The organism is Streptomyces sp. NBC_00358 (assembly GCF_036099295.1).
Classification (GTDB): Bacteria; Actinomycetota; Actinomycetes; order Streptomycetales; family Streptomycetaceae; genus Streptomyces.
The window spans coordinates 4,367,023-4,482,365 of sequence record NZ_CP107976.1; the positions used below are offsets into that span (position 1 = coordinate 4,367,023).

Here is a 115,343-nt window from a genome sequence, read left to right on the forward strand (position 1 = left end):
CCCGATCCGCGCAGCCGCTGGCGCGCGCTGGCCAACTTCGTTCTCATGGGCGCCGGTTCCCTCGTCCTCGGACTCGTCATCGTCAGCGTCCACGAGGACCGCATGATCGGCGACCCGAGCCTGGCCGACCGCATTACCCACGTCCTGTACGGCCTGGTCGGCTTCGAGGGCCCCGTCGACTACGCAGGACCGACCTCCTGGACCGTCGCCTTCTCCCTCGGCGCGCTCGGCTGGCTGACCGCCGTCACCACCGTCTACCTCGCCTTCCGGCCCGAACACCCGGCCGCCCGCCTCACCGAGGACGACGAGGCCAGGCTGCGGGTCCTCCTGGACCGGCACGGCGGCCGCGACTCCCTCGGGCACTTCGCTCTGCGCCGCGACAAGGCGGTCGTCTTCTCGCCCAGCGGCAAGGCGGCGGTCACCTACCGGGTCGTCTCCGGGGTGATGCTCGCCAGCGGTGACCCCATCGGCGACGTCGAGGCCTGGCCCGGCGCGATCGAGCGCTTCATGGACGAGGCCAGGGCCCACTCGTGGACCCCCGCCGTCATGGGCTGCTCCGAGACCGGCGGCGAGGTGTGGACCCGTGAAACCGGCCTCGACGCCCTCGAACTGGGGGACGAGGCGGTGGTGGATGTCGCGGATTTCTCCCTGTGCGGGCGCTCGATGCGGAACGTGCGCCAGATGGTCAAACGCATCGAACGCGCCGGCTACGAGACCCGCGTACGGCGCATCCGTGACCTCGGCGAAGGAGAGCTGGAACGGATACGGCGGGCCGCCGAGGACTGGCGCGGCACCGACACCGAGCGCGGCTTCTCCATGGCGCTCGGCCGCATAGGTGACCCGTCCGACGGGGACTGCCTGATCGCCACGGCGCACAAGACCGACGACCCGCCCGGCCCGTACGGCGATCTGAAGGCCGTCCTGCACTTCGTCCCCTGGGGCACGGACGGTGTGTCGCTCGACCTGATGCGCCGCGACCGTTCGGCCGACCCCGGCATGAACGAACTGCTCATCGTGGCGGCGCTCCAGGCGTCGCCCCGCCTCGGCGTCGAACGGATCTCGCTCAACTTCGCGATGTTCCGCTCGGCGCTCGCCCGCGGCGAGAAGATCGGCGCCGGGCCCGTGCTGCGTGCCTGGCGCGGACTGCTGGTGTTCCTGTCCCGCTGGTTCCAGATCGAGTCGCTGTACAAGTTCAACGCCAAGTTCCGCCCGCGCTGGGAGCCGCGTTTCGTCGTCTACGCCGCCTCCCGCGACCTCCCCCGCATCGGCCTCGCCGCGATGCAGGCCGAGGGCTTCGTGAACCTCGCCCTGCCCCGCATCCTGCGCCGCCGCGCACCGGCCCCGCGCCCCTGCGCGCACACGGTGGCGGAGCGGGAGGTCAGGGCCGTGTAGCCACGGGCCGCGGGCCCGGCGGATCCGCTCGGGGGACGGGAAACGGGCCGCGGGCGGCCGCGGGGTCCCGCCGACGGCCCCGGCTGGAGGAATCCACGCCCGCCCGCCGCCGTCCGCCCGGACCGGCGGACGGCACTGGGGCCCGCCGCGGGAGGCCTAGGCTGGACGTATGACTATTGAGCGCGGGCGCGGCCGGGTCGCGGGACTGCCGACGTGGGACCGCTGCGCGGTCATGGGGGTCGTGAACGTCACCCCCGATTCCTTCTCCGACGGCGGCCGCTGGTTCGACACGACGGCCGCCGTCAAGCACGGCCTCGGCCTGGTCGCCGAGGGCGCCGACCTCGTGGACGTGGGCGGCGAGTCCACCCGCCCCGGAGCCACCCGCGTCGACGAGGCGGAGGAGCTCAAGCGCGTCATCCCCGTCGTCCGCGGCCTCGCCTCCGAAGGCGTCACCGTCTCCGTGGACACCATGCGCGCCTCCGTCGCCGAGCGGTCCCTCGCCGCGGGCGCCGCCCTCGTCAACGACGTCAGCGGCGGCCTCGCCGACCCGGCGATGATCCCGGCCGTCGCGGCCGCGGGCGCCCCCTTCGTGGTCATGCACTGGCGCGGCTTCCTGGCGGGCGGGAACGTCCAGGGGACGTACGAGGACGTGGTCCGCGAAGTCCTCGACGAACTGCACGCGCGCGTGGAGGCCGTTCTGGCGGGCGGCATCGCCCCCGACCGCGTCGTCGTCGACCCCGGGCTCGGCTTCTCCAAGAACCCCGAACACGACCTGGCCCTCCTCGCCCACCTCGACCGCCTCCGCTCGCTCGGCCACCCCCTGCTGGTCGCCGCCTCCCGCAAACGCTTCCTCGGCCGCGTCCTGGCCGGCCCCGAGGGCGCCCCGCCCCCCGCGCGCGAGCGCGACGCCGCCACCGCAGCCGTCTCGGCGATCGCCGCCCAGCAGGGCGCCTGGGCGGTCCGCGTGCACGAGGTACGGGCCACCGCCGACGCCGTACGGGTCGCACGCGCCGTCGAGGGTGCCCGGACCGGCGGGGCATCGCGCGCCGCCGGTGGTCCGGCGGCAGAGGGAGCCCGGTGAGCACACCCCGTACCGACGTCGAGCAGGTCGAACTCGCCAACACGGCGTTCTACGAGGCGATGGAGCGGGGCGACTTCGAGGAACTGTCCTCGCTGTGGCTGGCCCCGCTGGACACGTCCGACGACGACTTCGAGGGCGAGGGCGCGGTCGTCTCCTGCGTCCACCCCGGCTGGCCCGTCCTCAACGGCCGCGGCGAGGTGCTCCGCTCGTACGCCCTGATCATGGCGAACACGGAGTACATCCAGTTCTTCCTCACCGACGTGCGTGTGTCCGTCTCCGGGGACACGGCCCTGGTCACCTGTACCGAGAACATCCTCAGCGGCGGCCCCGCCCCCGAGGACAGCGACGAGCTCGGCCCGCTCGTCGGCCAGCTCGTCGTCGCCACGAACGTGTTCCGCCGCACCTCCGACGGCTGGAAACTCTGGTCGCACCACGGCTCCCCCGTACTGGCCGACTCCGGTGAGGAAGAGGACGAGGACACCGCCGGTTGAGTGGGTATACGGCCCGCAGGGACCAACAGGCGATTGGAATCGCCTGCCCGGGGTAGGGGCGGCTATCAACCCGTGAGCCGCCGTGTTCCCCGGGGGAAACACCCGGTGAAGCCTCGGGCCCTCACCGGGGCGCCCCTCCCCACGGGCGAGCGTTGTCAGTGCCCGCAGGTAGATTCGTTCGAGGCCGGTGCGCCGACCGCACTCGGCGCAGGACGGCCGTTACCGACGAGATTGCAGGAGTGATTCGCGTGGATCGTGTCGCGCTGCGCGGCCTCAAGGCCCGCGGGCACCACGGCGTCTTCCAGAAGGAGCGCGAGGAGGGCCAGACCTTCATCGTGGACCTGACGCTGGGCCTGGACACCCGACCGGCCGCGGCCGACGACGACCTGGCGAAGACCGTGCACTACGGCATCGTGGCGGAAGAGGTCGTCGCCGTCGTCGAGGGCGAGCCGGTCGATCTCATCGAGACGCTGGCCGAGCGCATCGCCCAGACGTGTCTCAAGCACGACGGCGTCCAGGAGGTCGAGGTCTGCGTCCACAAACCGGACGCGCCCATCACGGTCCCCTTCGACGACGTGACCGTCACGATCATCCGGAGCCGAGTATGACCGCGTCCTTCACCGAGGGTCAGAGCGACCCGACCGTACAGCCGGTGCCCGCCTCCGTGGTCGAGCGGGTGGACGCGGCCGACACGACCCTGTCCAACCCGCGGCGCGCGGTGATCTCCCTCGGCTCGAACCTGGGCAACCGCCTGGAGACCCTGCAGGGCGCCATCGACGCCCTGGAGGACACCCCGGGCGTCCGCGTCAAGGCGGTCTCCCCCGTCTACGAGACGGAGCCCTGGGGCGTCGAACCCGGCAGCCAGCCCTCGTACTTCAACGCCGTCGTGGTGCTCAGGACCACCCTCCCGCCGTCCTCGCTCCTGGAGCGGGCCCACGCCGTCGAGGAGGCCTTCAACCGGGTGCGGGACGAGCGCTGGGGGCCCCGCACGATCGACGTGGACATCGTGGCGTACGCCGATGTCGTCTCCGACGACCCGGTGCTGACCCTCCCTCACCCGCGCGCCCACGAGCGGGCCTTCGTCCTCGCCCCCTGGCACGACGTGGATCCCGAGGCCCAGCTCCCCGGGCGCGGCCCCGTCGCCCAGCTCCTGGCCTCGGTCACCCGGGACGGTGTAGCGGCCCGCGCCGATCTGGAACTCCGGCTGCCCGAGTAGTCGTTAAGGTCAAGACGACCACCGGCGGGCCGACAGGGGCCCGGCCGAAGGCGGCTACCGAAGGGGCAACGTGAAAGAGCTGCGTATCAGGACACTGGCCGCCGTTTTCGTGGTGGCCGGAGTGCTGTCCTGGGCGGGCGCCCGCCTGTGGAACGCGGTGGGCACGCTGCCCCGGGTCCCGCTGGCCGCCCCCATCGTGCTCGCCCTGATCGCGATCGTCCTCCTGGCGACGGCTCTGTCGCTGCGCTCCCGCCTCAAGGCCCAGCGTGAGCGCCGCCCCGGCGCCAAGGGTGTCGATCCGCTGATGGCCGCCCGCGCGGTCGTCTTCGGCCAGGCGAGCGCCCTGGTGGCCGCCCTGGTGGCCGGGATGTACGGCGGCACCGGCGTCTTCCTCCTGGAATCACTGGAGGTCCCCACCCGCCGCGACCAGGCCATCTACGCAGGCCTCTCCGTCGTCGCCGGCATCGGCGTGATAGCGGCCGCCTTCTTCCTGGAGCGTGTCTGCAAGCTCCCGGAGGACGACGACGAACACCACGGCGGGGCCGCTCCGGTGGCGTAGCGCGTCCGCCCCCGAGGCCCCTAGCGGGCCATGATGAGGCTCATCGCCTCGTTGCGCGTGGCCGCGTCCCTCAGTTGTCCGCGCACCGCCGACGTGATGGTCTTGGCGCCCGGCTTGCGGATGCCGCGCATGGACATGCACATGTGCTCGCACTCGACGACCACGATCACACCGCGCGGCTCCAGGATCTCCATCAGCGAGTCGGCGATCTGCGTGGTCAGCCGTTCCTGCACCTGGGGACGACGGGCGTAGACGTCGACGAGGCGGGCCAGCTTCGACAGACCCGTGATCTTGCCGCTGGTGGCCGGGATGTAGCCGACGTGCGCGACCCCCCTGAACGGGACCAGGTGATGCTCGCACGTGCTGAACACCTCGATGTCCTTCACCAGGACCATCTCGTCGTGGCCCAGGTCGAACGTCGTCGTCAGCACGTCCTCCGGCTGCTGCCACAGGCCCGCGAATATCTCCTTGTACGCCCGCGCCACCCGCCCCGGCGTCTCCCTCAGGCCCTCGCGGTCCGGGTCCTCGCCGACCGCGATCAGGAGCTCTCGTACGGCGTTCTCGGCACGCTTCTCGTCGAACTCGCCGATCACGCCCTCGCCGTCCAGCGTCACGGGGTCGGTCATCTGGTCCTCGTTCCTGTGGATCCTGTGCGTACCTCGACGCGTCCAAAAGGCGCGGGCATACGAAAATGCCGCGCCCCCCAGGCTAGAACCTGGGGGGCGCGGCATCCATTCCGGGCCGGGTGAGACCGCCTGGAGCCGAACGGTGTCAGCTCTCGGTGCGGTCCTCCGGGGCCGCCTCCGTCGCCGGGACGGACTCCGTCGCGGTGGCGATGGCCGCCGCCGAGCCGTTCGCCCCGTTCGTCAGTGACAGCTCCTTGGGGGAGAGCACCGGCGGGCGGGTGGACGGCGTACGACGGGAGGAGCCGGTCCACGCGGGGCGGGCCGGGCGCTTGATGATCGGAGCGAAGACCTCGGCGATCTGCTCCTTGCTCAGCGTCTCCTTCTCCAGCAGCTGGAGCACCAGCGCGTCGAGGACGTCGCGGTTCTCGACCAGGATCTCCCAGGCCTCGTTGTGCGCGTTCTCGATGAGCTTCTTGACCTCTTCGTCGACGAGCGCGGCGACCTCTTCCGAGTAGTCACGCGGGTGCGACATCTCCCGGCCCAGGAAGGGCTCGGTGTTGTCGCCGCCGAACTTGATCGCGCCGAGACGCTCGGTCATGCCGTACTGCGTGACCATCGCGCGAGCGGTGGCCGTGGCCTTCTCGATGTCGTTCGCGGCACCGGTGGTCGGGTCGTGGAAGACGAGCTCCTCGGCCGCGCGGCCGCCCAGCATGTACGCAAGCTGGTCCAGCATCTCGTTGCGCGTGGTGGAGTACCTGTCCTCGTCCGGCAGGACCATCGTGTAGCCGAGAGCACGGCCTCGCGAGAGGATCGTGATCTTGTGGACCGGGTCGGAGTTCGGGGAAGCCGCCGCGACCAGGGCGTGTCCGCCCTCGTGGTACGCGGTGATCTTCTTCTCCTTGTCCGACATGATCCGGGTCCGCTTCTGCGGGCCCGCGACCACACGGTCGATCGCCTCGTCCAGCATGGAGTTGTCGATCAGCTTCTGGTTGCTGCGCGCGGTGAGCAGCGCCGCCTCGTTCAGCACGTTCGCCAGGTCGGCGCCCGTGAAGCCGGGGGTCCGGCGCGACACCGCGGACAGGTCGACGTCCGGAGCGACCGGCTTGCCCTTCTGGTGAACCTTGAGGATCTCCAGACGGCCCTGCATGTCCGGGCGGTCGACCGCGATCTGGCGGTCGAAGCGGCCGGGGCGCAGGAGGGCCGGGTCGAGGATGTCGGGCCGGTTCGTGGCGGCGATCAGGATGACGCCGCCCTTCACGTCGAAGCCGTCCATCTCGACGAGCAGCTGGTTGAGGGTCTGCTCACGCTCGTCGTGACCACCGCCGAGGCCGGCGCCGCGATGGCGGCCGACCGCGTCGATCTCGTCGACGAAGACGATCGCCGGAGCGTTCGCCTTGGCCTGCTCGAACAGGTCACGGACTCGGGAGGCACCGACACCGACGAACATCTCGACGAAGTCGGAACCCGAGATCGAGTAGAAGGGAACGCCGGCTTCGCCCGCGACGGCGCGCGCGAGGAGCGTCTTGCCCGTACCAGGAGGGCCGTACAGCAGGACGCCCTTGGGGATCTTCGCGCCGACGGCCTGGAACTTCGCCGGCTCCTGGAGGAACTCCTTGATCTCGTGGAGCTCCTCGACGGCCTCGTCCGAGCCCGCGACGTCCGCGAACGTCGTCTTCGGGGTGTCCTTGGTGATGAGCTTCGCCTTGGACTTCCCGAAGTTCATGACCCGGGAGCCGCCGCCCTGCATCTGGTTCATCAGGAACAGGAAGACGACGACGATGAGAACGAAGGGAAGCAGAGACAGCAGGATGCCCACGAAGGGGTTCTGCTTGGACGGAGAGACGGTGTAGCCGTCCGGAATCTGCTTGTTCTGGTACTTGTCCTGCAGTGTGTTGGCGAGGGCAACGCCCTGGTCGCCGATGTAGCTCGCCTGGATCTTCGAGCTGCCGTCAACCTTCTCGCCGTCCTTCAGCGAGACCTTGATGACCTGCTCGTCGCCAGTGGTGATCTTGGCTGACTGGGCCTTGTTGTCGTTGATCGCCCGGACGACCTGGCCGGTGTCCACCGTCTTGTAGCCGCCGGACGAACCGACGACCTGCATCAACACGACCACGGCAAGGACGGCCAGCACGATCCACATGACCGGCCCACGGAAGTATCGCTTCACGTCCATCCATACGGAGCGGTGTCGCCCCGTCCCTCCTGCCATAGTGAGTTTGATAAAGACTGTTCTTCGGACGGTACCCCAGCATTGTCACCCGAAGCCGCAGGGGACTGCTGGCAATCCCGCCCACGCATGCTCCAACGGCGCGAAACCCGCTGGGGTTCCCGAACGTCCCGCAAGGACTGAGCCGCCCTCAGGAAGGGGGCGCTCAGCCGCCGTAGACGTGAGGCGCGAGCGTACCGACGAACGGGAGGTTCCGGTACTTCTCGGCGTAGTCCAGGCCGTACCCGATGACGAACTCGTTCGGGATGTCGAAGCCGACCCACTCCACGTCGATCGCGACCTTGGCCGCGTCCGGCTTGCGCAGCAGCGTGCACACCTTGAGCGAGGCGGGCTCGCGGGAGCCCAGGTTGGAGATCAGCCAGGACAGCGTCAGCCCCGAGTCGATGATGTCCTCGACGATCAGGACGTGCTTGCCCTTGATGTCGGTGTCGAGGTCCTTGAGGATCCGCACCACACCGGAGGACTGGGTGCCCGCGCCGTACGACGACACGGCCATCCAGTCCATGGTGACGGGGGTGGACAGCGCACGCGCGAGGTCCGCCATGACCATCACGGCGCCCTTGAGCACCCCGACGATCAGCAGGTCCTTGCCCGCGTACTCCGCGTCGATCTTCGCGGCCAGCTCAGCCAGCTTCGCGTCGATCTCTTCCTTGGTGATGAGCACCGACTTGAGGTCGGTGCCCATGTCTTTCGCGTCCACCCGCATCACTTTCGGTCGTCCGTCCCACTTTTTTGGGCTCGTTCACCTGCGGGGCGCCCGTGTCACTGGCGGCGGTCCCCTCGGCTCACCCGCGCGGCCGCTCGGACCGCCCGCGACCCGAGTGAAGGGGTCCCGGGGAGCCGCGTGAGCGGCCCCGGTGCAGGGTCCGGTTTCAGCCTTGCCGAATCACCAGTCTGCCACCCTGGCGCTGAGCGACGACTTTGCCCGGGAGATTGATGGCCCCCTGACCGCGCCATCCGGTGATCAGCCGGTCGATTTCCTCGATGTGGCGGGCGAACAGCGAACCGGCCGGAGCACCCGCCTCGATGGCCGCGCGGCGCAGGATCCGGCGGCGTACGGCGGGCGGCAGGGCGTAGAGCTTGGCGCACTCCAGGAGGCCGGCCGCGTCGCGCACGGACGCCTCCGCCTGGCTGGCCCAGGCGTCGAGGGCGTCCGCATCGTCGCGGGAGAGCTGGGCCGTACGGGCGAGTGCCTCGACGACTCCCTTGCCGAGCGCCTTCTCCAGGGCGGGCAGTCCCTCGTGGCGGAGCCGGGAGCGGGTGTAGGCCGGATCGGCGTTGTGCGGGTCGTCCCAGACGGGCAGCGACTGGACCATGCACGCCTTGCGGGCGGTCTGCCGGTCCAGGTGCAGGAAGGGACGGCGGTAACGGCCGTCGGCCCCCGAGACCGCGGCCATTCCGGACAGCGAGCGGATTCCGGAGCCGCGGGCGAGGCCGAGCAGGACCGTCTCGGCCTGGTCGTCCCGGGTGTGGCCGAGGAGGATCGCGGTGGCGCCGTGGCGCTCGGCGGCGGAGTCCAGGGCGGCGTACCGGGCGTCCCGGGCGGCGGCCTCGGGCCCCCCGTCGCGGCCGACGGTGACGGCGATGGACTCGGCCGGGGCCAGGCCCAGCTCGGTGAGGCGCACCACGACTTCGTCGGCGCGCGTGTCGGAGCCGGTCTGCAGACCGTGGTCGACGGTGATGCCGCCGGCCCGCATGCCGAGTTTGGGGGCCTCGAAGGCTAGGGCGGAGGCGAGCGCCATGGAATCGGCGCCGCCTGAACAGGCGACGAGCACGAGCGGCCCCGGGGACCCGTCCTCGACCGGCCGGGACCGGAGGGCGGGGGGCTCGTCGTGCGGGAGCCTCGCGGGCGCGGACGTGCGCCGCGTTCCGGGCGCGGGGACGCGCTCCGCGTCGGGCGTGCGGGGGCGCGCGGCACCGCGTGCGGGCGTGCGCCGGATGTCGGGGGCGGGCGGTTGCTCGGTGAGGATGTCGTGGAGTACGCGGCGGACCGCCAGGCGTATCGCCGCGACCGCAGGATGGGGACCCATGTCCGGTTCCCTTCATGAAGTTTTCGGGGGGTTAGCCCGGGGATCTGTCACTCAGAGTGTGTAGATGGTGACAGAACCGGGGCGTTCCCCGAGCATTGCACGCCTACCCGTGCTCCACGGTCCCTCGGACGGGTGATAGGAGGAGCGTTTGCCTGCCATCGGCCGGATTCGTTTCACGACCGTCCCGTAGGGTTCACGACTCCGCCTTGCGGTGCACCCGCGCGACCCAGTCCGCCGGTTTGGCGATCTCCGTCTTGGTCGGGAGGGTGTTCGGAGAGGTCCACACCCGGTTGAAGCCGTCCATGCCGACCTCGTCGACCACCGCCCGCACGAACCGCTCGCCGTCCCTGTACTGCCTGAGCTTGGCGTCCAGGCCGAGCAGTTTGCGCAGGGCCAGGTCGAGGCGGGAGGCGCCCTTGGCGCGGCGCTGCTGGAATTTCTCGCGGATCTCGGCGACGGAGGGGACCACGGCGGGCCCGACACCGTCCATCACGAAGTCGGCGTGTCCCTCCAGGAGCGACATCACGGCGGTGAGCCTGCCGAGGATCTCCCGCTGGGCCGGCGTCTGCACGATTTCCACGAGGGAACGCCCGCCGTCGTCCTCCTCGGTGTCGGGGCGGGAACCGGAGAGCGACTGGGCGGCCTCCCGGACGCGTTCCAGGACGGTCATGGGGTCGACCTCGGTCTCCGCCAAGAACGACTGGATTTCGCCCTCCAGGTGGTCGCGCAACCAGGGCACGGCCGTGAACTGGGTGCGGTGCGTCTCCTCGTGCAGGCACACCCACAGGCGGAAGTCGTGCGGCTGGACGTCGAGTTCGCGCTCGACGTGCACGATGTTCGGCGCGACCAGCAGGAGCCTGCCGCCTCCGTTGCCCGAGCCCGTGGGCGTCCCGGCGGGCAGGTCCCGCGTCGCGGGGGCGAACGTCTCGTACTGCCCGAGGACCCTCGACGACAGGAACGACAGCAGCATGCCCAGTTCGACGCCGGTGACCTTGCCGCCGACGGCGCCGAGGACGGCTCCGCCCGGGGTGCTCCCGCGCCGTTCCTGCATCTTGTCCAGAAGGGGCTTGAGGATCTCCCGGAACCCGGCGACGTTCGCCCGGACCCAGCCGGGGCGGTCGACGACGAGGACGGGGGTGTCGTGGACGACGTCGTCACCCATACGGGTAAAGCCCCGGACATGCTCCTCCGAGGCCTTCGCGTGCCGGCGCAGCTCCGCGACGATGGCCCGGGCCTCGTCGCGGCTCACCTCGGGGCCCGGCCGTACGAGCCGGGTCGCGGTCGCCACCGCGAGATTCCAGTCGACCATCCCAGTAGATGCAGCACCACCGATGCTCGTCATGCGTCAACCGTACGTGAGCGGGTCCGGCTGCGGTTAGGGGTACGGCGCCGGATGCGCCCTGAGCGAGGGGCTGCTGGTGCTTCTGGTGCCCACGGGTCGGGAGCGGCGCGATCCCCGTTCGACGCCCGGCTAACGGCAGCCGCACGCCACCAGTGCCGTCGCCGTGTGGTCCAACGCGGCCCGTGCCTCCAGGGGGTTCGGCGGGTGGGCGGCGTCGGAGGTCAGGAAGGCGAAGGCCAGCAGTCGGCCGTCCTTGTCGACGACGGTGCCGGCCAGGGTGTTGACGCCGGTCAGGGTGCCGGTCTTGGCGCGGACGACGCCGGTGGCGGTCGGCGCGTCGGTGTACCGGGTGCTGAGGGTGCCGGTGAAACCGGCGACGGGCAGCCCGGTGAGGACCGGCCGGAGTTCCGGGTGGGCCGGGTCGCCGGCCTTGGCCAGCAGGGACGTGAGCAGGTCGGCGGAGACCTTGTCGGCGCGGTTCAGGCCGCTGCCGTCCGCGAACTGCGCTCCGGACAGCGGGAGTCCGAGCTTCTTCAGCTGGGCGCGGATCGCCTTGGCGTCGCCGTCGAAGCTGGGTTCCTCGCCGGTGGCGAGGGCGACCTGGCGTGCGAGGGCCTCCGCGATGTCGTTGTCGCTGTTGGTCAGCATCCGCTCCACCAGGGCGGAGAGCGGCGGCGAGGAGACGGAGGCGAGGGCCTCGGAGCGGCTGGTCGCCTTCGAGGGGCCGGGCGAGGTCGTGGTGATGCCGTGACCGTGCAGCAGGTCGGCGAACTTCCGCGCGGCGTCCGCCGCCGGGTCCATGGCCCGGCCGGCCGGGCCGCTGGTCGTTCCGTCCAGCCGGCCCTCGTCGGCCATCAGGGGGGTGACCTTCGCGATGTTCTCGTTCACTCCGATGGGGTGGAGGTCGGGGCCGGAGTACAGCGAGGTGTCGTACGAGAGCGTCACGTGGTTCATGTGACGGGCCTTCAGGGCGGTGGCCGTCTCCTCGGCGAGGGTGCCCAGGTCCGCCCAGCCGTCCGCGGGCTTGCGGGCGGTCAGCGTCGGGTCGCCGCCGCCGACGAGCACGACCTCCTTGGTGTCGGGCTCCAGGACCGTGCGCGTCCGGATGCGGTGATCGGGGCCCGGCGCCGTGAGGGCGGCGACCGCGGTGGCGATCTTGGTGGTGGAGGCCGGCGTCTGGACCTGGTCGGCGCCCTTGCCGTAGAGCCGCTTGCCGGTCGCCACGTCGACCACGACGGCGGTGCGCACCGCGCCGAGGACGGGGTTGCCCAGCAGCGGGTCGAGGACCGACGCGAGGGCCTTCCCGGAGGGCGCGGGCACGGTGCTCGCGGAGCCGCCGAGCCCGGCCAGCACGGAGGCGGCGCTGGGGGCGGGCCGGGGTGACGTTCGGGGCGAACCGGATGTACGTGCGTGATCTGTGCCACCCTCGGGCGCCCGCGATGCGGCCCAGTCACGCTCGGCCGTACGCTGGCCGGTGGAGTCCCAGGGACCGGCCGCGGTCACCGCCCCGGCCGCGAGGGCCAGGCCGACGGTGGCCGCCACCGCTGTGAGCTGCGGTGTCGTCAATCGCACGGCACCGGGCCGAACGGCTTCGGTGATCCGCGCCACATGCGGTTTCACCGTTCGCGCGATCCGCACCACATGCGGTCTCGCAGCCCGCCAAGCCTTCAGCTCTGGCACGACCACCAGCCCCTTTCGCGATCACCCACCTGCGTGAGGGACACTTAATCACCAGAACTATGTGCTGATCATGGAGGAGCCACCGGTGGAGTTCGACGTCACGATCGAGATTCCGAAGGGTTCACGGAACAAGTACGAGGTGGACCACGAGACCGGTCGGATCCGTCTGGACCGTCGACTCTTCACCTCGACCAGCTACCCGGCCGACTACGGCTTCGTCGAGAACACTCTCGGCGAGGACGGGGACCCGCTGGACGCCCTGGTCATCCTGGACGAGCCGACCTTCCCGGGCTGCCTCATCCAGTGCCGCACGATCGGCATGTTCCGTATGACGGACGAGGCCGGCGGCGACGACAAGCTGCTGTGCGTCCCGGCGCACGACCCGCGGGTGGAGCACCTGCGCGACATCCACCACGTGTCGGAGTTCGACCGCCTGGAGATCCAGCACTTCTTCGAGGTCTACAAGGACCTGGAGCCGGGCAAGTCCGTCGAGGGCGCCGACTGGGTCGGCCGCACCGAGGCCGAGGCCGAGATCGAGCGTTCCTACAAGCGCTTCAAGGACCAGGGCGGTCACTGACCTCCCCGAGGGCGGTCGACGACCTCCCCCGCTTCCGAACGGGCCGCGCGATCCCCATGGGGGTCGCGCGGCCCGTTCGTGCCTTCCGTACGCATACTGAGGCATACGGAAGGCAAGAAGGAGAACGACAGGGACCCGAAAGGCGAGGCTGGAGTTGGTGGCGGACCCGGAAGCGGAAGACCGCAAGCCGCAGTCGGACGAGGCGCGGAGCGCGTTCAGCCCGCCCGCCGGTATGGCGGCGCCGGGGCCGGCGGCGGCCGACGAGGAGTCCTCGACCACCTCCGAGTTCGCGCTCCCCAAGGGTCTCGACGCACCGCAGCCGGCCGGTCCCGAGATGGAGGGCTCGGCGTTCAGCACGCCGCGCACCTACAGCGCCAAGCACGCCCCGCCCGCCTTCACACCGGCGACCGGCATCCCCCTGGTCAGCCTGACCAAGGACGCGCCGTGGCAGGACCGCATGCGCACGATGCTGCGCATGCCGGTCACCGAGCGGCCCGCGCCCGAACCCGTGCACAAGGAGGACGAGTCCGGGCCCGCCGTCCCGCGTGTCCTCGACCTGACCCTGCGCATCGGCGAGCTGCTGCTCGCGGGCGGTGAGGGCGCCGAGGACGTGGAGACGGCCATGTTCGCCGTCTGCCGCTCGTACGGGCTGGACCGCTGCGAGCCGACCGTCACCTTCACCCTGCTGTCGATCTCGCACCAGCCGTCCCTGGTCGACGATCCGGTGACGGCGTCACGGACCGTACGCCGCCGGGGCACCGACTACACCCGCCTGGCGGCCGTCTACCGGCTCGTGGACGACCTGAGCGACCCGGAGGCCGCGATCTCCCTGGAGGAGGCCTACGGGCGCCTCGCGGAGATGCGCCGCAACCGTCACCCCTACCCCGGCTGGGTGCTGACCTCCTCCGGCGGACTGCTGGCCGGGGCGGCCTCCGTCCTCGTCGGCGGTGACGCGCTCGTGTTCGTCGCCGCGGCGCTCGGCGCGATGCTGGGCGACCGGCTCGCCTGGCTGTGCGCGGGGCGCGGGCTGCCGGAGTTCTACCAGTTCACGGTGGCCGCGATGCCGCCGGCCGCGATAGGGGTCGCGCTCACGCTGGCGCACGTCGATGTGAACGCCTCGGCGGTGATCACCGGTGGGCTCTTCGCGCTGCTGCCGGGGCGGGCGCTCGTCGCGGGGGTGCAGGACGGGCTGACCGGCTTCTACATCACCGCGTCCGCCCGGCTGCTCGAAGTCATGTACTTCTTCGTGGGGATCGTCTCCGGCGTCCTGCTGGTGCTCTATTTCGGCGTCAAGCTGGGCACGCAGCTCAACCCGGACGCCGGACTGCACATCTCCGAGCGGCCGCTGATCCAGATCGCCGCGTCCATGCTGCTGTCGCTCACCTTCGCGGTACTGCTCCAGCAGGAACGTTCCACCGTCCTCGCGGTGACCCTCAACGGAGGCGTGGCCTGGTCGGTGTACGGGGCGATGCACTACGCGGGAGGGCTCTCGCCGGTGGCCTCCACGGCCGTCGCCGCGGGCCTGGTCGGTCTCTTCGGGCAGTTGCTCTCGCGCTACCGGTTCGCTTCGGCGCTGCCGTACACGACGGCCGCGATCGGACCCCTGCTGCCCGGTTCGGCGACCTACTTCGGGCTGCTGTCGATCGCCCAGAACGAGGTCGACAAGGGCTTGGTGTCGCTCACCAAGGCGGCGGCCCTCGCCATGGCCATCGCGATCGGCGTGAACCTGGGTTCGGAGATCTCGCGGCTGTTCCTGCGCCTGCCGGGCAGCTCCGCCGGGGGGCGGCGGGCCGCCAAGCGGACACGCGGGTTCTGAGGAGGGGTCCGGGCAGGGCCGCTCCCTGAATGCCGGGCCGGGAAATGCGGGTCCGGGCGTATCAGTTCTGCGTGGGGCCCTGACCGTAGCGGTACTGCTCGGCGCCGTACTGCTGCTGATGGCCCTGGGGGTGCTGCTGGGGCTGCTGCTGCGGGTGGGCCTGACCCTGGTCGTAGCCCTGCTGGTAACCCTGGTCGTACTGCGGCTGGCCGTACTGCTGCTGGTCGTAGCCATAGCCCTGGTCCGAGCCGTAGGGCTGCTGGTACGGCTGCTGCTGAGGCTGGGGCTGGGGCTGCTGGGACGGGTAGCCGTTGCCCTGATGGCCGTAGCCCTGCCCCTGATGGCCGTACGCGTCGTGGCTCTGGCTCTGGTTCCCGTACTGCCGGTCCTGGCCCTGGTTCCCGTACGACTGGCCGTGGCCCTGGTCGCCGTACTGCCGGCCCTGGCTGCCGTACGACGGGTCCTGGCCCTCGTGGACCGGCGGCACGCGCAGCGGCCTGGTCGCGTCGTCCATGACGGGCGCGGCGGGCCAGGCGTCGGGCTGGGCCTGGACGGGCTCCTGGAACTCCTGGGGCGGGTTCTTCTTGGCCTTCGAACGGGCGCGCAGGAACTCGATCATGATCGGGACCACCGAGACGAGCACGATCAGGATCAGGATCAGCTCGATGTTCTTGTTCACGAACTCGACCTTGCCGAGCCAGGAACCGAGCAGCGTGACACCCGCGCCCCACATCACGCCGCCGATGACGTTGAAGGTGAGGAAGGGGCGGTACTTCATGCCGCTGACGCCGGCGATGATCGGCGTGAACGTGCGCACGACGGGCACGAAGCGGGCCAGCACCAGGGACTTCGGCCCGTACTTCTCGAAGAACTCGTTGGCCTTGACCACGTTCTCCTGCTTGAACAGGCGGGAGTTCGGGCGGGTGAAGAGCGAGGGCCCGACCTTCTTGCCGAAGAGGTAGCCCGCCTGGTCGCCGAGGACCGCGGCGAGACAGATCAGCGGGATCGCGGCCCACAACGGGAAGTCCATGGCGTCCGTGGCGATCAGCAGACCGCAGGTGAACAGCAGCGAGTCACCCGGCAGGAAGAAACCGATGAGCAGGCCGGACTCGGCGAAGACGACCAGCAGCAGGCCCCATATGCCGAAGTTGTCCAGGAGCGTGTTCGGATCCAGCCAGCTGGGACCGAGGGCAAGCGTCATCACGGTTCCGGGCTCCTGAGGGTGAAGGGAGGTGCGGCGGTCCTGTACGGCCGACCAAAGCTATCAACGCAATGTGTCCACGCCAGGTTCCACCCGTGACTCCAGGATGCACTGTGCGACGACTGGGACAAAGCTGTGGACCATGGGCATCGATGAATACGGCGGCGGCCAGGGTCCCCACGAGGACGTCCTGGTCGTCACGACGAACGACGTTCCCGGTCATCGCGTCGAGCAGGTCATCGGTGAGGTCTTCGGCCTCACGGTGCGCTCGCGCCATCTGGGCAGCCAGATCGGCGCGGGTCTGAAGTCGATGATCGGCGGTGAGCTCAAGGGGCTCACCAAGACGTTGGTGCAGACCCGCAACCAGGCCATGGAGCGGCTCGTCGACCAGGCACGCGCGCGGGGTGCCAACGGCGTCCTCATGTTCCGCTTCGACGTGTCCGAGGCGGCCGACGTCGGCACGGAGGTGTGCGCCTACGGCACGGCCGTGGTCCTGGCGAAGGAGTGACGGTGGCGAAGGGTGACGGTAAGGGGCGTCCGCCATGGCGGACGCCCCTTACCGTCACCGTTTCGGACGCCTCCGGAGGTCAGGATCTCGGGGTGTGCCGGGCGGCGTTCGCCGTGATCGCGTCCCTCAGGTGCTCGGCCAGCCCCGGCCGCATGGAGTCGTAGAACTCCTTGAAGCGCTCGTCGGCGACGTACATCTCGCCGAGTCCCCGGTGGATCTCGTACGTGCACACGTAGAACCACGTGGTGATGTGCTGCCGGTGCTCCTCGGCCATGTCCATGGCCCGCTCGCCGTCCGGCCGCTCCCCCGCCTCCATCAGGGCGTCGTACCGCTCGCCCCAGGAGGCCACCTCGGCCTGCATCCGCTTCCAGTCGTCCTTGGTGTAGCGGGCGGTGCGGCGCTGCGACTCGGCGTACGTCTCCGTGCCGCCCCAGCGGCGCTCGGCCTCCTCCGCGTGCGCCTCCGGGTCCTTGTCCCCGAAGACCTCGAACCTCTCCTCGGGCGTGAGGTCGATACCCATCGTGCGTGCCTCCATGGCGTGCTCCACGGCCGCGGCCATCTTCTGCAGCTTCTCGATCCGGGCGGTCAGCAGCTCGTGCTGGCGGCGCAGATGCGCGCGCGGGTCCGCTTCCGGGTCGTCGAGCAGGGCGGCGACCTCGTCGAGCGGGAAGCCGAGCTCCCGGTAGAACAGGATCTGCTGCAGCCGGTCGAGATCGGCGTCGTCGTAGCGCCGGTGACCCGCGTGGCTGCGTCCGCCCGGCGCGAGCAGACCGATCTCGTCGTAATGGTGCAGAGTACGCACCGTCACTCCGGCGAACCCGGCGACCTGGCCCACTGAGTAGCTCACTTCCGCTCCTTCCTCGGTACGCACTTCACGATGGGGCCTGACGTGACGTGAGGTGCAAGCCCGAAGTCCACGGGTCCGCGAAGGTGATCGGGATACGACCGGAGGCGACGCTCAGGATGTTATGTCCGTTTCGCACGCTTAGGGTGAGCCCGTGACCCACGAAGCGGCTCCCCCGGGACCGGCCCTCACCCGGGCGACACCCGCACGGACCTTGCTGCCGCTGTTCCTACCGTCCGTGGTCGTCGGCGCGGTCTCCGCCCTTCTCTACGTGGGCGTGAGCAAACTGGCGGACCAGCTCAAGGACGTGCTCTGGACGGACCTGCCGGATGCGCTCGGCATCGGCGGGTACTCCTCGTTCTGGATGATCGTCATGCTCACCACCACCGGCATCCTGGTCGGCCTGGTGGTGTGGAAGGCCCCTGGGCACGCGGGCCCCGACCCTGCCACCGTGGGGCTCCAGGCGGACCCGATGGCGCCCTACATCCTGCCCGGACTGCTGGTGGCGACCGCGCTGATGCTGGCGGGCGGCCCGAGCCTCGGCCCGGAGAACCCGATCATCGCCACCAATGTCGCGCTGGCGTTCTGGGCGGGCCGCCGGTTCGCGCCCGCGGCGCCCGGCGTGCTGTGGGTGACCCTGGCCGAGGCGGGGACGATCGGCGCCCTGTTCGGTACGCCGGTCGCGGCGGCGCTGGTCATCTCCGAGGCACTCGCCGGGCGGCAGGTGAAGGGCCTGCTGTGGGACAACCTCTTCGCGCCGCTGACCGCCGCCTCGGTGGGCTCGATCACCACGGCGCTCCTGGGGCACGCGAGCTTCGACCTGGGTCTGCCCCCGCTCGGCAGTCCCGGCTGGGCCGATGTGCTGTCCGCGCTGGTGATCGCCTCCGCGGCGGCGGTGCTCGGCATGGCCGGGGTCCATCTCTTCCCCCATGTGCACAAGGTGTTCTCGTTCCTGCGCCATCCCATGGTGGCCCTGCCCGTCGGCGGGCTCGTCCTCGGCCTGCTGGGCTGCCTGGGCGGGCCGCTCACGCTGTTCAAGGGCCTGGACCAGGTCGCCGAGATGGCCCGGAACCCGGACGCCTATTCGGCGGGGCGGTACGCGCTGATGGCCGTGGTGAAAGTCGCGGCGCTGGTCGTCGCGGCGTCCTGCGGGTTCCGGGGCGGCCGGATCTTCCCCGCCGTCTTCGCCGGTGCCGCGTTCGGTCTGTGCGCCCACGCGCTCGTTTCCTCGATCCCGGCGTCGTTGGGTCTGGCCGCGGGAGTGCTGGGCATGCTCCTCGCGATCACCCGGCAGGGCTGGGTGAGCCTGTTCACGGCCGCCGTCCTGGTGTCCTCACCGACGATCATCGCCCTGCTCTGCATCGCCTCCCTGCCGGCCTGGCTGCTGGTGACCGGACGGCCGCAGATGCAACTGCACGAAGACGGAAGCTCGATCCGGTGAACCGCCGGGATGTCCTCATCCGATGAACCCACAGGGATGCGCCGTCCCGCTGAACCGTTGGGAGAAACCCATGCCGCTCCACCAGGGCCAACAGACGCCCGATGAACGCCCCGGCTCCGTCAACCCGTTCTACGGAGAGGCCAATCCGGTCAGCGGCATGACCGAGGCACCGCCGAAGCACCGTCTCCCGGACGGCCCGCTGCCACCGACGACCGCGCTCCAGCTCGTGCACGACGAACTCATGCTGGACGGGAACTCCCGGCTGAACCTGGCCACCTTCGTCACCACCTGGATGGAACCTCAGGCCGGGGTCCTGATGGCGGAGTGCCGGGACAAGAACATGATCGACAAGGACGAGTACCCCCGCACGGCCGAGCTGGAGCGACGCTGCGTGTCGATGCTCGCCGACCTGTGGAACGCGCCGGACCCGTCGGCCGCGGTGGGCTGTTCGACGACCGGTTCGAGCGAGGCGTGCATGCTCGCCGGCCTGGCGCTGAAGCGGCGCTGGGCACAGCGCAACGCGGACCGCTACCCGGGGGCGCGGCCGAACCTGGTCATGGGCGTGAACGTCCAGGTGTGCTGGGAGAAGTTCTGCAACTTCTGGGAGGTCGAGGCCCGCCAGATCCCCATGGAGGGCGACCGGTTCCACCTCGATCCCGAGGCCGCGGCGGCGCTGTGCGACGAGAACACCATCGGGGTCGTCGGCATCCTCGGTTCCACCTTCGACGGGTCGTACGAGCCGATCGAGGAGCTGTGCGCGGCGCTGGACCGGCTCCAGGAGCGCACGGGCCTCGACATCCCGGTCCACGTCGACGGCGCGTCCGGGGCGATGGTCGCGCCCTTCATCGACGAGGACCTGGTCTGGGACTTCCGGCTGCCCAGGGTGTCGTCGATCAACACCTCGGGGCACAAGTACGGCCTGGTCTACCCGGGCGTCGGCTGGGCGCTGTGGCGTACGGCCGCCGAGCTGCCGGAGGAACTCGTCTTCCGGGTGAACTACCTGGGCGGCGACATGCCCACCTTCGCACTCAACTTCTCCCGCCCGGGAGCGCAGGTCGTCGCGCAGTACTACACGTTCCTGCGGCTGGGCCGGGAGGGCTACCGGGCCGTGCAGCAGACCACGCGGGACGTGGCCCGCGCGCTCGCCGAACGCGTCGACTGCCTGGGCGACTTCCGCCTCATCACCCGGGGCGACGAGCTGCCGGTGTTCGCCTTCACGACGGCGCCCGAGGTGACCGCGTACGACGTCTTCGACGTGTCCCGCAGAATGCGCGAGAGCGGCTGGCTGCTGCCCGCGTACACCTTCCCGGAGAACCGCGAGGACCTGTCCGTGCTGCGCGTGGTCTGCCGCAACGGATTCACCTCCGACCTCGCCGACCTCTTCATCGAGGACCTGACCCGGCTATTGCCCGAAATGCGCCGCCAGCCGCACCCGATGACCCACGACAAGGAGGCGGCGACGAGTTTCCACCACTAGGACCTGTGCTGTCCCGGACGGGGTGTCGCGCCGTACCGCTCGCCGGGCCCCGGGAGGAGCCGCGAGCGGCGGGTGCCCGACGGGACCGTGCCCCGCAGGAGGGACAGCCTCGTCTCGTACGAGGGACGGCCCTCGTCGAGCGCGAGGGGGCGGACACCGCCGGATGCCGGCCGCAGGCCCGGCGCGCGGAGGCTCAGCCCCAGGAAGTGCCCCGCTCCTCGGCCACCAGCTCGAAGGCGGTCCTGCCGTCCAGGGACTCGCGGATGATGTCGGCGTGCCCCGCGTGCCGGGCCGTCTCGCGGATCAGGTGGAGGGCCAGCCAGCGCATCGAGACGCGGCCCTCGGGCGGGAACCAGGGGTCGTCGGGGAGCCCGAAGGTGTCGTCGAGACTGGGCACCGCGCGCAGGAACGCCTCCGTCTCCGCGGCGACCTTCTCCCAGTAGGCGAGTTGCGAGGCGACCGTCTCGCCGTCGGCGAGGAGAAAGCACTCGTGCCAGTTCGACTCGTCCCGCTTCACCGCGGGCTGCTCGCCCTTGGCTCGGGCCACCCAGCCCTGCTCGACCTCGGCGACATGCTTCAGCAGCCCGGACAGGGAGAGCTCACTGGCGCTCGGCCTGCTCGCCGCCTGCTCCTCGGTCAGGCCGAGCAGTGAACGCCGGATGCCGCCGCGCTGCTCCTCGATGAAGGCGAGCAGTGCCCCGCGCTCGTCGCCCTGCTCTTCCGCTCGCACATGCGTGACCATGACCGGCCGCCTCTCATCGGGTCCTCCTGACTGACACCGATGACGCTACGGACCCTTGCGGTCAGGTTCTGTCCGCAAGGGTCCGGGCACGCTGAACGATCACGCGAAGGCGTGTCGGAAGGACGGCCCGAACAGCCCGGAAGGCCGTAGGACCGTCAGGGCCGCAGGGGTTCAGAAGGGGAAGCGGCTGCGCCCGTGCTGGACCGAGATCCACTTGGTCGTGGTGAAGGAGTCGACCGTCGTCTCGCCGTTCAGGCGGCCGACGCCGGAGTGCTTCTCACCACCGAAGGGGACCAGGGGTTCGTCGTGGACGGTGCCGTCGTTGACGTGGAACATGCCGGTGTCGATCTGCTTGGCGAAGTTCACGCCCCGCTCGATGTCGGCCGTGTGGACGGCGCCGGAGAGGCCGTACGGGGTGTCGTTGGCGATCCGGACCGCCTCCTCCTCCCCGTCGAACGGGACGAGGAAGACGACCGGGCCGAAGATCTCCTGCCGGAGCAGGTCCGAGTCGGCGGGGACCCCGGTCAGGACGGAGGGCTCGACCAGGTTGTCGGTGGTCGTGCCGTGCACCAGGGCGGTGGCGCCCTCCGCGATCGCCTGCTCGACGACACCGGAAAGCGCGTCCGCCTGGGAGGAGTTGATGACCGGGCCGATGACCGTCTGCGGGTCGCTCGGGTCGCCGGTCTTCAGCGTCCTGACCTTGGCGACGAACTTCTCGGTGAACTCGGCCTCGATCGACCGGTCCACGAGGACACGGTTGGCGGCCATGCACACCTGGCCCTGGTGGACGTAGCGGCTGAAGACCGCCGCGTCGACCGCGTAGTCGATGTCCGCGTCCTCCAGGACCACCAGCGCGCTGTTGCCGCCCAGTTCGAGCACCGAGCGCTTGAAGTTCGCGGCGCAGACCGTGGCGACGTGCCGGCCGACCTTGTCGGAGCCGGTGAAGGAGATGACCTTCGGGACCGGGTGCTCGATGAAGGCGTCGCCGATCTCGGCGATGTCGGTGATGACGACGTTGAGCAGGCCGCCGGGCAGGCCCGCGTCCTCGAAGATCTTCGCGACCAGGGAGCCGCCGACGATCGGGGTGTTCTGGTGCGGCTTCAGGACCACGCCGTTGCCGAGCGCGAGGGCCGGCGCGACGGACTTGATCGACAGCAGGAAGGGGAAGTTGAAGGGGCTGATGACACCGACGACGCCCACCGGAACGCGGTAGAGGCGGTTCTCCTTGCCGTCGACCGGCGAAGGGATGATCTTTCCCTCGGGGCGCAGTGCCAGCTGGACCGACTCGCGCAGGAACTCCCGGACGAGGTGCAGCTCGAAGGCCGCCTTGAGGCGGGTCCCGCCGAGCTCGGCGATGATCACCTCGACGATCTCCGCCTCGCGCTCGTCGATGACGGCGAGCGCCTTCTCGAAGACCGCGCGGCGCGCGTACGCGTTCGTGGCGCCCCACTGCTTCTGGGCGCGCTCGGCGGCGCGGTAGGCCTCATCGACCTCGTCGACCGTGGCTATCGTGATCGACGCCAGCTTCTCGCCGTCGTACGGGTTGAAGTCGATGATGTCCCAGGAACCCGTTCCCGGGCGCCACTCGCCGTCGATGTACTGCTGGGCCAGGTCGGTGAAGTAGGACGACATGTGCTCCCTCAATCCCTGTGCTGCCGAGGCAGTCCTTGGCCCGGGTCAGCAGACATCCGATCACGGTCTGATCACACGTCATCGTACTTGTGTTTCAAGGGAGTTGAAGAAGACCAGGGAAGTCCGGAGAAGTCTGTGAGCCCTCTCAGGAGAGCTGGAGCAGCCCGCGCAGCAGGTCGCGGCTCTCGGACGGTCCCGGGCTGTCCTGCTGGAGCTGCTTGAGCGCGCTCTCGTACTGGGTGACGTCCTCGCGCTTGTCCAGGTAGAGCGCGCTGGTGAGCTGCTCCAGATAGACGACGTCCGACAGGTCGGACTCCGGGAAGCTCAGGATGGTGAAGGAGCCGCTCTCACCGGAGTGCCCGCCAAAACTGAACGGCATGACCTGAAGCCGTACGTTGGGGAGTTCCGAGACCTCGATCAGATGCTGGAGCTGTCCACGCATCACCTCGCGGTCGCCGTAGGGCCGGCGCAGCGCGGCCTCGTCCAGGACGATGTGGAACTCGGGGGCGTTCTCGGAGACGAGGTACTTCTGCCGCTCCAGGCGCAGCGCCACGCGCCGGTCGACGTCCGCGGCGGAGGCGCCCTTCATCCCGCGCCGGACGACCGCCTGGGCGTAGGCCTCGGTCTGCAACAGGCCGTGCACGAACTGCACTTCGTACACCCGGATCAGGTGGGCCGCGCCTTCGAGGCCGACATAGGTGGGGAACCAGCTCGGCAGGACGTCGGAGTAACTGTGCCACCAGCCCGCGACGTTGGCCTCCTTGGCGAGTGAGACAAGGGAGGTGCGCTCGGCCTCGTCACTGATGCCGTAGAGCGTCAGCAGGTCCTCGACGTCGCGCGTCTTGAAGCTCACCCTTCCCAACTCCATGCGGCTGATCTTCGATTCGGAGGCGCGGATCGAGTAGCCGGCCGCTTCACGGGTGATGCCGCGCGCCTCACGCAGGCGCCGCAGATGTGACCCCAGCAGCATGCGCCGCACCACCGAGCCGCTCGACTCACCAGCGCTCACGTTCGTCAGCCTCCCCAACCGTCTTCCAGACGCCGAAGTCTGCCACTAAAACACTTCAAGCAGTACTCGTTCAGTTACGGAAACGGAAAGTAGCCAAAGGAGCCGCACAGGAAAAGATCAGTGGAACGTCAACAACTGAGAATAAGGTGAAGGAAGAAATGAGCCAGAAGTAGGAGAGGAAGGTCCAATTCGGGCGCGTGCACGTGCATCTGCCCTTGCATCTGCTGTACGCATTCGGAACCATGGTCCCCGCGCCACCGCTGCATCGCAACGACCGCGAACACCCGGGAGTGCCTCGCATGGGGACGAATGGATCGACCATGCTCGAACCCTTACGGCAGGGACTTCCGCCTCTCGATCCCGCGGCCGTGTCCAGCGCCGCTTCGTGCGCCTTGCCCGCCCGCTACGAAGCGGTGCGCGAGGCACGGCAGTTCACGCGCGGAACGCTGGACCAGTGGGAGATAGGCGACCGTTTCGACGACGTCTGCCTGGTGGTCTCCGAACTCGTCACCAACGCCCTGCGGCACGCGCTGCCCTCGGACACGCCCCGCAAGGACGACCAGGGGCCGCCCGTACGGCTGCACTTGATGCGGTGGACCTCACGTCTGGTGTGCGCGGTACGCGACCCCAGCCATGACAGTCCCGTGGCCGGCGACTCGGAGGACTTCGCGGCGGAGTCGGGGCGCGGGCTCTTCCTGGTCGACTCGTTCGCCGACAGCTGGGGCTGGCACCCGCTCGCCGGAACGCTCAGCGGCAAGGTGGTGTGGGCGCTGTTCCGGCTCGGCCCACAGCCCGGGACGGCCGCGCTCCCCGCCGAATGACGAACCGCGGCGCTTTTTGGCGCCGCGGTTCTACGCGCGTTACCGAGCGCCGATCGACGATCACGCTCGGTTTGCACCGTCCGCGCCAGGACCGACTCTCCCGTGACCGGCCCGTTCCGGACGCCTCGTGAACGCGGCTGTCAGCCCGCGATCAGATGGTCGAACTCGCCGTCCTTGATGCCCAGGAGCATGGCTTCGATCTCGGCGCGTGTGTAGACGAGCGCGGGACCCTCCGGGAACCGCGAGTTCCGCACGGCCACGTCGCCGCCGGGCAGTCGCGCGAACTCCACACAGGAACCTTGCGAGTTGCTGTGTCTGCTCTTCTGCCAGGCGACGCCGTCCAGCTCGGTCGCAGCCATGCCGTTGTGCACGTATTCAGCCATGCCTTTGTACACGTCATCCACGTCGAACACGTCGTGGTCCACAGGTCGCTCCCCGGTCGTGCAGTGGCTGAGGTGGCCATAGATGCAGTAGTCAACTGACTCGGATCATAGCTCTGTTCATGTGCAGATGCATGGGCAGATGCACGTGCACGCGGGGTGGTCCTGCGGTTACAGCTTTTACCGGTCCTTGACTACCGGCTGTCGCTCGCCCGACTACGGCCTGCAGCTCACCGGAGTGCGGAACGAACTACATCCGGTCCAGCGCATTCCCCAGAGATCGCAGCACATGCGATCTCCAGCCCCCGTCCATGATCTTCCGCGCCATCATCTGTGCGGGATCGTCCGGATCGAATCCCTCGTGTACTAGGAACAGACGCGTACCGCGCCCTTCCTGTTCCAGTGTCCAGGTAATGGTCCAGTCCGCAGGACGGGACGCGTGCGCGTCCGCCCACCGGACGCTCAGCATCCGCTCCCGCTCGTAGGCGAGAACGCGCACGTCGACCGTGCCGGAGAAGTTCGAGTTGGGGCGCGGGACCGCCGTCAGCGTGTACCGGTGGCCGACTTCGAGCCGGAAGTCCTCGGATCCCGGCATCTGCCACTGGGCGAGCAGTTCGGGCTCGGTGAGCGCGCGCCAGACCTTGGCGGGCGGATGCGGCAGGAACTGGTCGACGTGGATGGTCGTGAGGTCGTCCCCGGGAACTGGGCTCGCGCCTCGCGGGTCCAGGTTTGCCTGCGGGTCCGGGTTCACGGCCTGCGGATCAGGGTTCACGGCATGCGGGCCCGGGCTCGCGGCCTGCGGGTCCGGGCTCACCGTCTGCGGATCAGGGTTCACGGCCTGCGGGTCCGGGCTCACCGCCCGCGGGTCCGGATGAGCACTGTGCGGATCGGGGGCGGGGCCTCGCGGGTCGGCGTCGGCGCCCTGCGCGTCGGGGTTCATGTCTCCGCATCGTCGGGCATGCGGTCCAGGAGATCGCCGAGCCCCTTCAGCCTGTCGCGCCAGAAGCGCTCGTACGGATGGAGCCAGTCCTGCACGTCGGCGAGCGGGGCGGCCTCCAGCCGGTAGATGCGCTGCCGTCCCGCGCGCTCCTCGGACACGAGACCGGCCTCCCGGAGCACCTTGAGGTGTTCCGAGAGGCTGGGTCGCCGCATGGCGAAGTGGTCGGCGAGGGCCTGGACGGGCTGGGGACCCCGCTCACGCAGCAGCCGGAGCACCTCGCGGCGGGTGGCGTTGGCGAGCGCGGCGAAGAGCCGGTCCTCGCGGACGGCGACGGGAGCGTCCGCGGGAACCCTGCCGGGGGCCGCGCCTTCGGGGCCGGCCGCGGCCTCCGCGCCGGCTCCCGATTCCGGTCCGGTCCCGGCCCCGGCCTCCGGGCCGACCGCGGCCACGGTCCCGGTTCCGGTCTCCGGCCCGGTCGCGGGTGCCGCCTCCGGACGGATTCCGGCCGCGGCCCGGATTCCGGACCCGGTTCTCGTCATGGCGCGCTCAGCACCCTTCACTCCTACTCCTGGGCCGGCTCCGGGCCCTTCTCCGTGATCAGCATCAGACCGTTGCCGTCCGGGTCACGGAACGAGGCCATGCGGCCCCAGGGGAGATCGTCGGGACCCTCCACCGTGACACCCGCGGCGGTGAGCCGCGCACAGTCGGCGTCGACATCGGTCGTGACCAACATGATCCCCCGGGTCTCGCCCGGCGTGAAACTCCCCATGCCCGGACCCGAGAGCGTGAAGACAGTCTGCGCCCCCTCCGGCGCCACCTGGAGCCACCGGCCGGGCGGCATGTCCAGGTCCGCGGTGACCTCGAAGCCGAGCACGTCCGTGTAGAAGCGCAGGGCACGGTCCTGGTCGGCGACGGGAAGCGTGACGAACGAGGCGTGGGTTATGTTCATGAGCGCAGCATAGGTAGGAGATTACCTACGCGTCAATCGTAGGAAATTCCCTACCCATGGCGCCCTCCCGGGGTGCGCCCTCCATCGAGCTCCCTGTCCGATGGTTCGACACGGTCGGGCCCGCGTCCCCGCCGGTACGGACGGACATCGGGCCCTGCGCATCCCTGACTCCCCCAGGGGAAGGCGCGTGAGCAACCGCACGCCGGATTTCCGAAGGGGGTCCCCAGGTACTCCTGGTAACTTGCTGCGGTTGTCCGTGCGACCCGCATCCATCCCACCCTTGGGGGCTTCAGTGACTACGGCGACCTTCCCGTCCCGCCAGGCGCGCATCGCGGCCGCGACCGCGGGGCTGACGGCGGCGCTCGTGCTGACCGGCTGCAGCGGCGGCGGCTCCGGGGACGCGGGCCCGAGCACCTCCGCCACGGACGGCACCGCTACGAGTGGCACCGCGACCGGTGACACGAGCACCGGCGGCGGCTCCGGAAGCTCGTCCTCGGCGGGCGGCAAGCTCCAGGGCAGCTGGCTCACCACCGCGGGCGGCAAGGCCGTCGTCCTGATGATCAACGGCAAGCAGGCGGGCCTCTTCGCGACCGGCGGCACCGTGTGCAGCGGCACGGAGTCCAACGAGGCGAGCATGCAGATGATCCGCCTCTCCTGCACCGACGGCAACAAGCGGCGCGCCGTCGGCATGGTCGACTCCGTCAGCGCTACGACCCTGAAGATCACCTGGTCGGGCAGTCTCGGCAAGGAGACGTACACCAAGAGCCAGGGCGGAAAGCTGCCCACGGATCTGCCCACGGCGGGCCTCGGCTCCTGATCCGGCGAGGCGCACGCGCACGCACGCTCCGGCACGCGAAGCAGTCGCCGCCATCCGTTCCCGTCAGCCGTCTCCTTCAGTCGATCCATCCGGCCGTTCCATCCAGCCGTCCCCTCCAGCCGATCCATTCAGTCCGTTTCAGCGGTCCGTTCCGTCAGCGCAGGGCACGTCCGCGGACAATTGCGGGCGATACCGGTCCCGGGCGGGTGAACGGCCAGGGGTGCGCAACCTCGGTGGACCCGCGTGCGTGATGATCCATGCACATCGTCACGACTCCCAGGGGAACCCATGCGCGCTCTGCCCATCGCCGTCACCGTCCTCGCGGCGGCCCTCGCTCTGACCTCCTGCGACGGCGGCGGCTCCGGCGACTCCAGCGGCTCCGGGAAATCCGGTGACACGGCCGGCTCCGCGAAGAAGGCCGCCGCCGCGGTCTGCCGGATCGGCGACGAGGGCATCCAGGTCGGTCCCGCGAACGCCGCCACGGCCGCCGGGGACACGGGCAACGTCCCGGTCACCCTCACCAACAAGGGCGCCCAGTGCACCCTGAAGGGCTTCCCCGTGCTTTCCGTGCAGGCGGCCGGCGCCTCGGCGGACATCGTCGCGGACAAGTCCGCGCAGCCGGAGCAGCTGACCCTCGCCAAGGGTGACACCGCGTCCTTCACGATCACCTACGTACGAGGAGCGGCGGGCGACGCGAAGACCCTCGCGGCGAAGACCCTCAAGATCGGCCTGCCCGGCGCCGCCGCCGCGCAGAGCTTCCCGTGGTCGTACGGCCCGCTCGCGGGCAAGGGATCGGCGGGCGAGCCCAACGCCTCCATGACGCCGTTCCAGCACGCGGGCGACTGACGACCGGGCTCCCTACGGAAGCGGTCGTCGGCCCCGGACCTGGGCCCGGTCCGCCGCCGCGGCGCCCTCGTGCCATCCGGCCTCGTCCGTGACCCCGCGCATCCGGGTCGTCACGGTCTGCGGGAACATCCGGTCCAGATGGTCCGCGACCGCCACGTCACGGGCCGCCAGCACCGGCAGCAACTCCCCCTCCGTGGCGCTCACCTGGCCCTCGGCGACCGACGCGAGCCGGTCGCCGATCCGGTGCGCGTACGCGGCGAGGAACGACTGCCGGAAGGTCTTCGTACGCTTGCGGCCACCCGCCCGCTGCGCCGCCTCCGCCTTCGTCATCGCCGCCGTGGCCTGCACGAGGAGCGAGGTGTAGAGGAGCTCGACCGCCTCCAGATCGGGTTCGAAGCCGACCACGGTCGAGAAGCAGAGGGCGTCGTTCCACACGGCCCGGCAGCGGTTCGCCCCCGCCACCGCGTCCAGGAGCACCGCCTTGGCGGCCTCGTACGGCGGCTCGACACCGATGCGGCAGGCGCCGGGCGCGTCCTTGGCATGGGTCCGGGCCGCGAGCAGCGCCTCGTCGATGCTGTGCCGTGCCATCAGTTCCTGGGCCTTGGCGCTGAGCGCCTCCGCCTCCTCCGGGAACCCGGTCGCCTCCGCCTTGGCGAGCAGGGCGCGGATACGGGTGAGCATGCGCGTCTCCTGCGGGGCGCCCGCGGCGGCCGGGGCCCTGGGCGTGTCCAGCGGCTCGATGGAAGGCAGCCGCAGGAGCAGGCGATAGAGCTCCAGGGTGGCGGAGGCACGGGAGAAGCGGTCGGTACGGACGTCGCGAGGCTCGGCCTCCAACTCGTCGAGCTGAGCCGCCCAGCGCGCCCCCCGGGACGCGCGGCCACCGTCCCCCTCCTCGACGATCAAGGACGTCACCAGGCGTACGTGCACGTCGTCCAGGTCGCGCCGCACGATCCGTACGACATCGGCGGGCTGCCAGCCGCGCCGCCAGGCCGCCGCGACGAACTCCTCACCGCGTCGGGCGAGTTCGGCGTCGGAGGCCGGGTCGGCGGCGAGCAGGGAGGCTCCGGTGTCGAGGGCCGCGTCGGAGTCGGCGTAGAGGGCGGCCCCGAAGGCGCGCTCCACGGTGCTGGACGTACTCATCCCCCGATCGTTTCACGGGCCGGGCGTGTGCCCGAAGTACGGTCCGGCGCCGAAGCCGTCGGCTCGTCCACACCCTGTGGACAGCGCACCCGTTCGCGTCGCACGCCGCACCCGGTCCGGCGAGCGCCTTCCCCGGACCACTCCCCGAACCCCGCCCGCACCGGCCACACCGACCGCACTCACGGCACTCACCGCACCGACCGCACCTGACCGCACCGACCGATTCCCCCGCGCCTCCGCGCGGCCTCCGCCCTGCCCTCGTCCCGCCCTCGCCCTGCTGCTCGTCCCGCCCGCCGCGACAGATGTCAACTTCGGGTTGACAGTTATGCACTGTCAACCTAAGGTTGACACATGACGACGAATCCATCCGGCAAGGCATCCGTGCGTCTCGACGACCTCATCGAGGCCATCAAGAAGGTGCACAGCGACGCGCTCGACCAACTGCAGGACGCGGTGATCGCAGCCGATCACCTGGGCGACGTGGCCGACCATCTGATCGGGCACTTCGTGGACCAGGCACGACGTTCGGGAGCGTCCTGGACGGACATCGGCAGGAGCATGGGCGTCACGCGGCAGGCCGCGCAGAAGCGGTTCGTACCCAAGGCGGAGGTGGACCTCGACCCCAGCCAGGGGTTCGGCCGCTACACGCCCCGTGCCCGGAACGCGGTCATGGCCGCGCACAACGAGGCGAAGGCCGCGGGCAACACGGAGGGACTCCCCGAGCACCTCGTCCTCGGCCTCCTCTCCGAGCCCGAGGGCCTCGCGGCGAAGGCGGTCACCGCGCAGGGCGTGACCCTGGACGCCGTCCGCGAGGCCGCGACCGCGGCGCTCCCGCCGGCGGCCGACGAGGTCCCCGAACTCATCCCGTACGGCCCCGGCGCCAAGAAGGTCCTGGAACTCACCTTCCGCGAGGCCCTCCGTCTCGGCCACAACTACGTCGGCACCGAACACATCCTCCTGGCCCTCCTGGAGCACGAGAACGGCGACGGCGTCCTCAGTGGCATCGGCATCGACAAGACAGCGGCGGAGGCCTACCTCGCGCGCGTGCTGGAGATCATCGCGACGGGGGCACAGCAGAGGGAGCAGTAGAGGGAGCCGTGGAAGGAGCGGTGGAAGGAGCGACGGGGGAATCCACCGATCCGCCATCCACCGACGGATCAGCGGGGCCGAAGGGAGACGGAACCCGCACCGCGGCCAAGCCCCGCAGGTCGCGTCCGCGGCCGTTGTCAGACCCCCCTGCGAGACTCGGAGGCATGACCGAGCGCTGGGCTCTCGCGCCGGCCGAGGACGGTGGCGCGGAGATCGCCGCCCTCGGCCCGGACGGGCTGCCCACAGGGCCGGTCCGCCGGGAGGCGGACCTCGCGGAGGCCGTGCGCACCCGGCCGGACGTGATCCGGTGGGTATGGCGGTCGACGGCCGATGTCTACCCGCGCCTGCTCGCCACGGGGGTGCGAGTAGAGCGGTGCTACGACATGGAGGCCGCCGAGACCCTGCTGCTCGGACACGAGGGGCGGCTCGGCGAGCCCCGGTCGGCGGCCGCCGCGCTCGCGAGACTGCGCGGCGGCCCCGTACCACCGGACCCGCCGCAGCGTTCCGCCGAGCCCGGTTCGCAGTCCTCCCTCTTCGAACCGCGCCCGGTGCACCTGCCACTGGCGGATCTCCTCACGGTCTACGCCGACCAGCAGCGCCGCCATGAGGCCACCGCGCACCCGGGCCGGATGCGGTTGCTGACGGCCGCCGAGTCGGCGGGGATGCTGGTCGCCGCGGAGATGAACCAGTCGGGGCTGCCGTGGAGCGCGGACGTCCACCGGGACCTGCTGCACGAACTGCTCGGCGAGCGCTACACCGGAGGCGGTGAGCCCCGGCGGCTCGCCGAGCTCACCGAGGAGGTCTCCGCCGCCTTCGGGCGACGGGTCAGACCCGATCTCCCGGCCGACGTCGTCAAGGCGTTCGCGCAGGCCGGGATCAAGGTCAAGTCCACCCGGCGGTGGGAGATCGAGTCGATCGACCATCCGGCCGTGAAGCCGCTGCTTGAGTACAAGAGGCTGTACCGGATCTGGGTCGCCCACGGCTGGTCCTGGCTCCAGGACTGGGTGCGCGACGGACGGTTCCGCCCCGAGTACCTGCCGGGCGGGACGGTCACCGGGCGCTGGGTGACGAACGGCGGTGGTGCCCTCCAGATCCCCAAGGTGATCCGGCGTGCCGTCGTCGCCGACCCCGGCTGGCGACTGGTCGTCGCCGACGCCGACCAGATGGAGCCCCGCGTCCTCGCGGCCATCTCGCGCGACCCCGGCCTGATGGAGGTCGCGGGCCGCGAGAGCGATCTCTACCAGTCGGTGTCGGACAGGGCCTTCTCCGGCGACCGCGCGCAGGCGAAACTCGCCGTGCTCGGCGCCGTCTACGGCCAGACGTCCGGCGACGGGCTGAAGAACCTCGCCCTGCTCCGCCGCCGTTTCCCCAAGGCCGTGGCCTACGTCGACGACGCGGCCCGCGCCGGCGAAGAGGGCCGCCTGGTACGGACCTGGCTGGGGCGGACCTGTCCTCCGGCGGCCGGGACGGGCGACGACAGCGGGGAGGAGGCGGGCATCCCGCAGGACGAGCCCGCCGACACCACCGTCGACCAGGGCTGGGTACCGGGCTACGCCTCCTCCAACTCCCGGGCCCGCGGACGGTTCGCGCGCAACTTCGTCGTGCAGGGCAGTGCCGCCGACTGGGCCCTGCTGGTGCTGGCGGACCTTCGCCGCACCTGCTCCGGGCTCGCCGCCGAATTGGTCTTCTTCCAGCACGACGAGGTGATCGTGCACTGCCCCGCCGAGGAGGCCGACACGGTGGTGGCCGCCATCCGCGACGCCGCCGAACTCGCGGGCCGCCTCACGTTCGGGGAGACGCCGGTGCGGTTCCCGTTCACGACGGCGGTCGTGCGGTGCTACGCCGACGCGAAGTAGCATGTCGGCTCGCAGCTCCCTTGCCACGCGGGCGCGTCGGCGCGGAAGTCGGCGTCAGCGGTGACGACGACGGCGGTAGCGGTGACGACGACGGTAGCGGTGATGGCGGCTTCAGCGGCGGCAACGGTGACGGCGGCGCCTCAGCGGTGACGGCAGCGACGGCGACCGCGCTTTCGGCAGCGGCGGTGACGGCAGCGGTGACGGCAGCCGAGGGGTGGCCGCGGTGGCGGCAGCCGAGGGGTGGCCGCGGTGGCGGTGGCCGAGGGGTGGCCGCGGTGGCGGTGGCCGAGGGGTGGCGGCGGCGGTTACTTCGCCAGCAGTAGCCGCAGTTCGCCCGTGACCGGGCTGTCCGTCTCCTCCAGGGCTTCCAGGGCCGCGGTCCACTCCTGGTACGCCGCCTCGGCGTCGCCCCGTTCCCGCAGCAGCAGACCTCGCTGATGGCGGGCGAGGCCTCCGGTGTACCGGTCGGCGCGACGGTCGGCGCGGCATCGCAGCAGATCGCACTCGCGCGCGGCCCGTTCCCACTGGCCGACACCGCGCAGGGCGCGCACCAGGCCGAGCCGGGTCTGCGACTCGCCGTGCCAGTCGCCGTGGTTGCCCAGGACGCGCAGGCTCTCCTCGAAGTGCGGTACGGCGGCGGCCGGTTCGCCGAGCGTGAGGTGGGCGTAGCCGATGTTGCAGTGCGCCGAGTGCCGGATGATCACGTCCTGTACGGCGTCGCCGATGGCCAGGCTGCGCTTGTGGTGGTCGATGGCGGCCCGTGGATCGGTGTGCTCGTACAGGTTGCCGAGGTGGCTGTAGGTGATGGCCTCCATGTGTGGATCGCCCAACTCCCTTGAGAACTGGAGACTTTGGAGCAGCGCCTCACTGGACTCGGCGTAGCGGCCGAGACTTTCGAGCAGCATGCCCCGGTTGTTCAGCCCCCGCCGCATGCAGGACGGCACTCCGAGGCGGCACCAGATCGCGAGCGCCTCGTCGTTCAGGGTGAGGGCCTCGCCGACCCGGCCCGTCATGAAGTGCAGGCCCCCGAGGTCGCCGAGCGCGAACGCCTCCGCGGCCTCGTCTCCGAGCAGCCGCGCCGTTCCGAGCGCGGCCCGCTGGAGGACCTCCAACTCGGCCACCCGGCCGCTGCGTTGGACGTACGGGTTGAGCATGCGGGCCAGCACCGGGACGTACGGCGAGCTCTGCGCGTACCGCTCCGCCAACGCCACGACATTCGCCAGCTCCGTGTCGCCCCAGGCGAAGGCCTCCCGCGCGGAACAGAACGGGGGTGTGGCCGCGACGTCCACCGTGTGCCCGGCGGGCTGCGAGGCGGTCGGCCTGCCGCGGTCCTCCCTGTCGAGGCCGGGTTCGAGAATCGCCTCCAGGGAACGGGCGGCGACACCGGCGTACCAGCGCAGGGCCCGCTCGGCGACGACCGCGTCATGCCCGCCGGCGGCTGTGCTCGCGCCGGCACCTCCGCCGGTACCCGTGCCGTCTCCTGTACCCGCGCCCGTACCCGTGCCGTCGTCTGTGCCCGCGCCCGTATCCACGCCGACGCCCGAACCCGCTCCGGCGGTCGCGGTCGCCGTAACGGTCGCCCTCGCCGTCGACGTCGTCAGGACGCACTCCGCCGCTCCCGCGATCTCCCGGGCGAAGTCCCGTACGAGGTCGTGCGGCGCGTAGCGGCCGTAGGCCGTCTCCTCCAGGAGCGCGACATCGACGAGGCGGTCGAGCGCGGCCTCGGCACGGCGTTCGTCGGTGCCGGCGAGCCGGGCGACCAGGGCGGCTCCGTAGACCGGCAGGTCGAGCGCGCCGATCCGGCACAGGGCGAGCGCCGCGTCCCGGTCGGCCTCGCGCTCGGAGGCGCGCAGCGCGTCGTGCGCGACGGCGAGCGAGCGGCGCACGCTCAGGTCGTCGTACTCCAGATGATGCAGACGCCCTTCCGTGGCGGCCAGTTGACCGGCCAGTACGTCGGGGGTCAGGGCGTGGCGGGCGGCGAGGCGGGCCGCGACCACCCGGAGGGCAAGCGGCAGCCGGCCGGTGAGCTCGACGAGGGGGTGCCCGCCGTCGAGTCCGTCCTGGCGACCGGAGACCGCGCGGAGCAGGGCCGCGCTGTCCTCGTCCGTCAACGGCGCGAGCGGGAAACGGGTGGCGCCGTCCAGGGCGGTGAGGGGCGACCGGCTCGTCACGATCACCGCGCAGCCCGCGCCGGCCGGCAGCAGCGGCCGCACCTGGGCGGCGTGCGCCGCGTCGTCGAGCACCATGAGGGTTCGGGTGGGTGCGAGCATCGAGCGGAGCAACGCCGCTGCCGCGTCCGGGTGTTCGGGGATACGCCGGGGTTCCGCGCCCAGGTCGCGCAGGAGCGCGGCGAGCGCCTGTCCGGCGGTGAGCGGGGTCATGCCGGGGGTGGCGCCGTGCAGGTTCACATAGAGCTGGCCGTCGGTGAATCGTTCCCTCAGCCCGTGCGCGACATGCAGCGCGAGCGCGCTCTTGCCGACGCCGGCCATCCCGCTGATCACCGCGACGCGGGGCACACCGGTGGTGGGGTCGCCGCCGGGAAGCCGGCCGCGAGAAGCACCGTGCGCCTGGTCGACCGTCCCGACGGCCGCCCAGGCTGCCGTCGCGGCGTTCACTCCGACGCCGACGCGGGCACCGGCGCCTGCTCCGGCGGTCGTCGGGCCGTCGCCGGACGGGCCTCCGGACGTGCCTCCGGCCGTACGTCCGGACACGCCACCGGACGTATCCGCGGGCACATCTGCCGGCACGCCTTCGGTCGGCGTGCCGTTGACGTCGCCGTCCGGGCGTGCCGGGATTTCCGGGTGCGTCAGGCGCTCGGAGCGTTCCGGGTCCAGGATCTGACGCAGCCGCTCGCGGGCGTCCTCGCGGCCGGTGAAGTACGCCGGGGGCGGCGGGAGTTGGGCAGGTCGGGGCGGCGCGGGCGCGTCCCGGTCGCCCCGGTCGGAGCCGGGTACGGCCTCCGCCGCCCCGTCGTCCCCGTCCCGGCCGCCGCTTCGCCCCCTGTCCCCGCCGACGCCCGGATCCGGATCCCTGTCACCGGCCCCGCCCTCGTCGGGGCCCCTTTCCGCGTCCCTGTTCCCGTGCCAGGTCCGGTCCAGGTCCTGCTCCCGGTCCGGGTCCTGTTCCCCGAGTCCGTCCCGGTCTCGGCCCCAGCCTCGGTTCCTGGCGCCGACGCCGTCCCTTGCCCGGTTCGGGGAGCGCCCGGGAGTCCCGTGCCCGGGGCGGGTTCCGTCGCCGCTCCGGTCGCCGCCCGGGTTTCCGGCGCGCGCCCGGAGTCCGTCCTCGGCGCCGACGCCGGTGCCGACGCCCGCGCGGGTGCCGGCCAGGATGCGGTCGTCGGTGTACGGGCCGCCCGCGGCCGGGTCGCTGTCCCGGAGGATCTCCAGGTGTGCCCTGCGCACCGCGGGTCCCGGCTCGACGCCGAGTTCGTCGAGCAGGCGGGCCCGCAGGTCGCGGTGGACGGCGAGGGCCTCGGCCTGGCGGCCGTCGCGGTGCAGGACGAGCATCAGAAGCCGGTGGAACGACTCGCGGAGCGGATGCTCCGCCGTACGCGCGGCCAGCTCCGGTGCCAGCCGGTCGAGCCGGGAGGCCGTCGGAGCAAGGCACAGCTCCGCCTCGTACCGCCATTCGAGGACCAGCAGCCGGGCCTCCTCCAGGCGCTGGACGAAGGCGTGACCGCCCGTCTCGGGCGGCAGGCCGCTCAGCGGGGTGCCACGCCACAGCGCGAGCGCGGCGGTGGACTCGCGCAACGCCCGCTCCCAGTCGCGCTCGGCGTGCGCGTCGCGCGCGAGGGTCGCGTGCCGCTCGAAGACGCGGACGTCGAACTCGTCCTCGCCGACCCGCAGGACGTATCCCGGCGGTACCGCGCGCAGCCGTTCCGGGTCGTCGAGGAGACGGCGCAGCCGGGTCACGTGGTTCTGCAGGGACGCCTGGGCGGAGGCGGGTGGTGCCCCGCCCCACAAGGCGTCCTTGAGTACGTCGACGGAGACGACCCGGCCCGGTTCGAGGAGCAGCGCCGTCAGCAGGGCGCGCATCTTGCCGCCGCCGACCGAGCCGACCTCGCCGTCCGCGTCGTACAGGACCGGCGCCCCCAGCAGCCCGAACCGCAGCCCGTTCCGCATCACGCCGCCCCACTGCCTTTCCGCCCGGCCCGTCCGGCCGCGCACCACGGCGGTTTCCCGCCCTCTCGGGGCGAGTTCACGCCGATCGACTGATCGTTCCCCAGGGAACCGTTGGCCTTATGTTAGCGATCCGTTGGCGGGGCCTGATGTGATCAGTCCATCGGATCTGGCCCGACGGTGCGCGCGTACTACGCGTAACTCGGGGGAGTGTCGCCGCCGCGGCCGGATCCGGGGACGTGAGAGGCCCCGGTCGCGAGGTGATCGACCGGGGCCTCCGTCCGTACCGAGTCCGCGAACCAGGGCTCAGATGACCGGCGGGCGCCCGAGACGGGTCAGCCGCCACACCGTCCGCCAGCGCATCGGGCGACGCTCTCCGCCGGACTTCCGCAGCCCCTCCGCGAAGCCGCCGAACCAGGCCCTCAGCCCGCCGACCGAACGCGTCCGCAGCAGCGTGAGCAGCATCCAGATCCCCAGGTGCACCGGGATCAGCGCCAGCGGCAGCCGGCGGCGGGTGAGCCAGACCCGGTTGCGGGCGGTCACGCGGTAGTAGATGGCGTGCCGGGCGGGCGAGGTCTTCGGGTGCTGGAGGAGCAGTTCGGGCTCGTACAGGACGGTCCAGCCGGCGTCTATGGCCCGCCAGGCGAGGTCGGTCTCCTCGTGCGCGAAGAAGAACTCGGCGGGCCAGTCCCCGGTCTCGGCGAGCATCGGCATGGACAGCGCGTGGCCGCCGCCGAGGAAGCCGGTGACCGGTCCGCCGCGCATCGGGTCCTTGGCCCCGACCCTCGGCACATGGCGGCGCTGGGTCTCCCCGTTCTCGTCGGCGATGCGGAAGCCGACGATCCCGAGCCGCGGCCGGGCCGCGTACAGGTCGCGCACCTTGCGCAGCACGTCGCCGTCGACGAGCAGCCCGTCGTCGTCGAGCTCGACGACGACATCCACGTCCCCGAACTCACGGAGCCGGCCCAGGCCGACGTTCCGGCCACCGGGGCAGCCGAGGTTCTCGTCCAGTTCGACGGTGGTCACCTCGCCCGGCAGGCCGAGGCGTTCGGCGAACTCCGGCAGCGGGCAGCCGTTGCCGACGATCACGATCCGGGCGGGCGCCACGTCCTGCTTGGCCACGGAAGTGAGCAGTGCGTCGACCTCGACGGGCCGATTGCCCATGGTCACCACGGCAACGGCGATCCGCGGCCCCTCCTCCGCCTGTGACACGACACCCACCCCATCCCGGCCGACAACTGTGCCGCGATGCTAGCCGTTCACCGGAATTCCCCCTCACGGACGTTGTCCCGTCCGCCGCGCGAACGTCCTGGTCTACGCCCATACGTCCGCGATCAGGAGAGCCGATTCTCCTTGCGCCGGACGAATTTCAGCCCCGACCAGTCCTCCCCCAGCGCCGCCACCTTCACGTCGACGACACCGAGCGGCAGGAAGAGGTCCCGCAGATCGTTCTCCGTGATGTCGCTGCTGTGCCCGGCCGCGCGGCGGGGCCGGGCGATCCAGAGCATGGCCGCGTCGGACAGGTCCCGGACCAACCCGGGCGCCCGCGCCGCCAGTTCGGCCCGCTCCCGGAAGAAGGCGACCGTGACGTCCGCCCCCTCGGGGCCGCCGTCCTCGACCTCGCAGCCCTCGGGCAGTCCGGGAATCTCCCAGTCCCGCGGCCCGTCGACCAGCCGCACCCGCTGCCCCGCCTTGATGCCGATCTTCCGGGCGAGCGGAGTGCCGGAGTACCCGCCGCCCGTCGCGCTGGATCCCGTCATGCCCGCAGGATGCCACCGCGTGACCCGGTCGGCCCGCGTACGCGCCCCCGGCCCCCGGTGCTCGACGGCGGGCGGCCCGTCCGTCCGGTTCTCGACGCCCGTCCGGCCGCGACGGGACAGCGGCGACCGCGCGCCACCGAGAGGGTCCGGCGAGCGGCGCCCGCGGCTCGACTACCGGTTGTCGGCGAGCGGGTTCATCCTGGTGGGAGCGGCCCGGTACCCCGGGGCTTCCCGGTGCCCCCGGGGAAGCCCGAGGCTCCCGAGCCGGGAACGGGGGCGCCCGGTCCACCCACGGCGGGCGCCACGAGGTCCGGAGGGCGCCATGAGCTCACCATCCGTCCCGCCGCCGCCCGCACCGCTGCCCCCGCTGGGACCGGGCGCCACGGACAAGGGCCTCAAGGGCGGCGCGCTGGGCCTGTTCTCCAGCACGGTGATCGGGTTGGCCTCCACCGCCCCCGCCTACAGCCTCGCGGCGACCCTCGGCGTCATCGTCGGGATCGTGGGCTTCCAGTCACCGATCGTGATCGTGCTGGCCTTCGTCCCGATGTTCCTGATCGCCTACGGCTACAAGGAGCTCAACCGGGCCGACCCCGACTGCGGCACCACGTTCACCTGGGCGGCCAGGGCCTTCGGCCCCCGTACCGGCTGGCTGGGCGGATGGGGCATCGTCGCGGCCGACATCATCGTGATGGCCAACCTGGCCCAGATCGCCGGCGCGTACGGCTTCCAGCTCATCGGCGCGGACGGGCTGGCGCAGAACACGTTCTGGGTCACCGTGGTCGGTGTCCTGTGGATCGCCGTGATGACCCTGATCTGCTATATCGGGATCGAGCTGTCGGCCAACCTGCAGAAGGCCCTGCTCACCATCGAGATCGTGGTGCTGTGTCTGCTCGCGGTCACCGCCCTGGTCAAGGTGTACGGCGGTACGGCGCCGGCGGTCTCGTCGGAGATCTCGTGGTCGTGGTTCAACCCCTTCAAGATCAACTCTTTTGACGACCTGACCAAGAGCATCCTCGCCGGAGTGTTCATCTACTGGGGCTGGGACACCGCGGTGTCGGTGAACGAGGAGACCGTGGACCGCGACCGCACCCCGGGCCGCGCCGCCGTCATCTCCACCGTCATCCTGCTGCTCGTCTACGTCATGGTCACCACGTCCGCGCAGGCGTTCGCCGGTGTGGGCGTGCACGGCATCGGCCTGGGCAACCCGGACAACTCCGGAGACGTCCTCTCCAGCCTCGGCGCCGAGGTCTTCGGTACCGGGGGCTGGGGCACGGTCGCCACCAAACTCCTGATCGTGATGGTGCTGACCTCCGCGGCGGCCTCCACCCAGACGACCATCCTCCCGACGGCGCGCACCACCCTGTCGATGGCCGCCTTCAAGGCCATCCCGCAGCGCTTCGCCCGCATCCACCCCCGGTTCCTCACCCCGACCTGGTCCACCGTGGGCATGGGCCTGGCCTCGATCGCCTTCTACGTGATGCTGACCCGGGTGAGCGAGAACGTGCTGGCCGACTCCATCGGCTCGGTCGGGCTGATGATCGCGTTCTACTACGGTCTCACCGGCTTCGCCTGCGTCTGGTACTACCGCAGGGTCCTCACCCGTAGCCCACGCGACCTCTGGACCCGCGGGATCATGCCGGGCCTGGGTGGCGCCATGCTCCTCTACTTCTTCGTCAACGCCTGCTTCGTGTACGCCGCCGCCGACTACGGCAGCACTTCGTGGACCCTGCCGTTCCCGCCGCACTGGCAGCTCGGCGGCGTCTTCGTCACCGGTATCGGCGCACTCCTCCTCGGAGCCGTCCTGATGTTCCTGTACAGCGCGTTCCGGCCGAGCTACTTCCGCAAGGAGACGATCGCGGTCTCGTCCCACGACCCGAGCGGCCACTGACCCCCACCCGCCACCACCGGCCGCCCTGGACGGAGCGGGACGGAGCGGGACAGCGGTGAGCCGCCCCGGTGGCGCGGGGGAAGAGGCCACCGGGGCGGTGTTCGGAGGGACGGTGTCCGCGGGGACGGCTTTCGGAGGGAAGCCGTCAGGCCGTCGCGCCCACCGCGACGTCCGGCGAACCGTCGGACCGCACCTCGCCGTCCTCGTCGACGTCCGGCGGAATGGTCGACAGGGCGCTGGCGTGCAGATCCTTCGTACGCAGCATGGTGAAGCCGATGAGCGCGGCGACGAACCCGAGGATCGCGCTCAGGGTCATGGCGCCGTGGAAGGCGTTCATGAACGCGTCCTGGCCGGTCGCCAGCACCTTGTCGCGCAGGGGCCCCGCGGCCTTGGCGACGGCGTCCAGGGAGCCGGCGCTGATGCCGTGGGCGGCCTGATCGGCGGCGGCGCCGCCCATCTGCCTGCCGACCGCCGAGGACGTGAAGTCCTGGGACACGCTGTGCTGGAAGTACGCGCCGACACCGGCGATGCCCACCGCGATGCCGACCTGCTGGAAGGTCTCGTTGATGCCGGAGGCGACACCCGCCTTGGCCGGTTCCGTGACCCCGATGGCCAGCGCGGCCCGGGCCGGGTTGAAGGCGCCCATGCCGAAGCCGGCGATGACCAGCGCGGGAACGAGCACCGTCCAGGACGAATCGGCCTTGGTCAGGTTCAGGAACAGGATGCCGACGCCCATCACCAGGGTCGAGCCCCCCAGCAGCACCCGGAAGGGGACCTTGCCGATGAGACCGCCGCCGAGGGCACCGGCCACGAACATCGCGCCGGTCAGCGGCAGGAACCGCAGCCCCGTACCCCAGGCGTCCACGTGCAGCATGTTCTCCAGGTAGCTGGTCTCGAAGAACACCGACGGCAGGGCCCCGGCGTTGCCGATCATGGCGACGAGGGAGATGCCCACGAAGGTGGGGCTCCGGAAGAACGCGGGGTCGATCAGAGCGCGCTCGCCCAGCCGCCGCTCGATGACCACGAAGAGGACCAGGAAGAGCGCGCTGGCCGCGTACAGGCCGAGCGTAGTGCCGCTGGTCCAGCCCTCCACGGGTCCGCGGATGGTGGCGAAGACCAGGGCCCCGAGCGCGACGCTGAACGTGGCGAGACCGGACCAGTCGGTGGGATGGGCCCGCCTGTTGAGCGACTCACGCACACGCAGCGCGCCGATGAGGAGGGCGATCACACCGACCGGCACGTTGATGTAGAAGATCCAGCGCCAGGACAGCGCGTTGATCAGCGAACCGCCGATGAGCGGGCCGGTGGCGACGGCGAGACCGACGGCGGCACCGAACGCGGTGAACGCGGTCGCCCGTTCCTTGCCGTGGAACTCATGGCTGAGCATCGCCGGACCGACCGCGAACATGATGGCGGCACCGACACCCTGGACGGCCCGGAACCAGCTCAACTGCCCGGCGCCGTCCGCCAGACCGCAGGCCAGGGAGGCGGCGGTGAAGATGGCGAAGCCCACCTGGAAGACCTTCTTGCGGCCGATCCGGTCGGCGAGCGAGCCCGCCGCCACCAGGAAGATCGCCAGCGTGAGGGCGTAGGCGTCGAAGACCCACTGCAGGTCGGCGAAGCTGCTTCCCAGGGACCGGTGGATCTGCGGCAGCGCGATGGAGACCACGCTCAGATCGAGCATCAGCATGAACGAGCCCAACGCGACGATCCCGAGTGTCCACCACCTCGTGGGCGATGGTGCGCGTTCTGCGGACATGCGAGAACCTTCCAATCAGCCGGATCCTTAGATGATGGAAATCTAGATGATTGGAAAGCCATACGTCAACGGTCGTGACGGTCGGTAGCGGCCGACCGCGGGACGGATCGGCGGGTCACCACCGGTCACCGCCCGGCTTCCCCCGGTGACGGCCGTGGGCACGACAAAGCCCGCAGTGCTGCTTCACGCGGCGCCGCGGGCGTCTTCCAGCAGGGGACTCTTCCGCCGGAGCGTCCGAGAAGGTGTGCGTCAGTCGGAGCAGACGGACGCGGGCCAGCGGCCCGCCATCAGCACGCCGAGCATCTTGCGCAGCGCCTCGCGCTCGTCCTCGGCGAGCGCGCCGAAGAAGGCCGACTCGACCTCCGTGGCCACCCGGTCCGCCGTCGCGAGCGCCTCACGGCCGGACTCGGTGAGGATCAGGTTGTAGCGCCGCCTGTCGGCCGGGTTGCGCCGGCGCTCGACATGCTGATTGCGCTCCATCTCGTCGATCACCGTCACGACCGTGGTGGGATCGAGGTTGAGCAGCCGGCTGAGGTCCTGCTGGGAGAGCTCGGGCCCGCCGGCCAGGGCGGCCAGCACGAAGAAGTAGCGGATGCGCATACCGACCGCGCCCAGCGCCTTCTCCACATCCTCCACCAGCACCAGCCCCGCCTTGTGGAGCAGGTAGCCGGGACGCTCGGCGATGAGGAAGTCCTTCCGGGGGGACGCCCCGAGCTGCTCGGCGTTGCCGCTGCGCACCATGAGCCGGCTCCTTCTAATCGTGGCAGTCTCCACTATCGAAGATACAACGGTTCCGGGGCCCCGAACCCATCCCCCGGCGGGATCCCCCGCCCGCCGCCCGCCGCCCCGGGACCCCCGACCGCACCGCGCCGAGCTCCGGGTCGCGGGGAATCCTCGCCTCCGCAATCAACCCCGGCACCCCGACCGGTTATGCCGTTGCAAAATCCACCGGACCGCACGGGTCCGCATTTCCGCAAATGGAAGTGGTCATTCTCCGGAATGGGGCGAGGTCAGCCCTTTGATGATCAAGCCTGCAATCGAACATTCGATCACCGCGTGCGGTAAATGCATGTGACCCGCGTCACATGGGGCGAAGTGGCGCGCCTGCTAGGCTTTCAAATTGCCTGGCCAGAACATAGCTATCAGCGAGCTCGGCCACGCACGGGGAAAATAAACGCGCTTCGCGCAACGGGGGAATACAGAATGGCTTACTTTTCGATCAGATGTCGTCGCGGACAACGTTGACGCCGGGGACGGCGCACCCTTTCGCGCCCGCCTGACCTCACCGGGCCTGCACCACCGGTCCGACACCACCGGTCCGACGTCACTGGCCTGACGTCACCGGGTTGTCACCGGGTTGCCACCGGGTCCGGCGCCACTGACCCGGCGCCACGGGCCCGGCCTCACGGCAGACACCCGACGTCACTCGCACGACGTCCCCGACCTGATGCCGCTCGCCCGACGACGTCCCTGACCCGACGCCGTCGGCACGACATCACCGGTCCGACATCATTCGGCTGACATCACCGGCCTGAAATCACCGGCCTGACTCTTTCACGCCGTGCCGCGCTCTCGCGCGTCGCGCCGTGCGCCTTTTGTCACGCACTTCTCCATCACCACGGCCATTTTTCGGACAGGGCTGCCCTTTCACGCCCTCGTCCTCTCCAGCATGGAATGGAAACGCTCAATGAATCAGTCAAGCACCGCGCTCGCGGAGGCCTTCGAGGACTGGCTCGGCGACCCCGCGACGGAATGGAACTCCTTATCCTTCGCCGGGGCTCTGGAGCTCGACGAACGGGACGAACTGCCCGCCGCGGGAATCGATCAGGTCCGCGCTTTCGGATTCAACCGGTACTTCGTTCCCGAGCGGCTGGGCGGCGATCTCCGGGCCGCCGAGGACATCCTCATGCTGACCAGGGTGATCGCCCGCCGGGACATGAACGTCGCGGTGAGCGAGAGCACCCAGGTCTGGATGATGCTCGCCTGGATCGGCGGCGACGCCGAACAGCAGGCGAAGTGGGCCGCCACGGTCCTGCACGGCGGGGTCGTCCCGTGTCTGGCGTACTCCGAGCCGGGGCACGGCGCCGACCTGGCCGCCAACCGGTTCACGGCCACCCCGGACGCCGGGCAGTACGTCCTGTCCGGCGAGAAATGGCCGATCAACCGCGGCCGGACCTCCACCCATGTGGTGCTGCTCGGCACCACAGGCGACGAAGGGACACCGGCCAAGCGCCGGCAGTCCATGTTCCTCGTGGACCGTTCGCAGGTCGTCTCCGGCGAGGTGACCGGCGTTCCCCGCGTGCCGACCTACGGCCTGCGCGGCTGCGACATCAGCGGAATCGCCTTCGACGACGCCCGGGTGGACGCCTCGGCCCGGCTGGGCACCGAGGGCGAAGGACTCGAACTGGCCCTGCGGGGGCTCCTGATCACCCGGACCTTCTGCACCGGCCTGTCGCTCGGCACCGGCGACACCATGCTGCGGACCGTGGCCGGGTTCCTGTCCGACCGGGTCCTCTACGACGGCCCCGCGAACGAGATCCCGTACGTCACCGAATCCCTCGCCAACGCGTACCTGAGCCTGCTGGTCGCCGAGTGCGAGAGCCTGGTCGCGATGCGCGGACTGCATCTGTACACCGAGCAGTTCAGCATCTGGGCGAACCTGGCCAAGGTGCAGGTGGCCCGCCTGGTCGACTTCAACAGCAAGGTGCTGTCCCGCACGCTGGGCGCCCGGTACTTCATGCGCTCCGCCGAACATGTGGGCACGTTCCAGAAGATGCTCCGTGACGGCGCCGTCGTCTCGGTCTTCGACGGCAGCGAGCCGGTCTGCCTGGACAGCCTCGCGCTCCAACTGCCCGCCCTGGCCAAGGCACATGGGCACACCCCCGACGAGGACTGGCGGCGGCTCTACGACCTGCGGGCCGAACTGCCCGCCTTCGAGCCGGACCGGGTGAGCGTGTTCGGGCGGGGCCGGGACGCGACCTTCGCCAGTCTGCCCGCGCTGATCGGCCGCCTCGCCGGACTGTCACCGTCCGCCGGCTGCGACGAGGACCGGCTCGCCGCCCTGCGCGGCCGGGCCGAGGAACTGCGGCAGGAACTGGACGAGTTGCTCGCACGGGTCCAGGAGGTACGGCAGTGGACGGCCGGGCTGCCCGCGCAGCCGTCGGCGTCCGCCAAGTCGACCCCGCCCCGGCTGATCCGGGTGGCGGAGGAACTCAGCGCCCTGCACGCCAAGGTGGCGGCCCTCGGGGTGTGGCTGTTCAACCGGGACCACCTCGAAGAGTTCTTCGCCGACGGTGAATGGCTGGAGGCCGCGCTGGCCCGCCGGCAGATCCACCAGTACGAGGCCGGCGACCTCGACCCGTCGACCGCCCGGCACCTCTTCACCCGGATGAACTCCCAGCTCGCCGACAACGAGTTCTTCTCCGTCCGCCGGGTGCGCATGGCCGAGCCCGGCGCGCGCGAGGCCGCCGGCCGGGACCACGCGTCGACCGCCGCCTGACATCACCTCACTGCCGAACACCGAAAGGTACCGAAACGCGATGAGCACGACGAGCATGACGATCGACGAAGTGAAGCGGGTCCTCCTCGAAGCGGTGGCCACCGAAGCCGGGATCGCCCCCGCCGAGCTGGCGACCGACCGGCCCTTCACCGACTACGGCCTGGACTCCATGGCGGCACTCACCGTCGGCATGGAGATCGAGGACGTCTGCGGCCTCTCCGACCTGCCCGTGGACCTGCTCTGGGACCACCCGACGGTCGACACCCTGGCCGAGGCGCTCTGGAACCTGATGAACGCCGAGCCCGTCTCCGCGGCCACGGACGGTCAGCGATGACGACAGCGCACCCGACGGCTTCGGCGGATCCGTCAGGTCCCGCGGGTGCGGCACATGCGAAGGCCCCGGCGGGCCCCGGAGGTCCGGTGGATTCCGTGCGTCCCGTCAACGCGCAGCAGGCTGGCCTCTGGTTCATCCACGAGACGGACCCGGGATGCTCCGCCTACCACATCGTGTTCGCCGCGGAGGCGACCGCCGACGCCGAACTCGGCGTCCGGGCCGGGGACATCCTCGACGGCCTGACCCGTGAGCACGACGCCCTCCGGACCGGCTTCCGGGCCGGTCCGGAGGGGCCCGAGCAGTTCGTCCGGGACGCGGTGCCGCCCGACATCCGCCGCACCGACGCACGGGGCATGGACCCACAGGTCCTGCGGGACCTCGTCAGGGCGGACACCAGGACCCCGTTCGACCTGTCCCGGCCGCCGCTGTGGCGCGTGCACCTCTACCGCACCGCCGAGCGCACCTGGGTGTTCGCCCTCGTGATGCACCACATCGCGGCCGACTTCTGGTCGCTGGCCCTGCTGCTCTCGGAGGTGCGCGCCCGGCTGGAGGGCACGGCGAGCCGGTTCACGCTCGACGGCGGCGCCTTCGCCGCGTTCGCCGAGCGGCAGCACTCCTTCCTGACCGGGGAGAAGGCGCGGGCGCTCCTCGACGACGAGGAGAAGCGGCTGGCGGACGTACCGCCCGGCCTGGATCTGTACGGCGACCGGCCGCGCCCGCCCGCGCCGTCCTACGACGGGGGCTCGGCGCCGTTCACGCTGTCCGCCGCCGCGACCGAAGCCGTACGGCTGCTGGCGCGGGAGACCTCGGCGACGCCGTACACGGTGCTGCTGTCCGCCTACTTCGTCCTGCTGAGCAGGCTGAGCGGACAGTCCGACATCCTGGTCGGCACCCCGACCTCCGGCCGCTTGCGGCGGCGGTTCCGGGACGCCCTCGGCAACTTCGTCAACACCGTCGTCGTACGCGGCGAGGTCGACGAGGAGTCGACGTACCGCCGGCTGCTCGCGGCCTCCCGTGAGCGGGTGCTCGAAGCGATGCGGGCACAGGAGCTGCCCTTCCCCTGGCTGGTACGGGAGCTGGCCCCGCCGCGGGATCCGAGCCGGACGCCGCTCTACCAGGCGGGCTTCGCCTGGGACCGGCTGCCGTTCCTGAACGACATGGACGCGTTCTTCCTGCTGGAGCCGGGCCCGGGCGCCGAGTCGGAGCTCGCGGGCGCCACCCTGAGGCCCTATCCGCTGCCGCAGCAGGAGGGCCAGACCGATCTGTGGATCGAGATGGGCGCGGAACGCGACGGCGCCTTCGCGGGTGTCCTGCGCTACAACACCGACATCTTCGGGGCGGGCACGGCCGCGGAGCTCGCCGCCACGTTCGTCACCACGGTCGAGACCCTGGTCGCCCACCCGGACGAGCCCCTGCGCGAACTGGTGCGCGGCGACGAGCGGCAGCGGTCCCGGCTCGCCGCGTGGGGCTCCGGACCCGAGCGGGAGATACCCGCGGCCCGGCTGCCGGAGCTCTTCCGGGACCAGGTCCGGCGCACGCCCGACGCGACCGCGGTGAGTGCCGACACCGAGGAGTGGAGCTACGCCCGGCTTCTGACGGCGGTCGAGGAGACCGCGGCCGCCCTGCGGACGGCCGGTGTCACGGCGGGCGACCGCGTAGCGGTGATGGCGGAGCGCGGTGCGCCGCTGCTCGGCGCGCTCCTGGCCGTCCTGGAGGCCGGCGCCGCGTACGTCCCGCTGGACCCGAAGCTCCCCGCCGAGCGGCTCGCCTACATGGCGGAGGACTCCCGCGCCCGGCTCCTGATCAGCCAGAGCGACCTGTACGACAGCCGGCTGCCCGGCCTTCCGGTCCTGGAACTGGACGACCTCGCCGCCGGGGTCACGGACACCGCCCCGGACGGGGAGGCGGAGGCGGGTGGCGGGGACCCGGTGGCCCTCGGCTCCCCGGGCTCGACCACCGCCCCCTCGGACCCGACGGCCGCGTGCCACTCTCACTCCGACTCCGACTCCGGCTCCGGCTCCGGCTCCGGCTCCGGCTCCGACGACCTGGCATACATCCTCTACACCTCGGGCTCCACCGGGCGCCCCAAGGGTGTGGCGATCCCCCATCGCGCGCTGACGAACCTGCTGCTCGCGATGCGGGACGACACGGGGTTCACCGCCTCGGACAGCCTGCTGGCCGTCACCACGATCTCCTTCGACATCGCCGGCCTGGAGCTGTACATGCCCCTGGTGGCCGGCGGCCGGGTCGTCGTGTGCGACAGCGGGACCGCCGCCGACGGCGCCGCCCTCGGGGCCCGGATCGACGAGTCCGGCGCCACCTGGATGCAGGCCACCCCCACCTCGTGGCGCATGCTGCGCGACGCCGGCTGGGACGGCTGCCCGCGGCTCAACGTGCTGTGCGGCGGCGAGGAACTCCCGCTGGAACTGGCCGAGTTCCTGTCCCTCCGGGTCGCGAGCCTGCGCAATGTGTACGGGCCGACCGAGACGACCATCTGGTCCACCGCGGGCCAGGTGGAGCCCTCGTCCGGCGTCGACATCGGCGCGCCCCTCGCCAACACCCGGCTGCACGTGCTCGACCCGCAGGGCCGTGGCGTCGAGCCGGGATTCCCCGGCGAGCTCTGGATCGGCGGCGACGGCCTGGCCCTCGGCTACTGGGACCGCCCGGAACTGACCGCGGAGCGGTTCGTCACCGGACTGCCGGCCGCGCCGGACCGGCGCCTCTACCGCACCGGTGACCGGGCCCGCTGGACCAGCGACGGACGGCTGCTGCACCACGGCCGCCTGGACAACCAGGTCAAGCTGCGCGGCTACCGCATCGAACTCTCCGAGGTCGAGGCCGTCCTCGGAGCGGTCGACGGGGTCTCCACGGCCGTCGTCGTGGTCCGCGACGACCGGCTCGTCGCCTATCTGGTGGCCGAGTCCGGGGCCGAGTTGCGCACGACGGACGTCAAGTCGGCCGCGGCCGTGTCCCTTCCGCCGTACATGGTGCCCGGCATCGTGATGGTCCTCGACGAACTGCCCCTGACCGCCAACAAGAAGATCGACCGGGCCCGGCTGCCGGAGCCCGTCGTCGCCTCGGGCGCCGGTTTCGAGAAGCCGCGCGACGCCACCGAGATCACCCTGGCACGCATGTGGACCGAGATCCTCGGGATCTCCCAGGTCGGCATCCACGACGACTTCTTCGACGTGGGCGGGCACTCGCTGCTCGCCGTCCGGCTCAGCGCGGCCGTCCGCGCCGAGTGGGACGTGGAGATCCCGATCTCCGTCATGCTGCGCCACGGCACCATCGCCGAACTGGCCGCCATCGTGCGGTCCGGCGGCCAGGAGGGCTCGCGCACCCCGGTCGTCACCCTGCGGGAAGGGGACCCGGGCCGACGGCCCGTCTTCCTGTTCCACCCCTTCGGCGGCACCGTGTTCTGCTACGTCGAGCTGACCCGCCACCTCCCGCCTGGCAGGCCGGTCCTGGCGATCGAGGCCCCCGGCATCGAGAACGAGGGCGAGGCCGAGATCAGCGTGGAGGCCATGGCCACCCGCTACATCGACTACCTCAGGGAGATCCAGCCGGCCGGCCCGTACGCCCTCGGCGGCTGGTGCTTCGGCGGCGTGATCGGCTACGAGGTGGCGGTGCAACTGCGCGCGGCGGGCGAGGAGATCGAGTTCCTCGTCGGCATCGACAGCCGGGCACCCGTCGAGGAGAACATCCCGGAGTCCGCGGACGACTCGACGATCCTCTCCTGGTTCGCACGGGACCTCGCGGTGCCCGCCGGGAAGACGCTCGACATCCCCGCTGACGACCTGCGGGCACTCGGCGGAGACGCCGCGTTCGACCACATCCTGGAGCGGGCCGCCGCCATCGGCGTCCTCGCCGAGGACGCCGACCGCGCGCAGATCCTGCGCTACTTCGAGGCGTACCTCGCCAACGGCATCGCCCTGCAGACCTACCTCCCCGAGCCCGCCGAAGTGGACCTGGTGCTGCTGCGCGCGGCCGACGAGCCGGCCGGGTACGGGCCGCGGCTCGGCTGGGAGGCCCTGGTGAAGGGCTCGCTGCACGTCATGGACGTCCCCGGGGACCACAACTCGGTGATGTATCCGCCGCACGCCGAGATCGCCGCACAGGCGATCGCCCCGCACATGGAAGGACCCACCGACGATGGCAACGACTGAACTGGTGAAGGCCGAGTACACGTTCCGCCTCCCGGTACCGCCGAAGGAGGCGTTCGCCCTGCTCTCGGACCCCGCCCAGGACCCCGTATGGCAGGCGGCCTGCGTGGACGTGAAGCTCCTCGACGGGGAGCCGCGGTCCGGGGGCCGGTACGAGATCACCTTCCAGCTGATCGGCAAGCGGATGGAATTCACCGTGGAGATCGGCGAGTTCGAGCCGGGCCGGCGTTCGAGGTTCCACACCCTGCGGGGCCCGTTCCACTACGTCGGCACGTACGACTACGCCGAGAACGAGGACGGCACCACCACCGTGCACTGGACGTTCGAGGTGGAGCCCGGGGACTACTTCGGGATCATGCCGAAGTCCCTGCTCAGGAAGGTGCTCGTCAACTCGGTCAAGAAGGACTCCGGAAAGCTCGCCGCACAGCTCGGACAGGGAGCGCACCGCCGATGAACACCCGTCAGGACAACGCCCGCCGGAACAAGGCCCGTCAGGACGAAGCCGCGAAGGTCGTCGTCACCGGGCTCGGGGAGATCACCGCGCTCGGTGAGAACGTGGCCGGCACCTGGGACGCCATGCTGCGCGGCGAGAGCGGCTTGGGCCGGCTGGACGGGGAGTCCTGGGCCAAGGACCTTCCGCCGCTGCTCGGCGGGCGGTCGAAGGCGGACCCCGGTCTCGGTCTGGAGTACCAGCAGCGCCGGCGGCTGAGCCGCTCCGCCCAGTTCGCGGTGAAGGCCGCGGCGGAGGCGTGGGCCGACGCGGGACTCGACGACGCGCCCACGGCCCCGCACCGGGTCGCCGTGGTGGTCTCGGCCGCGCTCGGCGACATGACCTCGATCATCGACGGCTGGGAGGCGCTGAAGACGCGGGGCTGGCGGCGGGTGCCCCCAATGACGGTGCCGATGTCCATGGGCAACGGCTCCGCGGCGGCCGTCGCCCTGCTGGTGAACGCGCGCCTCGGCGTCCACGCGACGGTGAACGCCTGCTCCTCCGGCACCCAGGCGCTGGTCACGGCGGCCGAACTGATCCGCGGCGGAGACGCGGACATCGTGGTGGCGGGCGGCGCCGAGGCCCCTCTGCACCCCTTGGTCCTGTCCTCGTTCGCGGCCATGCGAGCGCTGTCGCAGCGGGTCGACGACGCCGCGTCCGCCTGCCGCCCGTTCGACGCGGACCGCGACGGCATGGTCCTGGGCGAGGGGGCGGGCATCCTCGTACTGGAGTCCGAGCGGCACGCACGGGAACGCGGCGCCCGGATCTACGCCGAACTCGCCGGGGTGGGCGTCACATCGGACGCGTACCACATCGTGCAGCCCGAGCCGAACGGCACCGGGACCGCCGCGGCGGTCCGCGCCTCCCTCGACGACGCCGGTGTGACGCCCGCGGAGGTCGCGCACTTCAACGCCAACGGCACGGCGACCGGACCCGGCGACTCGTCCGAGGCGCGTGCGGTGCGGGCCGTGTTCGGGGACGCGGAACAGGGCCCGGCCCTCACCGCGAACAAGTCGATGACCGGGCACAGCCTCGGCGCGGCGGGCGCGATCGAGTCGATCACCACGATCCTCGCGCTGTACCACGGGCTGGTGCCGCCGACCCGTAACTTCACCCGCCTCGACGAGGGGCTCTCGGTCGACGTGGTGCACGACAGCCCGCTCAAACTCGGGCCCGAGCAGAACATCGCGGTGAAGAACTCGGCCGGGTTCGGCGGCCACAACGTGGCCCTGACCTTCCGAGGCCCGGTCGACCGTGCCCCCAACGCCCTGGCGGAGAAGGGGAATTGACATGACACGGGCCGGGAACCGCGACCGCGGCGTGGTCGTGACGGGGCTGGGCGCATTGACCCCGGTCGGGGCGAACGCGGCCGACTCGTGGCAGTCGTTGCTCGACGCCCGTTCCGGTGTACGCACCCTGTACGAGGAGCGGGAAGGGGGCGGGGAGCGCGACAGGGGCGGGGAAGGGCCCGCGGATCTGCCGGTGCGGATCGGGGGGCCGGTGACCGCGGATCCGGTCGAGGTACTCGGCCGGGTGCCCGCCCGCAAGCTGGACCGCGGGGAGCAACTGGCCGTCGTGGCCGCCCGCGAGGCCTTCCAGGACGCCGGCCGGCCCGCGGTGGAACCGGAACGGCTGGCCGTGGTCGTCGGCACCGGGATCGGGGGTGTCCTGAGCACGCTCGGCCAGAACGACCTGTACCAGCGGTCGGGCAGCAGGAAACTGTCCTCGTACGCGGTCCCGATGCTGATGCCGAACGGACCGGCGGCCTGGGTCAGCATCGATCTGGGGGCGCGGGCGGGCGCGCGTTCCCCGGCCAGTGCCTGTGCCTCGGGCGCCGAGTCGATCGCCCTGGCACTGGACCTGATCCGGCTGGACCGCGCCGACGTCGTGGTGGCCGGGGGCACCGAGGCGTGTCTGCATCCGTTCATGCTGGCCGCGTTCGCGCAGATGAAGGCGCTCTCGCGGCAGCAGGGCGACCCGGCCGCGGTGTCCCGGCCGTTCGACACCGCCCGCTCGGGATTCGTGATGTCCGAGGGCGCGGCCGTCCTGGTCCTGGAACGCGCGGAGTTCGCCCGCGCCCGGGGAGCCCGTGTGTACGGCGCGGTGGCCGGCGCGGCCGTCAACTCGAGCGCCGGACACATCTCGGCGTCCGACACCGAGGGGCAGATCCGCGCGATACGGGAAGCGCTGCGGGACGCGCGACTGGAACCGGGCGATGTCGGCCTCGTGCACGCCCACGCCACCTCCACCCCCGGCGGGGACCTCGCCGAGGCCGAGGCCGTCGCGAAGGCGCTGGGCGACCATCCCGTGGTGACCGCGACCAAGTCGATGACCGGTCACATGCTCGGCGCGTCCGGGGCGTTCGGGGCCCTGTCCGCCCTGCTCGCGCTCCACCACGGGGTCGTTCCGGCCACGCTCAACCTCGACGAACCCGACCCACACGTCCGGTTGGACGTGGTCGGCGGCACCAACCGCACGGGCCGGTGGGACGCGGCACTGGCGAACTCCTTCGGCTTCGGGGGCCACAACGTCAGCCTGGTGCTGACCCGTACGGCATGACCGGGGGCAGGGCAGGACCAGGGCACGACCAGCGGCGAGGGGAGCAGGAGTTGACGGGGGGAGTACGACCATGACGACCATCGGGGTACTGGGAACGGGCGGGATCGCCGTCACGCTGGCGACGATGTTCGCCCGGGCCGGACACGAGGTGCGGCTCGGCCGGGCCACCACGGCACGCGGGGCACCAGGAGCGACGGGTGTGACGAGCGGGAGCTGCGAGGAGGTGGTGGCGCGGTCCTCGACGGTGATCCCCGCCTTCCTCGGCGTACAGGGAGCGGTGCAGCAACTGGGGCCCTGGCGCGCCGGTCTGCGCGGGAAGATCCTGGTGGACATCACCAACCCGTTCACGGGCGGTCACGTCGACTTCGTGGGCCCCTGGGCGGTCGGCGGCACCGAGGACCTCGCCGCCGCGTTCCCCGAGGCACGGCTGGTGGGCGCCTTCAAGAACGTGTGGTGGGAGACGTTCGACGGAAGCCCCGACCCGGCCGCCCCCGACATTCGGGTGATCTCCGACGACGCCGGTGCGAAGAACGCGTTCCTCCGCCTGTGCGCGACCACGCCCTTCACCTACACGGACGCCGGCGGCCTGGACCAGGCGCGGCGGGTGGAGCGGATGGCACTGTCGGGGGTGGGCCAGACGGGATTGTCGGCCGCATGACGACCCATCCCCTTGCCCCCGAGCCGACAACCCGCGCGAAACCCCCTACCCCTACCCCCGCACCTGCCCCTTGCGGCCGGTGGAAGGTGACGCCGTGGCGGGCGGCTGCTCGTCCCCCTTGACCCAGGCCTCCCAAAGGCCCGGCGGGATCCTCGTCGTCAAACCTCCGCCCCTGGTGAACGCGAGTCCCCGGCTGTACCCGCCACCGCCGCAACCGTCGGACCGGCGCACGAGCCTCACGTCGGCGGTGGCGTCGATGACGGGTCCAGCGGCGCCGTTGCGGGTGCCCCGGAAGCGCACCGGGGCGGTGCCCGGGTCCACGTCGTCCGGCAGCGAGAGGTCCAGCTTCGAGATGCCCTCCCGCGGCAGCTTCCTCGCCCCTCCGGGAAACCTTCTCGGCATCGGAGCAACTACGAGGAGCATCCTGCCCTGCGCATCGACAGGGCAGGAGTTCCGTGAGCGGTCGTCGGTGATGCGGACCGGCCCATCAGTCCCGGCGGATCAGTTCCGGGTCGATGCGGCGGCCCACAAGCGGCAGGGAGCCCACCGCGGCCATCGCCACCACGCCTGCCGCGGCGAGCGCGAGCAGGGGGATGCCGGCCAGGTCCCACTGGATCGTGCCGCCGCCGGTGATCAGGTAGCTGGACTCGGCGAGTTTGCCGGTGAACAGGGCCAGGACCAGTCCGAGGCCCAATGGCAGCACGACCTGGGCACACTGCACGGCCCGCATGGTTCCGGCCCGCGCGCCGATCAGTGTCACGGCGGTGACCTGTGCGCGGCGCTCGACGGCCCGGTCGGTGACGGACACCAGGAAGGCGGCCACCCCGATGACCAGCCCCATGACCATGCCCAGGGCCAGCAACGTCTCGACCACGGAAATCTGCTCAAGGCCTTGGATGTTCAGCCCCACGAGTTCGATCTCGGCGATCGGGGCGACGGCGGCAATGCCATCGAGGACCGCACGTACCCGGCTGGGGTCGGAGCTGCCTGCGAGGAGGAGCTCCGCGTCTCGGGGGCGGGCGTCGGCGGGAAGGACGGACGGCGGGACGAGGAGCTCGGCGGTGCCGACCGCGGACCCGGAATACCCGCTGTACACGACCCGCCCGGCGGGCACGGCGATGTCCAGGCGCTGGGCCCGCCCGTTGTCGGAACGAAGGCGGAAGGGGAACGACTTGCCGGGATGCATGTCGGATCCCACGCTTGAGTTCGGGTCCACGAGCCGCAGCACCTTGCCGTCCACACAGCCCTCGGTGCGCACGGTCATCCGTTGCAACTGGGCGCACGTGGCCACCAGAGCAGTGGCCGAGGAGAGGACGACGCCGGGCTGGTCGTTTTCGAGGTCGACCCAGGAGTTCATCAGAAGGGCGTGTGCCTGGGCCCCGGACACCTCGTCGAGGTCCCGCTGCTGCCGTGTGCTGAGCCCCGACAGGGGCAAGGAGTAGTCCTGTACGGCGCCGGACGGGCGAGTGACCTGTTCCAGTTGGATGAGGACACCCTGGGCCAGCGACGCGACGTAGACGAGCAGGACCAGGCTGGTGACCACCCGCATCGCGCTGCCCGGCTCGGCCTCGTTGCGCCGCATCGCGAGGTTGAGCGTCAGGGACTGGGTGGTCCGCGCCACCCGGCGCGCCAGCGCGTACGACAGCAGCGGCAGCGTCAGCACCAGCCCCACGCCGGTCAGGACGACGCCGGCGACCACCAGCAGCGCGTTGAGGCCGAGGCTGGAGGCGGGGTGTCCCATCAGGTCGGTTGCGCAGAATCCGCACACGATGCCCAGGCCGCTGAGCAACAGCAGGCCGACCCACTTGGACGGGGGCCGCGGGACCGCCGTACGCCGTACCGCGAGCGGGTTGGCGGTCGCGTCCCGCGCGCTCTTACGGCTGACGAACCAGGCCAGGGCCGGACAGCCGAGCAGGCAGACAGCGATCGTGGCGGCCGACAGGGCGCCGTCGCCGGGATACCACCTCAGCCCCGGCAGACCGGCCCGGGACATCACCTGATTGAGCACCCAGTACTCGCCCAGTCCCAGCACTCCGCCCAGCAACGCCGCGACGACGGTCTCGGCCGCGTTCACACGCTGCGTGCCCTTGATGCTCAGGCCCAGCAGCCGCAGTGCCGCGAGGCGGCGCATACGGCTGGCGGCGGACAGCCGGGCGCAGACCGACAGGAAGATTCCCAGGGGCAGCAGGACCAGGGTGGCCAGGGCGAACCGTACATCGGTGAGGGTGGACGGCTCGACGGCAGGAAAGGGGGCGTAGCCGTAGCCGAACCCCTTCAGTGTCCGTCCCTCGCGGGCGATACCGGCCCGATCGGTTCCGATGTAGGCGTAGAGCTCGTCGGGATGTGCGAGCCCGGCCGGGCCGATCACGCCCGCTTCGCGACCCGGCAGCAAGGCTTTGACGGCGGGTGCGGCACGCAGCAGGTCATGCACGCGCGGAGAGACGAACACCTCACCAGGGGAAGGGAGTTCACTCAGCCCGGGAGGTACCGGATGGGGGCCCTTGGCACCCTCGGCGACGAACACCCGGGTGAAGGACCGTGAGCCGTAGGCATCATCGCGCTGCAGGACGAGTGTGCCGTTCGCCGGACCTCTGGCGGAGGTGACGGGCTGCCGGGCGGCGGCACGGCCGTCGTGCGCGTCGAGGATCGCCGGAACGGTGAGAACGAGGGCGAGGCAGCAGACCCCGATCGAACCCCCGGCGGCCATGAGGAAGAAGCGTATTCGGTTACCGCGTCCCGCCCCGAACAGCAGGCGCAGACCGAGCAGGAATTCCCTCACGCCGCACCCCGTGGGCTCAGGACTCCGTCAGCCATCGTGTAGTGGGTGTCGGCCTGGGCGGCGACGGCCGGGTCGTGCGTCACCAGGATGACGGCGGTCCCCTGCGAGCGCGCCAGTCCGAGGAACTCCTTGAGTACGGCTGAGGCGTTGGCGCTGTCGAGCGACCCGGTCGGCTCGTCCGCGAAAACGATCGCCGGCCGATGCACCAGGGAACGCGCGACCGCGACGCGCTGACTCTGTCCGCCGGAGACCTGACCAGGACGCCGCTCGCGCAGTTCACCGAGTCCGAGTCGTTCGAGCACCTCGCCGGCTGCCGCGAGTGCGGGTCCTTTGCGCTGCCCAGCCAGGCGCAGAGGCAGGGCGGTGTTCTCCTCCACGGTGAGTTCCGGCAGCAACTCGCCGTACTGGAAGACGAATCCGAACCGTTCCCGGCGGAGCGCGCTGATCTCGTCGTCGGAGAGATCGCCGAGCACCCGCCCTTCGAACCGCACGTACCCACGAGTGGCAGGCAGCACGCCGGCGAGACAGTAGAGCAACGAGGACTTGCCGGAACCGCTCTGTCCGGTGATCGCCACAACCTCCCCGACGGACACCGAGATGTGGGCGTCGAGGACGGCCGGCTGCTTGCCGTAGGAGAGGTCGACTCCGTTGGCAACAAGTATTTCTGACATGCTGTTGGCTTCCCCCAAAGAAGCGTGCGGGCCCAGGAGGACACCCTGGACCCGCGGTCTTGCCAGAGCGACCGACTACCGCTGGTAGTGCTTGGTCGGCGAGCAGTTGTCGGGGTTCCTGGAAGACCGCGCCCCCGTGGTGAGCGCCGGAATGGCCGACTCGCTGATTTCTTCTCCCGTTTGGTTGTTCACCCTGATTGGTCGCGATGCCTCCAGGGCCATCGATGATCCTAAATGGAGCGAAGAAGACCGAAACTGAATTAATCGTGATTACTCTGGTTTGGCTGGATTCCGGCGGGTGGACCCGGCCGGAAACGTGTCGGCGCCGTCCGCACCGCTCTTCGTCCGCACCGGCGACCGCGTCGTGCCGGGCCGGTCACCGGCGTGAAGACCACCCCGCGCGCCGACGGCGTGCTGCGGAGCTGGGCGGCTTCGACCGAGGACGACGTCCGGCACTACGGGACTGGATCGGCACAGGGAAGGCCGACCGTACGGTCAAGCGGCTCGGCACCTGCTCCTGCACGGATGGCACGAGCGACCCGCTCGCCGTCCTCCGTGGCAGCCTCCGGGACGGCGGGACGTACGTGTACTCGGTCGTGACCAAGGACCACTGGGACGCCGTGCCGCCTTCGAGCGACCCGAGGGTAACGGTCGCCGATTCGAGGCCATCGAGTTGGGCCTCCGGCCGTCCGTGAGGGTCACCGGGACCGGAACCTCGACAGCGTGGACTACGGCACCGCGATCGGCGGACCCGACCAGAACGGGCCGTCCGTCAACCGGCGGTGCGCCAATAGCCGAGTGCGACACCCTCGCCGGCCAACAGGTCAGCCGGTGGAACGCGGCCACCAAGGCGGCGTACGAGCCGCTGCAAGCCGGACTACTGCCGGCCGCGACCCGCTCCCACACGGACACCCCGGCCGCGTGGGACCACGCACTTCTGCACACTGGAGGCGGTACGCGCCGACGGCAGCGTCGCGGGCACGCACATGTGAAGCGGCGCCTTCCAGGACCGCGCCCAACGGGTACGAGGTCGGCAGAGCCACTTCGGGCAACCTGATACCACTCCGCCGAGCACCCCGGCCACGACGCACATCACCGGCACGTCCGGAAAAAAAGCAAAAGCCCCAGGTCACGGCGAGTGAGTCCTGAGGCTTCCACAGAGCCGCCTTCGGGATTCGAACCCGAGACCTACGCATTACGAGTGCGTTGCTCTGGCCATCTGAGCTAAGGCGGCGCGCTGCTCACACCTATGGTGCGATCAGCAACGTCGGTAAGTCTACACAGTTTCCAGGGGTGCTCCGCACACGCCCGGGAGCATGTGGCCCAGGGGTGCGCGGCGGGGCTATGAGCAGCGCTTTCCCTTCTCGGGAGGGGTCCCCTGGAGGAGGTAGCGGTTGATCGTCGAGTCGATGCAGGTGCTGCCGCGGCCGTACGCGGTGTGGCCGTCGCCGACGTAGGTGAGGAGGGTCCCGGAGGAGAGCTGGGAGGCGAGGGACTGGGCCCAGGGGTACGGGGTCGCAGGGTCGCGGGTGGTGCCGACGACGAGGATCGGCGCCGCGCCCTTCGCCTCGATACGGTGGGGCTCGCCGGTGTTCTTGACCGGCCAGTACGCGCAGTTCAGGGAGGCCCAGGCCAGTCCCTCACCGAAGACGGGGGACGCCTTCTCGAAAGCGGGGAGTGTCTGCTCCACCTGGTCCGGGCCGGAGAAGGCGGCCGGCAGGTCGAGGCAGTTCACGGCGGCGTTGGCGGACATCAGGTTCGCGTACCGGCCGTCGGCGTCCCGCTCGTAGTAGCTGTCGGAGAGGGCCAGCAGCCCGGCGCCGTCGTTCTTCTTCATCGCCGAGGTGAGCGCGTCACGAAGCTGCGGCCAGGAGGTCTCGTCGTACATCGCCGCGATCACGCCCGTGGTCGCGAGCGCTTCCCCGAGCTTGCGGCCGTCCGGGTCGCCGGCCGGGATGGGTTTCTTGTCCAACTGCTGGAAGAACGCCTTCAGGTTCCTTCCCACCTCGTCCGGGCTCGTGCCCGCATCGCCCAGCGGGCAGTCGCTGTGCCGCACGCAGTCCTTCGCGAAGGACTGGAACGCCGTCTCGAACCCCGCCGTCTGCTCCTCGTTCAGCTTGCGCGAGGTGAGGGACGGGTCCAGCGCGCCGTCCAGCACCAGCCGGCCCACCCGGTCCGGGAAGAGGCCCGCGTAGGTCGCCCCCAGGAACGTCCCGTACGACGCCCCCACATAGGACAGCTTCTGGTCGCCCAGCACGGCCCGCAGAATGTCCATGTCGCGGGCCGCCTCGACCGTGGACACGTGCCGGAGCAGCTCCGGCGAGTGCGCGCCGCAACCCTCGGCGAACTTCTTGTAGGCCTCGACGAGCCGATCCGTCTCCTGACCGTCGTCCGGCGTGGTGTCCGTCTGCGTGAAGGCGTCCATCGCGCGGCCGTTGAGGCACTCGACCGGCTCGCTCCTGGCCACTCCCCTCGGGTCGACCGCGACCATGTCGTAGCGGGCGCGGACATCCACCGGATAGCCGATTCCGGCGTACGACTGGAGATAGTCGACCGCCGAACCGCCCGGCCCTCCCGGATTGACCAGCAGCGAACCGAGCCGCTTGCCCGGCCCCGTGGCCTTCTTGCGGGAGACCGCCAGCCTGACATCGCCCGAGCCCGGCTTCGCGTAGTCGAGCGGCGCCTTCATCGTGGCGCACTCGAAGTCGGGGACACCGCAGCTGCGCCAGCTCAGCTTCTGCTGGTAGTACGGCGCCAGTGCCGACGGTGTGGCGCGCGGCAGCGCGGTGAGCGCCGCCTCGGACGTCGCCGCCGTCGTCGTGGAACTCCCTGAGGAGCACGCGGAGATGAGCAGCGCCGCGGCGGCCAGCAGCACGCCGCTCGCACGGACGGGTCGGGTCGGCCGGGAGGTGCGCCTCAGGTGCATCCCGCGAGCGTAACCTTGCGCGATCAATTGATCACCTTCAGTCGCAGAAGCGGCTCGTACGAGTGACTCGGTCAACTTTCATCGCCGGCTCCGTCCCCCGGACCCGGACAGTCGACGGGCGCCGGGGCCGCGAGCGGCTCAGCCCGCTCTGAGCGCCATCGTCATCGCCTCCACCGCGAGCAGCGGGGCGACGTTGCGGTCGAGGGCCTCCCGGCACGCGGCGATCGCGTCGATGCGGCGCAAGGTCGACTCCGGCGAACTGTCGCGGGCCAGCCGCTCCAGCGTGTCCCCCGCGTCCGCGTTGGCGATGGCCAGACGGGAGCCGAGCTGAAGGGCGAGTACGTCGCGGTAGAAGCCGGTGAGGTCGATCAGGGCCAGATCCAGGCTGTCGCGCTGCGTGCGCGTTCTCCGGCGCTTCTGCCGGTCCTCCAGCTCCTTCATGACGCCCGCCGTGCCGCGCGGCATCCGACCGCCCTGAACCGCGCCGAGCGCCGTCTTCAGGTCCTCGGTCTCCTTGACGTCGACTTCCTCGGCGAGCTGTTTCGCGTCCTCCGAAGCCGTGTCGATCAGCTCCTGGGCCGCCTTGAGGCAGCCGCCGATGTCGTCGATCCGCAGCGGGAGCTTGAGGACGGCGGCACGGCGCTGCCGGGCGCTCGGGTCCGTGGCGAGTCGGCGGGCCCGCCCGATGTGGCCCTGTGTCGCGCGCGCGACGGCCGCGGCGACGTCGGGCTCGATGCCGTCACGGCGTACGAGGATGTCGGCTACCGCTTCCACCGGCGGCGTGCGCAGCGTGAGCAGCCGGCAGCGGGAGCGGATGGTGGGCAGTACGTCCTCGATGGACGGGGCGCAGAGGAGCCAGACCGTGCGGGGAGCGGGCTCCTCGACGGCCTTCAGCAGGACGTTGCCCGCGCCCTCCGTGAGCCGGTCCGCGTCTTCCAGGACGATGACCTGCCAGCGGCCGACGGCGGGGGACAGCTGGGCGCGACGGACCAGGTCGCGGGTCTCCTTGACGCCGATGGACAGCAGGTCGGTGCGGACGATCTCCACATCGGCGTGCGTCCCGACCAGACTCGTATGACAGCCGTCGCAGAACCCGCAGCCGGGGATTCCGCCGAGCGCGCGGTCGGGGCTCACACACTGCAGCGCGGCCGCGAACGCGCGCGCCGCTGTGGAACGGCCCGAGCCGGGCGGGCCCGTGAACAGCCAGGCGTGCGTCATCTTGGACGCCTCGGGGAGCGGGGTCTTCGCGGTGACCGCCGTGACCAGGGCGTCGGCGTCCCGGGCAGCGGCGGCGAGCTGCTCGCTCACCTTCTCCTGGCCCACCACGTCGTCCCACACAGGCATGGGCTCCGCCCTTCCGTCGCATTTTGTCTCGCGTCGTCCATTGTGCGGGTCGCCACTGACAATCGGCCCCGCCCGCCCGTTCACCGGACGCGAGGCAGCGAACGCGGAGAACGTGACGCATACCGCCGGGCCGGGGACCTCCGGACCAGGCGCCGCGGCCCCTCGCCGGGGACTCGCGGCCACCCGTCAGGGGCGGACCTCCAGAGACTCGCGACCCCCGTCAGGGACTAGCGTCGCCGCCCGCCGCGCCCCTGGCCCTGCCCCTCGTCCCAGTCGTCCTCGTCGTCGCGCGGGCCCAGCAGTTCGTCCGCCAGGGTCGGGAGGTCGTCGAGCGGGGTCTCCTCGGCCCAGTCGGGGCGGGGCCTGCGGCGCGGGGCGCCCGTCTCGTCCACCTGCGGCAGTTCCCGTGTGCGGTCCACGGGACCCTCGGGCCCCGCCCCCGGCCGCTCGTCGCGGAAGAAGCCCCGGGGCATCCGCTCCGCGGGGTCACCGGCCGGTGCGTCGGCCCTCGGCCCGGCGCCCCCGTCCCGTACCGGAGGAAGAACCGCCGTCTCGTCGGCCGCGCCCGAGGCCGGGGAGACGGGCGGCAGCACCGCCGTCTCGTCCGCGGCCCCGCCCGGGACCGGCGGCTTCGGCAGCGAGGCCGTGTCCTCGACCTCGGAGCGGGAGGCCGGGCGCTTGGCCGCGCGGCCTCCACCCGGTCGTACGGCCGGAAGCACCGCGGTCTCGTCGACGGCCCCCCGGGCCGTCGGGTCGGTCACGACCGGCGTGGGCAGCGTCGTCTCGTTGTCCGGCACGGAAGCAGCCGCGGCCCATGAGGGCTTGGTGGCGGAGGCAGCCGGAGAGGGTGACGGCGACGGCGAGGCCGTCGGAGCCGTACCCGCGTCGCGTCCCGTCCCGGCTCCGGCTCCCGGAGCGGTCGTCGGGGAGCCCGACCCGGAACCGGTCCCGGAACCCGTCCCGGTGCTCGACACCGCGGCCTCGGCCGAAGCCGCCGCGGCCGCCGAAGCGGCAGCCGCCTCCGCGGCGAGCCGCCGGGCCTCCTCGGCCCGCAGCAGCGCTTCCTCGGCCTTCCGCTGCTTCTCCAGGCGGCGCGCCTCGGCCTCGGCGCGCAGCCGCGCCTCCTCCTCGGCCTGTCGGCGCACCCGCTCCTGCTCCGCGGCGCGGACCTTCTCCTCCGCGAGAAGCCGGACCCGCTCCTCCTCGGCACGGCGGCGGGCCTCCTCGGCGCGCTGCCGGGCCTCCTCCGCCTGGCGCTCGGCCTCGCGCCGCTGGGCCTCTTCCAGCTCGCGCTGCTTGCGCTCCTCCTCCTCGGCGCGCAGTTTCGCGAGCTGTGCCTGGCGCTCGCGCTCCAGACGCTCCTCCTCGGCCTTGCGGGCGGCCTCTTCCTCGGCCTTGCGCCGGGCCTCCTCCTCGGCCGCCCTGCGTGCCTCCTCCTGGGCCTTCACCTCGGCTTCGGAGAGGGGCAGCATCACATCCAGCCGATGCCGTACGACGGTGGTGACGGCCTCGGGCTCCTGTGCCGCGTCGACGACCAGATAGCGGCTCGGGTCGGCGGCGGCGAGCGTCAGGAAACCGGACCGCACGCGCGTGTGGAACTCGACCGGCTCCGACTCAAGGCGGTCGGGCGCCTCGGTGAACCGCTCGCGGGCGGCTTCGGGAGACACGTCCAGCAGGACGGTCAAGTGCGGTACGAGCCCGTCCGTCGCCCACCGGTTGATACGGGCGATCTCCGTAGGGGACAGGTCGCGGCCCGCGCCCTGGTAGGCCACGGAGGAGTCGATGTAGCGGTCGGAGATGACGACGGCACCCCGCTCCAGCGCGGGCCGCACCACCGTGTCGACGTGCTCCGCCCGGTCGGCGGCGTACAGGAGGGCCTCGGCGCGGTGCGAGAGGCCCGCGGACGACACGTCGAGGAGGATCGAGCGCAGTCGCTTGCCGACCGGCGTGGCGCCCGGTTCGCGGGTCACCACGACCTCGTGGCCCTTGGACCGGATCCAGTCGGCCAGGGCCTGGGCCTGGGTCGACTTGCCGGCCCCGTCGCCGCCCTCCAGGGCGATGAAGAAGCCGCTCGTCGCGGGCACCTGCGCAGGGTCGTCACCGCCGCGCAGCGCGTCCAGCAGGTCCTTGCGCAGGGGTACCCCGGAACGGTCGTCGACCTTGGCGAGCACCACGGCGGCGACGGGCAGCAGGAGCGCGCCGACCAGCATCAGGGTGAAGGCGGCGCCGCCGTGCGCGAACACGAACTTGCCGCTTTCCAGGCGGTGCGGGCCGATCGCGGCGGCCACCAGCGGCGCCACGATCGCGCCGACCGCGACGAAGACCCGGACGACCGCGTGCAGATGCTCGGTCGTACGGGGGCGCCGGTAGTCCTCGGCCTCCTGGTCGAGGAGCGCGTGGCCGGTGTTGGCGGCCACACCCGCGCCGACGCCGGCGAAGGCCACGATCAGCAGCACGGCGGTGACGTCCGGGACGAGGCCGGCGACCAGCAGCGCGACCCCGGTGAAGGCGATCGCGAGGGCGAGCAGCCTGCGCCGCGACAGCGACGGGAGCAGCGAGGGGGCCGTGCGGATTCCGACGACGACGCCGCCGGTCAGGGCCAGCACCAGCAGCCCGTACAGCACGGGTCCGCCGCCCAGGTCGATGGCGTCCAGTACGGAGACGGCGACGGCGGCCGAGATCGCCCCGGCCACGGCCGCGCAGGCGGGCACCAGAAGCGGAATCGCGCCGGTGCGGCCCTTGTCGATGCCGGTGCCCGTCTTCGGGCGGCGCAGTCCTTCGAGCGGCGACCGCGCGCGCGGGGTGCGGGCGTCGGGCAGCTCGAGGAAGGTGATCACCGACAGGCAGGCCGCGAACAGTCCGGCCGCGACGTACGAGGCGAGCGCCGCCTGGTGCTGGTCGAACCAGTCGATCCCGGCGCCCAGCAGGTTGCTGACGAGGGAGACGGCGACCAGGGTGACGGCCGCGATCGGGACCGCGGCGAACGCCGTACGCAGGGACAGCCGCCGCAGCGCGTCCATGTGGTCCGGCAGCGGGCGCACCGTGGCGCCCTCCAGCGGCGGCGCGGGCAGCAGCGCGGGCGCCGCGCTCTCCCTGCACACCGTCCAGAACCGCTCGGCGACTCCGGTCACGAAGACGATGACGAGGAGGACGGCGAGCGCGTTGTCCGGGGTCCAGTCGATGAACAGCGGAGCGACGATGAGGAGCGCGGCCCGCAGGCCGTCGGCTCCGAGCATGGTCCAGCGCCGGTCGAGCAGCCCGTCGGGGGAGGTCAGCGACGTCATGGGGCCGAGGAGCACGGCTCCGAAGAGCAGCGTCGCCAGGACGCGCACTCCGAAGACGGCCGCCACGGCGAGGGCGGCTCCGCGGGCACCACCGCCGAAGGAACCCTCGGAGATCGCCGCCTGGAGGGCGAGGACGACCAGCACCAGCAGGGCCAGCGCGTCCGCGACACCTCCCACGAGGTGCGCGCTCCACAACCGCTTCAACTGCGGTTGACGCAGCAGCGCGCGGACGGCACGTTCGCGTGAATCCGCGACGAGTGCGTCGTCGGGGGCCCAGTCCTGGGCCGTTGGCTGCTCGGCTCGCGTCATCCTGCCAGCCTATCCGGACCCACTGACTCCCCGAAGGGGTGCCCGAACATACGGACGCCCCTACACCAAATGGTGTAGGGGCGTCCACTTCTCCGACATGGGACGACTCAGCCTTCGGAGGCCGCCGTCTTCTTCGCGGCGGTCTTCTTGGCGGGAGCCTTCTTGGCGGCCGTCTTCGACGCGGTCGTCTTGGCGGCCGCCTTCTTGGCCGGTGCCTTCTTGGCGGGAGCCTTCTTCGCGGCCGCCTTCTTCGCGGTCTTCTTGGCCGGACCCTTTGCACGCTTCTCGGCGAGCAGCTCGTAGCCGCGCTCCGGCGTGATGTCCTCGACGCTGTCGTCGGAACGCAGGGTCGCGTTGGTCTCGCCATCGGTCACGTACGGACCGAAACGGCCGTCCTTGACCACGACCGGCTTTCCGCTGACCGGGTCCTCGCCCAGCTCCTTCAGCGGCGGCTTGGCGGCGGCGCGGCCCCGCTGCTTGGGCTGGGAGTAGATCTCCAGCGCCTCTTCGAGCGTGATGGTGAAGAGCTGGTCCTCGGCGGTGAGCGAGCGCGAGTCCGTGCCCTTCTTCAGGTACGGCCCGTAGCGCCCGTTCTGCGCGGTGATCTCGACGCCCTCGGCGTCCTTGCCGACGACCCGCGGCAGGGACATGAGCTTGAGGGCGTCCTCCAGCGTCACCGTGTCGAGCTGCATCGACTTGAACAGCGAGGCGGTACGCGGCTTGACGGCGTTCTTGCCCGTCTTCGGGGTGCCCTCGGGGAGCACCTCGGTGACGTACGGGCCGTAGCGGCCGTCCCTGGCGATGATCTGGTGACCCGAGTGCGGGTCGGCGCCGAGCTCGAAGTCACCGCTCGGCTTGGCGAGCAGTTCCTCGGCGAGGTCGACCGTCAGCTCGTCGGGGGCCAGGTCCTCGGGCACGTCGGCACGCTGGTGGTTCTCGGAGTCCTTCTCGCCGCGCTCGACGTACGGGCCGTAGCGGCCGACGCGCAGCACGATGTCGTTGCCGACCGGGAACGAGGACACCTCGCGGGCGTCGATGGCGCCCAGGTCGGTGACGAGCTCCTTGAGGCCGCCCAGGTGGTCGCCGTCGCCGTTGCCCGCGTCGGCGGCACCGGCCGCGTCGCCCTCGCCGAAGTAGAAACGCCGCAGCCACGGCACGGCCTGCGCCTCACCGCGGGCGATGCGGTCGAGGTCGTCCTCCATCCTGGCGGTGAAGTCGTAGTCGACGAGCCGCCCGAAGTGCTTCTCCAGGAGGTTGACCACGGCGAACGACAAGAAGGAGGGCACCAGGGCCGTCCCCTTCTTGAAGACGTAACCGCGGTCGAGGATCGTGCCGATGATCGACGCGTACGTCGACGGGCGGCCGATCTCGCGCTCTTCGAGCTCCTTGACCAGGGACGCCTCGGTGTAGCGGGCCGGCGGCTTGGTGGCGTGCCCGTCGACCGTGATCTCCGCGGCGGACAGCGGGTCGCCCTCGGCGACCTGCGGAAGGCGGCGCTCGCGGTCGTCGAGCTCGGCGTTCGGGTCGTCGGCGCCCTCGACGTAGGCCTTCAGGAAGCCGTGGAAGGTGATCGTCTTGCCGGACGCGCTGAATTCGGCGTCACGGCCGTCGGCGGACCGGCCCGCGATCTTCACGGTGACGGAGTTACCGACCGCGTCCTTCATCTGGGACGCGACGGTCCGCTTCCAGATCAGCTCGTAGAGCCTGAACTGGTCGCCGGTCAGACCCGTCTCGGCCGGGGTGCGGAAACGGTCACCCGAGGGACGGATCGCCTCGTGCGCCTCCTGCGCGTTCTTGACCTTCCCGGCATACGTACGCGGCTGTGCCGGCAGGTAGTCGGCGCCGTACAGCTGCGTGACCTGGGCGCGGGCGGCCGTGATCGCCGTCTCCGACAGGGTCGTGGAGTCCGTACGCATGTAGGTGATGAAGCCGTTCTCGTACAGCTTCTGTGCCACCTGCATGGTCGCCTTCGCACCGAAGCCGAGCTTGCGCGAGGCCTCCTGCTGGAGCGTCGTCGTGCGGAACGGCGCGTACGGCGAGCGGCGGTAGGGCTTGGACTCGACCGAGCGGACCGCGAAGGCCGTGTCCTGAAGGGCGGCGGCGAGCGCACGGGCGTTCGTCTCGTCCAGGTGGAGCGTGTTCGCGCTCTTGATCTGGCCCAGCGAGTCGAAGTCGCGGCCCTGCGCGACGCGCTTGCCGTCGACCGCGGTGAGGCGGGCGACCAGGTTGGACGGGTCGCTGGCGTCGCCGGTGCGACCGGTGCCGAAGGTGCCGGTCAGGTCCCAGTACTCGGCGGAACGGAAGGCGATGCGCTCGCGTTCCCGCTCGACGACGAGCCGGGTGGCCACGGACTGGACGCGGCCCGCCGACAGTCGCGGCATGACCTTCTTCCACAGGACCGGCGAGACCTCGTAGCCGTAGAGGCGGTCGAGGATGCGGCGGGTCTCCTGGGCGTCGACCATGCGCTTGTTCAGCTCGCGCGGGTTGGCGACGGCGCTGCGGATCGCGTCCTTGGTGATCTCGTGGAAGACCATCCGGTGGACGGGGACCTTGGGCTTGAGGACCTCCAGGAGGTGCCACGCGATGGCCTCGCCCTCGCGGTCCTCATCGGTGGCGAGGAAGAGCTCGTCGGAATCCTTCAGCAGATCCTTGAGCTTCTTTACCTGGGCCTTCTTGTCGGCGTTGACCACATAGATCGGCTGGAAGTCGTTGTCGACGTCCACACCGAGACGGCGCACCTCACCGGTGTACTTCTCCGGCACCTCGGCGGCACCGTTCGGGAGGTCACGGATGTGCCCGACGCTCGCTTCGACGACATAGCCGGGGCCGAGATAGCCCTTGATCGTCTTCGCCTTGGCAGGCGACTCGACGATGACGAGTCGGCGGCCGCCGTGTGCGGTGTCGCTGGTCGGGGACAACTTCGCTCTTCTCTCCGGTCGACGCGGAATCTCCCCGGGGCTTGATTCCCGAGGGATCGGGTCATGCTGACGCTGCGGAGTGTGACGGTACATCCCGCCCCCGTGTCAAACGGGAAAAGCCCGCAACGGCCACTCGAACGGTAACCCGACTACCGCCATTCCTGCCGCCCGGAGTGTCCACCGGCTCTTCCGGGCCTATCCGGAGGGTAACTTCCCAGTTACCGGGGCCCCGGTCCTCACGCGCGGTTTCACACGCGCGTGAAGCACCACATCCCGAGCACCAGCGCCCCGCTTCCCGCGACGCCGGCGAGGGTCACCGATGCGACGCGGTTCACACCGTGCGCGACCGGCTCCCCCTGTCGCACCCGGACCGCCGTCCAGGCCAGAAGTCCACCTCCGAACAGGGCGAACACCAGTCCCGCGAAGATCGCCGGTCCGCTTTCCATCGATCTGTCCTTTCGCCCGGGTCCTCAGGCTCGGGAGGCTGACACGGGCCGGCAGCCGACGGACGAACCCACGGTGAACGCCGGGCAACCGGCGCCCCATGGGGCGCCCACGCTCCGCCGTGCGCCGCCCTCGCCCCCGGCCGTCCCCTTCTTCTCCCTATCCCTATCCGCCTCCACCGCCATGTCCATGCCTGTGGTGCGGCGGCGGGGCCGAGAACCGACGGTCACCTGGTGCGGGGGCGGGGGCCCGGCGGATGAGGACTCGCCGAGACGAACCGGGCCGGCGAGCCGACGGTCTCGGGGGCGTCGGATGGTGGCGGGGGTGTCGGAGGTGTCGGAGGCCGAGGGCTACGACCGGCCTCCCAGCGGCCGCAGCGGCCTGGGCGTGGCTGCGGCGATGGCGCGGGACGGGGGATTCGCGAGTCTCCGGCCGGCGCGTGGCGCCGCGGGCGGCGAAGTGACGCGGCGCCTGTGACGCGGATGGCCGGAAGCGTCCGCCGCCGATCGGATGTTGGCCGGTTTCCCCTCCCCGCGAAGGAGGCCGATCCGGTGTCCGGCGGTACGCGGTCAGGGACGACGGGACCGACGTCCGCGAGGCGCGCGGGCCACGCGGCACGAAGAGCCGCAGGCCCGCTCCCTCCCGAGATCCGGCCCCGTCACCCCCGCCCCGGCATCACCCGGCTACTCGACCGGCGCCAGGAATCCCTGCTCCACCAGCAGGCGGATCTGCGCGGGCGTCCGGTCGCGCAGCAACACCGGGTCCTCGCCGACCAGTTGGGCGATGGCGTCGAGGATCCGGCCCGCGCTCAACGTGCCGTCGCACACTCCGGCGAATCCCGCGCCGACCGTGTCCACCTTGGTGGCCCGGCGCATACCCCGGTGCTGACGCAGCACCACATGCTCCGGGTCCTCGGCGCCGGGCAGTCCGACCTGCTCCTGCACGACCTCCGCCACAAGTCTGAAGTGACCGGCGAGCAGGCCCGCGTCGTCGTGCCGCCGAAGGTAGTCGACCCGCTCGAAGTGCTCGCGCACCGCCTCGCCGAGCGGCTGCTCGACGGAGTGGGGCCATTCCTCGACCGTGATCGAGGGCTCGGCCGCCGCCGTCCTGCGCAACGTGATCCATCCGAAGCCGACGGCCTTGACCTTGCGCGCCTCGAACTCGTCGAGCCACGCGTCGTACCTGGCTTGGTAGTCGGCGGGGTCGGCACGGTGGTCACCCGAGTCGCGCAGCCACAACTCCGCGTACTGCGTGACGTCCTGCACCTCTCGCTGCACGATCCACGCGTCGCAGCCGCGGGGCACCCAGGAGCGCAGCCGGTCCTGCCAGTCCTCGCCCTCCACGTGCTGCCAGTTGGCGAGGAACTGGGCGTACCCGCCTTCGTTCAGCCGGTCCCCCGACTCCTGAACGAGCGTGCGGCACAGGTCGTCCCCGCCCATTCCGCCGTCGCGGTACGTCAACCGGGCGCCCGGCGAGATCACGAAGGGCGGGTTCGAGACGATCAGGTCGTATCTCTCGTCGGCGCGGACCGGTTCGAAGAGGGAGCCCTCGCGCAGGTCCGCGGCCGGAGCTCCGGACAGCGCGAGCGTCAGCGCGGTGACGTGCAGCGCACGGGGGTTCAGGTCGGTCGCCGTCACGCGGGTGGCGTGCTGCGCGACGTGCAGGGCCTGGATACCCGAGCCGGTGCCGAGGTCGAGCGCGGAGTCGACGGGCGTACGCACGGTGATGCCGGCGAGCGTCGTGGAGGCACCGCCCACCCCGAGGACGACGCCTTCCTCCCGGCTGCCGATGCCGCCCGCTCCGCCGACGGCGCATCCGAGGTCGGAGACGATGAACCAGTCCTCACCACCGGGCCCGCCGTAGGGCCGGATGTCGACGCTCGCCGCGACCTCGTCCCCGCCCGTCCGGGCCAGCCAGCCGCTCTCCAGGGCCTCCTCGACGGGCAGCACGACCGCCACGCGCGCGTACGGCACGGGCTGTTGCAGCAGGAAGAGCCGTACGAGCGTCTCCAGCGGTGTGTCCCCACGGGTCGCCCGGAGGGCGGGCACGGTCTCGCTGCGCGCCAGCGCCGCGTACGCGGGAGCGCCGAGCAGGTCGAGGAGTCCGTCCGCGGTGAAGGAGGCGTCGAGCAGGGCGCTCCGCAGCCGGGCGGCGGTGTCGGCACGATCGGACGAGGGCAACGGTGACAGGCTGGTGTGACTCACGCCTCCCATTGTGTCCGCTATCGCCCACCGGCACCCACACCTGTGGACAACGCACCGCCTGCACGCGGGCAGGACCCGGGAGCGCAGGCACGCTCCGTGGACGGGCACGACCGCCGGGCAGGCACGGTCGGCGGCTGTACGCCCCCGGGGCGGGCAGGGCGGGCCGCGGGCACGACCTGCGGGCAGGCCCGGCGGCGAGCACGACCTGTGGGCGGGGCCACCACCGGCGCCGACCGCGGACAGGGCACGCCGAGAGCCCGGCACGCACGGGTGCCGGGCTCTCCTTCGGCCGAACGGACGATCGCCGCCCTGAGTCCCCTGGCGCCCCGCCTGCCGGACGGCGCCGAGGAGTCCCTGGGACCCGGCTGCGGGCCGCCCCCGGAGCCTCTGGGGGCTCAGCCTGCGGTCGCCGCCGCGGACCCCGACGCCGACTTGCAGCTCTCCTGCTGCGCCATCGCCTTGCCCACGTCGCCCTCCTCCAACTGCTTCAGTGCGTCGTTCCCGCTCTGGCTCAGCTTGTCGAGCTGGGTCGCGATGCCCTTGAGGCCCTCGGCGAACTTGGCCTGGTCCTTGGTGTCGAGCTTGTCGACCTGCTTCTTCAGGGCGGCGTACGACGCGGAGATGCCGTTGAGCTCCTTGACCGCGTTGGCCTCCTTGGTCTTGCCGTCGGTGACGTCGGGCGGTCCCGCGTTCTCGACGGCAGCGCCGATCGCCTTGTAGGCGTCGGACATGTCCTGGAAGGCCTGCGCGTCCGTCGTCTGGACGGCTGCCGGCGTGCTGTTGTCCGAGGTCTGCTTCTGGATCGCGGCGTTCGCGTCCTCGATCTTCTGCGCCTGCGGCTTCACCGCGTCGCAGACCTGCTTGGCCCAGGAGTTCAGCTTGTCGTTGCCGCTGTTGCCGCTGCTGCCGCATCCCGACAGCGTGAGCACCAGTACCGCACCGCCGGACAGTACGGCCGCGAGCTTCTTGTTCACCGGTTTGGTCCCTTCCATGGCTCTCGGCCCCGGAACTTACACGCCATGCGGACAACACCCACATGTCGAATATCCGCTAAGACGCCTATTGAAGCCATTTGCACCAAGCGAGAGAAGGCTCACGACGGCGATGTGAACACACACAGGGTGGGCGCACGGCGCTTCAACACGCGCCGTGCGCCCACCCGTTGCCCTACTCCCTGACCAGGCACGGAAGTCCGTGCCTGGTCAGGCGCGGAACCTGTGAGTTATGAAACCACCGCCGGATCGGCCGACTTGGCGATGCCCTCGTCGTTGTCCTCCTCGTCGCCCATGACGATCCCGCGCCGCTTGGAGATGTACACGGCGCTCACGATCACGATGAGCGCGACAAGGGCGATGAACACCCGTACGCCGGCACTCTTGTCGTCGCCGTACGAGAACTTGACGATCGCCGGAGCGATCAACAGCGACACCAGGTTCATGACCTTCAACAGCGGGTTGATCGCGGGGCCCGCCGTGTCCTTGAAGGGGTCACCGATCGTGTCGCCGATCACCGTGGCGGCGTGGGCCTCGCTGCCCTTGCCGCCGTGATGGCCGTCCTCCACGAGCTTCTTGGCGTTGTCCCACGCGCCACCGGAGTTGGCGAGGAAGACGGCCATCAGCGTGCCGGTGCCGATGGCGCCCGCCAGGAACGAGCCGAGGGCGCCGACACCGAGCGTGAACCCGATCGCGATCGGCGTGAGCACCGCGAGCAGACCCGGTGTGGCCAGCTCGCGCAGCGCGTCCTTGGTGCAGATGTCGACGACGCGCCCGTACTCGGGCTTCTCGGAGAAGTCCATGATCCCGGGGTGCTCGCGGAACTGCCGCCGCACCTCGTAGACCACAGCCCCGGCGGACCGCGACACCGCGTTGATCGCCAGCCCCGAGAAGAGGAAGACGACCGCGGCGCCCGCGATGAGACCCACCAGGTTGTTGGGCTGCGAGATGTCCATCATCAGGTTCAGCGGCGCGCCGGGGCCCGAGACCTTCTCGCCCACGTCGCTCGCGGCCGTGGTGATCGCGTCACGGTACGAGCCGAAGAGGGCCGAGGCCGCGAGGACGGCGGTGGCGATGGCGATGCCCTTGGTGATGGCCTTGGTGGTGTTGCCGACGGCGTCCAGGTCGGTGAGCACCTGCGCGCCCGCGCCCTCGACGTCACCGGACATCTCGGCGATGCCCTGCGCGTTGTCGGAGACGGGGCCGAAGGTGTCCATCGCGACGATGACACCGACCGTGGTGAGCAGGCCCGTTCCGGCGAGCGCCACCGCGAACAGCGCCAGCAAGATCGACGTACCGCCCAGCAGGAACGCCCCGTACACGCCGAGGCCGATCAACAGGGCGGTGTAGACGGCCGATTCGAGACCGATGGAGATGCCGGCGAGGACGACGGTGGCCGCGCCGGTCAGTGAACTCTTGCCGATGTCCCGGACGGGACGACGGCTGGTCTCGGTGAAGTAGCCGGTCAACTGCTGGATGAGCGCGGCCAGCACGATGCCGATCGCGACGGCGACGACCGCGAGGACCCGCGGATCACCGCCCTTGGCCTTGATCGCCGCGTCCGTGACCCCGTCCAGTTCGGCGTAGGTCCCCGGAAGGTAGATGTAGACGGCGAGGGCCACCAGCACGAGCGAGATCACCGCGGAGATGAAGAACCCTCGGTTGATCGCGGACATGCCGCTGCGGTCGGACCGCCGGGGCGCCACCGCGAAGATGCCGATCATCGCGGTGAGTACGCCGATGGCGGGGACGATCAGCGGGAACGCGAGCCCGGCGTCGCCGAACGCCACCTTGCCGAGGATCAGCGCCGCGACGAGCGTGACGGCGTACGACTCGAAGAGGTCGGCGGCCATGCCGGCACAGTCGCCGACGTTGTCGCCCACGTTGTCGGCGATGGTCGCGGCATTACGCGGATCGTCCTCCGGAATGCCCTGCTCGACCTTGCCGACCAGGTCGGCGCCGACGTCGGCGGCCTTGGTGAAGATGCCGCCACCGACACGCATGAACATGGCGATCAGAGCCGCGCCGAGACCGAAGCCCTCCAGAACCTTCGGCGCGTCGGCCGCGTACACGAGCACCACACAGGAGGCGCCCAGCAGACCGAGCCCCACCGTGAACATGCCGACGACGCCACCGGTGCGGAAAGCGATCTTCATGGCTTTGTGCGAGACGGCGGTGAGATCCTTTTCGGGCTCACCCTCCGCCGGAGTCGCTTCCCGTGCCGCGGCGGCCACGCGGACATTGCTCCGTACGGCGAGCCACATACCGATATAGCCGGTGGTCGCCGAGAACACCGCGCCGATCAAGAAGAAGATCGACCGTCCGGCGCGCTGATTCCAGTCGTCCGCGGGCAGCAGCATGAGCAGGAAGAACACCACGGCGGCGAAAACCGCGAGGGTGCGCATCTGACGTCCCAGGTAGGCATTCGCGCCTTCCTGGATCGCCGTCGCGATCTCCTTCATGCTGTCGGTGCCCTCGCCGGCCGCGAGAACCTGGCGCACCAGGATCCCGGCGACCACGAGGGCCGCCACGGCGACAACCGCGATGACCATCACGATGAGACGGTTGCCGTCGGTCAGGACCGCGGCTGCGAGGGTTGTGGGGTGGTCAAACTGATGAGGGGTAGAAAGCCCCGCCATTCGTCCTCCTTGACGCTTGGGCTGAGCTCAAGATGTGGACGGATTCTAGGTACCGGAACCTGATCAAAACAGTGCGCGGTAAGCGGAATTAATCTTCACTTGCTCTACAGCAAATGATCGGGAGGCACCCACGGACCCAAAAGCAGTAATGCCCCAGAAGCGTTGACGTCTGATCCAATGATCACCCGAATGATCGTGAATTGATTCACGAAACGCCGTACGCGATCATCTTATGGACGAGCGCGAGATCCCGGACATGCCGAAGGGCCCCACCGAGTAGGGCCCTTCGGGGCAAGAAAAGAGGTGCGGTTGTCAGGAAAGAGCCACGGCCGGCGGCACAATGGGCCAGCTCATCCTGATCAGTCCGCCGTGCTCTCCGGCGATGACTTCCACGTCGTCCACGAGGCCGCTGATGACCGCGAGGCCCATCTCGTCCTCCTCGGTCTCCGCGTCCGAGCCACCGGAGGCGGCGCCGGACGCCGCCCCGCCGGGTACCGAACCCGGCGCCTCGTCGCCGACCTCGATGGAGAACTGCTTCTCCTCATCGATCAGCGTCACCTGCACCGGCGCCGAGATGCCGCCGCTCTGGTGCAGTCCGACGGCACGAGAACAGGCCTCGCCGACGGCGAGCCTGACCTCGTCGAGGACGGCCTCGTCCACTCCGGCCCTGCGCGCCACCGCTGCCGCCACCAGTCGGGCGGTCCTGACGTGCTCGGGCAGCGCGCTGAAGCGGAGTTCAACGGTGGCCATGCATCCCCCTCTGAACTACGGGCGTGCTGTACTACGGGCGTGCTGTCAGGGGGCCGGGCGTGGGCCCGGTCCCCCACTTCTCGAAGCCGGGCCCACGACCCGGGAGACCGGTGGTCAGTCGGTCGCGTTGACCGCCTCCTCGACCGAGGTGTGGATCGGGAACACCTTGGTGAGACCGGTAATACGGAAGATCTTCAGAATGCGCTCCTGGTTGCAGACCAGACGCAGCGAGCCCTCATGGGCCCGGACGCGCTTCAGGCCGCCCACCAGGACGCCGAGACCGGTGGAGTCGAGGAAGTCCACGCCCTCCATGTCGACGACGAGGTGGAAACTGCCGTCGTTCACCAGCTCGACCAACTGCTCCCGCAGCTTGGGCGCGGTATATACATCGATTTCGCCGCCGACCTCGACGACCGTACGGTCGCCATTAGGGCCGGACACATTGCGAGTCGACAGGGACAGGTCCACGGATCCTCCAGCACCTTGCTATCGAGCGGTCGCCCCATGGGACACCTCGGCAGAGCCCCCGGGACGGTTCGCCAGCCGCGATGGCATTCAATCACTTACCGGCAGGCGTGCACGACGCCTTGGGCCCATTGTCCGTCACGCCAGTGACACACTCGATGCCGATGGCCAAGAATCACCGATCCGATCGATCCTCGGCGGACACCGCATCCCGCCCCTCGCCGAGCACGGTCCTGGACCGGCTCGCCTCGGGGCCGAGCCGGGCTTCGCGCATCACTCATACGGAGCACTTGCCCCCGCGAGCGGGTCGCCATGCCGTCTGGCCCGACCGGATCCGTTCGGAGGTGATCGCCGCGGTGCAGGCCGCGGGCATCGAACACCCCTGGGCCCACCAGGCACGCGTCGCCGAGCACGCTCTGGACGGCGAGTCGGTGATCGTCGCCACCGGTACCGCCTCCGGCAAGTCCCTGGCCTACCTCGCACCGGTCCTGACGGCCCTCCTGGAAGGCTCCGAGGCCCCGAACGGCCGGGGAGCCACCGCCCTCTACCTGGCCCCCACCAAGGCCCTGGCCGCCGACCAGCGCCGCTCGGTGAAGGAACTTTCACAACCCCTGGGCAATGCGGTACGCCCAGCCGTGTACGACGGCGACACGCCCTTCGAGGAACGCGAATGGGTACGCCAGTACGCCAACTACGTCCTGACCAACCCCGACATGCTGCACCGCGGGATATTGCCCTCCCACCCCCGCTGGTCCTCCTTCCTGCGCGCCCTGCGCTATGTCGTCATCGACGAGTGCCACACCTACCGCGGCGTCTTCGGCTCCCACGTCGCCCAAGTGCTGCGTAGGCTGCGCCGCCTCTGCGCCCGCTACGGAGCCTCTCCCGTCTTCCTGCTGGCCTCCGCGACCGCCGCCGAACCCGCCGTCGCGGCGCGCCGCCTGACCGGTCTCCCGGTCGTCGAGGTCGCCGATGACGCCTCCCCGCGCGGGGAACTGGTGTTCGCCCTGTGGGAACCCCCGCTCACCGAACTGCACGGCGAGAAAGGTGCACCCGTCCGGCGTACCGCAACCGCCGAAACGGCCGATCTGCTGACCGACCTCACCCTCCAGGGAATGCGTTCGATCGCCTTCGTGCGGTCCCGGCGTGGCGCCGAGCTGGTCGCGGTGATCGCCCAGGAACGCCTGGCCGAGGTCGACCGCTCGCTGGCCCGGCGCGTCGCCGCATATCGCGGCGGCTACCTCCCCGAGGAACGCCGCGCCCTGGAGCGCGCGCTGCACTCCGGTGAACTCCTCGGTCTCGCCGCCACCACCGCCCTCGAACTCGGCGTCGACATCTCCGGCCTCGACGCCGTCGTCATCTCCGGCTACCCGGGCACCCGCGCCTCCCTCTGGCAGCAGGCGGGCCGCGCCGGCCGCTCCGGGGAAGGCGCGCTGGCCATCCTGGTCGCCCGCGACGACCCGCTGGACACCTTCCTCGTCCATCACCCCGAGGCCCTGTTCGACCAACCGGTGGAGTCCACGGTCCTCGACCCCGACAACCCGTACGTCCTGGCCCCCCATCTGTGCGCCGCCGCCTCCGAGATCCCTCTCACGGAAGACGACCTGGAGCTCTTCGGCCCCGCCACCGCCGATCTTCTGCCGCAGCTGGAGGCCGCGAAGCTGCTGCGCCGCCGGGCCACGGCCTGGCACTGGACACGCCGGGAGCGGGCCGTCGACCTGACCGACATCCGCGGGGGCGGCGGCAGCCCGGTGCAGGTCGTCGAGGCCGGGACCGGGCGCCTGCTCGGCACGGTCGACGAGGGCGCCGCGCACACGGCGGTCCACGAGGGCGCGGTCCACCTGCACCAGGGCCGTACGTACCTGGTGCGCAAGCTGGACCTGGAGGACTCCGTCGCGCTGGTCGAGGAGGCCAGCCCGCCGTATTCGACGGTGGCCCGCGACACCACGTCCATCGCCGTCCTCGAAACCGACGTCGAAGTCCCGTGGGGTGACGGCCGGTTGTGCTACGGCTCGGTCGAGGTCACCAACCAAGTCGTCTCCTTCCTGCGTCGGCGTGTCATCACCGGGGAAGTGCTCGGCGAGACGAAGCTCGACCTCCCTCCTCGTACGCTCCGCACCCGGGCCGTCTGGTGGACGGTCACCGAGGACCAGTTGGACGCGGCCCGGATCAACCCGGAGATCCTCGGCGGCGCTCTGCACGCCGCCGAGCACGCGTCGATCGGCATGCTGCCGCTCTTCGCGACCTGCGACCGCTGGGACATCGGCGGCGTCTCCGTCCCCCTCCACCCGGACACGCTCCTGCCCACCGTCTTCGTGTACGACGGCCACCCCGGCGGCGCCGGATTCGCCGAGCGTGCCTTCCGCACAGCCCGCTCCTGGCTCACGGCCACCCGTCAGGCCATCGCCTCCTGCGAGTGCGACGCCGGCTGCCCGTCCTGCATCCAGTCCCCCAAATGCGGCAACGGGAACGATCCGCTGCACAAGCGAGGCGCCGTACGCCTGCTCACGGAACTGCTGCGGTCTGCACCGGAGGAGTGAGGCCCTGACCTCTCCGGGCCTCACTCCTCCGGGGGCGAGGGCCGGACGAGTGACATGGGGGCCGTGGGGCCTGGGTCCGGACGAGTGAAAGCCGGGAAGCGGGCCTCAGGGCCGGACGGGTGAAAGTCGGGGGCGTAGGACCGAACGGGTGAAAGACGGGCGGGCCAGGGCCAACTGGGTGAAGGCCGGGTGCGGGACGGGCGAGCCCGGGGACCGGGTCCCGGCTGTCCCATGGGCCCTAAAGGTCCCTGGGGAGCCTGGGGAGCCTGGGGAGCCCGGGGAGCCCGGGGAGCCCGGGGAGCCCGGGGAGCCCGGGGAGCCCGGGGAGCCCGGGGAGCCCGGGGAGCCCGGGGAGCCCGGGGAGCCCGGGGAGCCCGGGGAGCCTAATGGAGTCGCAGGGCCCGGCGGCCCCGGTGGACCCGCCCTCGATCTGACCTCCGCGACGAGGGGTCCGGTTCCCGACGCTGCCGTCACGTCCGAGCTCTGGCCCTCGACCGCGCACCGGACGAGCCGCGCGCTCTGCGCCCGGGCCACGCGGTCCGCGCGGGCGCATGCCGCCGTGCCGCCTTCACTCCAGTGGTCCGCCGCGGCGAGGGCGGCCAAGTCCGCCGCCCCGGCCGCCCGGTGCCGCACGACGACGGCCTGCCCCATCGCCAGCACCGCTCCGAAGACGACGCACAGGACAGCGATCGCGCCCACCGTCCAGACGGTCGCCGATCCCCTGTCGGATGACGCGCGCCACCGCGTAAACCCGCGGCTCACAACGGACGACCACCACTCCAGACGTTCACTCCCCCGCCAACGCGGGCCTCTTGTCTGCCTTCCCCTCATCTCCCCTCCGCCCCCGTCGTTCTCCCGGGCGTTGCCCCCGCCGGCTCGCCCACCGTCTCCTCCGCCAGTGCCACCGCCTCGTCGCTCAACTCCAGGGAGAGGGCCGCGGGGCCCGGCGTCCTGGCGCCGACCCTCACCCTGACCAGATCGGCCTCCCGGTTCACCGTGACTCTCGCGCCGGGCGGGGCCGCCCGGCGGGCCGTAGCCAGGACGGCATCCGGCGCGTCCTGGCGCGCCGCCGACCGGGCGCCGGCCCTCGCCGCGTCCACGCACTGGATCTGCGCGGACGCGGCGAGCAGGGCCCAGACCAGCGCCATGCCGACGAGCACCAGCGAGGGCAGCACCACGGCAGCCTCAGCGGTGACGGATCCGCCGTCCCGACGCGGCGCCCACCGGCTCCTCAACGAAGCCGCCCGCGGGCTCCGTTCACATCTGGACATTGAGCGCCCGCCCGACGATGCCCTGCAGTTCCTCGCCGACCTGTCCGCTCGTCACCACCTTGTAGAGCGCGGCCGCGAACGCCACCGCCGCGATCACACCCACCGCGTACTCGGAGGTGACCATGCCCGCGTCCCTCCGCGCCGCGAGCGATGCGCGCATCCAGTGCCGCATCCGAAGGTGCCCTCGCTCTCGCCCCGGCCCTCGCCCCTGTCCCTGCCCTTGCCCTCGCGCCTGTCCGAGAGCTCGCACCATCCTGCGCATTTCAACCTCCGTCAGATTCAGCACTGTTGGCCTTCTTCACCCACTTGTCGTTCACCGTCAGCCGCCGCTGCCATCGCTGCCGTCCGTCACCCACCACCTCCTCGCAACAACCCGCCGGCCAGCCCGATCACCACGGGCAGCACGCCGATGGCGAGGAACGCGGGCAGAAAACACAGCCCCACGGGAGCGGTGACCATGACGGCCGCCCGGCGTGCCCGCGCCGTCGCGGTGCGCCCCCACTCGGCTCGGGCCTCCGCCGCGAGCCGACCGACCGGCACGGCCGCCGGTACACCCGACTCGCCCGCCCGCTCCAGCAGCCGCGCCAGCCCCTGAGCGCCCGGTATCGCCGCCAACCTCCGCCACGCGTCGACCGGTTCACCCCCGAGGCGCACCTCCGCCGCGCCTCGCGCCAGCCGCTCGCCCACCGGTCCGCCCAGCGCCTCGCCGACGGCCTGGGCAGCCGACACGGGACTCGCCCCCGCCGCAATGCAGGCGGCCACCAAGTCGGCGGCGAGAGGCAGTTGACGGGCCGCCCGCGGCACGTCGTACTCCTCCGCGGGCGCCTGATGCCGCTGCCGCCACCACCGGACCCCGAACCCGGCCACCAGCCCCGTCAGAACCCCGGCGAGACCGCCGATCAGAACCCAGCCGGCGCACACCGCGCCCAGCAACGGCAGCCACCGCCTGCCGTGACTCCGTACCTCCCGACGTCGCGGCGACGGCGCCGCCTCCGGAAGCAGCAACTCGGCCAGCCTCCTGCGCACCCTCCTCCGGCGCCGCACCGCCACGAGCCGACGGACCGGGGAGCCGACCAGGAGGACTCCGCACACAAGTACCCCCAGCCTGTGGACAAGTTCCGCGCTCATGCCGTCTCCGCCCCTCGTACGATCCGCAGCGCCCACCACAGCCCCACTGCCTCCAGCACCCCGCCGACCAGCAGGCAGCCCAGCCCGGGACCGGTGTGCAGGAGCACGTGCAGCGGGTCGGCACCGAGCGCGGTGCCGAGCAGCAGGCCGAGCACCGGCAGCCCCGCGAGCATCGCGGCCGTCGAACGCGATCCGGCCAACTGGGCTCGTATGTCCGCCCGTTGATCGCGTTCTGCGCGCAGCGCCCCCTCCAGCCGATCCAGACCGGCCGCGAGTCCCGCGCCCCGGTCCACGGCCACCCGCCAGCAGGCGGCGAGCCCCAGCAAGCCGTCCGCGCCGGGTTGCCGCGCGGCCTCGGTGAGCGCGCTCGGCACATCCCCGCCGAACCTCGCCGCGGCCAGCACCACGGCATGCGCGTCACCGAGTCCCTGCGAATCGCGTGCGGCGCCGAGCAGCGCCGCACCGGGCTGACGTCCGGCCCGCACCTCACCGGCGAGGGCACCACACAGGGCGATCACCGCGTCACCGCGTCGCTCCCGCTCGCGCCGGGCCTCTCCCGCCCGCCGCACCCGCCGCAGCAGGGGCATTCCGGCGGCCCCGAGGAAAAGTGGCAGGAGCGAGACACCCAGCACCGCGATCACCGATCCCGCCACCAGCGACCACGCTTCGGGACGAAGCCGCCCGCGCACCCGGCGCCAGTCGACGAGGACCTGGTCCCACCGGGCTGGCCCTGTCACCACCCCGTCGCCCGCGAGCAGGACCCTCGCTCTGCGCACCCCGGATCCGCGCCCGCCGGTCAGCCAGGCCGCGATCCCGGCACACGCCACGGCCGCCCCCGCGGGCACGTCGGCCATCTCACCGATCCCCATCCCGCTCCCCGTTCGTATCGCGGCGTCCGGCACGGGTTGGCGCGCCGACGCCCTCTCCGTTCGTATCGCGGCGTCCGGCACCGGTCGGCGCGCCGACGCCCTCTCCGTCCGAAGGGCTGCTCGCGTCCTGCCTGTCCCGAGGCGGTCCCGCTGTCCCGAGGCGGATCGGCCCGCGATGCCCCTGGCTCCCGTCCCGAAGCAGTTCCCGCAGTCGCTCCCATCCCCGCTCGCGGGCGAAGGCGTCCTCGCCCCACCGCAGCGCCGGAACCGTCACGACCAGGCCCGACGGGTCGCGTTCCAGCACATGCACCTCGGCGATCCGACGCCGTCCGGTCCGGTCCCGTACGAGGTGCAGGACCACGGACAGTGCCGCCGCCAGTTGGCTGTGCAGGGCCGCCCGGTCGAGCCCGGCCGCGGTGCCCAGAGCCTCCAGCCGGGCCGGGACCTGCCCCGCCGCGTTGGCGTGGACGGTTCCCGAGCCGCCTTCATGCCCCGTGTTGAGCGCGGCCAGCAGCGAGACGACCTCGGGACCGCGCACCTCGCCGACCACCAGCCGGTCCGGTCTCATGCGCAGGGCCTGCCGGACGAGATCCTGGAGCGAGACCAGACCGACGCCCTCCTGGTTGGCGGGCCGCCCTTCCAGGCGCACCACATGGGGATGGTCCGGCCGCAGTTCCGCCGAGTCCTCGGCGAGCACGATCCGCTCCCCGGGACCCACCAGCCCCAGCAACGCGCTCAGCAAGGTCGTCTTGCCGGAGCCTGTTCCTCCGCTGATGAGGAACGACAACCGGGCGTCCAGCAGCGCTCTGAGCACCTGGTCCCCGCCGGGCGGCACCGTCCCCGCCGCCACCAGTTCGTCGAGGGTGAAGGCGCGTGGCCGCACGACGCGCAGGGAGAGGCAGGTGGAGCCGACGGCGACCGGTGGCAGTACCGCGTGAAGCCGGGTCCCGTCCGGCAGTCGGGCGTCCACCCAGGGGCGGGCGTCGTCGAGCCTTCTGCCGGCCACCGCCGCGAGGCGCTGCGCGAGGCGGCGTACGGCTGCGGCGTCCGGAAAGGACACGGCGGTCAGCTCCAGGCCGCCGCCCCGGTCCACCCAGACCCGGTCGGGCGCCGACACCAGCACGTCGGTCACCGACGGGTCGGCGAGCAGCGGTTCCAGCGGGCCGCTCCCGACCAGTTCGGAACGCAACCGCTCGGCCGTGCCGAGGACTTCGGCGTCCCCGAGCACCCGCCCCTGCTCCCGCAGCGCCTGGGCCACGCGCGCGGGGGTCGGCTCGGATCCGCTCTCGGCCAGCCATTGCCGTACGCCGTCCAGCAGCCCCGCCCGTCCGTCCGGTTCGCCACCGGGCCCGTCCCACTTCTCCGCGCCCCTGGACGGGGAGCCACCAGGACCGCCCCGCGTGTCCGGGCGCCCGGAGACGTAGTGCCGGGGTCCGTTCCGGGCGTCGGGCCGCCCGGACGGGGCCCCGCCAGGTCCGTCCCAGGTGTCCGCCGGGCCTGGCGGGTGGTGTCCGGGTCCGGCCCGCGTGTCCGAGCGCCCGGACAAGCAGTGCCCGGGTCCGTCCCGCGAATCCGTCCACGCGTGCGCGTAGCCCTCGCGTGCATCGTGGGGCCTCGGTCCCGTTCGCCCGTCGAGTCCCGTCCCGCGGTCCCTGTCGCGGTCCGTGCCTCGGTCCGGGTCTGCGGTCGCGTCCCGGCTCATACGCCCCCTCCTTCGACCGGAACCCGGTCCCAGAAGGCCGTACAGAAGCGGCCCAGCGGGCCCTTCGGCGCGCTTCCCGGTGGCGATCCGCCGTCCAACGGGAAGGGTTCGGAAGGCAGTTCGCCCACCAGGGGCAGGTCGAGCAGACGGGCGACCTCGCGGTCGTCGAGACCCGGCGCGTAGGGACCGCGCACCACGACCCGCAGATCGCGCAGGACCATGCCGACCGCGGACGCCACCCGCCCCGCCGCCGCGATGGAGCGCAGGTCGGCGGGGACCACCAGCAACCCCACGTCGAGTTGGGCGAGGATCTCGGCGACAGCCTCGTCGATGCGGCGGGGCAGGTCGACGACCACCGCACCACCGCGTCGTCGGGCGGCTGCCAGGACCGCGCGTACGGCTTGTGGGGGAACGGTGACCACGTCGCTCCGGTCCCAGCTCAGAACCCGCAGCGCGTGCAGTTCGGGCAGGGACTCCTCCAGCGCCCCGCCGCCGACCCTGCCGCGGGACGCGGCGAACGCCGGCCAGCGCAGCCCCTCGGCTCCCTCTCCGCCCAGCAGTACGTCGAGTCCGCCACCGAGAGGGTCCGCGTCCACCAGCAGGGTGCGCTTACCCTCACGCGCCGAGGTGAGAGCGAGCGCGCAGGCGAGCGTGGAGGCACCGGCCCCGCCCCGGCCGCCGAGCACGCCGACGGTGAGAGCCGGCCGGCCTACTCCCTCGGCCACGTCGGCGATGCGGTCGACGAGCCACTGCTCACCGTCCGGCAGCACCAGGACGTGGTCGGCGCCGATCTCGACGGCCCGCCGCCAGACTCCGGAGTCGTCCTGGTCCCGGCCGACCAGCACCACTCCTCTTCTCCGCGCGGCCCCACGCACACGCCGTACGGCGTCGTCTCCGACCAGGACGAGAGGTGCCTCCTCCCAGCCGCCCCTGCGTTCCGGAATCCCGTGATGGACCTCGGGCCGCGCGCCCGCCGCCGCGCAGAGGCGCAGCAGGTCGTCGAGGAGGTCGATGTCCTCGGTGACGATCAATGGTCCGCCCTGCCGCCCCTCGGCGGTGGGCGGCCGGTCATGGGTGATGGCTCCCGCCACGATCTCCAGCCCCCTTCGCTGCTTCTTGCGCGGGGCCCTCCAGGACCCCGCGATTCCCGCTCGTGTGAAGAGCCGGCAAGCGGCCTCCATATGAACGGCCGATACGAACCGGCCAAACGCGTCCGACAAACGGAACGCGGCCGTGAACCGGCCGCGAACGGAGCGCGTGGGAATCACGGTGCGGCGATCCTGGAAATCATGTGGATCTTGGTCGAAAACTGTGGACAACTCAGCGGCTGTGAATATCGCCTTCACGCCTGCCGGTGAACGCTCAACGACTTCCGCAGAGCACTCCGACGACTACACGGAGTGACGAATCGCGGGCGCACGAAAGGCACGGGATCAACCGTGCCGAGAAGGTTGCGGGGCCGCGCAGAAGAGGGGAAAACCCATCCGGACATGCGACGACCCCCGCCGGGGGGGAGAGCGGGGGTCGTCCCCACGGCCGACTCGGGGGGGGAGGAGTCGGACCGGGTTAGCACGGTCGCGAACGATCCGTGACTTCCATGGTGTACCCGAGAGCCCTCTCAGGCAAACCCACGCGCCTCACCTTACGCCGAATGGTGGGCCCTATGCTCAACCTCGTGGAAAACCACTCCTTGCCTCGTACAGCGGCCTTCTTCGACCTGGACAAGACGGTCATTGCGAAGTCGAGCACGCTCACCTTCAGCAAGTCGTTCTACCAAGGCGGGCTGATCAACCGCAGGGCGGCCTTGCGCACCGCTTACATCCAGTTCGTGTTCCTGGCGGGCGGCGCCGACCACGACCAGATGGAACGGATGCGCGAGCACCTGTCCTCGATGTGCCGCGGCTGGAACGTCCAGCAGGTCAAGGAAATCGTCGCCGAGACCCTGCACGACCTCATCGACCCGATCATCTACGACGAGGCGGCATCGCTCATCGAGCAGCACCACAAGGCCGGTCGTGACGTCGTGATCGTGTCCACGTCCGGCGCCGAGGTGGTCGAGCCGATCGGCGAACTGCTCGGCGCGGACCGGGTGGTGGCGACCCGCATGGTCGTCGGCGAGGACGGCTGCTTCACCGGCGAGGTGGAGTATTACGCCTACGGGCCGACCAAGGCCGAGGCGATCAGGGAGCTGGCCGCGTCCGAGGGCTACGACCTGCCCCGCTGTTACGCCTACAGCGACTCGGCGACCGATCTGCCGATGCTGGAGTCCGTCGGGCATCCGCACGCGGTGAACCCGGACCGCGCGCTGCGCCGCGAGGCGGTCGCGCGGGCATGGCCGGTTCTGGACTTCCACCGGCCGGTCCGCCTGAAGCAGCGGCTGTCCACTCTGTCCGTACCTCCCCGGCCGGCACTCGTCGCCGCGGCCGCGATAGGAGCGGCGGCGGCGACGGCGGGGCTCGTCTGGTACGCCAGTCGGCGTCGCGCTTCGGTGGCTTGAGCCGTCACGCGCGCGTGCCGCTGAATAAAGTCCCTTTCTCGCCCATTTGAACCTAAAAGTAAAGAAGTGCGGTCAGGGGTTCCGCTTCCTCCGGACCTGGAGTACAAAGGGTTTAACGGCCCGCGAGACCAAGGACATCCGCGAGGATCACCTTCAAACGCAATCAGGCCCCACGGACCGAGCATGAACATCGAGCACCCACGCGACGTCGACCCGTCGATTACGGGCCAGCCGCACCAGGTGACGGGCAGAAGTTCCCGACCTGATGGGCATATCTCGAGGACGCTTGGTAACCCGGTGAACATGCCAGCGGCGGTACGAGAACTCGTACCGCCGCAACCCTGTCCGGGGTAATTCGGCGCCCCTTACGCGGCACCGCGCTGAAGCGCCTCACAGACCGCGGCGGACTCCCTGGCGCCCAGTTCGACAGCCTTGCCGCAGTGAGCGATCCAGGCGGCCATACCGTCCGGGGTGCCGGACACATAGCCGTCCAGTGCCGCGAGATAGGCCGCCCGGCCCAGTTCCGCGTGACCGACCTCAGCAGGGCAGATGGACTTCGGGTCGAGCCCGCTGCCGATCAGGACGATGCGCTCGGCGGCGCGCGCGACCAGTCCGTTGTGCGAGGCGAAGGGTCGCAGCGCGATCAGTTCACCGTGCACCACCGCCGCTGTGACCAGGGCGGGGGCCGAGCCGCCCGCGATGATCAGTTGGGAGAGGCCTTCGAGGCGGCCGGCGACCGCGTCCGCGTCCGGCAGCGGCAGCTCCACCAGGGGCTCGTCGGCCGTTTCCCCGTCCCGTCGCGGCCGACCGACCGCGTCACCGCGATCGGCTGCCGCCACCAGATGCAGCCGGGCCAGCACCCGCAGGGGCGACTGCCGCCAGATGGACAGGAGCTGGCCCGCCTCGGCGGTCAGCCGCAGGGCGGCGCCGATGATGCGCGCCTCGTCGTCCCCACTGAAGTCGGTACGCCGGCGGACCTCTTCGAGGGCCCAGTCGGCACCGGAGAGCGCCGCGGAACCGCGGGCCCCGCGCAGCGCCGCCTCGGACGTGATCTCGTTGCCGCGACGCCGCATGATCCGGTGTCCGTAGACCCGGTCCACGGCCTTGCGGACGGACTCCACGGAATCGGCCACCCCGGGAAGCGAACCCAGGGCCGCCAGCGGATCAGCGGTCGCACCTGTCGTACTCATGAGTACGACATTACGCACCCGGGGCCCGCGCCCCACGAAGGAGTGGTCTTCTTCACGCGGCGCGAACACCCGGAGCGACAGCCGCACTACCCTTGGTGAACATGAAAATTGCTTTCGTCGGGAAGGGCGGCAGCGGCAAGACCACCCTGTCGTCGCTCTTCATCCGCCACCTCGCCGTCTCGGGGGCACCTGTCGTCGCCGTGGACGCCGACATCAACCAGCACCTGGGGGCCGCGCTCGGACTCGAGGAGCCGGAGGCCGCGGCACTGCCCGCCATGGGTGAGCGGCTGCCCCTCATCAAGGACTACCTGCGCGGCTCCAATCCCCGCATCGCGTCCGCCGAGACGATGATCAAGACGACCCCGCCCGGCGAGGGCTCACGGCTGCTGCGCGTCGATGAGGCCAATCCGGTCTACGACGCCTGCGCACGGCCGGTGGAACTCGACGGCGGCACCATCCGTTTGATGGTCACCGGCCCGTTCACCGAGGCCGACGTGGGGGTGGCTTGCTACCACTCCAAGACCGGTGCAGTGGAGCTCTGCCTGAACCATCTCGTCGACGGCCGGAGCGAGTACGTCGTCGTCGACATGACGGCGGGCTCCGATTCCTTCGCGTCCGGCTTGTTCACCCGCTTCGACGTCACGTTCCTCGTGGCGGAGCCGACCCGCAAGGGAGTCTCCGTCTATCGCCAGTACAAGGAGTACGCCCGCGACTTCGGCGTCACTCTGAAGGTCGTCGGCAACAAGGTGCAGGGCCAGGACGACATCGACTTCCTGCGGTCGGAAGTCGGGGACGACCTCCTGGTCACGGTCGGACACTCGGACTGGGTGCGCGCCATGGAGAAGGGCCGCCCGCCCCGGTTCGAGCTCCTGGAGGAGGTCAACCGGCGCTCGCTGCACGCCTTGCGGACCGCCGCCGACGCCACGTACGGACTTCGGGACTGGGAGCGGTACACGCGCCAGATGGTGCAGTTCCACCTGAAGAACGCCACCAACTGGGGCAACGCCAGGACCGGGGTGGACCTCGCCGAACAGGTCGACCCCGGCTTCGTGCTCGGCGAGAGTCCGATGGCCACCGCGTGAACGGCCGACCGGCCCGAAGCGCCGCCACGGCCTGAGCCGCAGGGTGGCCCTGGGGGCGCTACGGCCTGACCGCCGGCGCTCCCGGGACGCCCTTCGGCGCCGGGGCCGGGCGACTCGACAGGAAGGACGCCCAGCCCTGCTTCGGCGCCTCGCCGACCTCGAGACCGCGAAGCTTGTCGAGGGCGGCCGGGTCCTGGGCGTCGAGCCAGTCGGCGAGCTGCCGGAAGGAGACACAGCGCACGTCGGCCCTGGTGCAGACGCTCTCGACGACCTCGTCGACGGCGCGCATGTAGTTGCCGCCGTTCCAGGACTCGAAGTGGTTGCCGATGATCAGCGGGGCGCGGTTGCCGTCGTAGGCGCGTTCGAAGCCCTTGAGCAGGCCGTCACGCATCTGGTCACCCCACAGCTCCTGCTTGTCCGGGTCGCCCTGCGTCCGGGTACCCGACTGGTCGACCATGAAGTTGTAGTCCATGGTGAGCTGCTCGTAGGAGTGCCCGGGGAAGGGCACGAGCTGCATCGACAAGTCCCACAGCCCCTCCTTCCTCTTCGGCCAGACCTGGTCGTCGACGCCGCTGGTGTCATAGCGGAAGCCCAGCTCGCGGGCCGCCTTCATGAAGTTCCGCTGCCCCTCCAGACAGGGGGTGCGGGCGCCGACGAGTTCCTTGTCGTAGTCGAAGGGCAGCGACGCCGCGTCCTTCAGGCCCGTGTTGGTCTTCCAGGACTTCACGAACGACTTCGCCTGGGCGATCTCGCTCTTCCAGTCGACGACCGACCACTGGCCGACCCCGCCCTCCGCGCCACAGAAGTGACCGTTGAAGTGCGTGCCGATCTCGTTGCCCTCCAGCCACGCACCCCGCAGCTGCTTCACGGTGTCTGTGATGCCCTGCTCGTCGTTGAAGCCGATCTCCGAGCTGCCGGGCGCGTGCTGCGGCGGCCGGTACAGGTCGCGCTTGTCCTCCGGCAGCATGTACACGCCGCTCAGGAAGTACGTCATCGTCGCCTTGTTGGCCTTGGAGAGCTTCCGGAAGTGGGAGAAGAGCTTCTGGCTGTCCTCGCCGGCACCGTCCCAGGAGAAGACCACGAACTGCGGGGGCTTCTGGCCCGGCTTCAGTCGTTCCGGCCGGGGCAGATGCGGTTGCGCCCCCGTGTACGAGGTGGAGCCGTCGCCGATCAGACGGACGGCGGCCCTGGGCGCCGGGGCCCCCGCCACGGCCTTCTTCGCGCCGTGCGCGCCCTCCCGGGAAGCGGTGGTGCCGCCCGCGCAACCGGCGAGCGCCGTGGCGCAGGCCGCGGCGAGCGCCACGCCCGCGGCGATCCTCTGGGTGGCGGCCATGTTCCGCCCTCCTTTTCCTCGGTCGGGCAACGCAGGTCAGGGCGCCATCGCGGTTATGTGCAGCTATGTACCGACAGCGCCGTCAAGGTTTCACGGGACCGAGGAGGAATAAGTACGACAAGCCGATCAAAAGCTTGATTCACTCCAAAGGGTGAATAACTGCCCCATTCGCCCCCATTTTCGACATCAAGCCTTTACTCTGCATTACGATCCGTTTACCGAGCGTTGAAAGTCCCGCCGCTGCACGCCGTGACCCACGGCCGCGACCCGCCCCCCGCCGCTTCGGACGGGGGATCACCTGTTCCGCGACCGCGCCGCCCCGGAGGAGACGGGAACCATGTCTGCCTGCGTCCCCACCCGCGCCGCCGACCCCACTCGGCCCGCGCCCGCCCCCGAGCCCCTCAGCCCCCCGCCGACCCCGCCCCGGCGCTTCCACGTCGCGGGCGCCGATCTGTCGGCCTCGATCGCGGTCTTCCTGATCGCCCTTCCCCTGTCCCTCGGCATCGCCCTCGCCACTGGGGCGCCGCTGCAGGCCGGCCTTGTCGCCGCCGCCGTCGGCGGACTCGTCGCCGGACGCCTCGGCGGCTCACCGCTCCAGGTGAGCGGCCCCGCCGCCGGACTCACGGTCGTCACGGCCGAACTCATCCACCACTACGGCTGGCGCGCGACCTGCGCCATCACCGCGCTCGCCGGAGTCGTCCAACTGGGCCTCGGCTGCCTGCGCGTGGCCCGTACGGCCCTGGCTGTCAGTCCCGCGATCGTGCACGGCATGCTCGCCGGAATCGGCGTGACGATCGCCATCGCCCAACTGCACATCGTGCTGGGAGGCATCCCGCAGAGCTCCGTCACGGCCAACCTCGTCGCCCTGCCGGACCAGGTGGCCGACACGCACCCCGCGGCGGTGTCGATGAGCGTGCTGACCCTGGCGCTGCTGTTCGCCTGGCCGCGCATTCCCGGGCGCACCGGGCAGGTGCTGCGCAAGGTCCCCGCCGCGCTGGTCGCCGTCGCCGGAGCCACGGTGACCGCCTCGCTCGCCGGGCTGACGCTGCCCAGGGTCGACCTGCCGTCCTGGAGCAGTCACGCGCCGGCCGGGCTGCCCGAGGGCCCGGTGTCCGGCATCGCCACCGCCGTCCTCACCGTGACGCTGGTGTGCAGCGTGCAGTCATTGCTCGGCGCCGTCGCGGTGGACAAGCTGGTGAGCGGCCGTCCGGAACTCCAGGCGCGCGTGGGCCGTTCCCGCCTCGACCGGGAGCTGCTCGGGCAGGGCGCCGCGAATGTCGTCTCCGGCGCGCTCGGCGGACTGCCCGTCGCCGGGGTCGCCGTGCGCAGTTCCGCGAATGTTCAGGCGGGGGCCGTCAGCCGGAACTCCACGATGCTGCACGGCGTTTTCGTAGTAGTTGCCGCGCTGCTGATGGTCCCGATCCTGGAGCTGATCCCCCTCGCATCGCTCGCCGCCCTGGTGATGGCCGTCGGCATCCAGATGGTGTCCCTGCACCACATCCGCACGGTCACCCGCCACCGCGAGGTGCTGGTGTACGCCGTCACCACGCTCGGCGTCGTGTTCCTCGGAGTTCTCGAGGGCGTGGCGCTGGGGGTCTCGGTGGCCGTCGGCGTCGCCCTGCACCGTCTCGGACGTACCCGCATCACGCACGAGGAGAGGGGAGGAGTCCATTACGTACATGTACGAGGTCAGTTGACGTTCCTCGCGGTGCCCCGACTCAGCCGCGCCCTGCATCTCGTGCCCCAAGGGGCGGACACCGTCGTGGAGTTGGACGGCTCGTTCATGGACCACGCGGCGTACGAGTCGCTGCAGGACTGGCAGAGCGCGCACACCGCCCAGGGCGGCACGGTCGATCTCGCCGGACGGACCGGAACACGGATCGCAGAGCCCGCGCATCCCAGGCTCTGCCGCTGCCGTCCCTGGACACCCTGGCGGAACCACCAGTGCGAGACCTCCGCCGACCCGGGGTCCGCTTCCCCCTCGGACGCCCCTCCGGCCGGGCAGGACGAGGGGACCGGCGAGGCCAGACCTAGCGGGAGTCAACTGGCGCGCGGCATCAGCGCGTTCCAGCGCAACACCGCACCCCTGGTGCGGGATGAGCTGGCCCGGCTGGCTCGGGAGGGACAGCGGCCTTCCCAGCTCTTCCTGACCTGTGCCGACTCCCGGCTCGTCACCTCGATGATCACCTCCAGTGGCCCGGGCGACCTCTTCGTCGTACGCAATGTGGGCAACCTCGTGCCGTGGCCCGGAGAGGAGAGCGGGGACGACTCGGTGGCCGCGGCCATCGAGTACGCGGTGGACGTGCTGAAGGTCCGGTCCATCACGGTGTGCGGGCACTCCGGGTGCGGCGCCATGCAGGCCCTGCTGGCGTCGGAGCCCGAAGGGACGCCCACGCCGCTCAAGCGGTGGCTGCGGCACGGGCAGCCGAGCCTGGACCGGATGGCCGCCGACGACCGGCCGTGGGCGCGGATCGCCGGACGGGCGCCCGCCGACACGGTGGAGCAGCTCTGTCTGACCAACGTGGTGCAGCAGTTGGAGCACCTGCGGGCGCACGAGTCCGTGGCGCGGGCCCTACGGGAGGGCGTGCTCGAACTGCACGGGATGTACTTCCACGTGGGCGAGGCCCAGGCGTACCTGCTGGCCGACGACGACGGGGCCGAACTGTTCGATCACGTGGGCGCGTTCGACCACATGGACGCGGCGGAGGAGCTGCGGCATCCGGCGTGATCGAACGTTGGGTGGTGTGCGGCCCCGGTCGTCGGGGCCGCACACCCCATACGACCCACACTGTCGTCGCTCCCGCCTCACCGCGGCGTCGGCGGCAGTGAGGGCGATGGGAGTCCCGGGACTTCCAGCTCCCAGACTTCCAGCTCCCCGATTCCCGGGTCACCGGAACTCCGGGCCACCGTTCCGGGTCACCGGCTCCCGGACCTCCCGACCTCCGGGTCTCCGGGTCTCCGGGTCTCCGGGTCTCCGGGTCTCCGGGTCTCCGGGTCTCCGGGTCTCCGGGCTTCCGGGCTTCCGGGCTTCCGGGTCTCAGTGCCTCAGGGCCACCGAACGTCCAGACCTCCGGACCTCCGCGTTTCCGAGCCTTCCGGTCTCCGGCTCCCGGGTCTCCGAACGTCCAGGTCTCCGGACTCCCGAGCTCGCGACCGCGAGGCCTCAGCCCCAGGCCCAAGTCCAGGCCCAGGCCCAGGCCCAGGCCCAGGCCCACAGGAGAATCCGTGGGCGGCGGGTCGCCCCGTCCGTACGGGAGGAGTGGCTGCCTCTCGCTCGGCGGGCGGCCTTGTGGGGGCCGGGCGAGGTGAACCCGGTGGCCGGTTCGTACGTGCCCCCAGGTGCGGACTCGTATGGTCGCGTGTGGTCTCGTGAGAGGCGTCGGGGCCGCGCCGCGGGGTATGGACGTGCCACGCGGAACGAGGACCTGGGCCAGCGGCACAGCATAGGTCTAAACCAATTTAGGATCGGGCCTTGTCATCGAGCCCCCCGGTCTGATGAGCTGTGGCCTGGGACACAACGGACACCCTGGGAAAGGGAGATGTCGTGAGCAACGAAAGCCTGGCCAACCTGCTGAAGGAAGAGCGCAGGTTCGCGCCGCCCGCCGACCTGGCGGCGAACGCCAATGTCACCGCGGAGGCGTATGAGCAGGCCAAGGCTGACAGGCTCGGCTTCTGGGCCGAGCAGGCCCGCCGGCTGACCTGGGCCACCGAGCCGACCGAGACACTGGACTGGTCCAACCCGCCGTTCGCGAAGTGGTTCGCCGACGGGAAGCTGAACGTCGCGTACAACTGCGTGGACCGGCACGTGGAGGCCGGGAACGGCGACCGCGTCGCCATCCACTTCGAGGGCGAGCCCGGCGACAGCCGTGCCATCACCTACGCCGAACTCAAGGACGAGGTCTCGAAGGCCGCGAACGCCCTCACCGAGCTGGGCATCGGCAAGGGCGACCGGGTCGCCGTCTACCTGCCGATGATCCCCGAGGCCGTCGTCGCGATGCTCGCCTGCGCCCGCATCGGCGCCGCGCACTCCGTGGTCTTCGGCGGATTCTCCGCCGACGCGATCGCCACCCGCATCAAGGACGCCGACGCCAAGCTGGTCATCACCTCCGACGGCGGCTACCGGCGCGGAAAGCCGTCCGCGCTCAAGCCCGCCGTCGACGACGCGGTCAGCCGGGCCGACGGGGTCGACAAGGTGCTCGTGGTCCGCCGTACCGGCGAGGACGTCGCCTGGACCGAGGGCCGCGACGTGTGGTGGCACGACATCGTCGGACGCCAGTCCGCCGAGCACACACCGGAGGCGTTCGACGCCGAACACCCCCTGTTCATCCTCTACACCTCCGGAACCACCGGGAAGCCCAAGGGCATCCTGCACACCTCCGGCGGCTACCTCACCCAGGCCTCCTACACCCACAACGCCGTCTTCGACCTCAAGCCGGAGACGGACGTCTACTGGTGCACCGCCGACATCGGCTGGGTCACCGGACACTCCTACATCACCTACGGACCGCTCTCGAACGGCGCGACCCAGGTCATGTACGAGGGGACCCCGGACACCCCGCACCAGGGCCGGTTCTGGGAGATCATCCAGAAGTACGGGGTGACGATCCTCTACACCGCACCCACCGCGATCCGCACCTTCATGAAGTGGGGAGACGACATCCCCGCCAAGTTCGACCTGTCCTCCCTGCGGATCCTGGGCAGCGTCGGCGAACCGATCAACCCCGAAGCCTGGATCTGGTACCGCAAGCACATCGGCGGGGACCGCACCCCGATCGTCGACACCTGGTGGCAGACCGAGACCGGCGCCATGATGATCAGCCCGCTCCCCGGCGTCACCGAGACCAAACCGGGATCGGCGCAGCGAGCCCTGCCGGGCATCGCGGCCACCGTCGTCGACGACGAGGCGAACGAAGTCCCCGACGGCGGTGGCGGCTACCTCGTGCTGACCGAGCCGTGGCCGTCCATGCTGCGCACCATCTGGGGCGACGACCAGCGGTACCTCGACACCTACTGGTCGCGCTTCGAGGGCAAGTACTTCGCCGGCGACGGGGCCAAGAAGGACGACGACGGCGACATCTGGCTCCTCGGCCGGGTCGACGACGTGATGCTCGTGTCCGGGCACAACATCTCGACGACCGAGGTCGAATCCGCCCTCGTCTCCCACCCGTCGGTCGCCGAGGCGGCGGTCGTGGGCGCCGCGGACGAGACCACCGGACAGGCCATCGTCGCGTTCGTCATCCTGCGCGGCACGGCCTCCGCCGAGGACGCCGGACTGGTGGCGGACCTGCGCAACCACGTCGGCACCACCCTCGGCCCGATCGCCAAGCCGAAGCGGGTCCTGCCGGTGGCCGAGCTGCCGAAGACCCGGTCCGGGAAGATCATGCGCCGCCTGCTGCGCGACGTCGCCGAGAACCGCGAGCTCGGTGACGTCACGACGCTCACCGACTCCACGGTGATGGACCTGATCCAGGCCAAGTTGCCGGCCGCGCCCAGCGACGACTGAGGCGGGATCGTCCCGCCGGCCCGACCCCGAGGGGTGCGGGAGCACTGGGTGCTCCCGCACCCCTCCGTCGCTCCCGCACCCCCTCAGCCCAACCAGCACGCCCCGCGCCCGGTTCGGCCGTAATGTGAGGATCCCGGACCGACCCGGCCGCATCTTAGGTAAAGTAAGCAAAGCGTCGAGGACGCGACGAGATCGTTCATGGTGTGCCGGGAAGTCTGGTCGGCGAGTGCTCAGTCCTGCCTGCTCGACCGGAGGTCCTCCTCGTGCCCGCGCCCCCCAGCTCCACCACCCGTAAGTTCTTCGGCCGGATGTCCCTGCCGGAGCGGAACTTCGTGGCGGACGCGCTGCGCACCGAGACGGTGGGCGGGGTACTCCTGCTGATCGCGGCGGTCGCGGCGCTGATCTGGGCGAACACCCTGCCGCACAGCTACGAGACCGTCTCGCACTACCACTTCGGCCCGGCCGCGCTCGGGCTCGACCTGTCAGTGGAGCACTGGGCGGCCGACGGACTGCTCGCCGTGTTCTTCTTCGTCGCCGGGATCGAGCTGAAGCGCGAACTCGTGGCCGGTGATCTGCGGGATCCGAAGGCCGCGGTGCTGCCCGTGGTCGCGGCGGTCTGCGGCATGGCCGTTCCCGCGGTCGTCTACGTCCTGACCAATGTCCTGGGCCACGGATCGCTCGACGGATGGGCGGTCCCCACCGCCACCGACATCGCCTTCGCGCTCGCCGTACTGGCCGTCATCGGAACGTCGTTGCCGTCGGCCCTGCGCGCCTTCCTGCTCACTCTCGCCGTCGTAGACGACCTGTTCGCGATCCTGATCATCGCGGTCTTCTTCACCGACTCCATCAACCTCGCGGCGCTCGGCGGGGCCGTCGTGGGTCTCGGGGTCTTCTGGCTGCTGCTGCGCAAGGGCGTACGGGGCTGGTACGTGTACGTCCCGCTCGCCCTGGTCATCTGGGGCCTGATGTACAACAGCGGCATCCACGCCACCATCGCCGGTGTCGCGATGGGCCTGATGCTGCGCTGCCACCCGCTCGAAGGCGAGGAGCACTCCCCCGGAGAGCACATCGAGCATCTGGTGCGCCCGGTGTCGGCGGGACTGGCGGTGCCGCTGTTCGCCCTGTTCAGCGCCGGCGTCGCGATCTCGGGCGGAGCGATCCACGATGTGTTCACCCGGCCCGAGACCCTCGGTGTGGTGCTCGGACTCGTCGTGGGCAAGGCGGTCGGCATCTTCGGGGGCACCTGGCTGACGGCCCGGTTCACCAGGGCCTCGCTCAGCGACGACCTCGAATGGGCCGACGTGGCCGCCGTCGCCACCCTCGCCGGCATCGGCTTCACCGTCTCCCTGCTCATCGGCGAACTCGCCTTCGAGGGCAACACGAGCCTCACCGACGAGACCAAGGCCGCCGTCCTGATCGGCTCGTTCATCGCGGCCGTGCTCGCCACGGCGCTGCTGAAGATGCGCAACGCCCGGTACCGCGCGCTGTGCGAGACCGAGGAGCGCGACGAGGACCTCGACGGCATCCCCGACATCTACGAGGAGGACAAGCCGGAGTACCACCTGCGCATGGCCGCGATCTACGAACGGAAGGCCGCGGAACACCGCAGGCTTGCCGAAGTGGCGGGTGGGGCAGGCGAGGGGGACCACGGTCCGGCATGATCTGACAGGACCGTACAAACGCATGCAGAAGAGGGAGACAGCGATGACCGCACCCGACGGCAGCCCGGTCGGCGCCGAACGCAGTATCGGCGAACTGGTCGCCTCGGCGACGACCGAGATGTCCGCACTGGTGCACGACGAAATCGCACTGGCGAAGGCTCAGCTCAAGCAGGACGTCAAGCGCGGCGCGGTCAGTGGCGGCGCGTTCGGGGCGGCCGGCGCGGTGCTGATCTTCTCCCTGCCGATGCTCAGTTTCGCCCTCGCATACGGCATCCGGACCTGGAGCGACTGGAACCTCGCGATCTGTTTCCTGCTGTCGTTCGCGGCGAACGTGCTGGTCGCGGCGGTACTCGCGCTGATCGGCGTGATCTTCGCGAAGAAGGTCAAGAAGAGTCAGGGCCCGCAGAAGGTGGCCGCCTCCGTGAAGGAGACGGCGGGTGTTCTGCCGAACGCCAAGCCGCACCCCCGGCCCGAACCGGTCGAGGACGTCGTCAAGGCTGTGGCACGCTCATCCTCATGACGGACCCCGCCACACCTTCGGCGCAACCCACCTCGGTCGTACGGATCGACCTTCCCGGCGGACGCAAAGTGACGCACCGGGACGTGGCCGCCAACGGCGCGCGCTTCCACATCGCCGAGCTCGGCGACGGGCCGCTCGTCCTGCTGCTGCACGGCTTCCCGCAGTTCTGGTGGACCTGGCGGCACCAGCTCGTCGCGCTCGCCGACGCCGGGTTCAGGGCCGTGGCCATGGACCTGCGGGGCGTCGGCGGCAGCGACCGCACCCCGCGCGGCTACGACCCCGCCAACCTCGCGCTCGACATCACCGGGGTCGTGCGGTCCCTCGGCGAACCCGACGCCGCGCTGGTCGGGCACGACATCGGCGGCTATCTGGCCTGGACGGCGGCCGCCATGCGGCCCAAGCTCGTCCGCCGACTCGCGGTGTCGTCCATGCCGCATCCGCGGCGCTGGCGTTCCGCCATGCTCTCCGACGTCAAGCAGACGGCGGCCGGCTCGTACATCTGGGGATTCCAGCGCCCGTGGATTCCGGAGCGCCAACTCCTCGCCGACGACAGCGCCCTGGTGGGCCGTCTGGTCCGCGACTGGTCGGGGCCCCGGCAGCCGGACGAGGACACCCTGGAGACGTACCGCCGGGCCATGCGCATCCCGTCGACCGCGCACTGCTCCATCGAGCCGTACCGGTGGATGGTCCGGTCCATGGCCCGCCCGGACGGCATCCAGTTCAACCGCCGTATGAAGCGGCCGGTGCGGGTGCCGACGCTGCATCTGCACGGCTCGCTCGATCCGGTGATGCGGACACGGAGCGCGGCGGGCTCCGGCGAGTACGTCGAAGCGCCTTACCGCTGGCGGCTGTTCGACGGGCTCGGCCACTTCCCGCACGAAGAGGATCCGGTCGCGTTCTCCACCGAACTGGTCAACTGGCTGAAGGACCCGGAACCCGACCGGTGACGGTCCGGCACCCGGCCGGTCCCCCGGCGGACACCCTTGTGTGACCGTCCGGACGCACCCGGTGCCGTGCCCGGAATGCGGACCGTGAACACCTGTCCTACGAACAGCCAATTGCCCGGCGCATAGGCCAATTGACGGGCCGGGGCGAGGTTATCGACCTTGGGGCAGGGGCAGACGTCGGGGTATGGGCTGGACGCACGACTACAGTGACGCAGCACGCAATCGCCGCTCGGCCACGGGTCTGAGCTCCCATCAGAGGGGCACCCCGCAGCTGACGGGCACGGATCCTCGCGTGGGGATTCCGCACATTCTGCGCCGCCGGGCCCGCTGGGTCTCCGTGCGGCTGCGCCATCCACGCGGCTGAGTCCCGGCCCGCCGGTCAGAGCGCGCAACTGTCGCTGTCCACCTGCTGGTTGGCCGTACGGCCCTTGGCGATGTCCGGCCGGACCTCGTCCGCGGTGAGCGCGTAGCCGGTCTCGGCGTCGTCGAGCGACTTCGCGAAGACCACGCCGTACACCGTGCCGTCGGGTGTCAGCAGCGGTCCGCCGGAGTTGCCCTGACGGACCGTCGCGTACAGCGAGTAGACGTCTCGGCGCACCGTCTTGCGGTGGTAGATGTCCGGGCCGTTGGCCGTGATGCGGCCCCGCACGCGCGCGGGCTGGATGTTGTACGAGCCGTTCTGCGGGAACCCCGCGACGATCGCGCTGTCACCGCTGCTCGCGTCCTTCGGGCTGAACCGCAGTGCGGGCGCCTTGAGGTCCGGTACGTCGAGCACGGCGATGTCGCGCTCCCAGTCGTACAGGACGACCTTGGCGTCGTACTTCTTGCCTTCCCCGCCTATCTGGACGGTGGGCTCGTCCACTCCGCCGACCACGTGCGCGTTGGTCATCACGCGGCGGTCGGCGAAGACGAAACCGCTGCCTTCGAGAACCTTGCCGCAACTCTGGGCGGTACCCATGACCTTGACGATGGAGCTCTGCGAGCGGGCGGCGACGGGGCTGCCGGCGAGCTCCGGGTCGGGCGGCCGGACCTCGGTGATGGGCTCGTTGGCGAACGGACTGAAGACCTGCGGGAACCCGTTCTGCGCGAGGACCGAGGAGAAGTCGGCGAACCAGGTGTTGGCCTGGGCGGGCAGCGCGCGGGACACGCCGAGCAGCACTTTGGAGTTGCGGACCTCCTTGCCCAGCGTCGGCAGGGTCGTCCCGGCGAGGGCCGAGCCGATCAGCCAGGCGACGAGCAGCATCGCCACGACGTTCACCAGGGCGCCGCCGGTCGCGTCCAGGGCTCTGGCCGGGGACCAAGTGATGTACCGGCGAAGCTTGTTGCCGAGGTGGGTGGTGAGCGCCTGGCCCACGGAGGCGCAGACGATCACGACGACCACGGCGACGACGGCGGCGGTGGTGCTCACCTTGCTGTCGTCGGTCGTCCAACTCCAGACGACCGGAAGCAGGTAGACGGCGACAAGACCACCGCCCAGGAAGCCGATCACCGACAGGATGCCGACGACGAAGCCCTGGCGATAGCCCACGATCGCGAACCACACAGCGGCGACCAGCAACAGGATGTCCAGCACATTCACGAAGGTCACCTTGTCACGAGCGCCAGTCGAGCGGGACCTGCTTCTCGCGGTCCCACGGACGCTCCCAGCCCGCGAAATGCAGGATCTTGTCGATCACTCCTGCCGTGAAGCCCCAGACCAGGGCCGATTCGACCAAAAATGCCGGACCTCGGTGACCGCTGGGGTGCACGGTGGTCGCACGGTTGGCCGGGTCCGTGAGATCCACCACGGGAACCGTGAACACCCGAGCCGTCTCACCCGGGTCGACGACGCCGACCGGTGTCGGGCGGCGCCACCACCCGAGGACCGGGGTGACCACGAAGCCGCTCACCGGGATGTACAGCTTGGGCAGCACGCCGAAGAGCTGGACACCGCTCGGGTCGAGGCCGGTCTCCTCCTCGGCCTCGCGCAGGGCGGCCCGCAGCGGACCGTCGGCCTTCGGGTCGCCGTCCTCGGGGTCGAGCGCGCCACCGGGGAAGGACGGCTGCCCGGCGTGCGACCTGAGGGTGCCGGCGCGCTCCATGAGCAGCAGCTCGGGACCGCGGTCGCCCTCGCCGAAGAGGATGAGCACCGCGGACTGCCGGCCCGAGCCGTTCGCCGGCGGCAGGAAGCGGCTCAGCTGGAGCGGCTCCACCGTCTCGGCGGCGTGCGCGACCGGGCCCAGCCAGTCGGGCAGACCGTCCTTGCTGAGCACCGCCCGCCCGCCCTGCGCGTTGCTCGCGTCCTGTGTGTTGCCTGCGTGCTTCATCGCCGCCCCCGTTCTGCTGATCCCAACGCCCGCCGGGGCCGTGTTCGTTCCGTCATCCGGCGCCCAGTGGGCGCGCGGGGATGCCGCCCGCGTCCAGATAGGCCTGCGGGGGGTTGAGCCGCTGGCCGGGGAAGCCGCCCTTCTCGTACTTCAAGAGTTTCTTCGCCTTCTCGGGGTCGGTCTCGCCCTCCCCGTACGCCGGGCACAAGGGGGCGATGGGGCAGGCACCGCAGGCGGGCTTGCGGGCGTGGCAGATGCGGCGGCCGTGGAAGATCACGTGGTGCGACAGCATGGTCCACTCGCTCTTCGGGAAGAGCGCGCCGACGGCTTTCTCGATCTTGTCGGGCTCGGTCTCGGCGGTCCACCGCCAGCGCCGTACGAGCCGCTGGAAATGGGTGTCGACGGTGATCCCGGGCCGCCCGAAGGCGTTGCCGAGCACGACGAAGGCGGTCTTGCGGCCCACTCCGGGCAGTTTCACGAGGTCTTCGAGGCGGCCGGGCACCTCGCCCCCGAAATCGTCCCTGAGGGCCCTGGAGAGCCCTATGACGGACTTGGTCTTGGCCCGGAAGAACCCGGTCGGGCGCAGGATCTCCTCGACCTCCTCCGGATTGGCCTCGGCGAGGTCCTCGGGGGTCGGATAGCGGGCGAAGAGCGCCGGGGTCGTCTGGTTCACCCGCAGGTCGGTGGTCTGGGCGGACAGCACCGTGGCGACGATCAGCTCGAACGGGTTCTCGAAGTCCAGCTCAGGGTGGGCGTACGGGTACACCTCGGCGAGTTCGCGGTTGATGCGGCGGGCCCGGCGGACGAGGGCGGTGTGCGACTCGTTCCGCGGCGGCTCCGCGGCGACGCGCCGCGCGGGTGCCGCCTTCTCGACGACGGCTTCGCCGGACCCCGACTTCTCTGGAGCAGCCTTCACGGAGCCGGACTTCTTGGCGACGGCCTTCTTGGCAATCGCCGTCTTGGAGACAGCCTTCTTCGCGCCCGATGTCCTGGAAGCGGCCTTCTTGGCGGCGGTCTTCTTGGCGGCGGCCTTCTCGGGGACCGCCCTCGTCGGCGTCGCCTTCCTGGCGGCCGATTCCGCGGGGGTCGCCTTTTTGGCGGTCCGGCGGGCGGTCTTCTTCGCGCTGTTTTCGGCCACCGCCCCGGGTGCAGCCTTCGATCCCGCCTTCGATCCCGTCTCGGGTGCCGTCTTCACGGGCGTCGATTCTGTCGCTTTTGTCGATTCTTTGGTTCCGTCGGGGGCCTGTTCGCCCACAGCGGAATCGCGACGTACAGCCACCCGTCCAGCCCCCTTGGCCTGTGCTCTCACCGGCGATTTGGACACCCGGCCAGCCTAAAGCCCGACACCGACATCCGCCCCGGACCCTGAAGATCGGCCCCCAATTGGCCCCCTGCCGCACTCGTTGGGACGCCAGTGCGGCAGACTTGTGACTGATCACACTGTTTGGACCGTCCGGCAAGATGGGGAACACGGTCCCCTGGTAACAAGGGGGAGCAAGATCCCCTGAGCAGGTCGACAAGGAGAGAACTCGTGGACGACGTTCTGCGGCGCGCCCCGCTCTTCGCGGCGCTCGATGACGAGCAGGCCGCGGAGCTCCGCGCCTCCATGAGTGAGGTGACCCTCGCACGAGGCGACGCTCTCTTCCATGAGGGCGACCCCGGCGACCGCCTCTATGTGGTCACCGAGGGCAAGGTGAAGCTCCATCGCACCTCCCCCGACGGGCGGGAGAACATGCTGGCCGTCCTCGGCCCCGGTGAGCTGATCGGCGAGCTTTCGCTGTTCGACCCGGGCCCGCGCACGGCGACCGCCACCGCGCTCACCGAGGTCAAGCTGCTCGGCCTCGGCCACGGCGACCTCCAGCCGTGGCTGAACGCGCGGCCCGAGGTGGCCGCCGCCCTGCTGCGCGCCGTCGCACGGCGCCTGCGCAAGACGAACGACCAGATGTCCGACCTGGTCTTCTCCGACGTGCCCGGCCGCGTGGCCCGCGCCCTGCTCGACCTGTCGCGCCGCTTCGGCGTGCAGTCCGAAGAGGGCATCCACGTCGTGCACGACCTCACCCAGGAGGAGTTGGCCCAGCTGGTCGGCGCCTCCCGCGAGACCGTCAACAAGGCGCTCGCCGACTTCGCGGGCCGCGGCTGGCTCCGCCTGGAGGCCCGCGCGGTGATCCTCCTGGACGTGGAGCGGCTCGCCAAGCGCTCGCGCTGACACTTTCGGCCGTACGTCGACGGGGTTCCGCCACTTTCCAGGGCGGGACCCCGTTGCCGTACCCCTCCGATCCCGGCCGCCGGATCCGGCCCGCGCCTGCCCCGGCCCGCGCTGCCGTAAATGACCGGCGGCCCGGCAGCCCCTCCGGGCACAGTGGGCGCATGGCCGCTCAGGGACACCACAAGGGACTCGACGCGCACGGGTACATCGAGCGCGAAGGATCGCCCGCGCGCGTCCCGTACGCCTTCGGGCCGGTCGTCGCCGCGGCCAGGGACCGCGTCCTGGACGTCTTCGGGACCCGGCTGGACAGCGCGTACCTCTACGGCTCGATCCCGCGCGGCACCGCGCGCGTGGGACGGTCCGACCTCGACCTGCTGCTGTCCTTGCGCGATGAGCCGACGGACGCCGACCGTACCGACGCCCGCGCGTTCGGAGCGGCGCTGGACAAGGAGTTCGCCGAGATCGACGGCGTGGGAACGCTGCTGTTCAGCCGTGAACGACTGCTGAGCGACCTGGAGACCCACGACCTCGGCTGGTTCGTCGCCTGCCTCTGCACGCCCCTTCTGGGCGAGGATCTGGCCGGACACCTGCCGCGCTACCGCCCCGACACGCTGCTCGCCCGCGAGACGAACGGCGACCTCGCGCTGTTGCTGCCGCGCTGGCGCGAGCGGATCGCCGCCGCCGCGGACACCGACGAGGCCAGGCGCCCGCTGGTGCGATCGATGTCCCGGCACCTCGTGCGTACCGGCTTCACGCTCGTCATGCCGCGCTGGAACGGCTGGACCAGCGACCTCGGGGAGATGGCCGAGGCGTTCGGCGCGTACTACCCGGAGCGGGCCGCCGACATGCGGAACGCGGCCGCCCGGGGATACGGGCCGACCGGCGAACAGGCTGTGCTCCGCGCGTACACCGACGATCTCGGACCCTGGCTCGCCGCGGAGTACGCGCGCGTGCACGGCATCAAGGCGCCCCGCCCGTGAAGGCCCCCTCCAGGACCCCGGAGAACGCCGCCACGGCAAGGAACCGTCCTAGATGAGCCCGTGCTCCCGCAGATAGTCCATCTGCGCCCGGACCGACAGCTCGGCCGCGGGCCACAACGACCGGTCCACGTCCGCGTAGACGCGCGCGACGACCTCCTCCGGCGCCCGGAGGCCGCTCTCGACGGCGGTCTCGACCTGGGCGAGCCGGTGGGCGCGATGGGCGAGATAGAACTCCACGGCGCCCTGCGCGTCCTCGAGGACGGGCCCGTGACCCGGCAGGACGATGTGCACGCCGTCGTCGACCGTCAGGGAGCGCAGTCGGCGCAGGGAGTCGAGATAGTCGCCCAGCCGCCCGTCAGGATGGGCCACCACGGTCGTCCCGCGGCCCAGGACGGTGTCCCCGGTCAGCACGGCCCGATCGGCCGGGAGATGGAAGCACAGCGAGTCGGCGGTGTGCCCCGGGGTCGACACGACCCGCAGTTCGAGCCCGCCGAGGCTGATCACGTCTCCCGCGGCCAGTCCCTCCTCGCCCAGCCGCAACGCCGCATCCAGGGCCCGCACCTTGGTCCCGGACAGCTCGGCGAACCGCCCCGCGCCCTCCGCGTGATCGGGGTGCCCGTGCGTCAGCAGGGTCAGCGCGACCCGTTTCCCGGCCTTCTCGGCGGTGTCCAGGACTCCGCGCAGATGTCCCTCGTCCAGGGGCCCCGGGTCGATCACGACCGCGAGCTCGGAGTCCGGCTCGGACACGATCCAGGTGTTCGTGCCGTCCAGGGTCATCGCGGAGGCGTTGGGGGCGAGGACGTTCACCGCGCGCGCGGTGGCGGGGCCGGAGAGAACGGCGCCTCGCGGCCGGCCGGGGGGAGCTGCTGCTTCGGTCATGCGGAGGCTCCACCGGTCGGGATGTGCTTGGTGAACTCGTCGTGTCCGGGCCAGGAGAGGACGACCTCGCCCTCCTCCAGGCGCGCCTCGGCCAGGACGGGGGTCATATCACGGGCGGGCGCGGCGGCGAGGGCGTCGGCGGCCCTCCCGTACTCCACGATCCCGCGCAGCGTCGCGATGGTGGGCGGCATCATCAGCAGCTCGCCCTTGTCGTAGCCGGCCGCCGCTTCGGCCGGACGGATCCACACCGTGCGGTCGGCCTCCGTGGAGGCGTTCCGGGTGCGCTGGCCCTCCGGGAGGACGGCCACGAAGAACCACGTGTCGTAGCGGCGGGACTCGAACTCCGGGGTGATCCAGCGGGCCCAGGCGCCGAGCAGGTCCGAGCGGAGCACGAGTCCCCGGCGGTCGAGGAACTCCGCGAAGGACAGGTCCCTGGCGACCAGGGCCGCCCGGTCCGCCTCCCAGTCCTCCCCCGTCGTGTCACCGACCACGGTGTCCGGGCTGGGGCCGGCGAGCAGGACACCCGCCTCCTCGTACGTCTCCCGGACGGCCGCGCAGACGACGGCCTGGGCGGAGGTCTCGTCCACGCCGAGCCGCTCGGCCCACCACGCGCGCGTGGGGCCCGCCCAGCGGATCTGGTGCTCGTCGTCGCGCGGGTCCACGCCACCGCCCGGATACGCGTAGGCGCCTCCGGCGAAGGCCATGGAGGCGCGTCTGCGCAGCATATGGACCACAGGGCCGGCCTCGCTGTCCTTGACCAGCATCACGGTGGCCGCGCGCCGGGGCGTCACCGGCGTCAGCGTGCCCTCGGCAAGCGCCCGAATCCGCTCCGGCCACTCCGCCGGAAACCATTGCCCATTCCCCATGGCCGGAGGCTATCCCGAGCCGGGCGGATGTTCGAGGCCCCACCGTCCCGCAAGCCCTCTCCGCCCCTACCCTGCCCACCCTGGGGCTCCGCCCCGGACCCCGCTCCTCAAACGCCGGAGGGGCTGCAATTCCCCGGAACCACGAATCACCCGCAGCCGTGAGCGCACGGAAGGGGCCGTGCCGGTACATCAAATGCCCGCAGGCCGGACGGATCAGAACGTACCCGCACCTCGAAACCCCGCCGGGATCCGTTCGGATGCGGGCGGATGTACCGGCACGACCCCGGCCCACCCACCGGACCGGAGCCGAACCCGGCAAACACCCCGAAGGGCTACGCGTGCGTGAGCTCCACCTGGATCTCGACCTCCACTGGCGCGTCCAGCGGCAGAACAGCGACACCGACCGCACTCCGCGCGTGCACGCCCTTGTCACCCAGCACAGCCCCGAGCAGCTCACTCGCGCCGTTCAGCACACCGGGCTGCCCGGTGAAGTCCGACGCCGAGGCCACGAAGCCCACGACCTTCACGACACGCGCGATGCGGTCGAGGTCGCCCACGACCGACTTCACCGCCGCCAGCGCGTTCAGCGCGCACGTACGGGCCAGCTCCTTGGCCTCCTCGGCCGTGACCTCGGCCCCGACCTTCCCGGTGACCGGAAGCTTCCCGTCCACCATCGGAAGCTGCCCGGCGGTGTACACGTACACGCCCGACTGCACGGCGGGCTGGTACGCGGCCAGCGGCGGAACGACACCCGGAAGGGTCAGCCCGAGCTCGGCGAGCTTCGCCTCGACCGCCCCGCTCACGCGGACTTCTCGCGCTTCAGGTAGGCCACCAGCTGCTCGGGGTTGTTCGGTCCGGGCACGACCTGGACCAGCTCCCAGCCGTCCTCGCCCCAGGTGTCCAGAATCTGCTTCGTGGCATGGACGAGCAGCGGCACAGTGGAGTATTCCCATTTGGTCATGTGGCCGACTGTAGCCGCTGCCGACCACCCCCCACCGCCCGAGCCGCCCGCCGCCCGGCGCCCGAAAGCGCAGCTTGTCCACAGCCTCCTGCTTACTCCGGCGGCGGACTGGTTAGGCTCGAATACGTGAGCAGGCTCCAGGTCGTCAGCGGCAAGGGCGGTACCGGCAAGACCACGGTAGCCGCGGCCCTCGCGCTCGCCCTCGCGACCGAGGGCAAGCGCGCCCTCCTCGTCGAGGTCGAGGGCAGACAGGGCATCGCGCAGCTCTTCGAAACAGAAGCGCTGCCCTACGAGGAGCGGAAGATCGCCGTCGCTCCGGGGGGCGGGGAGGTGTACGCCCTCGCCATCGACCCCGAACTGGCGTTGCTGGACTACCTCCAGATGTTCTACAAACTGGGCGGCGCGGGCCGCGCCCTGAAAAAGCTCGGCGCGATCGACTTCGCGACCACCATCGCGCCCGGACTGCGCGACGTGCTCCTCACCGGCAAGGCCTGTGAGGCGGTGCGGCGCAAGGAGAAGAGCGGCCGCTTCACGTACGACTACGTGGTGATGGACGCACCCCCCACAGGCCGCATCACCCGCTTCCTGAACGTCAACGACGAGGTCGCGGGTCTCGCGAAGATCGGCCCGATACACAATCAGGCCCAGGCGGTCATGCGGGTCCTCAAGTCCCCGGAGACGGCGGTCCACTTGGTGACGCTGCTGGAGGAGATGCCCGTACAGGAGACCGCGGACGGGATCGCGGAGCTGCGCGCCGCGAAGCTTCCGGTGGGCCGGATCGTCGTGAACATGGTGCGCCCGGCGCTCCTCGACGAGACCGACCTGGCACTCGCGGAGACCGCTTCCCGTACGGCGATCGCCAAGTCGCTCTCCTCGGCGGGCCTCGGCGGCGCGCGGCGCGGCGGACTGGCCGAGCGGCTGGTGGGGCCACTCCTCCAGCAGGCCGGGGAGTACGCCGAGCGGTACGCCCTGGAGACCGAGCAGCGCGGTGTCCTGGCCGAGCAGGACCTTCCGCTGCACGAACTCCCGCTGCTCTCCGAGGGCCTGGATCTGGCGGGCCTGTACGAACTGGCCGCACAGCTGCGTAAGCAAGGGATGTCATGAGTCTGGACACCGCCCGCGTCCTCGATCTCGACCCGCTGCTCGACGACCCGAAGACCCGCATCGTGGTGTGCTGCGGCTCGGGCGGCGTCGGCAAGACCACCACGGCGGCGGCCCTCGGGCTGCGTGCCGCGGAGCGAGGCCGCAAGGTCGTCGTGCTCACCATCGACCCCGCGCGCAGGCTGGCGCAGTCCATGGGCATCGACTCCCTCGACAACACCCCCCGCCGGGTGAAGGGCGTCGAGGGAAGCGGCGAGCTGCACGCCATGATGCTCGACATGAAGCGCACGTTCGACGAGATCGTCGAGGCGCACGCGGACGGCGACCGGGCCGCCGCCATCCTCAACAACCCCTTCTACCAGTCGCTTTCGGCGGGCTTCGCGGGCACGCAGGAGTACATGGCGATGGAGAAGCTGGGCCAGCTCCGGTCACGCGACGAGTGGGACCTGATCGTGGTCGACACCCCGCCGTCCCGCTCGGCACTGGACTTCCTGGACGCCCCGAAGCGGCTCGGGTCCTTCCTCGACGGGCGGCTCATCCGGCTGCTGACGGCACCGGCGAAGCTGGGCGGCCGGGCCGGCATGAAGTTCCTGAGCGTCGGGATGTCGATGATGACCGGCACCCTGGGCAAACTGCTCGGGGGCCAGCTCCTGAAGGACGTCCAGACGTTCGTCGCGGCCATGGACACCACCTTCGGCGGCTTCCGTACGCGGGCCGACGCCACGTACAAGCTGCTCCAGGCACCCGGCACGGCGTTCCTCGTGGTGGCGGCGCCCGAGCGGGACGCGCTGCGCGAGGCCGCGTACTTCGTGCAGCGGCTGGCCGCTGAGGACATGCCCTTCGCCGGGCTGGTGCTCAACCGGGTGCACGGCAGCGGGGCCGCCCGGCTGTCCGCCGAGCGGGCGCTCGCCGCCGCGGAGGATCTTGATTCCGTCGACGCGGAGAATCCCGAATCCGCCGCTGCGGAAAATCTTGCCGACGCCCGCATTGTGGATCAGGGGGACGGGAAAGCTGGACTTCGTAACTCTCCCGACACGTACGGCAGTTCAGAATCACCGGCTTCCGAGACATCAGCTCCTGACGAAGGCTCCCCCGCCGCCACGGACAGGACGGCCGCCACGGACAGCACCAGCGCCACGGACCCCGAGCGATCCATCGACCAGCTCACCGCAGGCCTGTTGAGACTCCACGCCGAACGCATGCAGCTGCTCTCCCGCGAGCAGCGCACGCGTGACCGCTTCGCCGCGCGCCACCCGGAGGTGGCGGTGGCCGAAGTGGCCGCGCTGCCCGGTGACGTACACGATCTCGCCGGGCTGCGGGACATCGGGAACCGGCTCGCGGCCCACCGGCCGGAGCTGCCCGAAAGCTGAGCAAGCGGCAGAAGCCCTGAGGGGACGCCCTCGGCCCTGCCGGCCCCCGCGACACCGGACGGTGCCCCGGAAGGGCCCGGACGGTCCGAGAGGCCCAGGACGACGTCCTGCGGGCGGCGTCCTACGGGCGGTGACGTCCTGCCCCCGGCCGGGGCTTCCCAGTGCCCCGGCGGGGCGAACTCCCTCAGCCCACGGCCGCGTAGCGCTCGTACACCTCTTCCTCGTCGAGAGGCAGCAGGCCCGCGCCACGCTCGTACTCCGTACGCGCGGTTTCGAGCAGGCGACGCCACGAGGTGACGGTCGGCCGCCGGCGCAGCAGCGCACGGCGCTCGCGCTCGGTCATGCCACCCCACACGCCGAATTCGACGCGGTTGTCGAGCGCGTCGGCGAGGCACTCCGTGCGAACCGGACATCCGGTGCACACTGCCTTTGCCCTGTTCTGCGCTGCTCCTTGAACGAACAGTTCATCCGGATCGGTAGTGCGGCAGGCCGCCTGCGCACTCCAGTCGGTTACCCAGCCCATACCGGCGCCGTCCTCTCCCGAATCGAGGCTCCCCCACGGCGGCAGCGGCATATTCACCGCCGCCAGTTGAGGACGTTACGGAAGGCGGGCACAGCGCAACACCCCCTTCGGGCCCAATCTTGAATGGCCCGAACGGACTATGCGTAAGCGGCAGATCACCCGGGGGAGTGAGCCGAGGACATGCGTGAGCATCCCGGCAAACCCGGACAATTCAGTTGAGTCACAACGGACGCCATGTGACACACAAGGCTGATTCGGACACGTGCTCCACAGGAACGCGGAACCTCCGGAACGATTCGGGGTCGCCGGACGTATTGATACGTGGCCGCACTGCTGTGACAGTTGAGAGCAGCTTAGGCCAAGGCATATACGCGTGTCCGGCGAATGAGAACGTAGGCTGCCCTCATGCCAAAGAAGCGCTCGGGCGGTGGTCTGTCCCCTACGCAGCAGGCCGCCAAGTTCCTCGGTGTCAGCGTGCTCGCGGGCGCCGTCATGGCCGGAATCGCGCTGCCCGCCGCGGGCGCGCTCGGTCTGGCGGCCAAGGGCTCGGTCCAGGGGTTCGACGATATTCCGAACAATCTGAAGAGTCCGTCGCTGAGTCAGCGGACCACGATCCTGGACAGCAAGGGCGGTCAGATCGCAACGGTCTACTCGCGCGACCGCACGGTCATCGACCTCAAGAACATCTCGCCCTACATGCAGAAGGCGATCGTCGCGATCGAGGACTCGCGCTTCTACGAGCACGGCGCGATCGACCTGAAGGGCATCCTGCGCGCGGTCAACCAGAACGCGCAGAACGGCGGCGTGGCCCAGGGTGCCTCCACCCTGACCCAGCAACTGGTGAAGAACTACTTCGTGGAGGAGGCCGGCGACGACCCGACGAAGGTCGCCCAGGCCACCCAGCAGACCATCGGCCGCAAGATCCGCGAGCTCAAGTACGCGATCCAGCTGGAAGAGAAGCTGGGCAAGAAGAAGATCCTCGAGAACTACCTGAACATCACGTTCTTCGGGGAGCAGGCGTACGGCGTGGAGGCCGCCTCCCAGCGGTACTTCTCCAAGCCCGCCAAGGACCTGAACCTCCAGGAGTCGGCGCTCCTCGCGGGCATCGTCCAGTCGCCGAGCCGGTACGACCCGGTCAACGACGAGGAGGAGGCCACCAAGCGCCGCAACACCGTGCTGCAGCGCATGGCCGAGGTGCACGACATCTCCCAGGAGCAGGCCGACGCCGCCAAGGCGACGAAGCTCGGGCTGCACGTCAGCCAGCCGAAGAACGGCTGCATCACGGCGCTCAAGGGCGCCAGCTTCTTCTGCAAGTACGTGGAGAACGTCTTCCTGAGCGACCCGGTCTTCGGCAAGACCAAGGAGGACCGGGCGAAGATCTGGAACCAGGGCGGCCTGACGATCCGGACGACGCTCGACCCGCAGTCCCAGGCGTCGATCCAGGCTTCGATAAAGGATCACGTCTACAAGTCCGACAAGGTCGCGGCGGCGGCCACCCTGGTCGAGCCCGGCACCGGGAAGATCCTGGGGATGGGCCAGTCCAAGCCGTACGGCTACGGAAAGAACGAGACCGAGTACAACTACTCGGTGAACTACGACATGGGCGGCTCGAACTACGGCTTCCCGACCGGTTCGACGTTCAAGCCGTTCGTGGCCGCGGCCGCGCTGGAGCAGGGCCGGCCGGCGACGCAGGAGTACTCCTCGCCGAACTCGATGCCGTACCCCAGCCCCGTACAGACCTGCGGCAGCAAGCCCTGGACGAACCAGGCCAACGAGCAGGTCCCGAACGAGAGCGCCTCCGAGAAGGGCCCGTACCAGCTGAAGGAGGCGATGGCCAAGTCGGTCAACACCTACTTCGTGCAGATGATCTCCGACATCGGCCTCTGCCCGGTGATGAACCAGATCGACAAGCTCGGTGTGGTCCAGGGCAACGGCGACAAGCTCCCCCAGGTGCCCTCCATCGCCCTGGGCGCCAAGGGCATCTCGCCGCTCACCATGGCCACGGCCTACGCCGCCTTCGCCTCCCGCGGCATGTACTGCACCCCGATCGCCATCGAGTCGATCAGCCAGCAGGTCGGCGGGCACGAGAAGTCCCTGGACGTGCCCAAGTCGACCTGTTCGCGGGCCATGTCCGAGCAGACCGCGGACACCGTCAACAGCCTGCTGAGCGGCGTGATCGACTCCGGTACGGGCCAGCAGGCCGGTCTCACCGACCGCGCCAACGCCGGTAAGACGGGTACCACGGACGAGCGCAAGAACGCCTGGTTCGTCGGCTACACGCCGAACCTGTCCGGGGCCGTCTGGGTCGGCAGCGCCACGCAGCGGGTCCACATGGTGAACATCGAGATCGGCGGCGTCTACCAGGCGAAGGTGTACGGCGGCCAGGTCCCCGGACCGATCTGGCGGGACCTGATGACCGGCGCTCTCGCGGGCAAGGACGCCCCGTCGTTCAACCTGATCAACATTCCCGACCCCGACAAGAACAAGGGCAAGGGCCAGGACGACGGGAACAAGGGCCGCCACGGCGGGAACGGGAACGGCAACACCACCGACGGAAACACCATCAACGGCCAGACCGACGGTGGAGTGGTCGTCCCGACGCCCTCGTTCTCCTTCCCCCAGGGATGGATCCAGGGCAACACGAACAGCGGCAACGACAACGGCGGCCAACGCAACTGACCCGCACACCGGGAACGGGCGCGTAGACGCCTGAACGCCACAACGCCCCGTGGACCAGGAGCCGATCCTGGTCCACGGGGCGTTCGGCTTGAACGGGCGTCGCGGGGTGGGCGTTGCCCGGCAGGTCGGCACCCGGAGGCGGGGCGCCCCTGGCTGGGCGCTGCCCGGCAGCGGGCGATCTCCGGCTGCCGATTCCCGACCGGGTTGGCCCGGTGGCGGACGGTCCCTGGCTGCCGATTCCCGACTGGGCTTCACCCGGTGGCGGCGGCGGACGTTCTCTGCGGAGCCTTCCCTCTGGGGCCTCCCCGCGGGGCCAGCGTTCGGGGCCAGCGTTCGGGGCCAGCCGTCGGGGCCCCTTCCTGCGGGCGCGGTGCTCGCGCCCGCCCTGTGGCGGGGCCAGGGAGGTCCTGGAGCTCCCGGAGACCCAGGAGACCCCGGGCCGGCGGGGTTCCGTGAGAACCGGCCTCGGAACGGGTCGGCCGTGGTGACAGCCGACCCGCCGGGGGCAGTGCCTCAGCCCGCGAGCAACTGCTTCACGACGGCGGCGACGCGGCCGCCCTCGGCCTGGCCGGCCACCTTCGGGTTCACGATCTTCATGACCTGACCCATGGCACGCGGCCCCTCGGCACCCGCCGCCTTCGCCTCCTCGACGGCCTGCGCGACGATCTGCTGAAGCTCTTCGTCCGACAGCTGCTTGGGCAGATACGCGGCGAGTACCACGCCCTCCGCCCGCTCCCGCTCGGCCGACTCGGGACGCCCGCCCGCCGCGAAGGCCTCGGCGGCCTCACGACGCTTCTTCGCCTCGCGGGCGATCACCTTCTGCACCTCGTCGTCGGAGAGTTCGCGCTTGGTCTTGCCCGCGACCTCCTCGTTGGTGATCGCGGAGAGGGTCAGCCGGATCGTCGAGGAGCGGAGCTCGTCGCGCCCCTTGATCGCGGCGTTGAGGTCTTCCTGCAACTTCGACTTGAGCGTGGTCATGCGGTCCAGTGTCGCAGGTGCGGTGTCGCGGACGCCTGTTGATTTCACAGCGCGCCTGACGGTCAGCCAGGGGCCGCCCTCCCGGGGCCTTCCCGGCACTCTCCCGGACGTCCTCCCTTGCCCGGCTCCCACGCACGAGGCCGCCCTCGACGAGGCCGCCCCGCCCAGAGTCCTCCGGCAGTTCCGGTCCTGGTTCCGGGCTTGTCCACAGCCGGGCGCGAGGGCTTGTCGGGGTCTGACACGATGGACGTATGCGCGCGCGATACGGAGTACCCCTGGGAATCACGGCGGTGGGGGCCGCCGGTCTGCTGTACTCGGCTGGGTTCGAGGCCCGTTCCTTCCGCCTGCGGCGGGTGACGGTCCCGGTCCTGCCGCCGGGGATGCGACCGCTGCGCGTCCTGCACGTCTCGGACATCCACATGGTGAGCGGACAGCGCAAGAAGCAGCGCTGGCTGCGCTCCCTGGCCGGCCTGCGCCCCGACTTCGTGATCAACACCGGGGACAACCTCTCGGACACGGAGGGCGTGCCCGAGGTCCTGGACGCGCTCGGTCCCCTGATGGAGTTCCCGGGCGCCTACGTCTTCGGCTCGAACGACTACTACGGCCCCACACCCCGCAACCCCGCGCGCTATTTGTTCGAGAAGGCACACGGCCGTCACGGACTGAACGGCAACAAGCCGGTCGTGGGCGCCATCCACAACCCGTGGAAGGACCTGCGCGACGGCTTCGACACCGCGGGCTGGCTGAACCTGACGAACACCCGGGGAACCCTGAAGATCGAGGGCGCGGAGATCGAACTGACCGGCCTCGACGACCCGCACATCAAGCGCGACCGCTACGCGCGCGTGGCCGGCGGCCCGTCCGAGTCCGCCGACTTCTCGATGGGTGTGGTGCACGCCCCGTATCTGCGGACCCTGGACGCCTTCACGGCCGACGGCTACCCCCTGATCCTGGCGGGGCACACCCACGGCGGCCAGATCTGCCTCCCCTTCTACGGCGCCTTCGTCACCAACTGCGACCTGGACACGGACCGCGTCAAGGGTCTCTCCAGGCACACGGCGGAGGGCCGGACGTCGTACATGTACGTCTCAGCGGGCTGCGGCACGAACCGCTACACCCCGGTCCGTTTCGCCTGCCCGCCCGAGGCGACGCTGCTGACGCTGACGGAACGGAAGTAGGGGGGTCTCCGGGCCCGAGGGGTTCTCCGCCCCTGGGCCGCGGACGACGAGCCGTTACGAGCTCCGCCACCACGGGCGGGCCCGTCGAAGTCCCGCCCACGTGGGCCGTCACCACCGCGAACGTGCCCAGTAACCCGCCCAGCCGACCCATATCGCCCGAATTGCCCTATCCGCTTAACGTGGGGCCATGATCTCCCCCATACCCAGGGACATACCCGATCTCCCTGCGATACCGGGCATCATCCCGTCGACCCACTCCTTCGTCCCCGCGACGGCGGTGGTGGCTCCCGCACACCGCCCGGCCACGGCTGCCTACCGCGTCCTGGTGGCCCTCGCGGCGGCCGCGGGCGTGGCCATCGACATGAAGCTGGGCAACCCGGTCCGGGTGTTGAGCTACTTCACGATCCAGACCAATCTGCTCGTCGCGGTGGTCTTCGTGGCGTCGGCCCGCCGGGCCTGGTCGGCCCGCCGACCCCTGCCCGGGGTGCTGACGGGCGGCACGCTGATCTACATCTCGATCACGGGTCTCGTCTACCACCTGATCCTGACGAACGAGTCGACCCCGTTCTCCATGACCGGGGGCGTCGACACGCTCTCCGGCTGGCACGCGGTCGCCAACCAGCTCCTCCACACGGTCACCCCGATCGCCGTGGTCCTCGACTGGCTGCTGCTGACCCGACCGACCCCGCTGGCGTTCCGCAACGCGGCGACCTGGCTTCTCTACCCCCTCGCCTACCTGGCCTTCTGCCTCGCCCGAGGCGCGGTGCTGTCGCCCGGGAACCCGGCGCGCTACCTCTACCCCTTCGTCGACGTGGACCGTCACGGCTACACGGGCGTCCTCGGCAACGCCACCGTCCTCGGCGTCGCCTTCTACGCCCTGGCCCTCCTCATCGTCACCATCGACCACGTGCGCCCCGACCCGGTCCGACGCCGCGTCCGACGCCCCGAAAACCGGATTTCGTCTCAGGCCAGCGGTGGGCTAAAGTAAACGACGTCGCCGCGAGAGCAGCGACGATCGGGGTGTAGCGCAGCTTGGCAGCGCGCTTCGTTCGGGACGAAGAGGTCGTGGGTTCAAATCCCGCCACCCCGACACAGGTCAGAGGCCCATTCGCGTGATCGCGAATGGGCCTCTGTCGTGCTTGGGGAGCCAAACAGGGGGCCAACGGATTCTGATCAAGCCTCGCGAAGGGACGCCCCGCGCCGCTGGGCAAAGATCTCGTCCATCGCTTCCGCGCCCTCGGTGATGACCGGCCGGAGCTGTTTGCGATAGACGGCCTCGGTCGTCGCCTGACTGGTGTGCCCGACAAGCTGCGCGATCCGCTCCAACGGGATGCCGTGGTCCGAGAGCAGCGAGACGAAGCTGTGCCTCAGCTCCCGCGGAGTCCACTCAGGCG

Annotated in this window: 92 protein-coding genes, 2 tRNA genes and 1 pseudogene (2 of these 95 only partly in view); 41 read left to right on the forward strand and 54 right to left on the reverse strand. The window is 70.9% G+C overall.

Going from position 1 to position 115,343, the window contains the following annotated elements:
* From OHT01_RS18385 to OHT01_RS18410, 6 genes are all read left to right on the forward strand, one after another.
* Positions 1-1,392: the 3' portion of a phosphatidylglycerol lysyltransferase domain-containing protein gene (locus OHT01_RS18385; RefSeq protein ID WP_443043410.1), read on the forward strand. Its footprint begins 438 nt before the window's first position; only the last 1,392 of its 1,830 coding nucleotides appear in the window; its start codon lies beyond the left edge, outside the window; the stop codon is at positions 1,390-1,392.
* A gap of 169 nt (positions 1,393-1,561) precedes the next feature.
* A complete protein-coding gene (gene folP, locus OHT01_RS18390) occupies positions 1,562-2,473 on the forward strand; it encodes a dihydropteroate synthase (protein WP_328554227.1) in 912 nt (303 codons plus the stop codon).
* Positions 2,470-2,964: a nuclear transport factor 2 family protein gene (locus OHT01_RS18395; protein WP_328554228.1), complete on the forward strand. Its 495-nt coding sequence runs from the start codon at positions 2,470-2,472 to the stop codon at positions 2,962-2,964. The genes folP and OHT01_RS18395 overlap by 4 nt, the downstream gene beginning before the upstream one ends.
* 248 nt (positions 2,965-3,212) lie before the next feature.
* On the forward strand, positions 3,213-3,572 hold the full coding sequence (gene folB, locus OHT01_RS18400; RefSeq protein WP_037625942.1) for a dihydroneopterin aldolase: 360 nt from the start codon (positions 3,213-3,215) through the stop codon (positions 3,570-3,572).
* Positions 3,569-4,180 carry a 2-amino-4-hydroxy-6-hydroxymethyldihydropteridine diphosphokinase gene (gene folK, locus OHT01_RS18405; protein ID WP_328554229.1) on the forward strand — a complete coding sequence of 204 codons (612 nt, stop codon included), beginning with the start codon at positions 3,569-3,571 and terminating at the stop codon, positions 4,178-4,180. The genes folB and folK overlap by 4 nt, the downstream gene beginning before the upstream one ends.
* Before the next feature lie 70 nt (positions 4,181-4,250).
* Positions 4,251-4,739 (forward strand): DUF3180 domain-containing protein, encoded by a 489-nt coding sequence (locus OHT01_RS18410; protein ID WP_328554230.1) that lies wholly within the window; start codon positions 4,251-4,253, stop codon positions 4,737-4,739.
* A 20-nt stretch (positions 4,740-4,759) separates the two neighbouring features.
* Here OHT01_RS18410 and folE read toward each other — a convergent pair whose 3' ends face one another.
* From folE to dacB, 6 genes are all read right to left on the reverse strand, one after another.
* A complete protein-coding gene (gene folE, locus OHT01_RS18415; protein ID WP_266761221.1) occupies positions 4,760-5,365 on the reverse strand; it encodes a GTP cyclohydrolase I FolE in 606 nt (201 codons plus the stop codon).
* Between the two features lie 145 nt (positions 5,366-5,510).
* Positions 5,511-7,538, reverse strand: a complete 2,028-nt coding sequence (gene ftsH / locus OHT01_RS18420) for an ATP-dependent zinc metalloprotease FtsH (protein ID WP_328554231.1) — start codon at positions 7,536-7,538, stop codon at positions 5,511-5,513.
* A gap of 199 nt (positions 7,539-7,737) precedes the next feature.
* Positions 7,738-8,298: a hypoxanthine phosphoribosyltransferase gene (gene hpt, locus OHT01_RS18425; protein WP_037625953.1), complete on the reverse strand. Its 561-nt coding sequence runs from the start codon at positions 8,296-8,298 to the stop codon at positions 7,738-7,740.
* Positions 8,299-8,464: 166 nt separating this feature from the next.
* The gene (gene tilS, locus OHT01_RS18430) at positions 8,465-9,622 is read right to left on the reverse strand and encodes a tRNA lysidine(34) synthetase TilS (protein WP_328554232.1); all 1,158 of its coding nucleotides are present in this window, start codon (positions 9,620-9,622) and stop codon (positions 8,465-8,467) included.
* A 193-nt stretch (positions 9,623-9,815) separates the two neighbouring features.
* Entirely contained in the window at positions 9,816-10,964 is a 1,149-nt protein-coding gene (locus OHT01_RS18435; RefSeq protein WP_328554233.1) for a zinc-dependent metalloprotease, read from the reverse strand.
* Positions 10,965-11,093: 129 nt separating this feature from the next.
* Positions 11,094-12,650, reverse strand: coding sequence for a D-alanyl-D-alanine carboxypeptidase/D-alanyl-D-alanine endopeptidase (gene dacB / locus OHT01_RS18440; protein ID WP_328554234.1), 1,557 nt, complete (start codon positions 12,648-12,650; stop codon positions 11,094-11,096).
* Between the two features lie 79 nt (positions 12,651-12,729).
* Here dacB and OHT01_RS18445 point away from each other — a divergent pair, with 79 nt between their 5' ends.
* Both OHT01_RS18445 and OHT01_RS18450 read left to right on the forward strand, forming a co-directional pair.
* Complete coding sequence (locus OHT01_RS18445; protein WP_328558164.1) at positions 12,730-13,221, forward strand: inorganic diphosphatase; 492 nt, start codon at positions 12,730-12,732, stop codon at positions 13,219-13,221.
* Between the two features lie 157 nt (positions 13,222-13,378).
* Positions 13,379-15,037 (forward strand): threonine/serine ThrE exporter family protein, encoded by a 1,659-nt coding sequence (locus tag OHT01_RS18450; RefSeq protein WP_328554235.1) that lies wholly within the window; start codon positions 13,379-13,381, stop codon positions 15,035-15,037.
* A 61-nt stretch (positions 15,038-15,098) separates the two neighbouring features.
* Here the strand turns inward: OHT01_RS18450 and OHT01_RS18455 are convergent, their stop codons facing one another.
* A complete protein-coding gene (locus tag OHT01_RS18455) occupies positions 15,099-16,241 on the reverse strand; it encodes a DedA family protein (RefSeq protein WP_328554236.1) in 1,143 nt (380 codons plus the stop codon).
* A gap of 139 nt (positions 16,242-16,380) precedes the next feature.
* Here OHT01_RS18455 and OHT01_RS18460 point away from each other — a divergent pair, with 139 nt between their 5' ends.
* On the forward strand, positions 16,381-16,746 hold the full coding sequence (locus OHT01_RS18460) for a YbjQ family protein (protein ID WP_328554237.1): 366 nt from the start codon (positions 16,381-16,383) through the stop codon (positions 16,744-16,746).
* 79 nt (positions 16,747-16,825) lie between these two features.
* Here OHT01_RS18460 and OHT01_RS18465 read toward each other — a convergent pair whose 3' ends face one another.
* Complete coding sequence (locus tag OHT01_RS18465; RefSeq protein WP_328554238.1) at positions 16,826-17,593, reverse strand: MerR family transcriptional regulator; 768 nt, start codon at positions 17,591-17,593, stop codon at positions 16,826-16,828.
* Between the two features lie 151 nt (positions 17,594-17,744).
* Between OHT01_RS18465 and OHT01_RS18470 the strand changes: the two genes are divergently transcribed.
* On the forward strand, positions 17,745-19,031 hold the full coding sequence (locus OHT01_RS18470; protein WP_328554239.1) for an ion channel protein: 1,287 nt from the start codon (positions 17,745-17,747) through the stop codon (positions 19,029-19,031).
* A 70-nt stretch (positions 19,032-19,101) separates the two neighbouring features.
* Complete coding sequence (locus tag OHT01_RS18475; RefSeq protein WP_328554240.1) at positions 19,102-20,508, forward strand: glutamate decarboxylase; 1,407 nt, start codon at positions 19,102-19,104, stop codon at positions 20,506-20,508.
* Between the two features lie 193 nt (positions 20,509-20,701).
* On the opposite strand, the gene OHT01_RS18480 is transcribed toward OHT01_RS18475, so the two are convergent.
* From OHT01_RS18480 to OHT01_RS18490, 3 genes are all read right to left on the reverse strand, one after another.
* Positions 20,702-21,250, reverse strand: coding sequence for a DinB family protein (locus tag OHT01_RS18480; RefSeq protein WP_328554241.1), 549 nt, complete (start codon positions 21,248-21,250; stop codon positions 20,702-20,704).
* A 171-nt stretch (positions 21,251-21,421) separates the two neighbouring features.
* Complete coding sequence (locus tag OHT01_RS18485; RefSeq protein ID WP_328554242.1) at positions 21,422-22,882, reverse strand: aldehyde dehydrogenase family protein; 1,461 nt, start codon at positions 22,880-22,882, stop codon at positions 21,422-21,424.
* A gap of 145 nt (positions 22,883-23,027) precedes the next feature.
* Complete coding sequence (locus OHT01_RS18490) at positions 23,028-23,852, reverse strand: helix-turn-helix domain-containing protein (protein ID WP_328558165.1); 825 nt, start codon at positions 23,850-23,852, stop codon at positions 23,028-23,030.
* A 338-nt stretch (positions 23,853-24,190) separates the two neighbouring features.
* On the opposite strand from OHT01_RS18490, the gene OHT01_RS18495 reads away from it, so the two are divergent.
* On the forward strand, positions 24,191-24,712 hold the full coding sequence (locus tag OHT01_RS18495) for an ATP-binding protein (protein ID WP_328554243.1): 522 nt from the start codon (positions 24,191-24,193) through the stop codon (positions 24,710-24,712).
* A gap of 140 nt (positions 24,713-24,852) precedes the next feature.
* Here OHT01_RS18495 and OHT01_RS18500 read toward each other — a convergent pair whose 3' ends face one another.
* The 4 genes from OHT01_RS18500 to OHT01_RS18515 form a co-directional block, all read right to left on the reverse strand.
* The gene (locus OHT01_RS18500) at positions 24,853-25,137 is read right to left on the reverse strand and encodes a DUF397 domain-containing protein (protein WP_405916487.1); all 285 of its coding nucleotides are present in this window, start codon (positions 25,135-25,137) and stop codon (positions 24,853-24,855) included.
* A gap of 205 nt (positions 25,138-25,342) precedes the next feature.
* Positions 25,343-25,819, reverse strand: a complete 477-nt coding sequence (locus OHT01_RS18505) for an SRPBCC family protein (RefSeq protein ID WP_328558167.1) — start codon at positions 25,817-25,819, stop codon at positions 25,343-25,345.
* 209 nt (positions 25,820-26,028) lie between these two features.
* Positions 26,029-26,307: an ArsR/SmtB family transcription factor gene (locus tag OHT01_RS18510; protein WP_405918471.1), complete on the reverse strand. Its 279-nt coding sequence runs from the start codon at positions 26,305-26,307 to the stop codon at positions 26,029-26,031.
* A gap of 287 nt (positions 26,308-26,594) precedes the next feature.
* The gene (locus tag OHT01_RS18515; protein WP_328554244.1) at positions 26,595-26,981 is read right to left on the reverse strand and encodes a VOC family protein; all 387 of its coding nucleotides are present in this window, start codon (positions 26,979-26,981) and stop codon (positions 26,595-26,597) included.
* Positions 26,982-27,273: 292 nt separating this feature from the next.
* Here OHT01_RS18515 and OHT01_RS18520 point away from each other — a divergent pair, with 292 nt between their 5' ends.
* The gene (locus OHT01_RS18520; protein ID WP_328554245.1) at positions 27,274-27,798 is read left to right on the forward strand and encodes a hypothetical protein; all 525 of its coding nucleotides are present in this window, start codon (positions 27,274-27,276) and stop codon (positions 27,796-27,798) included.
* 288 nt (positions 27,799-28,086) lie between these two features.
* Positions 28,087-28,644, forward strand: coding sequence for a DUF4232 domain-containing protein (locus tag OHT01_RS18525; RefSeq protein WP_328554246.1), 558 nt, complete (start codon positions 28,087-28,089; stop codon positions 28,642-28,644).
* A gap of 12 nt (positions 28,645-28,656) precedes the next feature.
* On the opposite strand, the gene OHT01_RS18530 is transcribed toward OHT01_RS18525, so the two are convergent.
* Complete coding sequence (locus OHT01_RS18530) at positions 28,657-29,784, reverse strand: DUF2786 domain-containing protein (protein ID WP_328554247.1); 1,128 nt, start codon at positions 29,782-29,784, stop codon at positions 28,657-28,659.
* A 351-nt stretch (positions 29,785-30,135) separates the two neighbouring features.
* Here OHT01_RS18530 and OHT01_RS18535 point away from each other — a divergent pair, with 351 nt between their 5' ends.
* The gene (locus tag OHT01_RS18535; RefSeq protein ID WP_328554248.1) at positions 30,136-30,873 is read left to right on the forward strand and encodes a Clp protease N-terminal domain-containing protein; all 738 of its coding nucleotides are present in this window, start codon (positions 30,136-30,138) and stop codon (positions 30,871-30,873) included.
* Positions 30,874-31,037: 164 nt separating this feature from the next.
* Positions 31,038-32,729, forward strand: coding sequence for a bifunctional 3'-5' exonuclease/DNA polymerase (locus OHT01_RS18540; protein WP_328554249.1), 1,692 nt, complete (start codon positions 31,038-31,040; stop codon positions 32,727-32,729).
* A gap of 305 nt (positions 32,730-33,034) precedes the next feature.
* On the opposite strand, the gene OHT01_RS18545 is transcribed toward OHT01_RS18540, so the two are convergent.
* The 3 genes from OHT01_RS18545 to OHT01_RS18555 form a co-directional block, all read right to left on the reverse strand.
* Complete coding sequence (locus tag OHT01_RS18545; RefSeq protein ID WP_328554250.1) at positions 33,035-36,850, reverse strand: AfsR/SARP family transcriptional regulator; 3,816 nt, start codon at positions 36,848-36,850, stop codon at positions 33,035-33,037.
* A 303-nt stretch (positions 36,851-37,153) separates the two neighbouring features.
* The gene (locus OHT01_RS18550; RefSeq protein WP_328554251.1) at positions 37,154-38,068 is read right to left on the reverse strand and encodes a glycosyltransferase family 2 protein; all 915 of its coding nucleotides are present in this window, start codon (positions 38,066-38,068) and stop codon (positions 37,154-37,156) included.
* Between the two features lie 113 nt (positions 38,069-38,181).
* Positions 38,182-38,607 carry a DUF3052 domain-containing protein gene (locus tag OHT01_RS18555; RefSeq protein ID WP_328554252.1) on the reverse strand — a complete coding sequence of 142 codons (426 nt, stop codon included), beginning with the start codon at positions 38,605-38,607 and terminating at the stop codon, positions 38,182-38,184.
* Between the two features lie 322 nt (positions 38,608-38,929).
* Between OHT01_RS18555 and OHT01_RS18560 the strand changes: the two genes are divergently transcribed.
* Positions 38,930-40,495 carry an APC family permease gene (locus OHT01_RS18560; protein ID WP_328554253.1) on the forward strand — a complete coding sequence of 522 codons (1,566 nt, stop codon included), beginning with the start codon at positions 38,930-38,932 and terminating at the stop codon, positions 40,493-40,495.
* 145 nt (positions 40,496-40,640) lie between these two features.
* Here OHT01_RS18560 and OHT01_RS18565 read toward each other — a convergent pair whose 3' ends face one another.
* Entirely contained in the window at positions 40,641-42,254 is a 1,614-nt protein-coding gene (locus OHT01_RS18565; RefSeq protein ID WP_328554254.1) for an MFS transporter, read from the reverse strand.
* Positions 42,255-42,503: 249 nt separating this feature from the next.
* A complete protein-coding gene (locus OHT01_RS18570; RefSeq protein WP_328554255.1) occupies positions 42,504-42,995 on the reverse strand; it encodes a MarR family winged helix-turn-helix transcriptional regulator in 492 nt (163 codons plus the stop codon).
* A gap of 946 nt (positions 42,996-43,941) precedes the next feature.
* Between OHT01_RS18570 and OHT01_RS18575 the strand changes: the two genes are divergently transcribed.
* The 7 genes from OHT01_RS18575 to OHT01_RS18605 all read left to right on the forward strand — a co-directional run bounded on the left by OHT01_RS18575 (position 43,942) and on the right by OHT01_RS18605 (position 53,957).
* Positions 43,942-45,753: an acyl-CoA dehydrogenase family protein gene (locus OHT01_RS18575; RefSeq protein ID WP_328554256.1), complete on the forward strand. Its 1,812-nt coding sequence runs from the start codon at positions 43,942-43,944 to the stop codon at positions 45,751-45,753.
* Positions 45,754-45,793: 40 nt separating this feature from the next.
* The gene (locus tag OHT01_RS18580; RefSeq protein WP_328554257.1) at positions 45,794-46,087 is read left to right on the forward strand and encodes an acyl carrier protein; all 294 of its coding nucleotides are present in this window, start codon (positions 45,794-45,796) and stop codon (positions 46,085-46,087) included.
* 86 nt (positions 46,088-46,173) lie between these two features.
* The gene (locus OHT01_RS18585; protein WP_328554258.1) at positions 46,174-50,253 is read left to right on the forward strand and encodes a non-ribosomal peptide synthetase; all 4,080 of its coding nucleotides are present in this window, start codon (positions 46,174-46,176) and stop codon (positions 50,251-50,253) included.
* Entirely contained in the window at positions 50,240-50,704 is a 465-nt protein-coding gene (locus OHT01_RS18590; protein WP_328554259.1) for an SRPBCC family protein, read from the forward strand. Before OHT01_RS18585 ends, OHT01_RS18590 begins: the two co-directional genes overlap by 14 nt.
* Positions 50,701-52,029 (forward strand): beta-ketoacyl-[acyl-carrier-protein] synthase family protein, encoded by a 1,329-nt coding sequence (locus OHT01_RS18595; protein ID WP_328554260.1) that lies wholly within the window; start codon positions 50,701-50,703, stop codon positions 52,027-52,029. The genes OHT01_RS18590 and OHT01_RS18595 overlap by 4 nt, the downstream gene beginning before the upstream one ends.
* Position 52,030: 1 nt before the next feature.
* On the forward strand, positions 52,031-53,299 hold the full coding sequence (locus OHT01_RS18600) for a beta-ketoacyl-[acyl-carrier-protein] synthase family protein (RefSeq protein ID WP_328554261.1): 1,269 nt from the start codon (positions 52,031-52,033) through the stop codon (positions 53,297-53,299).
* A gap of 70 nt (positions 53,300-53,369) precedes the next feature.
* Positions 53,370-53,957, forward strand: coding sequence for an NADPH-dependent F420 reductase (locus tag OHT01_RS18605; protein WP_328554262.1), 588 nt, complete (start codon positions 53,370-53,372; stop codon positions 53,955-53,957).
* 51 nt (positions 53,958-54,008) lie between these two features.
* Here the strand turns inward: OHT01_RS18605 and OHT01_RS18610 are convergent, their stop codons facing one another.
* The 14 genes from OHT01_RS18610 to bldG all read right to left on the reverse strand — a co-directional run bounded on the left by OHT01_RS18610 (position 54,009) and on the right by bldG (position 75,685).
* Complete coding sequence (locus tag OHT01_RS18610) at positions 54,009-54,359, reverse strand: hypothetical protein (protein WP_328554263.1); 351 nt, start codon at positions 54,357-54,359, stop codon at positions 54,009-54,011.
* A gap of 85 nt (positions 54,360-54,444) precedes the next feature.
* A complete protein-coding gene (locus OHT01_RS18615; RefSeq protein ID WP_328554264.1) occupies positions 54,445-56,736 on the reverse strand; it encodes an FtsX-like permease family protein in 2,292 nt (763 codons plus the stop codon).
* The gene (locus OHT01_RS18620; protein ID WP_328554265.1) at positions 56,733-57,407 is read right to left on the reverse strand and encodes an ABC transporter ATP-binding protein; all 675 of its coding nucleotides are present in this window, start codon (positions 57,405-57,407) and stop codon (positions 56,733-56,735) included. Before OHT01_RS18620 ends, OHT01_RS18615 begins: the two co-directional genes overlap by 4 nt.
* 1,160 nt (positions 57,408-58,567) lie before the next feature.
* A tRNA-Thr gene (locus OHT01_RS18625) sits at positions 58,568-58,641 on the reverse strand.
* A 108-nt stretch (positions 58,642-58,749) separates the two neighbouring features.
* Entirely contained in the window at positions 58,750-60,333 is a 1,584-nt protein-coding gene (locus OHT01_RS18630; RefSeq protein WP_328554266.1) for an alpha/beta hydrolase, read from the reverse strand.
* Between the two features lie 138 nt (positions 60,334-60,471).
* Entirely contained in the window at positions 60,472-61,677 is a 1,206-nt protein-coding gene (locus OHT01_RS18635; protein ID WP_328554267.1) for a DNA polymerase III subunit delta', read from the reverse strand.
* Positions 61,678-61,904: 227 nt separating this feature from the next.
* Complete coding sequence (gene tmk / locus OHT01_RS18640; RefSeq protein ID WP_328554268.1) at positions 61,905-65,270, reverse strand: dTMP kinase; 3,366 nt, start codon at positions 65,268-65,270, stop codon at positions 61,905-61,907.
* A gap of 107 nt (positions 65,271-65,377) precedes the next feature.
* Positions 65,378-68,188: a type I DNA topoisomerase gene (gene topA / locus OHT01_RS18645; RefSeq protein WP_328554269.1), complete on the reverse strand. Its 2,811-nt coding sequence runs from the start codon at positions 68,186-68,188 to the stop codon at positions 65,378-65,380.
* 248 nt (positions 68,189-68,436) lie between these two features.
* Entirely contained in the window at positions 68,437-68,634 is a 198-nt protein-coding gene (locus OHT01_RS18650; protein ID WP_328554270.1) for a hypothetical protein, read from the reverse strand.
* A 681-nt stretch (positions 68,635-69,315) separates the two neighbouring features.
* Positions 69,316-70,845, reverse strand: coding sequence for a class I SAM-dependent methyltransferase (locus OHT01_RS18655; protein WP_328554271.1), 1,530 nt, complete (start codon positions 70,843-70,845; stop codon positions 69,316-69,318).
* A gap of 386 nt (positions 70,846-71,231) precedes the next feature.
* A complete protein-coding gene (locus tag OHT01_RS18660; RefSeq protein ID WP_328554272.1) occupies positions 71,232-71,828 on the reverse strand; it encodes a small secreted protein in 597 nt (198 codons plus the stop codon).
* A gap of 230 nt (positions 71,829-72,058) precedes the next feature.
* Positions 72,059-74,467, reverse strand: a complete 2,409-nt coding sequence (locus tag OHT01_RS18665; protein ID WP_328554273.1) for a sodium-translocating pyrophosphatase — start codon at positions 74,465-74,467, stop codon at positions 72,059-72,061.
* A 312-nt stretch (positions 74,468-74,779) separates the two neighbouring features.
* On the reverse strand, positions 74,780-75,217 hold the full coding sequence (locus tag OHT01_RS18670; protein ID WP_328554274.1) for an ATP-binding protein: 438 nt from the start codon (positions 75,215-75,217) through the stop codon (positions 74,780-74,782).
* 114 nt (positions 75,218-75,331) lie between these two features.
* Positions 75,332-75,685: an anti-sigma factor antagonist BldG gene (bldG, locus tag OHT01_RS18675; RefSeq protein WP_028799135.1), complete on the reverse strand. Its 354-nt coding sequence runs from the start codon at positions 75,683-75,685 to the stop codon at positions 75,332-75,334.
* Between the two features lie 80 nt (positions 75,686-75,765).
* Between bldG and OHT01_RS18680 the strand changes: the two genes are divergently transcribed.
* The gene (locus OHT01_RS18680; RefSeq protein ID WP_328554275.1) at positions 75,766-78,219 is read left to right on the forward strand and encodes a DEAD/DEAH box helicase; all 2,454 of its coding nucleotides are present in this window, start codon (positions 75,766-75,768) and stop codon (positions 78,217-78,219) included.
* 390 nt (positions 78,220-78,609) lie between these two features.
* On the opposite strand, the pseudogene OHT01_RS18685 reads toward OHT01_RS18680, so the two are convergent.
* The 7 genes and pseudogenes from OHT01_RS18685 to ssd form a co-directional block, all read right to left on the reverse strand.
* Positions 78,610-78,981 (reverse strand): annotated as a pseudogene (locus OHT01_RS18685) (Rv3654c family TadE-like protein); the annotation flags it as partial.
* A gap of 65 nt (positions 78,982-79,046) precedes the next feature.
* Positions 79,047-79,490, reverse strand: coding sequence for a TadE family type IV pilus minor pilin (locus OHT01_RS18690; protein ID WP_328554276.1), 444 nt, complete (start codon positions 79,488-79,490; stop codon positions 79,047-79,049).
* Positions 79,477-79,662 (reverse strand): DUF4244 domain-containing protein, encoded by a 186-nt coding sequence (locus OHT01_RS18695; RefSeq protein ID WP_328554277.1) that lies wholly within the window; start codon positions 79,660-79,662, stop codon positions 79,477-79,479. Before OHT01_RS18695 ends, OHT01_RS18690 begins: the two co-directional genes overlap by 14 nt.
* Positions 79,663-79,838: 176 nt before the next feature.
* Entirely contained in the window at positions 79,839-80,618 is a 780-nt protein-coding gene (locus OHT01_RS18700) for a type II secretion system F family protein (protein ID WP_328554278.1), read from the reverse strand.
* On the reverse strand, positions 80,615-81,472 hold the full coding sequence (locus OHT01_RS18705; RefSeq protein ID WP_328554279.1) for a type II secretion system F family protein: 858 nt from the start codon (positions 81,470-81,472) through the stop codon (positions 80,615-80,617). The genes OHT01_RS18700 and OHT01_RS18705 overlap by 4 nt, the downstream gene beginning before the upstream one ends.
* A gap of 1 nt (position 81,473) precedes the next feature.
* The gene (locus OHT01_RS18710) at positions 81,474-82,805 is read right to left on the reverse strand and encodes a TadA family conjugal transfer-associated ATPase (RefSeq protein WP_328558168.1); all 1,332 of its coding nucleotides are present in this window, start codon (positions 82,803-82,805) and stop codon (positions 81,474-81,476) included.
* 380 nt (positions 82,806-83,185) lie between these two features.
* Entirely contained in the window at positions 83,186-84,280 is a 1,095-nt protein-coding gene (gene ssd, locus OHT01_RS18715; protein ID WP_328554280.1) for a septum site-determining protein Ssd, read from the reverse strand.
* A gap of 572 nt (positions 84,281-84,852) precedes the next feature.
* On the opposite strand from ssd, the gene OHT01_RS18720 reads away from it, so the two are divergent.
* Entirely contained in the window at positions 84,853-85,686 is an 834-nt protein-coding gene (locus tag OHT01_RS18720) for an HAD family hydrolase (RefSeq protein ID WP_328554281.1), read from the forward strand.
* Between the two features lie 365 nt (positions 85,687-86,051).
* Here the strand turns inward: OHT01_RS18720 and OHT01_RS18725 are convergent, their stop codons facing one another.
* Positions 86,052-86,876, reverse strand: coding sequence for an oxidoreductase (locus tag OHT01_RS18725; RefSeq protein ID WP_328554282.1), 825 nt, complete (start codon positions 86,874-86,876; stop codon positions 86,052-86,054).
* A 101-nt stretch (positions 86,877-86,977) separates the two neighbouring features.
* Here OHT01_RS18725 and OHT01_RS18730 point away from each other — a divergent pair, with 101 nt between their 5' ends.
* Positions 86,978-87,958, forward strand: coding sequence for an ATP-binding protein (locus OHT01_RS18730; RefSeq protein WP_328554283.1), 981 nt, complete (start codon positions 86,978-86,980; stop codon positions 87,956-87,958).
* Between the two features lie 58 nt (positions 87,959-88,016).
* On the opposite strand, the gene OHT01_RS18735 is transcribed toward OHT01_RS18730, so the two are convergent.
* The gene (locus OHT01_RS18735; protein ID WP_328554284.1) at positions 88,017-89,291 is read right to left on the reverse strand and encodes a hypothetical protein; all 1,275 of its coding nucleotides are present in this window, start codon (positions 89,289-89,291) and stop codon (positions 88,017-88,019) included.
* 337 nt (positions 89,292-89,628) lie between these two features.
* On the opposite strand from OHT01_RS18735, the gene OHT01_RS18740 reads away from it, so the two are divergent.
* The 6 genes from OHT01_RS18740 to OHT01_RS18765 all read left to right on the forward strand — a co-directional run bounded on the left by OHT01_RS18740 (position 89,629) and on the right by OHT01_RS18765 (position 98,286).
* Positions 89,629-92,019, forward strand: a complete 2,391-nt coding sequence (locus tag OHT01_RS18740) for a bifunctional SulP family inorganic anion transporter/carbonic anhydrase (protein ID WP_328554285.1) — start codon at positions 89,629-89,631, stop codon at positions 92,017-92,019.
* Positions 92,020-92,793: 774 nt separating this feature from the next.
* A complete protein-coding gene (gene acs, locus OHT01_RS18745) occupies positions 92,794-94,794 on the forward strand; it encodes an acetate--CoA ligase (RefSeq protein ID WP_328554286.1) in 2,001 nt (666 codons plus the stop codon).
* 263 nt (positions 94,795-95,057) lie between these two features.
* Positions 95,058-96,455 (forward strand): Na+/H+ antiporter NhaA, encoded by a 1,398-nt coding sequence (gene nhaA, locus OHT01_RS18750; protein ID WP_328554287.1) that lies wholly within the window; start codon positions 95,058-95,060, stop codon positions 96,453-96,455.
* Between the two features lie 43 nt (positions 96,456-96,498).
* A complete protein-coding gene (locus OHT01_RS18755) occupies positions 96,499-96,975 on the forward strand; it encodes a phage holin family protein (RefSeq protein ID WP_328554288.1) in 477 nt (158 codons plus the stop codon).
* Entirely contained in the window at positions 96,972-97,922 is a 951-nt protein-coding gene (locus OHT01_RS18760) for an alpha/beta fold hydrolase (protein WP_328554289.1), read from the forward strand. Before OHT01_RS18755 ends, OHT01_RS18760 begins: the two co-directional genes overlap by 4 nt.
* Before the next feature lie 184 nt (positions 97,923-98,106).
* Entirely contained in the window at positions 98,107-98,286 is a 180-nt protein-coding gene (locus tag OHT01_RS18765; protein WP_261704743.1) for a hypothetical protein, read from the forward strand.
* A gap of 15 nt (positions 98,287-98,301) precedes the next feature.
* Here OHT01_RS18765 and OHT01_RS18770 read toward each other — a convergent pair whose 3' ends face one another.
* The 3 genes from OHT01_RS18770 to nth are packed head-to-tail and all read right to left on the reverse strand — an operon-like array spanning position 98,302 to position 101,366.
* Entirely contained in the window at positions 98,302-99,501 is a 1,200-nt protein-coding gene (locus OHT01_RS18770) for a MarP family serine protease (RefSeq protein WP_328554290.1), read from the reverse strand.
* A 13-nt stretch (positions 99,502-99,514) separates the two neighbouring features.
* Positions 99,515-100,228 (reverse strand): NUDIX hydrolase, encoded by a 714-nt coding sequence (locus OHT01_RS18775; RefSeq protein WP_328554291.1) that lies wholly within the window; start codon positions 100,226-100,228, stop codon positions 99,515-99,517.
* 52 nt (positions 100,229-100,280) lie between these two features.
* A complete protein-coding gene (gene nth / locus OHT01_RS18780) occupies positions 100,281-101,366 on the reverse strand; it encodes an endonuclease III (protein ID WP_328558169.1) in 1,086 nt (361 codons plus the stop codon).
* Positions 101,367-101,759: 393 nt separating this feature from the next.
* On the opposite strand from nth, the gene OHT01_RS18785 reads away from it, so the two are divergent.
* A complete protein-coding gene (locus OHT01_RS18785; RefSeq protein ID WP_006382668.1) occupies positions 101,760-102,434 on the forward strand; it encodes a Crp/Fnr family transcriptional regulator in 675 nt (224 codons plus the stop codon).
* 161 nt (positions 102,435-102,595) lie between these two features.
* Positions 102,596-103,414, forward strand: coding sequence for a nucleotidyltransferase (locus OHT01_RS18790; protein WP_328554292.1), 819 nt, complete (start codon positions 102,596-102,598; stop codon positions 103,412-103,414).
* Positions 103,415-103,462: 48 nt separating this feature from the next.
* On the opposite strand, the gene OHT01_RS18795 is transcribed toward OHT01_RS18790, so the two are convergent.
* From OHT01_RS18795 to OHT01_RS18810, 4 genes are all read right to left on the reverse strand, one after another.
* Positions 103,463-104,293 (reverse strand): MBL fold metallo-hydrolase, encoded by an 831-nt coding sequence (locus tag OHT01_RS18795; protein ID WP_328554293.1) that lies wholly within the window; start codon positions 104,291-104,293, stop codon positions 103,463-103,465.
* Complete coding sequence (locus OHT01_RS18800) at positions 104,290-105,159, reverse strand: NUDIX hydrolase (RefSeq protein ID WP_328554294.1); 870 nt, start codon at positions 105,157-105,159, stop codon at positions 104,290-104,292. Before OHT01_RS18800 ends, OHT01_RS18795 begins: the two co-directional genes overlap by 4 nt.
* A gap of 332 nt (positions 105,160-105,491) precedes the next feature.
* The gene (locus OHT01_RS18805; RefSeq protein ID WP_261704750.1) at positions 105,492-105,962 is read right to left on the reverse strand and encodes a RidA family protein; all 471 of its coding nucleotides are present in this window, start codon (positions 105,960-105,962) and stop codon (positions 105,492-105,494) included.
* Entirely contained in the window at positions 105,959-106,120 is a 162-nt protein-coding gene (locus OHT01_RS18810) for a DUF4177 domain-containing protein (protein WP_261704751.1), read from the reverse strand. The genes OHT01_RS18805 and OHT01_RS18810 overlap by 4 nt, the downstream gene beginning before the upstream one ends.
* A gap of 126 nt (positions 106,121-106,246) precedes the next feature.
* Here OHT01_RS18810 and OHT01_RS18815 point away from each other — a divergent pair, with 126 nt between their 5' ends.
* Together OHT01_RS18815 and OHT01_RS18820 are read left to right on the forward strand one after the other, a co-directional pair.
* Complete coding sequence (locus OHT01_RS18815) at positions 106,247-107,224, forward strand: ArsA family ATPase (protein ID WP_328554295.1); 978 nt, start codon at positions 106,247-106,249, stop codon at positions 107,222-107,224.
* Positions 107,221-108,591 carry an ArsA family ATPase gene (locus OHT01_RS18820; RefSeq protein WP_328554296.1) on the forward strand — a complete coding sequence of 457 codons (1,371 nt, stop codon included), beginning with the start codon at positions 107,221-107,223 and terminating at the stop codon, positions 108,589-108,591. The genes OHT01_RS18815 and OHT01_RS18820 overlap by 4 nt, the downstream gene beginning before the upstream one ends.
* A 184-nt stretch (positions 108,592-108,775) precedes the next feature.
* On the opposite strand, the gene wblA is transcribed toward OHT01_RS18820, so the two are convergent.
* The gene (gene wblA / locus OHT01_RS18825) at positions 108,776-109,114 is read right to left on the reverse strand and encodes a transcriptional regulator WblA (protein ID WP_028799159.1); all 339 of its coding nucleotides are present in this window, start codon (positions 109,112-109,114) and stop codon (positions 108,776-108,778) included.
* 405 nt (positions 109,115-109,519) lie between these two features.
* On the opposite strand from wblA, the gene OHT01_RS18830 reads away from it, so the two are divergent.
* Positions 109,520-111,793, forward strand: a complete 2,274-nt coding sequence (locus OHT01_RS18830) for a transglycosylase domain-containing protein (protein ID WP_328554297.1) — start codon at positions 109,520-109,522, stop codon at positions 111,791-111,793.
* Positions 111,794-112,306: 513 nt separating this feature from the next.
* Here the strand turns inward: OHT01_RS18830 and OHT01_RS18835 are convergent.
* A complete protein-coding gene (locus OHT01_RS18835; RefSeq protein WP_328554298.1) occupies positions 112,307-112,771 on the reverse strand; it encodes a GatB/YqeY domain-containing protein in 465 nt (154 codons plus the stop codon).
* A gap of 251 nt (positions 112,772-113,022) precedes the next feature.
* Between OHT01_RS18835 and OHT01_RS18840 the strand changes: the two genes are divergently transcribed.
* The 3 genes from OHT01_RS18840 to OHT01_RS18850 all read left to right on the forward strand — a co-directional run bounded on the left by OHT01_RS18840 (position 113,023) and on the right by OHT01_RS18850 (position 115,039).
* Complete coding sequence (locus OHT01_RS18840; RefSeq protein WP_328554299.1) at positions 113,023-113,949, forward strand: metallophosphoesterase; 927 nt, start codon at positions 113,023-113,025, stop codon at positions 113,947-113,949.
* A gap of 187 nt (positions 113,950-114,136) precedes the next feature.
* Positions 114,137-114,937, forward strand: coding sequence for a Pr6Pr family membrane protein (locus OHT01_RS18845; protein WP_328554300.1), 801 nt, complete (start codon positions 114,137-114,139; stop codon positions 114,935-114,937).
* A gap of 28 nt (positions 114,938-114,965) precedes the next feature.
* Positions 114,966-115,039 (forward strand) — tRNA-Pro (locus OHT01_RS18850).
* 83 nt (positions 115,040-115,122) lie between these two features.
* On the opposite strand, the gene OHT01_RS18855 is transcribed toward OHT01_RS18850, so the two are convergent.
* A protein-coding gene (locus tag OHT01_RS18855; RefSeq protein ID WP_328554301.1) for a site-specific integrase crosses the window boundary here: on the reverse strand, positions 115,123-115,343 show its 3' end. The gene runs 961 nt beyond the window's last position; only the last 221 of its 1,182 coding nucleotides appear in the window; the start codon falls outside the window, past its right edge; its stop codon occupies positions 115,123-115,125.

Bases quoted from the DNA above. Each gene is read 5' to 3' on its own strand.
- folP (WP_328554227.1), top strand. From the start codon at position 1,562: ATGACTATTGAGCGCGGGCGCGGCCGGGTCGCGGGACTGCCGACGTGG.
- folK (WP_328554229.1), top strand. From the start codon at position 3,569: ATGACCGCGTCCTTCACCGAGGGTCAGAGCGACCCGACCGTACAGCCG.
- folE (WP_266761221.1), bottom strand. From the start codon at position 5,365: ATGACCGACCCCGTGACGCTGGACGGCGAGGGCGTGATCGGCGAGTTC.
- ftsH (WP_328554231.1), bottom strand. From the start codon at position 7,538: ATGGACGTGAAGCGATACTTCCGTGGGCCGGTCATGTGGATCGTGCTG.
- hpt (WP_037625953.1), bottom strand. From the start codon at position 8,298: ATGCGGGTGGACGCGAAAGACATGGGCACCGACCTCAAGTCGGTGCTC.
- tilS (WP_328554232.1), bottom strand. From the start codon at position 9,622: ATGGGTCCCCATCCTGCGGTCGCGGCGATACGCCTGGCGGTCCGCCGC.
- OHT01_RS18435 (WP_328554233.1), bottom strand. From the start codon at position 10,964: ATGACGAGCATCGGTGGTGCTGCATCTACTGGGATGGTCGACTGGAAT.
- OHT01_RS18460 (WP_328554237.1), top strand. From the start codon at position 16,381: ATGGGCATCGATGAATACGGCGGCGGCCAGGGTCCCCACGAGGACGTC.
- OHT01_RS18475 (WP_328554240.1), top strand. From the start codon at position 19,102: ATGCCGCTCCACCAGGGCCAACAGACGCCCGATGAACGCCCCGGCTCC.
- OHT01_RS18480 (WP_328554241.1), bottom strand. From the start codon at position 21,250: ATGGTCACGCATGTGCGAGCGGAAGAGCAGGGCGACGAGCGCGGGGCA.
- OHT01_RS18485 (WP_328554242.1), bottom strand. From the start codon at position 22,882: ATGTCGTCCTACTTCACCGACCTGGCCCAGCAGTACATCGACGGCGAG.
- OHT01_RS18490 (WP_328558165.1), bottom strand. From the start codon at position 23,852: ATGCTGCTGGGGTCACATCTGCGGCGCCTGCGTGAGGCGCGCGGCATC.
- OHT01_RS18495 (WP_328554243.1), top strand. From the start codon at position 24,191: ATGGGGACGAATGGATCGACCATGCTCGAACCCTTACGGCAGGGACTT.
- OHT01_RS18515 (WP_328554244.1), bottom strand. From the start codon at position 26,981: ATGAACATAACCCACGCCTCGTTCGTCACGCTTCCCGTCGCCGACCAG.
- OHT01_RS18525 (WP_328554246.1), top strand. From the start codon at position 28,087: ATGCGCGCTCTGCCCATCGCCGTCACCGTCCTCGCGGCGGCCCTCGCT.
- OHT01_RS18530 (WP_328554247.1), bottom strand. From the start codon at position 29,784: ATGAGTACGTCCAGCACCGTGGAGCGCGCCTTCGGGGCCGCCCTCTAC.
- OHT01_RS18535 (WP_328554248.1), top strand. From the start codon at position 30,136: ATGACGACGAATCCATCCGGCAAGGCATCCGTGCGTCTCGACGACCTC.
- OHT01_RS18540 (WP_328554249.1), top strand. From the start codon at position 31,038: ATGACCGAGCGCTGGGCTCTCGCGCCGGCCGAGGACGGTGGCGCGGAG.
- OHT01_RS18545 (WP_328554250.1), bottom strand. From the start codon at position 36,850: ATGCGGAACGGGCTGCGGTTCGGGCTGCTGGGGGCGCCGGTCCTGTAC.
- OHT01_RS18555 (WP_328554252.1), bottom strand. From the start codon at position 38,607: ATGACGGGATCCAGCGCGACGGGCGGCGGGTACTCCGGCACTCCGCTC.
- OHT01_RS18560 (WP_328554253.1), top strand. From the start codon at position 38,930: ATGAGCTCACCATCCGTCCCGCCGCCGCCCGCACCGCTGCCCCCGCTG.
- OHT01_RS18565 (WP_328554254.1), bottom strand. From the start codon at position 42,254: ATGTCCGCAGAACGCGCACCATCGCCCACGAGGTGGTGGACACTCGGG.
- OHT01_RS18570 (WP_328554255.1), bottom strand. From the start codon at position 42,995: ATGGTGCGCAGCGGCAACGCCGAGCAGCTCGGGGCGTCCCCCCGGAAG.
- OHT01_RS18575 (WP_328554256.1), top strand. From the start codon at position 43,942: ATGAATCAGTCAAGCACCGCGCTCGCGGAGGCCTTCGAGGACTGGCTC.
- OHT01_RS18580 (WP_328554257.1), top strand. From the start codon at position 45,794: ATGAGCACGACGAGCATGACGATCGACGAAGTGAAGCGGGTCCTCCTC.
- OHT01_RS18590 (WP_328554259.1), top strand. From the start codon at position 50,240: ATGGCAACGACTGAACTGGTGAAGGCCGAGTACACGTTCCGCCTCCCG.
- OHT01_RS18595 (WP_328554260.1), top strand. From the start codon at position 50,701: ATGAACACCCGTCAGGACAACGCCCGCCGGAACAAGGCCCGTCAGGAC.
- OHT01_RS18600 (WP_328554261.1), top strand. From the start codon at position 52,031: ATGACACGGGCCGGGAACCGCGACCGCGGCGTGGTCGTGACGGGGCTG.
- OHT01_RS18605 (WP_328554262.1), top strand. From the start codon at position 53,370: ATGACGACCATCGGGGTACTGGGAACGGGCGGGATCGCCGTCACGCTG.
- OHT01_RS18610 (WP_328554263.1), bottom strand. From the start codon at position 54,359: ATGCCGAGAAGGTTTCCCGGAGGGGCGAGGAAGCTGCCGCGGGAGGGC.
- OHT01_RS18620 (WP_328554265.1), bottom strand. From the start codon at position 57,407: ATGTCAGAAATACTTGTTGCCAACGGAGTCGACCTCTCCTACGGCAAG.
- OHT01_RS18630 (WP_328554266.1), bottom strand. From the start codon at position 60,333: ATGCACCTGAGGCGCACCTCCCGGCCGACCCGACCCGTCCGTGCGAGC.
- OHT01_RS18635 (WP_328554267.1), bottom strand. From the start codon at position 61,677: ATGCCTGTGTGGGACGACGTGGTGGGCCAGGAGAAGGTGAGCGAGCAG.
- tmk (WP_328554268.1), bottom strand. From the start codon at position 65,270: ATGACGCGAGCCGAGCAGCCAACGGCCCAGGACTGGGCCCCCGACGAC.
- OHT01_RS18650 (WP_328554270.1), bottom strand. From the start codon at position 68,634: ATGGAAAGCGGACCGGCGATCTTCGCGGGACTGGTGTTCGCCCTGTTC.
- OHT01_RS18655 (WP_328554271.1), bottom strand. From the start codon at position 70,845: ATGGGAGGCGTGAGTCACACCAGCCTGTCACCGTTGCCCTCGTCCGAT.
- OHT01_RS18660 (WP_328554272.1), bottom strand. From the start codon at position 71,828: ATGGAAGGGACCAAACCGGTGAACAAGAAGCTCGCGGCCGTACTGTCC.
- OHT01_RS18665 (WP_328554273.1), bottom strand. From the start codon at position 74,467: ATGGCGGGGCTTTCTACCCCTCATCAGTTTGACCACCCCACAACCCTC.
- OHT01_RS18670 (WP_328554274.1), bottom strand. From the start codon at position 75,217: ATGGCCACCGTTGAACTCCGCTTCAGCGCGCTGCCCGAGCACGTCAGG.
- OHT01_RS18680 (WP_328554275.1), top strand. From the start codon at position 75,766: ATGGCATTCAATCACTTACCGGCAGGCGTGCACGACGCCTTGGGCCCA.
- OHT01_RS18690 (WP_328554276.1), bottom strand. From the start codon at position 79,490: ATGTCCAGATGTGAACGGAGCCCGCGGGCGGCTTCGTTGAGGAGCCGG.
- OHT01_RS18695 (WP_328554277.1), bottom strand. From the start codon at position 79,662: ATGCGGCACTGGATGCGCGCATCGCTCGCGGCGCGGAGGGACGCGGGC.
- OHT01_RS18700 (WP_328554278.1), bottom strand. From the start codon at position 80,618: ATGAGCGCGGAACTTGTCCACAGGCTGGGGGTACTTGTGTGCGGAGTC.
- OHT01_RS18705 (WP_328554279.1), bottom strand. From the start codon at position 81,472: ATGGCCGACGTGCCCGCGGGGGCGGCCGTGGCGTGTGCCGGGATCGCG.
- OHT01_RS18720 (WP_328554281.1), top strand. From the start codon at position 84,853: ATGCTCAACCTCGTGGAAAACCACTCCTTGCCTCGTACAGCGGCCTTC.
- OHT01_RS18725 (WP_328554282.1), bottom strand. From the start codon at position 86,876: ATGAGTACGACAGGTGCGACCGCTGATCCGCTGGCGGCCCTGGGTTCG.
- OHT01_RS18730 (WP_328554283.1), top strand. From the start codon at position 86,978: ATGAAAATTGCTTTCGTCGGGAAGGGCGGCAGCGGCAAGACCACCCTG.
- OHT01_RS18735 (WP_328554284.1), bottom strand. From the start codon at position 89,291: ATGGCCGCCACCCAGAGGATCGCCGCGGGCGTGGCGCTCGCCGCGGCC.
- OHT01_RS18740 (WP_328554285.1), top strand. From the start codon at position 89,629: ATGTCTGCCTGCGTCCCCACCCGCGCCGCCGACCCCACTCGGCCCGCG.
- OHT01_RS18755 (WP_328554288.1), top strand. From the start codon at position 96,499: ATGACCGCACCCGACGGCAGCCCGGTCGGCGCCGAACGCAGTATCGGC.
- OHT01_RS18760 (WP_328554289.1), top strand. From the start codon at position 96,972: ATGACGGACCCCGCCACACCTTCGGCGCAACCCACCTCGGTCGTACGG.
- OHT01_RS18765 (WP_261704743.1), top strand. From the start codon at position 98,107: ATGGGCTGGACGCACGACTACAGTGACGCAGCACGCAATCGCCGCTCG.
- OHT01_RS18775 (WP_328554291.1), bottom strand. From the start codon at position 100,228: ATGAAGCACGCAGGCAACACACAGGACGCGAGCAACGCGCAGGGCGGG.
- OHT01_RS18790 (WP_328554292.1), top strand. From the start codon at position 102,596: ATGGCCGCTCAGGGACACCACAAGGGACTCGACGCGCACGGGTACATC.
- OHT01_RS18795 (WP_328554293.1), bottom strand. From the start codon at position 104,293: ATGACCGAAGCAGCAGCTCCCCCCGGCCGGCCGCGAGGCGCCGTTCTC.
- OHT01_RS18800 (WP_328554294.1), bottom strand. From the start codon at position 105,159: ATGGGGAATGGGCAATGGTTTCCGGCGGAGTGGCCGGAGCGGATTCGG.
- OHT01_RS18810 (WP_261704751.1), bottom strand. From the start codon at position 106,120: ATGACCAAATGGGAATACTCCACTGTGCCGCTGCTCGTCCATGCCACG.
- OHT01_RS18820 (WP_328554296.1), top strand. From the start codon at position 107,221: ATGAGTCTGGACACCGCCCGCGTCCTCGATCTCGACCCGCTGCTCGAC.
- wblA (WP_028799159.1), bottom strand. From the start codon at position 109,114: ATGGGCTGGGTAACCGACTGGAGTGCGCAGGCGGCCTGCCGCACTACC.
- OHT01_RS18830 (WP_328554297.1), top strand. From the start codon at position 109,520: ATGCCAAAGAAGCGCTCGGGCGGTGGTCTGTCCCCTACGCAGCAGGCC.
- OHT01_RS18835 (WP_328554298.1), bottom strand. From the start codon at position 112,771: ATGACCACGCTCAAGTCGAAGTTGCAGGAAGACCTCAACGCCGCGATC.
- OHT01_RS18840 (WP_328554299.1), top strand. From the start codon at position 113,023: ATGCGCGCGCGATACGGAGTACCCCTGGGAATCACGGCGGTGGGGGCC.
- OHT01_RS18845 (WP_328554300.1), top strand. From the start codon at position 114,137: ATGATCTCCCCCATACCCAGGGACATACCCGATCTCCCTGCGATACCG.